Genomic DNA, 115,343 nt, shown 5'->3' with positions numbered 1-115,343 from the left:
GTCATTGTTGTTTCACCTATTTCCTCCGAAAATTTTTATTGCAAGTATAGATATTAAAGAGGAAGTGGAAATACTAATTAAAATAAGAAAGAAATTCCACCAAGCGACATCAGAAACCTGATAAACAATATTATAATCGAATGTTGGAATAGTTTTTTGCGGATTAAAGGAATCTGTCAAAAACATCGATAGTATTAGCTGACAAGCAAGATAGGCAATAATAAAAGTACAAAACCCAATAACAAATGATATTCCAGGTCGACTTTTATGCATTTGTTTTATTTCCGAATGAAGATCTATACCTTTAATTTCTAAAAAATCTTTAATAAATGTCGTAGTATCTCCCAGATCATTTATACTATCAATTCCATTATCACGAGATTCTTGAATATGCTCTAAAAGTTGTTGTTTTATATTCTTTCTTTCTTTTGAGCTGATACGATACTGTTTTAATTCTTCTAGAACTTCGGTTAAATATTGTTTTTCTGCTAAACTCAATTCCATACTCATTCAAAAAGTTCTCCTTTCAGACCGCTTTGAAGTAGGGATTTTATATCTTGTTGCAACTCCAACCATTCATTGATTTTTTTTTGAAGATAAACTTCTCCTTTTTCATTGATTTCATAATAAACTCTGACTTTCCCGTTTTCTGTCATTTCACGGTAAGTATCAACCCATTCTTGATCTTTTAACTTAGTCAAGATGGGATAAATACTTCCTACTCCCTTCAATTTTAAATTGTGTTTTTCTAACTCCTTCATAATTTCATATCCATAACTTTTTTTCTTTGACAATATAGACAATACGCACATCTCTAAATGACCTTTTATTAAACTTGTTCTATCCATAGGATAAATTTAACAAAAATATATACTTCTTTCAAGTATATATTTTTGTTGTGAATACTTCCGAGAGGTAATGATGAAATATTCGAACACATATACTTTATTAAATCCTATAGAAGAAATGTGAAAATTGTGCCAATACCTTTTGCACATCCTAACAGTACTTGTTAAAGTAGGGTTAGTAGAATCTAGGGTTCAGTAGGGGGTATATAATATTATTTTCTAAGTGAGCATTCCGGGAAAGCGCTTAGTGGAACGGAATTTCAACTCTACGTATGGTGATGAGCCCATTTTTATTCATTGGAGGATAATATGAATGGACTATAAACTATTAGGAAATGAAATTGAAGATTTAGTGGAACTATTAACTCAAAATAAGTGGATGTATCATACCGACCAAAATTTAAAAGAGGAATCCGTTAGAAAAGTATATGCGGAAGGATACTATCACAATGATCGCGAAACGCATTGGATAATTGATAATGAAGAAAAGGTCGGGATTATTATCATTCATGACATAAGTGATACGATTCCGTTATTCGATATCCGTTTAGATACGCGTTATAGAGGAAAAGGATACGGAGTAAAAACCCTCCTTTGGTTACAAAATTACCTGTTTGGAAAAAAGGATAAGATTCGTATCGAGGGTTATACGAGGGTTGATAATATTGGTATGAGAAAATGTTTTGCGAAAGCTGGTTTTGTAAAAGAGGGCTATTTAAGAAATGCTTGGGAAAACGCAGATGGCACTGTAACAGATAGTATTGTATATGGTGCAATCAAAGATGATTGGATTTTAGGTAGAACTACGCCAATTAAAATCGATGACATACCATATTAAAACTATAGGTAGAAAAGGACGTTAAGGAATGTATACAGAAAATGATCTGTTAAAAGCTTTAAAAAAATCCTGGTCCATTCAATCTAGCTCAAAATGGACTTTAGATAATCCTGCAAAAGGCCAATGCGGAGTCACTGCATTAGTTGTAAATGATATCCTTGGAGGCGAAATTTATAAAACGTGGCTTGATGAAGGCTGGCATTTTTATAATATTCTCGATGGGGAAAGAATGGATTTTACACAAGAACAATTTCCCTACAATCTCGAATATCAGGATGTTCGTTCAAATAGGGAAGAGGCTTTTCAAGATACAATCGATATTCAATATAGCTATCTAAAATCACTAGTTTATGAGAATTTAAGAAAAAGCTAGGGAGTGAAAGTGTTTTTCCTGATGGAAATCCACCTTTGTTTATTTTTGAATTTAAAGCTACTCATCAAAAATTGGGATGGTATATGTGATGTAAAATAAGTTGATTGGAGTGGAGACTGGGTGATTCCTTGGGGATCAGCGATAGAGGAACTAAGGCTAAAAGCATCACATCCTGTGTGTGACCAACATCCTGTTGCCCCAAGCGGCTCTTCGGACGCCCCCAGGAAGCTCTGCTCTGCGCGAAAGCGAAGCGTCAGCAACAAATGTTTTAACTGTGCGAAAGCGGAGCGTCAGCAACAAAGCGCCCAGTAGGAACGGAAATCAACGACTCGTTATAGTGGTGAGCCATATTAATGCAGAGATGTTGTAACCTTATAACATTTCTGCTTTTTTTAAAACATTAAACAAACATGTTGACGTAAATTAAACCATCGTGTTATTATTATCTCGAATTCAAGATAAATAAATTCAAGATAAACGAATTCGAACCTTTTAATCCATGTAGAAAGTAAAGTTTTACTTTTCATCATAAGGAGGTAATCATAATGGGTTTTTTAAATAAATTATTTGCTTCAAAAAAAGAGGAGGAAAAAACAATGGCAGAATTAAATATCGGAATTATTATCGGATCAACACGTGAAGGTCGTGTAAGTCCACAAGTAGCACAATGGGTAAAAGAAATCGCAGATCAACGAGGCGATGCTAATTATACAGTTATTGATATTGCAGATTACAAATTACCTTTACTAGGTGAACCAGGGCAAGATGCTTCAGGCGCTCAAGCTTGGTCAGAAATCATTGCAAAACAAGATGGATTTGTATTCATCGTACAAGAGTACAATCACTCTATTACAGGTGCTCTAAAAAATGCGCTAGATTATTTACGTGAAGAATGGAACAACAAAGCTGCGGGTATTGTTTCTTATGGTTCTGTAGGTGGTGCACGAGCAGCTGAACATTTACGTGGTATTATGGGTGAACTTTTAATTGCAGATGTACGAGTACATCCAGCATTGTCACTATTCACAGACTTTGAAAATGGTACTGATTTTAAACCAAAAGAAGTGCAAACAGATTCTGTTAACCAAATGTTAGACCAATTAATTCCTTGGTCAAAAGCTTTATATACAATTCGTTAATAATCATGTTCAAAGATTGAGGTAGAACGATATTGGGTAAAGTATAGGTGAGAAAATACATTTAGTCATGAAGGGGCTTGTTAACATGAAAAAACATACTGCGGGTATTCACCATATCACAGCCATTGTAGGGCATCCACAAGAAAATATTGATTTTTATGCTGGTGTACTAGGCTTGCGTTTAGTTAAACAAACGGTAAACTTCGATGATCCTGGCACATACCATCTTTACTTCGGTAACAAAGGTGGTAAACCTGGTACAATTATTACATTCTTTCCATGGGCAAATGCTTATCAAGGACGTATTGGTGATGGCCAAGTTGGCGTAACTACTTATGTTGTACCAGAAGGAGCGCTACCATTTTGGGTTAATCGTCTTGCGAAATTCACTATTCCATTCCAAAAAGCTGAACGCTTTGGTGAACAAGTATTACAATTTGATGATCCACACGGACTTCATATTGAATTGGTGGCACGTGCAGAAGGCGAATTGAATGAATGGACATTTGGTGAAGTAACTCCTGAGGTTGCCATTAAAGGATTTGGCGGTGCAACACTGTATTCAAGTCACTCAGAAGAGACAGCAAAAGTATTAACTGAAGTTATGGGTCTTGAAAAAGTAGTAACAGAAGGCGAGTATACTCGTTACAAATCCAGCGCAGATATTGGCAATATAGTGGATTTAAAAGTTGTTCCTGGTATGCGCGGTCAAATGGGCGTTGGAACAGTTCATCATATTGCCTGGAGAGCACAGGATAATGTGGATCACCTAGAATGGCAAGAGCACGTAATGAATCATGGACAACATGTAACCGAAGTGAAAGATCGTAATTATTTTAATGCGATTTATTTCCGCGAACCCGGTGAGATTTTATTTGAAATTGCGACAGATCCACCAGGATTCGCTCATGATGAGACACCTGAGACAATGGGTAGCCAATTAATGTTACCATCTCAATACGAACAGCATCGTGAACAATTGGAAAGAACATTAATTCCAATCGAAGTGCGTGCACTTGATTAAAGGAGATGGGACGTTTGATTTCAATTGATCCTAAGAAAAATACAGAGCGCGAGAACTATAAGTTATTGATTGGCAGTATTATTCCGAGACCTATTGCCTTTGTTACGACGAAGTCAGAGCAAGGGGTCATCAATGGCGCGCCTTTTAGTTTTTTTAATATCGTGTCATCCAATCCGCCGATGATTTCTCTAGCTGTTCAAAGACCAAATGGGCGCATAAAAGATACCGCTCGCCATATTCATCATCATCAACAATTTGTTGTGCATATTGTAGATGAGGATAATGTTAAGCAGGTGAATGAAACAGCCGCATCCTTACCTGTGACTGAAAGTGAAATTGATCGGGCACAATTTACATTAATCGATAGCCAATTGATATCTATACCAGGTATTCAAGAGGCGAAAGTTCGAATGGAATGCCGTTTAGTACAGTCGATTCCTTTAATGAATGGTGACGAACAGACAGGTGATTTGTTTATTGGTGAAGTCGTACAATTCCATATAGATGAGACCATTTATAATGAAGGACGAATTGATCCAAGAAAACTAAAAGCAGTTAGCAGACTTGCCGGCTCAAATTACGCAAAAATTGGGGATATATTTGAGATAGAACGTCCTGATTAAAATAAAATGCGAAAATGTTGGTATAACAGCATTTTCGCATTTTTTCGTTCTAAAATTATTTTAAAATACGCTCTATATTCACTAAATCTTCGTTTGTTAATAGGACATCCGTTGCTTTCACATTGTTGGCCACTTGTTTTTTATGTTTCCCGCCTGGGATAACTGCATCAACGCCATCTTGAGCTAATAACCAAGCAAGCGCTAAATTTGGTAATGTCGTTTTCTTTTCCTCTGCAATTCCTTTTAATGCTTCTATTTTTACTAATGTTTGTTCAAATAATTTGCCTTGGAATAAAGGGTCTGAAGTTCGCCAGTCACCTTTACCTAGCTTAAAGTCTTTTGTATACTTTCCACCAAGTAGGCCATATGCAAGTGGACCGTAAGGAATAAAAGAAATTTCATTTTTTATACAGTATGGCAATAAATCCTGCTCTCCTGAACGATTTAACATATTGTAAGGAGATTGTAGGACAGAAATATCATTATGCACATTTGCTTCTATAAGCTGTTCTAATGTTACGTTTGAAATGCCTATTGCTCGGATCTTTCCTTCTTCTTTTAAGCGTGACAATTCACCAATCGACTCCGCAAGAGGAGTTTCGTTATCCGGGAAGTGTAGGTAGTAAAGATCTACGTAATCCATTTGTAACCGCTTCAAGCTATTTTCAAATGCCCCACGTAGATATTGCGGATGATTATCTGTTTTTACTGAACCATCCTCAAACCAATGTCTACCTCCTTTTGTTGCTAAAACGAACTCATCCCTGGAGTAATTTCTTAATACTTCGCCAACAATTTCTTCTGAACGCCCTTTTCCGTAAATGTCTGCTGTATCAATAAAAGTGATCCCTAAGTCAAGTGCAGCTGAGACTAGTTCCTCCCCATCTTGTTCATTTAAGTTTTCAAATAAGTTATGCCCACCTACAGCATTCGTCCCAAGACCAATTTCGGAAATCTTGATATTTGTCTTTTTTAAAGTATGAAACTTCATATTCCTACCTCCTCGTTGTTCTGTAATCAGAATAGAGTAAAAAGGATGTTTTTTACCAGTGTGCGTTGTTATCGTTTCATATATAGAAACAAGTGCATTTTAATTGCAAAAAAGGACCAATCAAAGGTCTTAACATTATGCTAAAAGATAATGAAGTTCTTCGGTCAATTGCTGACTTGCATCGCTTAACTTTTTTGCATACGACCGAATGGCAGTTTTCTTAATTTGATTCGTCGAACCGTGGAAAGCAATTGCCCCGATAACTTCTTCATTCACATAAATGGGAACGGCAATACAACATTTACCTTCATTCGTTTCTTCATTATCAACAGCATATCCTTGAGATTTAATGACCTGTAAATGAGGAATCAAAAGACCATAATCATAGAAGGTTTTTGTTGTAAAGGTATTAAGTTCAATACTATTTAATAGTTCACGTTGTTTTTTAGGTGACAGATGAGCTAACACTACTTTTCCTAACGCGCTTGAGTGCATAGGTGTTCGAGTATCGATCGCATGAAAAGCAGGCTGTTCAAAAGGCTCACTAATCACATTTTTTATTACCATCTCGCAATCTTCCAAAATACCAATATAAGTAGTTATTTCTTCTTGGCGGGCTAATTGGTATGGCGCCACGAGAGACGCCCACTGGATATCTTTGTGCCAATATAAGTGCTCATCCCTAAAAATATGAGGATTTAATTGATAATACTTATTATATTTAAGAACATAATTCATTTTTTCTAGCGTATAAAGCATGCGAAAAACAGACGTCTTATTTATTGATAATTCTTCCATAATTTCAGTTAATGTAAGAGAATGCTTCTGACGTAATATATCTAAAATCAAAAGGCCCTTTTTTAATGTTGATACTTCATAGGAATCCATTTTGTCCTCTCCTTGCTTCTAGATAGCTTGTACAATATCATCTTTACTATTGATTTACTAGGGTGGGGAATGACTGTAGTTATCTTAATCCTCCTTTAGATATGCTTACTAGAGGAGGGTTTTTTTTGCCCGTTTTTTTTATTTTATTGAAACGATTTACATATTTACAACATCTAACATATAGAAACACGAAAGGATGGTGAAAAAATTGAAAGCGAAGTCATTATTGTCAAAGGCGAAAAAGGGGAATGACCAAGCGTTTATAGAGCTGTTACAGGGAGAAAAATTAAAGCTATATAAGATGGCCTATATTTATATGAAAAATGAAAACGATGCATTAGATGTAGTGCAGGAGACAATAACAAGGGCGTATGCCAATATCCATACAGTGAAAGAAGAGCAGTATTTCGCCACTTGGCTAATGAGAATTTTAATTAATACAGCATTAGAGATGCTACGAAAAAATGAAAAGATTGTTCCGTTGCTTGAACAACAGCCGGAGCACGAGCAAAGTTTAACTAACGATGAAAAGCTAGATTTATTGCAAGCCATTGAACAATTAGACGAAAAATATAAAACCGTTATCTTATTGAGATACTATCGAGATTTGCAAATAAAAGAAATTGCAGATTTATTAGGTTGTCCAGAGGGGACAGTCAAAACAAATGTGCATAGAGGCATTCAGCAGCTAAAAAAATTTCTAAACAAGGAGGGTGAACTTTATGGAGAGCAATATTAAAGAAGCTATAAATAACATTGACGTACCATTAGAGAAACTTGATCAAGCTATTGAAAAAGGAATGCGCTCAGAAATGAAAAAAAGCAAAAAAGGTTGGAGAACTGCAATTGTTTCTATTGTAGCAAGTGTAGTTTTGATTTTAGGTTCTGGTTTTATCTCTCCTCAAATGGCAAATGTGCTAGCAGATATGCCGCTTATTGGCTTTATGTATAATATCGTAGAACAGGATGAAGGGCTACAAAAGGCGCTTTCTGATGACAATAAGGTGAAGTTAAATAAAACGGTAACTAGTAACGGTATAGCCATTACAGTAGAGGAGATCGTATATGATGGCGCACGTTTGAATGTGATCTTTTCAATGCCAGAATATATGGATATCACACCAGGCTTTTTGTATGTTAATGGGAGAGAACTCAATACGGGTGAAAGTTTACGGGTTTTAGAAGATCAAGATGGATTTCGCGGTTTATGGGAATTTCCTATCGACGAAGAATTACCCGATGAATTTGATTTAACGTTAAAATTTTTACAAGTAGGATCAACAAAAGGGGAATGGGTATTCTCTACACCTATAAAAAAAGTAAAAAATGATAGTCATAAATTAGTAGCTGGTCAATCAGGAAAAGTTAATGGCATCTCATTTGGTGTAGAAAGTGTGGAGGCTTCAACAACATCGACAAAGATAAAGGTGAAATTTGATGCTACCTCGGATAAATTGATTTCCGAAGAGGCTGGGGTTTTAAATGCTACTATAATGGACCAAAACGGAGCTCCACTGAAAGTATTGCACCAATCAGGAAGTGGGGATGACAAAAGTACAACTTATACGTACTTAACAGAACCTTTAAATAAAAATATTACTGATATAAAGATAGCTTATTATTTCTCCTCATTTGATATGGAACGTAAAGATCTAATTGTCCCACTTGCTGATACATTACCGCAACGAATTTCACAAGGGGAGATGGGGGATCTTGTTATCACAGAAGTGACAAATAAGGGTCAGAAAGCTACGCTGTCTTTCTATGTCGATAGTGATTTCCCTTATAATAATAATCTAATATCTCTTGATGTTAAGTCGGAATCGGGTGAAAGCCTAATCATAGAGTATGCTCATGCAATTGGACCAAATAAATTTCTAGTATCCTATCAGACGAATGTGGGAAAACCAATTATTCATATTTTAGAGACACCGTATATGGAAGTTGAGACATCTGCTAACGTCACAATTCCAGTAAAATAGTATTACAAAAGTTTGATATAAAAGAATGCGTCGATTAACTCGTTTTCTAGTAAAAGATAAATTGCTATAATAATCTAATTGTTGACTCGATTTAAAAATATATATAATATACTGATTATTAGTAAAAATGCATAAAAATGATATTTATCAGCTGTTTATTGGAAATGGAGTGGTTATTATGGCGAATTTTTTTCGAAGAAAGTCAATTGAGCAAGCCAATAAAATAACTGAAGTCGAACGTTTTAAACTGAAGCGTGAATTAGGGTCGTTGCAGTTACTGCTGTATGTGCTAGGGGCTACAATAGGAGCTGGAATTTTTGTACTGCCAGGAACTACAGCTGCTCTTCATGCAGGTCCAGGTGTCGTAGTTTCTTTCTTAATTGGGGGTCTTGTAACAATTGCAGTTGGATTAGCCTATGTCGAATTCGCTGCGATGGCGCCCGTTGCAGGTAGCGCTTATACCTATTCTTATATAGCGCTAGGTGAAATTATTGCCTGGATGATTGGTTGGGACTTATTACTGGAATTCATCGTTATTTCTAGCACGGTCGCAGTTGGTTGGAGTGGCTACGTCGATTCATTTTTACAATCTATCGGTATCCACTTACCGGGAGCCTTAACAAAAGATATTGCTCATGGTGGGGTGGTCAATCTACCAGCTGTGGTTGGTTGGCTTATTGTAGCTTGGATTGCTATGAGCGGGATTAAAAATGTTGGTCGATCAAATATGTTATTTACAATGGCAAAAGTCGGCGCGATTGTTTTATTCCTTGCTATCGGGGCCTTTCACATTAACCCTATAAACTGGACACCATTTACACCGTTTGGCTGGTCAGGTGTAATGGCGGGAGCTGCGTTAGTGTTCTTTGCCTTTACTGGATTTGATGGTGTAACAACTGTTATGGAAGAAGTAAAAAATCCACAAAAAACAATACCAAAAGCTTTAATTGGTGGTCTGAGTGTATTAACGCTTATTTATGCATTAGTTGCGCTAGTATTAACAGGTATTGTACCATTCCCTGAATTGGATGTTCCAAATCCTACAGTGTATGCACTACAATCTGTTGGTATTCAATGGGGAGGTGCTATCATCGCAGTATCAGTTATTTTTGGATTGCTTGCTACGATGATTGCAAATACAACTAGTGCGACGCGCGTGTTGTTTGCAATGAGTCGTGATGGGCTTCTGCCAGAACGTATTGCACAAACAAATAAAAAAACAGGGGTACCTGTATTATCAACTTTAATTGTAGTTGGAATAGGTATTCTCTTATCGGGATTTTTATCAATCGGGGAATTGGCGGAATTTGCTAATATCGGAGGTTTAACTGCTTTTGCTTTAACAACAGTTAGTGTCGTTGTTCTTCGTTATACACGACCAGATCAACCGCGTATATTCAAAGTACCTGCGTTATGGCTTGTAGCAACTGTAGGGGTTGGAGGATGTATTATATTAATATTTAGTCTACCGTTATTTACTATAGTGCGCTTTATGATTTGGTTAGCGATAGGTTTAGTTATTTACATAGGCTATGGATATAAGCACGCTAAAATGGGCTCTGAAAATGAAAATCTATAAATGAGATAAACACCTCTTTAGCTCTAAAGAGGTGTTTTTTTAAACTAAATTTAATGCAGATCTGGGCACATCCTTGTGAATCACAACATATGTATAAGTTAAACTCCCTTATATGCCCAGGCATCGATTTCGCAGAAGGCATAGCCAAGAAAGTCGTTTATAATTTTTTGCTTTTCTTGTACCGTATTAATTTCCCGAAATAAATAAAAAGACTATCTTCGTTAAATCTTGAAGTTCCGTCTGTGCACTTTCAAGGCTCTTTTAGGCTATTTCTATGCTAACTTCATTTGAGCTAATGGCTCTTCAGGTACAGCCCCATCTTGTCCAGATATTTTATGGACTCGTTACTGTAAATTGATGTTCATAAGGAGTAATTGGTTATGAATATCCTTCGAGGTTTATGGAACTTTCACAAATTCCAACTTTTCTATTATTAACAGTTTAAAATTTTAATAAGAATATCATACTGAAACTAAGGAGCAATGCCAAAATCTGCTCTTGATAGGAATGAACGCAATTGTGCCGGAGCATAATTGATTCTCTTCATAAAAGTAGTTACATTAGCTATGATGGTGTTCAAAGGGGTATAATAGAATAATAGAATTAAGGCTTATAACGCTGATACAGCTTTCAATAAAATACAAAAGTATGGTCATTAATTTACAATTTGATAAGACATATAATTCTTTTCGCTCCATGGATTTATTTATTTCTTATAAGACTTATAAAGTGGCATGCAAGTAAGTCTTTTTCTAAGTGATGATGGGAATAATAATCCAAAGAAGGGGGCATATACATAAGAATGATACGTAATGTTTTACATCAATTTATTAATTGCTTATGTTCATTTGATAGCGAAACCCAGGCAGTAAAGGCAGCGAAGCCGTTTTGTAGAAGGAGTGAATACATGAGTAATTTCTTTCGAAGCCACGGATTTAAACGTTTTATAATTCTTGTTGGTATCGCTATTGCACTATATTTGATGCGAAGTATGATCAATCTTATTCTTCTCACGTTCATTATTACTTACTTGATGAATCAACTGACTACGAAGACAACAAAAGAGATTAGAAAATACACACCAATGAATGAAAAGGCTGTGACAGTTACCCTTTATCTTTTACTTGTCGCAGGTATTGTTGCAATTATCTACAAGTATTTGCCTGTCGTAACCCAACAAATTACACAGCTCTTTGACCTTATAGCTAGCTTTAGTCTCGATCCAGATGATAACGAGATTGCAAGGTATTTAGCTCCAACCTTTGAGAAGATTGAACTGGGTAAATATTTAGAGCAGGGTGTAGACCTCACGCTAAAAAATCTAACGAATATTGGTAAAATTATTTTGCACATATTCATTGCACTAATTTTAAGCTTGTTTATTTTACTTGAGAAGAAGCGGATTATAGATTTTACAGCGAAATTTAAAGATAGTAAAATGAGTTATCTGTACGATGAACTACATTATTTTTCGAAGATCTTCATTCGTTCTTTCGGTAAAGTTATTGAAGCGCAGTTCATTATTGCCGCTGTAAACTGTGTTTTATCTGTTATTGCTTTATACATTATGGGCTTCCCGCATTTAATTGCATTGGGAATTATGCTCTTTATACTAGGATTAGTGCCAGTTGCAGGGGTCATTATGTCCTTGATTCCTCTCACTATAATTGCATATAGTATCGGTGGACCAATGTACATTGTTTATATTTTGATGATCGTTATGGTACTACATGCTATGGAGGCATACTTCTTAAATCCAAAGCTGATGTCTGCCAAGACAAATCTTCCAATTTTCTATACATTCATCGTCATTCTCTTCTCAGAGCATTTCCTTGGTGTTTGGGGATTAATTATTGGTATTCCATTATTCATGTTCCTTCTCGATATTCTAGGAGTTACTTCCTCAGAGGATGGACGGCAAAAGATAATGGAAACCCAAGTGGACAAATAAATTGAATAAAGTTTCGAAAAAGGAATCAGTGTGTCTGATTCCTTTTTGTTTTATTAATTGAAAATATATACATATGATAAAATGAACTATGACACAAGTTAGGGGGGATAGATGTGAGTAATTATGTTAAGTTGCTAGATACGGAAGCACCCCATGCAAAGCCTAATTTTGATATGGCAATACTTTGCATGGGGTGAATTTCAATATTTTCCTTGAAGTATTTCTTATAAAATTAGCTTTGCTACCTTATTTTATTCATTTCAAAATAAAATTGAGGGGTTGGCATAAATGGCTTATAAGAAGGCTTCAGCAATATTACCGAAGGAGCTTTTAATAGAAATCCAAAAATATGTTCAAGGTGAAACGATTTATATTCCTAAAATAGAAAACACGTATTTAGAGTGGGGTGCTCGTTCAGGCTCAAAGAAATATATTGAGAATAGGAATAAGTCTATAAAAGAAGCGTTTACGAATGGAGTTTCTATTGAACAATTAACTAAGGAATATCATTTAGCTGTAGAAACGATTAAGAAAATTATATATACAAAGTAATTTGTTTAAGCACTAGCACCAGATATGTTAGTGCTTTTTGTATGTCTAGTACGTTTCTTAATCGAACTAGGCATATTCTTTCCGCTAGAAATCTTGTTCAATATAGTTAAAGGGGGAGGATAATTTATGATTACAGGGCAAAGTGTATTTTTAAGACCAATTACTGAAGAAGATGTAGATAGTATCTACGATTGTTTTCAAGATGAAGAAATTATGTATATGACAGGTACACGTAACATTTTAACGAAGGATCAGATTAGAGAGGCTTTGAATCGATTTTGCGAAGATTCTACACGCCGTGATTTTGCTATTTGCTTAGTAGAAAATAGCCGAGTTGTTGGTGATTTAGCTATTATGGAAATAGACTTAGACGATAAAAAGGCAATATTTCGCATAGCTTTACATAGGATAGAAGATTGTGGCAAGGGATATGGGGCTGAAGCGGTTCAGCTTGTTCAAAAATTTTCGTTCGAGGAGCTTCAGCTTAATCGTTTAGAGTTACAAGTATACTCCCATAATATTCGGGGAATAAAATCGTACGAAAAGGTAGGAACTTTAAGGCAATCCTTATATATGAACGGTAAATATTCAGATGAAATTATTATGAGTATTTTACGTGATGAATATATGGAATTAAAAAAGAGCCATTAGTCTTGATCCTTGCTTTAGTGGTATCTCGCCAGCGTTCCTAGGAAAGCGCCAAGTCGGAACAGAGATTAACTACACGTTAAAGAAATGACTTTCATCAAATATTTACATGAATAATAAAGAAAAGAGACAAATTCGGTCCTTTTTGAATTTGTCCTCATTTAAGTGAAAGAGAAATATTGAACACATATCCCCCTTTCGATTGAAGGGGGGGATACTTCGTTTATTGTGTCTTTAAGGAACTTGCTTCTGAAAAAATTGTATGCGTTTTTTTCTTCATAAATATAAAAATTAGCAATGCGGTAATACCTTCTGCGACAGGGAATGTCCACCAAATAGCTTGTGGGCCAAAGAATTTAGGCAATAGTACGAGAGCAGGGATAAATAATAGAATACTGCGAAGTAACATGATGGTTGTGGCAAGACGTATTTTTTCAATTGACTGGAAGAATTCTGCAAATACCATGTTCACTCCAAGGAATGCATACCCAATTGCAAAATGTACAAAGCCTTGCGAAGCCATATTGCGAATGTCAAATGTACTATCACCAAATAATGCAATTAGCTGAGACGGGAATAATGTAGCAATAATGACAGTCGTTAAACCTATAATAAATGCAGTGGCAATACCTATTTTCAATAATGCTGTTAATCGCTCAATCAACCTCGCACCGTGGTGATAACTAACTAGTGGCTGTAGGGCCATACCAATGCCGAGGAATACTGTTAACAGTACAGTATGGATATAGTTAACCATTGCATAAGCAGTAACGCCATCTGATCCTAAATAATGTAAAAATGTAACATTATATAAAATAACCATTACAGCGACGGAGGCTTCAACGATAAAGCTCGGTAGTCCAATAGCGAATATTTTCTTTAAATCAGTCAGGCTGAAAAATGTACGAACAAATTTTAATTCGGATTGCTTTCGGAAGAAGTGTAGGCATAGCACCGACATACCGATTATTGTGGAGAGTGCTGTAGCTAGGGCACAGCCAGTTACGCCGTAATTAAGCACGAAAATAAAGATGTAGTTTAAAATAATATTTAATACAGATGTAGTGATTAAGCCCATCATCGCAAGCTTTGGATTGCCATCATTTCGAATAAAAATACTTAGTAAGTTTTCAATTGTATAGAACACACCGAAAATCAAAATAACATGTAGATACTCTTGAACATAAGGGAAGGTGGCGTCACTTGCCCCAAATATATAGGAGATTTCCTTTAAATTTAATAAAAGGATTAGAATCAGTGTCATGACGACAACGATCATTGTTGTAAACGCTAATGTAAAGAGCTGATGTGCTCGTTTTTTATTGCCCTCACCGAGGGAAATTGAAAATAGTGTTGCTCCACCCATACCAATCCAAAGGGAAATGGATAGTAAAATCGAGAAAATTGGTACGGCGATATTTACTCCTGCTAAAGCGGCTGGTCCAACTCCATGACTAACGAAAATACCATCTACTAAAATATTGACTGACATCAGCAACATACCAATCATAGCCGGGAATAAATATGATAAAAACAAGGGCCTAAGCGGCCTTGTTTCAATTGGATTAATGGTAGTCATGAGCATGTACCTCCTTTACCATCACCTTTTCACCTTTATCATCTAGCTCACCGTTAAAGACGAAGCCAAACTTTTTATATAACTGAATAGCTACTGTATTGTTGTCATAAACGCTTAAATATATATTTTGACAGCTGTATTTAGCTACTAAATATTGAATAAGCTGCTGTAAAAAGTATTTTCCCAATCCTTTGTGCTGGTAGCGCTCATCAATGAAATAGCGATCTAACCAAACACGTTGTGAATTGTCCTTTTGTGGGAACATGCCATACATCGCGAAGCCGACTGCGTTATCTTCCTTATACAATCCTACAGGGATAAATCGTTTATCTACTTTTGCCTCCGCTAAGCATTGTTCTGTACTTTCAATAAAATCTTGCTGATTATCAGCAATGCGTAATGCTAATACTTCCTCTTTGTTTAAAGCTGTAATGTCACGAATCTCCGTGAACATAATTTCAAAACCTTTCTATTTTTAATTTCTTTCAGCAGCCGTCACGGAAATCGGAAAGGGATCTTTATGCAATCACAAACCGATTCCGGACTCAATTATGCAGTGGCATAATTAATTGTGAATAGCTACAATCTAATGTATATAGTTACTATATAGTCAAGGAGGAGAATTTAAAAATGTTTAATAAAAATGTAAAATATTTTACAACTGGTGAGTTTGCTAAAATTTGCAAGGTCAATAAACAAACGTTAATTTACTACGACCAAATTGGTTTATTATCACCAATTATGAAAGATAGTAAAGACTACCGTTATTATTCTGTTGCACAATATGAATTTTTTAGTGTGATCGAGCTATTAAAGGCGGTCGGCATGTCTTTAAAAGATATTCAAAAATATATGGCAGAAAAATCACCTGAAAATTTTCTAGACTTGATGTATCAGCAAAAGGAAATTGTAGCGAAAAAACGCATGGAGCTGGAGATGATTGAAAGCATTATTGATGTCAAAATCGATTTAACAAAAGAAGCCTTACACCTTGATTTTGATAGTATTACGATTGAACATCTGCCAGAGGCAACGTTGTATTTAAGCAAAAATATCGAGGACTCGACGGAGGAACAGTTTACGAAGGCTGTTTCAGACTTTATTGATGAATTAGATCGCTCGCAATTAGACACAGGCTATCCCATTGGAGGGATTACAAGAAGAGAGCAAATATTAGCCGGAAACTATGATAACTATAGTTACTTGTATATAGAGCAGCCGCATCCGCGAGAAGGGCATCCTTATTTCGAAGCGATTGAAGGAGATTTTATTGTTGGATACCATGTAGGGACGTCCACTACATTGGGTGAATCATATGAGCGATTATTTAAGGTCATGCGAGAAAGGGGCTTTGAACTAGGGAAATACGTATATGAGGAATATATTTATGACGCCGTTATTAAAAATCGTGAAGAGGATTATGTAACGAAAATTATGATAGAAATTAAAAAGGGTTGTTGATCCGTAGTATGAACTCTAGGTACAAAAAATAGTTGGTGAATAAAAGGGGAGAGAAGAATGAACTATTTCACAATATTTGCATCTAAGAATAACATTGACGATATTGAGTTTAAAATTTCAGATGTTTTTGCAAAAGGTTTTGCTATTGGTAAAAATGAAAACGAGTATTTATTAAAGTCCAAGTCGCTGTTTAAAAAACATAAATTAATCGTTAGAGTCATGTCTGAAGATACGAATCCAGACTACTTCGTTAATAATATTCCTGGGATGATGGGGTATTACAATAACATTCCTTTTGAAGATGATTATTTAAAAGAATTAGTGTTGACTCAAATATCTGTTTTAAATACAGTGATTGCGGTCGAATCAGAAAAAGAAATAAGTGAAGACCAGTTGCTGTTATTTACGGACCTGCTATCAAAAATAGGGGGGATTGGCTTTTTACCGAATGGCACTTTATTAGACGATGAAGGGGCCGTTATTGTTTATCCTGACGGGCAATCAGGACCTTCCAATTTCAGACCACATGCGTGTACACGCAAAGTAATGGAACAAGAGATGGCATCAGAAGAAGGCGAGCAAAGAAAAAATAAAACGATAGCTTATTTAAAGGAAAGAGCTATTCCATATACAGCTTCCCTTCCTCAACTCCCAACAATAGAGGCTTGTCAGTTTAAAACCGAAGAAGACATTGCTAGAAGAGCTGTAGCTTTGTTAATTGTTATTCAATTTGCTTGTGATGTGGCACAAGGCGGAAATGTGGAAGAATCACGAGACTTTTTCATTAATATGTTACGCACATATAAAGTGGAAAACTATCTAACTGACAATGAAAGAAACTTTTTACAAGCTTTAGAACCAGATGTGGAAGAAGCCATTAATATTTCATGGCAATACGAGGCGTATTGGACGCTTATTTGGGCACTTGGCTTTGTTGAAGAGCTTGATTTTCCTGATGAAGTATGCGATTGCGAGTATGCCATTCAAGTTGTTTCTAACTGTGAAACGTTTGAACAATTTTATCTTCAAGCTGTCATGCGTAGTCAGGAAGAGCTTTTGGATGAAGCCGATAAAATTTACAGATATCATTGGGCTTGTGTAGATAATCGTATACAAGAACGACCAACTCCTGCGGGGATGAATGAAAGTATCGTTATGGAAAGACGTAGGGGCTTGTTCTGGATGATAGGGCATCGCAATGAAGAATGGGATAACATGTCGATGGATACTTGAATATAAAAGAAAAATAGCAAACTAGTAGGTTGGGCTAGTTTGCTATTTTAATAATATTATTTAATATAATTTGGTTTACTTACTTTATCAATCAGAAGAAGGCCATCGTATTGGTCACGTGGAACAAGACTTTCCTGAATCATTCCCCAGCTATACGATAAACGTGGCTCAAACATCCATGAGTTGCCTCGCTCATTTTGACGGTTTCGCATGTCGATAAATGTGTACGGTTTATTTGAAGATGAAACAATATCCTCGATCGAACCCTTTACAGGAGGTAAAACGACCATAGGTTCACCCATATTGTTTGCGGTTTCACCACTAGCCATATAAAGGCCAAGTACATAGCTATATTTCTTGTAGATATCTGGTAGACGTTCACCCATCAATTTTACCGGATAAGGAGAACCCATTACTTCGGATTGTGCTTTACGAATATGGTCATTATGCGCCCAGACGATAAACTTTTCAGTCGGATAAATCTCCTCCGCCAACCAAAGTAGGTTTTCCATCATTGCTTGGTCACGCCATTCCATTGTCTTATAAAAAGACTCGGGGTTATAATTTTCTAGATCAATATTTGATTGAATTGATAGTTCTACATATTCGTCTGCTAAACGGATACGGTCAGCCAAAGTACGTTCCATAAGTTTCACAATATGTGGTTCGCTTGGATAAGCTGCTTGTAACTCTTTTTCTTTAAGCTGTACTTGTGATTTTACTTGTTTATACACTTTGATAATGCTAGGTTTCGCCCCTTGGTAGCCTTTTAGATCCTTACTGAAGCTCCAATCAACAAGTTGCTCCTCTACTTCACTGAACTGTTTCGCAAGCTGACTATTTTGTAGCCAGTCACCGTTCGTAAATGCATTTTGCTGTTGAATATCAAAACCTGCTAATTTTAAAGGTTTATCTGTTTTCTGTGTTTTTTTAGTATATTCAAATAACGGTAGTGTTTCTTTTGTCCACCATACACCAAAAATAGAATCCCTCATCGTTTGTTTCGCTGTTTGCTTGTCGATTTGACCTTGAGCATTCATGGCATTCCCCATACCACTTTCGAAGGCTAGGACATTATAGCCCATTTCTTGGTGTAAAAATTGAATTAAACGTGTTTTTGCTAGGTTAAATTCTGCTGCGCCATGTGAACTTTCCCCTAAAAAAACGATGCGCTTATCATGCAATAAAGGCTTTAGCATTTCTAAATCTTCAAATTTATTAGATGGAATGCTTTGTTGAGCAACAGATTCAGGCTGAATGGACGTTAAACTGTAAGCATGATCGTTTGTCCACTTTTTCCACTCTTGAAGTGTTTCATTAGATGTGCGAGCTACCTTAACTTCTAATTTATTATCTAAAGCTACACGTTCTTCTATCGCCGGAACTGCCGCGGATGCATTTGAAATTCCGTTGAATGCTACAAAACTTGTTAGTGCCATACTTAATGATAATAAAACCTTACGTTTCTTACCTTTTGTCACTCTCTATCAGTCCTTCGTTATATGTTAAGGCTAATTATAGATAGTGAAGTTTAAAGTAAAATGGGATTTTGTTTAAATTTTGTTTAAATTTAGTCAAATGTCTTTGTTTTGAAATATTCAAGCGGAGGAAGGTAAAAAACATCTCCAAAGTGTAAGTACACTGTAGAGATGTTTTTTTATTTATAGTGATAAGTGCTAGCTCTAGGATGATTCCGTTGTATTTGATTGAACCAAGCACGATCCTTTTCCTCTTGTTTTAATGTACTAACAATGGTTGATGAGCAGCTAACACAGATTTTTGTCTGAGTAATTTGTCCACAGCGTTCACAAGGTGCGCCTAAATTAGGGAAAATCGATTTTTTTAACTTTCCTGCTTTTACCCATTTAAAAAGTAGGTCTGATGAAACCCCAGTTAATGCAACTACCTCATCGTTCGTTAAATAGCGATTATTTTTTCTTAGTAAAAAATGATGTAATTCCGAAAAAATATCTTCTTCTCTCACATCAATCCTTGCAGTAAATAGCAGCATATTTATTACTCTCCCCGTTTACATTAATTGATGACTTCCCCTATATTGTCATTTACGTTGTTAGGTTGATCGTCATATTTATAGTTTTCCCAACGATTTCGTGCTAGTTTTCGATATTTATTGGAAGCATGTCGATCTGCAATTAATCGAGAGAATCCTTTTTTCGCCTCAGCAATATCTCCAAGTCGAAGGCTTAATTCTGCATGTAAATATTGAATTCTCTCGCTGCCCTCTTGATTGGATGCAAAAGATTTACTGTAAAAGTCTCTTGCAGCAAAGAGGTAACGCATTTCCGATTCATGATCATTTTTTAAGCGATATAGCCAGGCTATTTTTAGTGCAAAATTGGCCATAAGAAGTGACTCTTCCATTGATGCTCTTGATACAAGATAGGCTAATTTAAGGCTTACAATGGCATCATCAATCGTACGTTCCTTGCAAATATCCATTGGTTTTTGTAGCTCTTTAATGTACAGCTCATCTATAAGAAGCATGAAAGGTCCATACGTTCTTGTCATAGATTTGTGATAAGCGTAGCCACAATACGGACAAACGGCAACCTCATACAATAACGGGTTTAAACCTTCATAAACTGGCATGAAGTCTGTTTGTTCCTCGATAATTTTATATCGATTAGGGCGAACTTTATATGTAGTAAAATGCTTTTTGCAAAACTTACAATCTACACTACTTTCATAGTAGTAAATGTTAAATGCCATAAGAATCAACTCCTTTACACCCAAATAATTTTATGTAGAAGACTACCTCTGACGGTAGTGAGAGGAATGTGGATATATTTCTTTTGTTCTATTTATATGAAGGGCAATGTCGTTCAATGTATTTAATTTAGTTTCTTTTATTTTAACAATTCTATGTTCTTTGGTATACTCCTTTGGAATTATTAAAATAAAAATGTTCATTACTTTCTTAGTTATTTGAAATTTAGGTATGTACCCGTAATAGTGTTTATCGGTGTAGTTAAAGCAAGTTATACATTCTTTTTAGTTTGTCAAAATACGTACATATATTTAATTAAAAAGCTATTATATTTTAAAGTTATTGTATATGCAATATTACCTATAATCAACTTCGATATAAAGATGTTTCTTAATTTAGAAAAATATAAGCTTATTGTTGACCAGATGGAGTCATTCAATGCTTGCCTGTAGTGAAAATTAGTCTTTTTATTATAGATTTATCATCATGCACCTGGTGAAAATATACAAAATGATAAGGAGCGAACAATGGATTATAAAATTGTATTCTTTGATGTAGATGGAACGCTTGTTAATTATGAAGATGGTCGTATGCAAGAAAGTACAAGGACCGCAATTTAACAATTGAAGGATAATGGAATTCATATTGTAGCTGCTACAGGAAGACCTTTATCAATGTGCCAGGATTTAAGAAATGTAGGAATAGAGACGTTTATTACAGCTAATGGTGCATATGTTAAGCACCAAGATCAAGTCATACATAAAATACCGGTTGCCAAAGAAGTGGTCCAAGTAGTAAAGGCTTTTGCTGATGAAAATAAACAAAGTCTATCGTTTTTTACAGAAACATTATCAATGAATAACGTTCAAGAAGAAAAGACATTAAAAGCTATGAGAGAAACATTATCATTGCGAGAGTTTCCCGTTATTAATGAAGATATTGTAAAACAAGAGGTGTATTTAATGTGTTTATATGGTGATGGGGACGTTGAGAAAAAGTATGCCTCCGCATTTCCTCATTTATTATTTAAAAGGTGGCACCCTAACATTACAAATGTTTTGCAGCATGATGTTTCTAAGTCTATTGCTGTTCAAGCTGTACTAACATATTTCGACTTGAGTCCTGAAGAAGCACTTGCTTTTGGGGATGGAGATAATGATATCGACATGCTAGAGCAGGTCGGCTTCGGTATTGCAATGGGTAACGGTAGTGAAGCATTAAAAAATATCGCTGATTTTGTAACAAAAAAATCAACTGAAGATGGTATTGATTATGCTCTTCGCGAGTTAAAAATCATTTAATGGAGAAAACTGTATTGAATTTATAACACTCATAATGTTGTCTCCATTGAGTTATGATAAAGCTAACTATAAAAATTACTATGCTTTAGGTGGGATGGATTTATGGCACAGCACGTGCAATCTCTTATTGAGCATTACGGATATTTTGGCATCATTGTTATCCTAGTTGGAGGTATTGTTGGGCTGCCGCTTCCAGATGAGATATTTTTGACATATGTAGGGTATAGTGTATATAGCGAAACTCTCGCGCACATCCCAGCTTTAATCAGCGCTATCGTAGGTGCGGTAGGGGGGATTACTTTGAGCTACTATATAGGCTATAGATTCGGGCTACCTTTATTGCAAAAATACGGTTCGAAAATTCATATTACTGAGCAGAAAATTGATTTCACTAAAAATTTATTTGCAAAAATAGGGCCGGGATTATTATTAATAGGATATTTTATTCCTGGTGTGCGTCATCTTACAGCATATATTGCGGCTATTAATAATTATCCTTATAAAAAATTTGCTTTCTTTGCGTATGCGGGAGCAGTTATATGGACATTTACGTTTATTACTTTAGGTAATGTACTAGGTGACAAATGGCATTATGTTGAGGTGTTTTTATCCCGCTACAGCATTTATACTATAGTATTGTTCATAATAATTATGTTGATCGTTTATGTTGTTTTTAAAAAAAGGAATCCCGCTAAATAAATGATTAAGAAAGGTCTGGTTCAAAATTTATTGAATCAGACCTGTTGCTATATTAAGGCAATATAGCAAATGAACGGACAGGGAATCCAGATGCTTTTTCCGGCTTCGGCACAATATTGAATATAACGGCCCCTTTTGGAGGTAGCTTATCCAAATTTGTCATAAGCTCAATTTGATAAGTATCTTGCTCAAGCACAAAATATTCGCCGTCTAACTTACCGTTTTTACGAAAATCTGTTGCTGAATCCGTATCAAAAGTTTCGTGGCCGATTGCACTTACTTTTCGTTCGTTGAATAAAAATTGCAACGCTTCTAATCCCCAACCAGGAATATGATTATTGCCATCATTATCTTTGTTGCTGAAAGCCTCTTTATCTGGCCAACGTTTACTCCAATCTGTACGCAACGCAACGAAGGTACCATCTTCAATTTCTCCATATTCAGCTTCAAAGTTAAGAATATCTCGAACGCTTAACGTGTAGTCGTTGTTAATTTCTGCTTCCTTCGATTTATCAATAACGATTAGTGGGAGTACTAGTTCTTTTAGCTCCAATTCCTCTAAATAGCGTGTTTCTCGCACGAAATGGATCGGTGGGTCGATATGTGTTCCGTATTGCCCAGGGAAAGTGAATTGTTGTGCAAAGAAGCCATCATCATGGGAAAATAATGTTTCAAATTTTGCATCATCAAACATAAAGAAATGAGGAGAGTTTGGACCAAAAGTATGTGTTAAATCAACCCATACTTTTGATTTCAAAAGTTGTATTGCTTGTAAAAGTTTGTTTGTCAATATAGTTCCCTGCTTTCTGTTAATTATTTTGAATGCAACAATAAAAAAGAGTCCTCCTTGTAGAAGAGGACTCTTGTGCAAAGCAACAACTGTAAGTCTTCTCATCTTCAAGGCTAAATTTTGCCATTTGGAATTAGCACCATACCTATAGGCTGGTTGCTGAGACTTCATAGGGCCAATCCCTCCGTCTCTCTTGATAAGAAAATGAAATATAGGAATTTTCAGAAATTAAATTTACAAATACTTTAGCATATTTGTTTATAGGTTACAAGTTCCATAGGGATACATGGTTAAAATTCATAGCTAAAGGCAAAAAAGAGGCCCTCTTCAAAGGACCAACTTTTCACCAACCCAAAATTAGTGTTAGCTTACAACAGCTACTTTCAGTAAATGTTATACGAAATCCATCTGGTGTATAGGTAGTTTCGAATTTTATCGTAATGCCTGTTGACGCAATTAACTTTTCAACTTCTGTTTTATTTGATTGTTGTGCTGCATTCATAAGATCATGCGCAAATTGCTCGGATTCATCAATTTTATCCGTAAGTAATTGTGCTTGCTGCATAAGAACCTTGATTCGTTTCGTGGAAGTCTTTAATTTCACTGTATTGATGGATGGAAATGGACTTCTATTCGTTGGATCAGGCATTGCTAGATGTCTAGAAGGTTGTTGAGTAGTTGGTTGATTTGCCATTACCCATGCCGGATAATAATTAGGATAGATAAAATACGGATAAGGATTGTAATACAACTAAATTTCCTCCTATCCTATAGTCGATACATTATCTTATGTACAACAAAGACTTTCTGTGTTAATGGCTGATGCTTTGAAAAGCCTGAGCGAAAAGGAGTCAGTGCAACGGCTTAAATTCTTGACCAATTTATTCTTCTAAAGGAGTTTTTAAGATGAATATTCGTGCATACATAAAAAAGGGTTTTGAAGTTTACTACGAACGTTATAATCAGGTGTCAGAAGAAGGATTTTGTAGGTGGATGTGCCCTGACGTACCTGAAGAAATGAAAGTAGTTGATATCGATGCAGAGTGGTCTATGTGGAGAATGATTCCTTCCACTGTAACAGAGGAAGATATTCAAACGTTAGAAAAAGAGTTTGGGCTTAATTTTCCCGAATGGTATAAAGCTTTTATTTCAACATATCACCATTATTTTGGTGTAATACCTGACCAAAGTATTGAAGAACCTTTAAATAACGTAAGGGATATGTTTAATCCATCATTATGTAGTTTAGGATACCTTCCATTTTCATGGGATACAGAGTATGGAAAAATAATTTGTATTGATTTAAATAATAATACTGATGAAGAAAATTGTGCAATTTATCAAATCGAACATGAAATTTTATTTGATGATGCTGCTGATATTCAATCGTCATTAGATTATCTGTATCCAAATTTCAAGGCATATTTTGATGATACTTTTCTTGAATCTAATAAATAGCAAAAAGGAAGGGGCATTTTAGACAGCACCTTCCTCGCATTTTTTTACTTATAAGCACGTAACTATTGTTTGTTTTTATCGAAGATTAACCATAGGAACGTAGTAGCTGCAGCAATCATCACCATGCCGAATCCGTATATAGGAGTATGAGCTAATGATTGTTGGCGAACGATAATTCCTCCAATGTATGATCCTAGGAAAATACCAATGTTAAAGGCCGAAATATTTAATGCTGAAGCCATTGAAATAGCTGATGGTATATATTTTTCAGAAATCTGAACGGCATAAAGCTGTAATCCCGGTACATTCATAAACATAAATAGTCCCATAATTAAGACCATTATTAATCCACCGATTGATGATTCTAAGAAGAAGTTGATACCGAGTAGAGCTAATGCTAAGCCGATAAGGATAATAAAGATAGAACGTAAAGGGTTGTTATTCGCAAAATGACCACCTAATGTATTACCAATGGCAACGCAAATACCGTATACAACTAAAATCACGACTATTGCTTTAGGTGAGTAGCCCATATACTGCTCTAAAATAGGAGAAATATACGTATAAACTACGAATGCGCCACCATATCCGATGGCAGTAATAAAGAGAATTAATAACATTCGTATATTCCCTAATACTTTTCCGATATCGCGAATTGATATTGGATTGCTTTTCGATAACTGACTAGGAACAAGTATGGCATTACTAATTAATCCGATAATACCTATGATTACAATGAAAATGAACGACATTCGCCAATCAGTTACTTGTCCAATAAAAGTTCCTAGTGGGACACCAGTCACAGTTGCTAATGTTAGCCCTGTGAACATAAAAGCTATTGCGCTTGCTCGTTTATTAGGCGCTACAACATCTGCAGCGATAACAGAGGCAATAGACATAAACACACCATGTGCTAATGCTGAAATAACACGCCCCGTTAGTAGTAATGAGAATGAGGGTGCTAATGCTGCAAGTAAATTACCGATAATAAACAGTACCATAACAAGCAGTAATACATTTTTGCGACTTATGCGCGATGTTAATGCTGTTAAAAGCGGTGCACCAATAGTTACTCCTAGTGCATATATAGATACGGTTAAACCCGCAGTACTTAATGTTATATCAAAATCTTCTGTAATTAATGGAAGTAGTCCAACGCTTATAAATTCTGTAGAGCCGATACCAAATGCACTAATCGCAAGTGCGAGTAATGTTAGTTTGGCATTCGGCACTTTTGTATCTTTCATTCTATTAATATCTCCTTTGATTTTTTTTATAGTATATAGTAATATTCATACATATCGTAAAGTTGTATAGGGTACTTTTAGTTACTTTTGAATATTACGGGGGTTTACAATGAAAAAAGTTTTTAATATTGGTGTTGAAGCCACTCTTGAAGTAATTGGGGGTAAATGGAAACCTGTTATTCTTTGTCATCTTAACCACCATGGTAAGATTCGTACGAATGAATTTCGCCGATTGATTCCAGGCATTTCGCAAAAAATGCTAACAACCCAATTGCGTGAATTAGAGCAGTCTGGATTAATTAATCGCAAGGTTTTCAATCAAGTACCGCCAAAAGTTGAATATTCGCTAACACCTTATGGCCAAGAGATGGACCCTGTGCTGAACGTGCTTTGCACTTGGGGTGAAAAACATATCGAAATGCTGCAAGATAAAGGTGAAGATGTACTAATAATGCAACGTGATGAAGATATCGCAATACAACATACATCTTAAATAGAATGGAAAGAGACTGTCTAAGAGAAGAAAATAAGACAGTCTCTTTCGCATTTACATAGCTATCATTTACATGACAAAATCAAACTCATCTGGGTTTGGTCCAACACGTTGATCTAGATTCATGGCGTTAATGATAGCCATCTCTTCATCAGTTAGTGTGAAATCGAAAATATCAGCGTTTTGAATCATACGTTCTTTGCGTACAGATTTTGGAATTGTGACAATACCATTTTGAATATCCCAGCGTAAGATAACTTGAGGATTTGATTTCCCGTATTTTTCAGCTATTTTTGAAATAGTTTCATTTTCTAGAAGTCCACCTTGCATTAATGGAGCCCAAGCTTCCATTTGAATATTGTGCTCTTCACAGAATGAACGTACCTCAGTTTGTTGTAAGCGTGGATGAAGTTCCACTTGGTTAATAACTGGTTTGATACGAGCGATTTTAAGAAGATCTTGTAAGTGTGATACTTGGAAGTTACATACCCCAATAGCTTTAATTTTCCCTTGCTCGTATAAATCTTCAAGTGCTCTCCAAGATTCTGCAAATTTATTTTTACCTGGCCAATGAATAAGATAAAGGTCTAAATAATCTAGGGCTAATTTTTTTAAGCTGTCTTCGTATGCTGCGATTGTCTCTTCGTAGCTCAAGCCATCGTTCCATACTTTAGATGTAATAAATAAATCCTCGCGTTTTAAACCAGTAGTTGCTAGTGCTTGACTAATACCTTCACCAACACCTGCTTCATTACCATAAATAGCAGCAGTATCGATACTACGGTAACCAACCTCGATTGCATTTTTTACCATTTCTGCTGTAACATCATTCGGTACTAGGAATACGCCTAGACCCATACCAGGCATTTGTAAGCCGTTATTTAATGTAATTTTATCTTGTAAATGATTAATCATTTTTCTGTCCTCCAATTTTCGTTTGTGCTATGTTGCTTTCTCATTATGCTTCCATACCATTGCAAAAAAAAGTACGCACTTTTTAGTTTCATAGAAACGTGGAGGTTACTTTTGTGAGATATCAATGGTTCGCAGGAAGAAATTTTTATTAGTTTATGTAGTTCGGTCTTCTGTGTAGGCTACAATTAGTGGTAGAAAAGTAAATCCTATAGGGTGGTGAATAAGGTGTGGTAATGACGAAAAACTCGGCAGATCACTTAGAAATGACGGAAATCAAGATGTTTGAGTCGAGGCTGAATGCAATTAAGGAAATTCAGAACAATGCTATGGGAGTTGAGATTGGTCAATTTGATGGTGTCTATGCTTTCTCCATAAAAAAATCCCCGGTCCCTCTTACAATGTGGTAAAGGGTGATAGCTTGGGTTCGGAGAATACGATAGATAAAATCCTAAGCTTTTATAGAAAAAGAGAAATACCAGTTCGATTTGATTTAGCCCCTCAATATGTAAATGCTACTTCGCTACAAAAATTACATAATGCTGGTCTTTTTCAGAGTGATTTTCATGCAACATTATATTAGCTAAACGAAGAGACGGTAGGGAAAACAAAGAATTCGTGCATTAAACTAAGACAAATCAAGGAAGACGAATTTGATCGTTACGGAAATATCTATGTTGAAGGTTTTGGTATGCCAGCATTTTTAGCCGAAGGTGTTGCAATCAATAATCAAGTTTTGTATGACAAGCCCGGTTGGTCGTTTTATATTGCTTCTCTTCAGGGTGAGGACGTAGGTATCGGTTCCTTGTATATAAATGATGGAACAGCCATTTTAGCCGCATCTGCTGTAAAGCCAAAAGCCCGTGATCAAGGTATTCATCAAGCATTAATACAGCTTCGTATCAACGAAGCTATTCAACAAAATTGTAGTTTAATAATCGGACATGCCAAATTTGCATCCATTAGCCAAAACAATATGGAGCGTTGTAGATTGAAAATGGCTTATACAAAGAGTATATGGGCAGAAGCAACATGAGGATTGTAAGAAGCTAGAAGGGGATTCCATGCTTAAGATAGAATAAGTAATTGAATCTTTTATAAAGGAGAGAATGGGATGAATCGTTTAAATTTAATTACATTGGGTGTGAAAGATATGGTCGAGTCTCTTAGGTTTTATAGAGAGGGTCTGGGTTTTGAAGTGATTGTGTATGGTGAGGAAACAAATCCAGATGTTATTTTCTTTAATAATGGAGGGACAAAAATCTCACTGTTTTCGATTGACCGTTTAGTAAAAGATATTAACGAAGCAAATCCACCAGTAATCGGCAATGGCTTTAATGGAATCACACTTGCTTATAACGGAAAGTCGAAAGAAGAAGTTGATCAAGTGTTTGAATTAGCTAAAAATGCCGGAGCGCAAATCGTCAAGGAGCCAGAAACTGTATTTTGGGGTGGGTATAGTGGCTATTTCCAAGATCCAAACGGCTACTATTGGGAAGTTGCTTACGGGGACATGTGGCAGTTTGATGATCATGATATGTTGATTATTACTGAATAAAAGTAAGAAAGACGTAATTGGGGGAATCCAAATACGCCTTTATATGCCGTTTGTAGCCGAGTGGGACCTTGATGTAACTCCTTATATGAGTAAGGGATACCTTATAGATAAAGGTCAAATAATTAGTGATACCCAATTAAGCAGTTATACCGTTTTCCTTGGTTTAACGTTCCAAGATGTTTCTGAATGAATATTATATTATGTTATGTAGAGAACCCTGTAGCTCATCGGAGAATTTACGATAAGTTACAGGGTTCCTTTATTTAACGAGAAATTTTTTAATATATTTAATTACTCTGTAATCAGTATCGCCGCTGGGGTGTTAAGCGAGCCAGCTGTAGAAGTATAGACTGAATGTGTAACACTAGTTCCTTTAGGTACAGTAAATGTAGCAATCCGAACACCTTGGGTATTGGAAGACAGTGTAGGAACACCATAAGTTGGATCATTGTTCCAACGTACAGCACCGCCGTATGAACCTCCACGACCTGTCAAATATACCTTTAATGTTTTATCGGCTTGAGTTGGGTTTTTGAAAGTGATATTCGCCTTGTAAATAACACCATAATGCCCCTTATTAGTTGCTACAGCATCGCCAGGCGTATAGCTAGTGTCTTTAGTCATTAAGTTGTCATTAATACCATTATTTATGGAGAAACTTTTATTGCCGTCTCCGACAGTATATAGAGCAGCAGAGCCACTTGAAGTACCAAAGCCATCGATATTGGAAAAGTTCCAAGAACCACGCGGATGAGTCCCAACTGGTGACACAACTGCATTTTGATTACTACGAAGATCGGCAGTAGTGCTTTTAGCAGCTACTGTTCGGACTTTATAAGACATTGGAGAACTAGACGATAAAGTAAACTCAATAATTCCACCCACCAAATAACCATTTGGTACTTTCCATTCTTTAACTAATCCAACTTTCCCCGCTGCAATGGAACTATCAACCGGAGAACTAGGCGTTAATGTATTTCCGAGTAAAGCTTTTGCGGCACATTTCCCATGAGCTACAAAGCCGGTAATCGTATCGATACAGTCTTTAACACCAGAGACTTTATACGTACTGCCACTTGAGCCATTACCAATGGTAACACCGAACTTGATAGTCGCACCTGTGTTATTTAGATGCCAAACAAACATTCGATAAGTTACACTCTGTAATCCAGATGCAGCATCTGCCCAAAGAGTTGCATAACCATTAGTAAATGGAACAGAGCTATTAATAGTTTCTGGATTATCAGACAAGAAAAAACGTTGATTATTACTTGCCTTACCGTATAATTTTAAAGATGGCACAACATTTGGGATTGTCACAGCAGTTAAATCAGATTGAGAACATGAAGCCATTATTATTTCCTCCTAAAAGTTAATTGAGATGTGAGACTAGTGGATGTCGTTGATTAAGGTTATCCACGAACCTTGTTATCAACGATTTCTCGCTCTCATATAAGTAAAGTGTTTAAGAGGGGGAATAAAACAACCTTCATTTTATTTTTTTTTATGCAATCGATTAGGCTACTCCGAATGTTGGTGCATGTTACACGTTTTTGCTAATGTATATGTAATTTTTTTAAATTCGCTTCAAGCGAAAGTCATTACATTTCTGTTTTACAGAAAAGATTTGACGCAAGTGTATTAATCCAAGTTTCTTTTAAGGTAGCATTTTTATGCCATAAGTTTTATTTGATAGCAATAATGTTAATAGTTGATATTCTCGCTTTATGCGTGAAATATATATAAAGCTGATTGATCCTTTATGGATGAATCAGCTTTTTTGTTTTTAAAAATCATATTTGAGAGGGGAAATTAATTGTTATTTATCGAGTGGTTTCAAAGTACAAGTCAGTTGGAGTCATAAGAGGACTTCTACAAGAGAAGAACTACAAGGACAACCTTTGTTAGAAAGAGTTTTGGGTCCGATGTATGGCGGTGTAATAAATGGAAAAGTCGTTGTTCGCTACGAAGATCAAGCAGTATATGACATATTGTCATCATAAAATAAAAAATAAGATAGGGATGTGGTTAAATGAAATCAATTCAAATTTCTTTTTATGACATGACAAAAGAAGGAAAATTCGTTATATCAAAAAATGAAACGTAAAATTGTTAATGGCAATGATGTTCTTTTGAAAGAAATGATGTCTATTGTGGGCGAAGAAGTTATTGAGTATTAAATAAACAAGATATTATTGAAATAGATAAAATGATGAAAAAGAAGCGGACCACAGAAGTGGAATAGTTTTTGAAAAATAAAGAGTTGTAAGTAAAGAAAAAGAATGGGTGCATAGTCGCTCATTCTTTTTTGTACAAATAGGGAGCCGCTTCCCATTGAGTACAAATCTATGAAATCGTATAATACAAATATGCTTTTAATAACATTTATTTCAAATATATAGAGTAGTTTGGGAGGATTACCATTTTGTATAATATATTGTACATAGAAGACGAAAAAGAGATTGGCCAATGGGTGACAAAGGATTTGACGGAAAGAGGCTATGAGGTTACATGGCTTGAATCTGGGGAGGAGGTCGATCAGCACATAGCTTTTAAAGATATCGCTATATTGGATGTGATGCTGCCAGGCTTAGATGGCTTTTCAATTGGCAAAAGAATTAAGCGGGAAAATAAAGAAATCCCGATTTTAATGTTGTCAGCAAGAACTGCTGTAGAGGATAAAATAGAGGGTCTTAACTTCGCAGATGATTATTTAACGAAGCCCTTCCACCCAGATGAACTTATAGCCCGTATAGAGGTATTACTAAGAAGATATCAAAAAAATGATGATGTATTAGATCTTCAGCATTTAAAAATTTTTACGAAAGATATGCGGATTATAAACAAGGAAACTAATGAAGAAATTCAATTAACGGGTAAGCAATTCTATTTATTACAGTATTTTATTCGCCATTTAAATCAAATTTTAACGAAGGAGCAGCTCTATGAAGGTATCTGGGGAGAAAGCTACATGGAAGGCGATAAGACATTAATGGTACATATTCGATACTTAAGAGAAAAAATAGAAATAAATCCAGCTAAGCCGACAATTATTGAAACCATTCGTGGTATTGGATATAGGGTGAAACAATGAAATTTTTTCGATCATTATTAGCTAAGTATATGCTGATTATTTTTTTAGCCATATCTATTGTTCAATTATCATACTTTGCAATTGCTGCTTTTGTGTTTGGAGTAGGAAAGACAAATTTTTCAAGTGAAGTCCTCATGGAAAGCGAAGTAGAGGAAAAGTGGCTTACAGAAGCTAAGAGCATAAAAAATTTTACAGAGGAAACAATTGCTCAACATTTTAAGGATTGGAAGGGTCAGTACCCTAAATCATCCATGTTTTGGATAAGTGAAGATGGTACATTACTGACAAAGGTGGACGTAAAGGAGCACCTACCATCAAAATGGACCCCGGCATTTACAACAAAATTTATAAAAGAACATTATGGAGAAGATCCGTTTACAGTTATAGCTTTTTTAGGACGGGATGAATCAAATGGATTTATCGTTTTTGAGATCCCTAGAGAAGTGTTTAATCCACCTCTTAAAAATGTTTATGAACAATATGGGAACCTTTTAATTGCCGGTGTTTTTGCGATTATTTTATTTTTCATTATCATCTCCTTTTTATTTTTCAGAGGGATTCGAAAACGGCTATTGCACCTACAAGAAGCAATGGAAATTCGTGATGTAGATGGTTTACCTATTGAAACGAAGGTTAAGAAGAAGGACGAAATCGGTCAGCTCGAACAAAGCTTTAATCGCATGGTATGTGAGCTTAGGGAAAGTAAGAATCGCGAGCAGAAGGAAGAACAGTTAAGACGCGAATTGATTGCTAATTTATCACATGATTTACGAACGCCATTAACGAAAATACGGGCGCAATCCTATTCAATAAGTAAAGAAGCATTATCAGAGGATGGAAAACAAGCGATTAAGGCAATGGAAGCATCGATTATTAGTGTTGACGCTTTAATAGAAAATTTAATGTCCTATACATTACTGATGGCTAGCAAATATAAATTTGAGGCGAAAGAAATCAACGTTATTCGTTTTGTGCGTGAGCAAATGACTACATGGTATTCAGTGTTTGAAAAGGAAGGCTTTGAAATCGATATTGAAATATATTCATTTGAGAAAAATGATTGGCAAGTGGACCCGATTTGGCTTGGACGTATATTTGATAATTTATTTCAAAATATATTACGCCATGCAAGTAGCGGGAAATATATTGGCGTTGAAACCGAATCGACGGAGCATTATGATGCATTTATCATAAAAGATCACGGGAACGGAATGAAAAATGAATCCAATGCTAAAGGCGCTGGTATCGGATTATCTATAGTCGATATTATGGTGAAGGGCATGAATTTAGATTGGGATATTGAGTCAAGTGAATCTGGCACCAAGATTAAAATTAAACACTACAAGTAGAATAATTCGTGAAGTATGTTAAGGCATGCCTGCTTCATTTTCATACTTAGATTGATTGTCTAAATAGTATGTTTGCAAAGTTTATGGCATCTGATTTTTTGATTCATCATCCATGCAGGTTCATATGGAAAAACATAGAGAGCCTTATGTAGCTTGGATTTCCGTTCCGACTGGGCGCTTTGTAGCTGCCGCTTCGCTTTCGCTACAGAAAACATCCGCTGCTGCAGGTCTCGTCTGCGACGCTGTCCCCAAGGCGTCGCACAGTCTCCAATCCAATCAACTTAAATAAAGTGACTTTTTTAAACAAAATTTAACCTTGAACCTTACCTATTTTTAACCTTCATTTCTTATGATAATTACAGAGGTGAGGACAATGGAATATATCGTACAAACAGAAAATTTATCGAAGAGCTTTGGTAAAGAGCAAGCTGTATCAAATATAAATTTAAAAATACGCAAAGGTGAAATATATGGATTTTTAGGACCAAATGGAGCGGGGAAAACGACGACGATTCGTATGCTTCTTGGATTGATGAAGCCATCTTCTGGGACAATCAAAATCTTCCAAAAAGATTTAAAGAAAGAACGAATTAATATTTTAGCAAAGGTTGGTTCATTAGTAGAGAACCCTTCCTATTATCCACATTTAACAGCCTATGAAAATTTAGAAGCGTTACGAAAAATTTTAGGTGTACCCAAGTCACGCATTGATGAAGTATTAGAAATTGTTCGTTTGAAGGATGCTGCAGATAAAAAAGTAAAAGGCTTTTCTCTTGGGATGAAGCAACGTTTAGGTATTGCTGCATCTTTGTTACATAATCCTGAATTACTTATTTTAGATGAACCAACGAATGGACTTGATCCATCTGGTATTATCGAAATTCGTAATTTGATTAAACGACTTCCTGAAGAATATGGAATGACGATTATTATTTCTAGCCATTTATTATCTGAAATAGATCAAATGGCAACGCAAGTGGGCATTGTTACGAAGGGGAAAATGATTTTCCAAGATTCTATTGAAGCAATGCGTAGATTTGCTCAGCCAAAGGTAGTCATTAAAGTGAGCGATAGTGAAAAGGGCTGGCGCTCACTAGTTGCAAATGGCATTAAGGCAGAACATAAGGATGACCGAATTTTATTCGATGAATGTTCAGATGAAAAAGTAGCGCATATTGTACAAATCCTTGTACAAGAAGGCATTTCCGTTTATCGAGTAGAGGAAGAAAAACGATCTTTAGAGGAGATTTTCCTTCAAATGACAACAGGAGAGCAATCGCTATGATAGGGAAACTATTAACTTCTGACTTTTTGAAAATTAAACGCAAAGGATTATGGTTTTTAACAGCTTTAGGACCAATAGGTGTTGTTGCCCTACAAATGGTGAACTATGGTATAAGAAGGGACTATTTGTTAGAGCAAAGCGAGGACGATTGGGGCTACTATTTATTAAACGTTCATTCATTTACACCACTTGCTATCGTTTTAGGGATTGCTATTTTAACTTCATTTATAGCGAGCATTGAAAATGAAACGAACGCGTGGAAGCAATTAATTGCACTACCAGTGTCTAAATTGACGGTGTATTTATCAAAGTTCACTGTTCTAGCAATTTTACTATTCTTGTCTTCTACGATTTTAATGCTAATGACACTGGCTTATGGAGTCTTTTTAGACTTAGGCGATAGTACACCATATATGGAAATTGCTAAATTTGCGTATTATCCATTTTTTGCTTCGCTGCCAATATTGGCACTTCAGCTTTGGATTGCAAGCGTTTGTCATAATCAGGGGATACCAATTACAGTAGGTATTTTCGGTGTTATATTTGCTTATTCATCATTTGTCTTGCCTGACTGGATGATTTGGAAATGGCCATCTTTAATGAATCAATGGGATGAGCCCGTTATTAATGTCATGCTTGGAGTAGGCATTGGTATTTTACTGTATATTATTGGAATGATAGATTTTGCTAGAAGGGATGTAAAGTAATGGGGTCTATACTGAGCGCGGAATGGTTTAAACTGCGAAAATCTAAAATGGTGCCATTAATTTTTGCGGGGCCGATAATCGGACTTTTTATCGGATTAACATCAAATTTTAGTGACATGTCAGGTACTGGAATTAACGAATGGTATAGCTCATTAATTTCTATGAATTTATTGTATGCATTATTATTCCTACCTTTAATTTCAGGAGTATTTGCAAGTCTTATTTGTAGATATGAACATCAATCTGGTGGCTGGAAACAACTTTTAGCACTACCTGTGACAAGAGGGAAAGTGTTTGTTGCAAAGTATGTATTAATTATGCTTCTTGTGATGGCGATGCAGATACTATATTTATGTTCTATATATGTAGTAGGTATTATGAAAGGCTACTCAGATCCTTTCCCAATGGAAATTGTGTGGAAAAGTATTCTTGGCGGATGGTTAGCAACAATGCCATTAGTAGCGTTGCAGCTATGGACGTCCATCATGTTTAAAAGCTTTGCTGCTCCATTTGCAGTAAACGTCACTTTTACTTTACCATCTATATTAGCGGTCAATTCTGCACGTTTTGGACCTTACTATCCATGGGGACAGCCCTTCTTGATGATGAATGTAGGAGGCAATACAGGTGATGCATTCTTCGTGCCTTGGGATCAATTGTTAACAGTTGTAGGAGGAGGATTCATACTGTTTTTCCTTGGCGGATATTTATATTTCCAACGAAAAGCTGTATAAAGGTAAAACCTTCGGACGCAATTATACTGAGGTCTAATTGATTCAGTGGGGATCTACTTCATCCTCACTAATTCTTAGTCCTCGCCAATCGGGTGATTACGGGCATTTAATAGATTAAGGGAGATTTTTTAAAATGGTATTTGTTAAAAGGAGCTTTTTATTAATTTCAGCATTATTTCTTTTGTTTTCTCTGGCGGGCTGCGGCAAGGGAGAAGCCGTTAAAGATGCTGCAAAATATACATCTGCGGTTGAAGATATCGATGTTCCAAATGATGTGAAAGTAATTGGTTTTGGTGAAGCGACACATGGAAACGTTGAATTCCAAACATTAAAGAAGGATGTATTTCAAGCTCTAATTAAAAATGAAAATGTTCGTGTTTTTGTATTAGAAGGTGATTTTGGTGGTGCTCAGCAAATTAATCAGTTTATTTTAAATGGTACTGGCACAGCTGAGGAAGCGGTAAAAGCTTTAGATTATGGTATCTATAAAACGGACCAAATGATTGAGTTTGTTCAGTGGATGCATGATTATAACATGACTGCCGATGAGAAAGATAAAATTTATTTTTACGGTAACGATATGCAACGCTATGATTTTAGTAAAAAAGGTTTGCTGGACTATTACGAAGTAGTTAATAGTGAAGGTGCTAAGAAATATAATGCGCAGCTAAAAGGTATATCGAATAAAACAATGAGAGATCTATCAACTAGTCAGCTAGAGGAACTTGATAAAAATATGGATGCAATCATAAAGGATTTACAAACAAATAGAGACTCTTATGAAAAGCAATCGTCGAAAGAAGCTTATTTATTTGCTACTCAATATGCACAAATTATGAAGCAGCGAACGCAATTATTTTTAAATGATAGTAATTACATGAATCTTCGTGATGAATATTTAGCGAACAACTTACAATGGATTGTTGATTTTGAAGCGGCTCAAGGTCATGATAAAGTACTGATGTCTGCTCATAATGGGCATATAGAGAAAACTTCTGCAAATGTGGCAGGATACAAATCTATGGGCCAATACTTAGATGAAGTGTATAAAGATGCGTACTTTGCTATTGGGACCGACTTTGTTAACAATACTTTCCAGGCGCAAAATGGATCAGGCGAAAGAAAAGAATATACGATTGAACATCATAATACTTTAGTAGACGCCTTTAGCGAGATCAAGGACAATATTTTCTATGTTGATTTTAAAAAGGCTAAAGAATCTCAGGAGTTAGCTGGCATTGTAGAAAAAGAACAAAGAATGGGTAATATCGGAGATGATTTTAGCTTTTGGTACAAGTTCACACAAATGCTTTATACGATTAAAATGACACCTGCCGAGGCATTTGATGGCGTTATAATTGTTCAAGAGGCAACACCAACAAAAGTTATAGAATAACATCGGAAAAAGTGCTATTACCTATATGAAGGCAATAGCATTTTTTTATAATTATGTCCCAAGTTTCTTTACCAGAAGGAATTCCTTCTATAGGTAACATACCGAAACAACAAAGCCAGTAAACATTTTATATAGGATGTTTACTCCTGTTTCATTACACCTCTATAACTAAGTATTGAATACCTCAATTTTGTTAATGATAAAAAAGAGGAGGTGTGGAAACGATGGCACAAGAAATTCTTTGTGAAGTCAATAACTGTACATTTTGGAACTCTGGAAACAGATGTGGTGCAGAAAAAATTTATGTTGTAAGTCAAAAAGGACAACAGGCATCTAATAGTGAAGAAACAGATTGTAAAACATTTAATCCTGAAACACATTAAATGTTTAAAGGGTAACCATATAAATGGTTACCCTTTTTCCATATCTTTATAAATAGACATCCACTTTTTCTTTGTTAAACAAAAGCGTATGGGCAATTTTCACTTTTTCCTCCACATAATCTAATGAATACTTTCCATAGGAATCTGTTAAATCACCAATCGCACGAGATAAATTATCAATAACAGGAATCAACGCTTCTAAGTGAGTAAGTACTCCACCTTTATTCATTTCATCAGTAATTTCATGAGCAAGATGTTGAATCTTTCTTAATCGCACTTTTTCAGATTGCATGAAATCCTCCTTGTTGAACCAATCTATGATGCTTAAATATATGTCAAACAATATAATTTCATGAATGATTACGATGGTCTTCTCATTGGTCGAATCCACGAAGAACTGCTCAAACCCAATAATCGACAGCTCAGGCGAAATCTAAAAGTGTACAAGTCCTATATTATTTTTTAGGCAATGTAATAATAAACATTGTCCCATTAGAAGATTCGCTTTGTACAGAGATAGTGCCATTATGAGCTTGAACGAGCTTATAAACGATCGCCATGCCCAATCCAGTACCTTCAGAAGAAGAATCTGTTGTAGTTCCACGATAATATTGTTGGAATATGTTCTCCATCATGTGTTGAGACATCCCTACACCGTTATCCACAATGTGGATTTCTACATGCTCAACCCTATCGAAAATCTGTGTATAAATGTTTGTGTTAGATGGATTGTGGATAATGGAATTCATAAGGATATTTTGTAATATGCGTTGCATGAATTTTGTATCAAAGTCAATGTTTATAATAGATGTATCTGTTTTAAAGTGCAATATATAGTCATTTGCTTGTGGATTGTTGCTTATGTTCGCAACAATTCTTCTTGTGAAATCCACAATATCCTGATTAGTTTTATGCAAGGGTAACTGACCATCTGTATTATTAAGCTGAATAACGAGACTTAAATCTTGAATAAGCTCCTCCATATGCATGCCTTTATCTGCAATCTCTTGAATAAAAGAGTGAGCTTCATCCTTAGACCAATCGTATTGTTCATTTAATAATAGAGTAGAGTAACCTGTAATATACGTTAATGGTGTTTTTAAATCATGTGAAATACCAGCAATCCATTCTTGTTTTGCTTGTTCAACCTTTTCACGTTCTGTTTCAGCAGCTTTTAATTTTCCTGATAAGGATTGTAGATGTTGAAGTACCTCTTGATATAACATATAACGCATCCGGAGCTTTCCTTTACGTGTATAGATTTTAGATAGTCCAACAGGCTGTTTGTAGTTTTCTTGTGATAGCTGATGAATCCAAGACATTATAAAACCAAGAGGACCCCCAAAGTACCAACCAAATACAGCAATACAAGCAAGGGTACTAAACCCAAAAATCCATAGTACTAGTAAATTCTCATAATCCTCACTCACAGATTTTTTAAAGAGTGGAAGTATTCCCTCGAGACCGATAATTATACAAATACCACTCAAAATCATCCACAGAATAATCCCCAATGCAAGATGCAACGTAAATCGAGTGTTTATTCGCATAGTGTATCTTCTTTCGGGGGAATGAATTTATAGCCAATGCCCCTTAAATTCACAATTATTTTAGGCTTACGTGTATCATCTCCAAGCTTTTTCCTTAGCTTTGAAATATGAATTGTAACGGTTTTCTCCTCACCATATACATCATTTCCCCACACGAATTCATAAAGCTGTGAAGTGGTGAAAATACGATTTGGATTTTTACAAAAGAAATGCAGTAGCTCTAGCTCTTTAGCTGTACATTCGACGAGCTGATTGTTAACGGTTAATGTAGCAGATTCAGGATTTAGAGCAAAATAACCGAAATCAAATTTTGTATACTGCTGTTGCTGAGAATGCTCATACATTTTTTGACGTCGAAGGATGACCTTTATTCGAGCGACTACCTCCAAAGGATTAAAAGGTTTTGTAATATAATCATCTCCACCGATACCTAATCCCGTTAATTTATCAAAATCAGTAGAGCGAGCACTGACAAAAATAATGGGTGTGTTTGAATGCTTACGTATTTCTGTGCAAAGTTCAAAGCCACTTATATCTGGTAGCATAATGTCGAGCAAAATAACATCGTACTGATTTTCTTTTACAAGCTGTAGTGTACTTTTTCCCGTCGAGGCAGTATCAATATTTATAAAGTTTTCTTTTCGTAATGTAATTTCTAATAATTTTAATATACCGATCTCATCATCAACGATTAGGATTTTTTCAGTAGTTTCCATTTTTATCCCTCATTTCAATTTCATCATAACAGCTTCTAGTCTTTATATCCTTATTCTCTTGAAAAAATTACAGTCATTTTCCATCGAGTTTACTTTGATTTTACTTGCACTTATTAAGCTTAATGTAACGAATTCAAAATAGTAGGGAGTAGATAACATGGAAACCGTTATTCAAATACATCAATTGAGTAAAAGCTTTAAAGGAGTCGAGACCGTATCGAATGTCAATATGAACGTTAAGAAGGGAGAAATTTATGGGTTTTTAGGTCCGAATGGGGCTGGAAAGACGACGATCATGAAGATGATTTTAAACTTAGTAAAACCAACTTCAGGTGAAATTAAAATAATGAATCAATCCATTTCCACTACTTCATATCAATACTTGAGCAAAATAGGCAGTATTATCGAGTATCCGGAATTTTATGAAAGACTGACAGCTAAAGAAAATTTAGAGCTTCACTGTGAGTATATTGGGGTTTATGAAAAGGGAGCGGTGGAGGAAGCGTTAGAGATAGTAGGTCTCAATGGTGTTGAACATAAAAAAATAAACGAATTTTCACTTGGGATGAAGCAAAGGTTAGGCATCGCACGGGCAATTGTCGCGAAACCAGAAATTCTAATTCTTGATGAGCCGATTAATGGTCTCGATCCTATAGGCATTAAAGATATACGCGAGCTTTTATTGCTGTTAAAAGAAGAGCATGGAATCACTATATTAATATCCAGTCATATCGTATCAGAAATTGAATCAATAGCAGATACAATTGGCATCCTTCATCATGGGAGATTGTTGAAAGAGATAAAGATAGAGGATATTCGAAAAGAAAATATGGAGTATTTGGAGTTTAAAATAGACGATGTGAAAAATGCGATTCATGTGTTGGAGAACAAGTTAGGTATTCGAAAATATGAAATTGTGGATCTGCATTGTATACGAATTTTTGAACATAACATTTCTCAATCTCAAATTAATAAGGAACTTATTTTAAACGACATTGTTGTCAATGGAATTGAAAAACAGCAACAGCATTTAGAAGAGTATTTCTTAAATCTTATTAATGGAGGGAATCAATATGCATAAACTACTAAGGCTTGAATGGAAAAAGAATTGTATGACTGGCTATTTTAAAGGTTTAATTATTTGTATTATAGGGATTTTTACTGCAGTTGCACTTATGGCAATAGGCCTTGATGACGAGAGTGAGTTTTTAAATTATACAGAATTTATGTCGTTAACGAATATTTTAATCAGAATAGTTTTTATCATTTTTTCGAGTGTGATTTTAGCTCGTTTAGTTATTGATGAATATAAAAATAAGACAGTTCAATTATTATTTACGTATCCATTAAAAAGGAAAAAACTTATTCTTGCTAAGCTTTCTTTAGTTTTCGGATTTTGTTTCTTTAGCATTATGATTGCAACTTTTATGATTAATATTGCTGTTTATTTTTTAAATCCAATGATGGGTTTGTTTGAAACACCTGTTGAGGTTCAAGAGATGGTAGCTACTATACCGTCAACCTTTATCAATGCATTTATGATGGCTGGGGTAAGCTTAATTCCTTTGTACTTTGGTATGCGAAAAAAGTCGACAGCTTCGACAATTACGTCAGCTGTTCTAATTGGATTCGTTATGAATGCAACGGTTTCTGATGGAACTACTTCTTCAAGTCTATATCAAATAATTGCTGTGCCAATTACTTTGTGTTTATTAGGGCTTCTTATTGGTTATCTGTCTTATCGAAAGGTAGATAAAGTGGATTTAACATAATATCCATCAATGAGAAATGAGGAGATAAAGTGAAAAAAGCTATAATTTTTCTTATATTAATAATTGCTTGCGCAGGTGTAGTGCTCGTTCTTAAAGTAAATAGCGAACAGAGCTTTAAAAAGCAACAGACCTTTGATGCACAACAAATTGAAGCATTAGAAATAAATAATGAAACGTGGAACATTTTATTGGAAAGTACGGACTCTAATGATCTGACAATTGCTATTGATGGGAAGCAACAAAAAAAGCAAAATGCTCCGGTAGAAATTAAACAGGACGGTAAAAAAATTAACGTACTTCAACATGATACTGAAGAAGGTTTTTTTAAAAACATTAGCATTGGAGATAAAGGAACAATTCGTATTTCTATTCCGAATAACACAGTGCATACCATTGGAATAAGCAATAGCAATGGTGATATTAACATTAATAATTTATCAACAAAAGACATTATAATCTCCAGTGATTCAGGGTATAAGGTCATTAAAGGATTAGTGGCAGATAAAGGTGAATTTACATCACAGGATGGGGAATTGAAGATGATGGATAGCACTGTGAATGAATTAACGATTGCTGCTATGAATGATGATAGCTACATTACTAGAGTCTCTAGTCCACAAATGAAAATTACTGCTGGAAACGGTGAAGTACTTATGAAAGAAATGGATGAAGAAAAATCAATATTTATAGAAACCGGGTCAGGAGATATTTCAGTATTCTATAAACAGGCACCAAGGTCATTAGAACTGTTAGCTAGCAGTAAATCCTCTGATATAACTGTTGATTTACAAGGGTTTAAGAAAGAAACACATACTGAAGATTCGACCAAAGGTAAAATAGGCGATGCTACAAAAAGGTTAGAAATAATTAGTGAATCTGGTGTAATTCGTGTAAAATAGCACTATAAAAACTAAAAACTGTAAATAATCTCTGAGCAGTAGTTAATATCAATGAGATTTTGCGTTAAATATGGAAGCAACAGCGGAGGAAAAATGGATAGGTTATTGCAAGATATCGTTACTTGGATCAAAAAAGAAAATAAATCAATTGTTATCGGAATTTCTGGACATGGTGCAGCAGGAAAGACAACGTTTGCCAATAGGCTTATGCACCTTCTGAATCATGATGACGTAAATTATATTAATACTGACCCATATATTGTTAGTTCAGATATACGAAAGCATTCAATTATCAATTATACTTATCGAAACGAGCAGCATCATTTTAAAGTGACAGCTTGCCATCCGGCAGCGCATCATTTACCTTCTTTGGAAAGAGACATTCAAATGGTTAGAAAAGGTCTGGATTTATTGACAATAGATACGCACTATATGAAAAGTGCGTTAACTTCTTCAAAAAATAAAGTAACAATTGTAGAGGGGATGAGTGCAGCATTTATTAATCCCAAACTATTTGATTTGAAAATTTATTTTTATACAGATAGTGATACGGAAATGCAGAGAAGGTCAGGACGTGATGTACTTGAACGGGGAGCTGATATCAATTATTTAAAGCAGTCCCATGAAGAACGTCGGATTCAATATGAATTGTTTATGCATCCGTATAGTCAGCATTTTGATATCATCTTTAAAACTTCTGATGAAACACTTTATGAAGAAAAAAATATATTTAAATTTTAGCTATAAATAAATCTGCTTTAATAACTTTAAGAGCCTCCGTAGTACTTAGACGGAAGGCTCATTTTCATATTTACTTTTCAAGTTTTTTTAATAATTTATCATGTAGTTTTGTAAATAGCAGTAAAGCTAAAATTGTCCCAAGGAAGGCCGAAAGCATGTCCCATTGTGCATCCCAGCGATCTCCTTGCATACCTACAAAATCTTTCGCTGCCCCACTACCCTTTGAAATTTTTGTACTGAGCCATTCAATTATTTCATAGAGAGCAGCAATAGCAAGGAGTATACTTATGGATATGCCTGTTAACCAGGCGCCTTTTACTAGTGGTGTTTTTCGAATTAATATTTCTCTTATGACGATGGCCATCAAACCTTTTAGGAAATGCCCAAATCGATCGTAGTCATTTCGTTTTAAGTGAAATTCCTCTTTGATCCAGTTAAAAAGTGGAACCTCCGAATAAGTATAGTGTCCACCAATAAATGTTAGAATAGACAAAAGGGCAATGATAAAATAAGAAAGTGTTGTAAGGCGAAACTTGTTATAAATAGTAACTACAATAATAATTGCAACGACAGCAGGACTAACTTCTGCGAGCCAGTCTAAATAGGATACTGGTTTTATGACAGACCACACGAAAATAATAAGTACTATTAACAACAAAATTGCATGTATTTTCCGATGATTATCTTTAGACAAAACGAACACTCCTTTTGTCTAAAGTATAGGAATAGAGTAAATAGCTTATACACCATTTTTACATAAGTCCGAAAAAGCGCCTAGCGTATTGCGCTGACGCTTTATAATAATTTTGTTATACCATTCTTAATAATGCCTCTACACCAGACATTCCTTCAGAAATACCAAGTTGATGTGCTTCATATGTCACAGATTCTAATGGAGCTGTCAATAACTCATCAATTGTTTTCACGCCAACTGCTCGACCTGCAATAATTTTCCGATCTGCTAAACGGTCATTTAATAGACCAACATCTAAAGCCCCGCACATAATGTATCCCGTGTCGTTAGAAATTGTTAGCAGTGTTGTTTTTGGTAATTGAACAACGATTGCAGTGAAAAAATGGCCTTTGATCATAATAGGCTCAATTGTTACCATCGAAATCACTCCTTTTCTCTATATACATATGGCGATAGTTAAAAAGGTGTTCGGCATTTTTACTAAAAATTATTAGTTACCTAAAACAACCGGTGTTTTGTATAAGAAAGATGCTGGTTGTTTTAAATTTTTATAATGCAAACCGTTGCCTCGTTTTTTTATATTCAAACATACGATAAGTATTTTAAACAGGGAAAATGAATAGCGTTTTGCAATAATTAAGAGGAGAAAACAGCCAAACCTTCATAAGTATAATTCATTGTAATTCGTAAATAGTAAGTTGACGGCGGAGTTATGTGAATTTGAACTTGGGAGGTGATGCTTATGACACGCAAATATGTATTAGTTCTATCCCTGTTTTTTTTAATCATATCGGTAATTTCTACAGTAGTGACAACCTATGCGAATAAAGGTCGACCTTATTATGAGGAGACAGGGGAAGTTGTATGGGACATTAACACAAAAGACAAAATAATTGCTCTAACCTTCGACGACGGCCCTCATCCCGAGTATACAGCAGCTATTTTAGATGTATTGGCTAAGTATGATGCAAAGGCGACGTTTTTTATTATTGGAAAAAATGCTGAAAAATATCCAGACCTTGTTTTACGATCTTATTCAGAAGGGCATGAGCTTGCCAATCATACGTATTCACATCCGTTTAAAGCTTCCATAGCTGAATTACAGTCACAACTACGTAAGACAAAAGAAATAATTTATAGTATTACTGGATTTTCACCGATTTTGTTCCGTCCTGTAGGTGGTAATTACAATGATCAAATGATCAATGCCGCTGTAAAGGATGGATACAAAGTAGTGATGTGGTCTTGGCATCAGGACACTCAAGATTGGAAACAGCCGGGGGTCAATAAAATTGTACAAAAAGTGATGAAGGGAACGGAGCCAGGTGATGTTATTTTGTTCCACGATGGAGGCGGCAATCGTACGCAGACCGTCAAAGCATTGGAGGAAATATTGCCAAAACTGAAGAAACAAGGCTATACATTTGTTACAATATCCGAGTTGATTAAAATCAAACAGCAACAAGAGCAAGTGCAATGAGGACAATAAGCCATCTCAGTAGATTGAAATGGCTTATTTCCCCTCCTTGTTATCGCGCAGCGGATAGTAAAATTAGTCATTTCAAGATTACCAAAATAATAGTGGTGCTAGGGCAATTCCGGCAACTAACCCAAATGCGATTCCAATTCCAAAACCTGCTCCTCTGAAACCCCAACCCCATCCTAAACCATAACCACCAAATCGTCTATCAGGTAGAATCCATACTTGTCTTCTATCCACCCTAGTTATTTCTCCATAATGTACTCTGCCACTTCTTTCTTCAATTCTTACACGTTTACCATGATATTGACAACAAAGATTATAAGTATCAGCTGGATTCACAAACTATCCCTCCTTTCGACTTCCTTACAAGCTAATATATGCGGTTGCGAACATTATCACTAGCCGATTGACTACTTCAGACATAAGCTAAAGTAAGGGGGGAATGTATGTCAGTAATACCAACAGATGAGTGGCTCAATCAATTAATAGCTAATCAAAAGCTAAATCACAAAAATTTTGAGGACTTACAACGATCTATTATTTGCAGTCGTTTAGTAGAGATTTTTATTGGTGGATCTCTAGATGAAATCCAATTTGAGTTACTGCAACAGGGACTTTTTCAGTCACATGAAAAAATAGATATTAACAAGTTAAAAAAACAAAACGTTTGGGAAGTAGTGCAGAAGGAATTTATTTATTTAAAGGAGAGATGGAGAGGTCCGAATATACCCATCTATATTTTCCCAATCACGCAGGAGCAAACGATGACTAAGAAAAACGGTGTTGCCTACCCAAATGCTTTGTTTTTATATATAGGGGGGCTTGAAAAGCAGGAGCTTAAAGCGTTATTTGCACATGAGTATAATCATGTTTGTCGTCTGCAATATGTAAATAAATCTCTAGACGAAGTGACTTTATTAGATTCTTTAATTTTAGAAGGATTAGCAGAATGTGCAGTGGAGGAAATTTACGGGGATAAATGGTTAGCACCATGGTTGAGGTACTACTCATTGGATAAGATGCTAGAAATTTGGAAGGGGCATTTTTTGCCTCAAATCAATATTCAAGGATTAAATAATCATGTTGAATTCTTATATGGTGGAAAGCTTCCTCAATGGATAGGATATTGCATTGGTTACGAAATAGTAAGGACCTTTATAAAAAATCATTCATCAAATAAACTTCATGAAAAAAGTTCAGAGGAAATACTTGCTGGCTCTGACTTTTCTCTATAGACGATACCTATATAAAAATAGCCAGCTGCCGATTCATTACTCGACAACTGGTGCTATATTTCTATTTATGTGAATCATCACCATAGATTGGGGGTTGATTTCGTTCCGACTGGGCGCTTTGTAACTGCCGCTACGCTTTCGCACAGAGCTTCCTGGGGGCTTCCGATGTGCCGCTTGGGCCAACATGATGTTGGTCACGAAGGCGTTATCACAGGATGTGATGCTCTTAGCCTTCGTTCCTCTATCGCTGATCCCCAAGGAGTCGCCCAGTCGTAACGAAGATCAACTAATTATACATCTGGTTTAATCAATTTCATCCCTAACTTTTAGTGATGAGTCATTTAGATAGCAATAATTCCTAATGCTACAGCAATGAATAGTAAAGTGATGCTTAGTCCCCACATCCAGAAGAAAGAGTACTTTAAGTGTTTCCCCATTTCTAAGCCTGATAAGCCTAATGCTAGCCAAACTGCAGGAGCAAGTGGCGATACAAATGTACCTACAATATTACCGATAATCATGGCATAGGCAGTTGAAAGAGAATCAATATCGAAAGATAAGCCAATTTGTTCAACTACAGGGAATAAAGCGAAGTAATATGCATCCGTACTTAGTAATAAATCAAATGGTACCCCCAATACCCCGATAATGATATGTAAATAAGATGATAGGGCTGATGGTAGAATATTTACAGCATTGTTGGCAATCGCAGTTAACATCCCAGTACCATTCAGTATGCCTAAGAATAGTCCAGCGGCGATTATGATAGATGCCATTGTTAAGGCATTCGGAGCATGTGCTCGTACACGTTCCATTTGTTCCTTAGGAGAACGATAATTGATTGGCAGGGCGATGGCCACTCCAATTAAAAAAGCTAATCCTGCTGGTAAAATACCTGCAACTAAAATGCCGATAACAAGAACAGTAACTATTGCATTAATCCACAATAGTTTTGGTCGTTGTAAGCTTGTGTCTACTTCTGATGAAACAACGCCTTGTGTAATAGTATGATCATCATTTGTGAAGTCCAGGGTACCGTATTGTTTCAGAATACGCTTCTTTTCTCTAAAACCAAGGAACACCGCTAAAGCTAACATTAAAACGACACCAAAGATTTGAATAGTGATTAAGGGATACCAAAGTTCAGTTACATCTGTCTCTAAAACTGAAGCAACACGACCTAATGGGCCACCCCAAGGAATCATATTAATAACTGCTGCTGCTCCTCCAACTAATAACAGCAAAAGATATGGATTCATCCGTAAACGTAAATATAAAGGCAATAATGCTGGGATTGTAATTAAAAATGTTGAAGCTCCTGAACCGTCTAGTTGCGCTACTACAGCAATTATCACTGTTATCACTGCAACGACAATAATGTTTCCTTTTGAAAGCGCAATCATTTTATTGATCAATGGCTCGAATAAACCTACATCCTGCATAATACCAAAGAAAATAATAGCGAAGATAAACATAACAGCTACGTTCATCACAGAGTTTAATCCAGAACTAAAGAACTCTCCCAGTTCATCGAAGTTAAAGCCAGCTATAAATGCAGCTACGATAGGTGGTATAACCATTGCTACAAGTGGTGATACACGACCACTAATTAGTAGAGCAACAATAATAATAATTGTTAAAAATCCGATTATACTTAGACTCAAAAAATTCCCTCCCTTTGTGATTAATCATTCAGATTATTTAAAAAATATCACAGTGCTAAAGAGAGGAAAATAATATAATCATATGTTAAATAAATAACATAATATTAGTTTTGTTCATAAGTTCCACGAAAGACATATTTTCGTTCAGGTCTTCCAACGGTACCGTAAATTAGTTTTGTCTCTAAAAATTGCTCGCCAACTAAGTATTCTAAATAACGGCGAGCTGTTGAACGACTAGAACCAATTAGATCACTTAATTGTGAGGCTGTGAGCTCTTGGGTTTTGAGATCTTCGAAAATGCTTTTAACAATTTGTAATGTGTGCAAATCAATCCCTTTTACTAACGTTTCTTCATCTACTACCTTATTGTTTGATTCATTGTAAAATAAAGAATCAAGGTCATTTTGAGTGACACTTTTGCTATTTTGAAATAAGTGAAATTCCTGCAAATATTTCTGAAATGCGCGTTGAAGTCGTTGTTGTTCAAATGGTTTAATCAAGTAATCTAAAATACTTAAGTCCAATACATCCCTTATTAAACTTACTTCAGTTGCCGCTGAGATTACGACAATTTTTATAGACGGATAGAGGTGACGTATATGGCTTACTAATGAGCTACCTTCAACATCCGGAATATATAAATCTGTTAATATAATTTCTGGTAAGCTAGAAGTCATCTCCAGCTTTTCAATCGTTTCTTTACCTGTGCGTAAATTTTCAGTGACGACAAAACCTTCTATATTATGAACATAATCAGTATGAATTTTTGCTACTCTAAAGTCATCTTCAATAATCCATACACTTTTTAATGTTGTCATTCTCAATGTCTCCTTTAGGAACTATAATTAAAAAACATGCTCCTGATAAATCACCAGAATCCAATAAAATTTCCCCATATATCTCCTGAAGGGCTTTCTTACTTATAGCAAGTCCATGCCCGCGGTCTAATCCTTCTTTAGTAGATATCCCCTTTGTAAAAATTTTATCGTAAATATTGTGATCAATACCTGGTCCATTATCTTGAATCTCAAATAAGTAATGATTTTTATAATTGTTAATGGATAGCCGAATCACTTTATCTGAGGATTCCCAGCTTTTTAAAGTTTCAATAGCGTTTTGAAGTACATTACCAAGAGCTGTTAGGACAGCATCTTCTTGACGTTTAGATAATTCAATTGATGAAGAAATTTCGTTTAGCTCGAGTTTAATCCCCAGTTCTGCGGCTTCTGCAATTTTTCCCTGAATTAAGGCAAGTAGAAGCGGGGTTGTTATATTGCTATTTAAAAAAGCTTGATTTTTAAGCTGTATGCTTCGTTCTTCTTTAATAAACTCCATTGCTTCGTTGTAATGTTTATGAACAAGTAAACCTAAAATGATATGAAGTTTATTAGCGAATTCATGAGTGTAGGCCCGTTGAACATTTGCATACTGTTTCATCTGTTTTAATTCATCAGTGATTTTTTGAATATCTACTTTTTTTCTAAAGGTGTATAACGAACCGATTTTCCTTTTTTTCTCAACTAAAGGTACTTTATTTAAAATAATAATATGCTCACCAAGCGGTATCTCTAAATTATGAATGTTTTGCTCTGCAACAATTTTAGGCGTAAAAATATGTTCGATTTTTGTACCCATCCAATCTGAGAGGGATTTATTGTTAGCCGAGTCTAGCATTTCGTAAGCACTTTTATTAATGGTAGTAATTTGATTAAAGTGATCGACAGCCAGTATACCCTCCGTTGTTGTTTCTAAAATGACCTTGTTTTGCTGATATAATTTAGCAATTTGAAAAGGTTCCATATTAAATAATAGTTTTTTTATATAAATGGAAATTGCTATTGCACCTAATATGCCTATCAAAAGAATAATTACGGTGTATTTGATCCATTTGTGAATATAGCTTTTGATAATTGTGTCGATATTTTCTGTTAAAAAACCGACAGATACAACACCAATAATTTTATTGTCTAATAGGATAGGAGCTTTACCTCGAATCGATTCACCTAGTGACCCTATAGTTTTAGAAATATAAGCTTGTCTATCTAGCAATGCGGCATCGTTGTCTCCGCCAACCATTTTTTCTCCAATTTTATCTTTTAAAGGATGTGAATAACGAATTCCTTCAGAATTTCCAACGACAATATATGCAGCGTTAATTTCTTTTCTTAAAGGTTCGACGATTGGCTGGATTATTTCACTTGGCTTTTCTTTATCGAATGCCGTAATGATCTCTTCCGTAGATGCTAGGGTTTTTGCAATATTCAATGCTTCCATCCCCATCTGTTTTTCTGTAGTATCGCGAATATGTTCTAGCAAAAGATACATAAACAGTCCACATATTAAAAGGATCAGGATACTTATTAAAAAAATCATTCTAGCTGTAAGAGACTGGAACCAACTTTTCATATTTCACCTCTATGTAGTTTAAATACTCGTCATTTACTAAAGTGGCAGCAAGTTGACAAAAACATCTTAAAAAGAGCGCATTTGATTTAGTCTATCATAAATATCCAACAAATAGAGAAAGACCCTTTCTTAGGAAAGTGCCGGTTGGAACGGAAGTCACCCCACGTTAAGGTGATGAGACTGAACTTTAATATGTGATACATGCCCTTCAATGACATTGACACAAATCTTCCGCTACAATAGAAGGAAGGAGTGATTGTTATGTCAAATGAACTTAAAAATGTATTACCACCGGTTATAGATTTGTCTACAAAGGTACTAATTGTTGGCTCAATGCCAGGAAAGCAATCATTAGAGAAGCAGCAATATTATGGGAACCCGCGCAATCACTTTTGGCCGATTATTGGAGAAATAATAGAAGTGGTTATACCTCAGGATTATGGTGAAAGATTAAATTTATTAAAGAACCATCATATTGGTCTTTGGGATACTATAGAGTCGTGCGAGCGTAAAGGAAGCTTGGATGCGGCTATTCGTAATGAAAAGCCGAATGATTTTAAAACGCTTTTTGCACACTATCCTAATATTGAGTTAGTGCTTTTTAATGGTGCAAAGGCATTCGAGGTGTTTAAAAAGCATATCGGCCTTGCGGTTTTAGATGGTCGAGCATATCAAAAAATGCCATCGACAAGCCCAATACCAGGGAAGAATATTAAATCTTTTGAAGAAAAGCTTGAGGATTGGCGAGTGATGCACTCTTATTTGTCTAGATGAAAAAAATCCGCTTCGTTTAGTTTTGCCTGATGGAGAGGATTGTGAGCATTATTTAATAGATGAGGGTGACATTACTGCCATGTGTTGTAGTAAGAACCTGCTGGGCTATAAAAGAATTTAAAATGGTATTTTTCAGCTAAGGCAAAACTTTTCTCTTCATCTTTAAATCCGATTGTCATCACCTGAATACCGAATTTTTCTCGGATCTGAACTAATTGCTGCATCTTATTCAACGCCCATTCATCTTCGCCGACTACATCATACGAAAAGTTTTCCCACATAACAAAATCAATATATGGTGCAGTATAATCAGCTAATGTTTGAAAGCCCCAATTTTGAGCAACAGACAAGTCGTTTTATTGCTGCTTTATGTTTTTTATAAAGGCAAGCATTGCTGCATTTCGATAGGCTCCCAATGACCAGATCTACTTTATCCATTTCCTTGCTAATTTTATCGTTCCCTTTATCTAAATAATATTTATACTTTTTAACAGCAGCTAGCCTATCTTGAATACTTGTTGATCCTGCAGAAAAATTTGTACAGTTGGGAAATAGCCAGATCCCAAAGGACAATAAAATTGTAGTAATTAGTAAAATCATTTTTCGCATAATTACCCCTTATCTTGGAGAACATACCTTTTTTTATAGAGTGTTTACCGTGAAAATACGAATGCAGTTTAGATCGACTAAATATAAGGCTAATAGGCAATTGCTCAACGGTTATTAGCCCTCCTACATATATTGAATTATGTAAAAGGAGGGGTTTATCATGAACAATCCATTTGAACAGATTATGCCACTTCCAGAATCCGATTTCGAACCTTCATTCGGACGACCTGGTTTTGGCCAATCACCATCATTTAGACCGCCTGGTTTTGGTCCGCCGCCATCGTTTGGCCCGCCTGGTTTTGGTCCGCCGCCATCGTTTGGCCCGCCTGGTTTCGGCCCACCACCATCGTTCGGCCCACCTGGTTTTGGTCCACCACCATCATCTAGACCACCAGGTTTCGGCCCACCGCCATCGTTTGAACCACCAAGCTTTGGCCCGCCACCAGCAGGTCAAATGCCTCTAGGTCCACCACCTAGCTTTGCACCATCAACTCCACCATTCGGAATAGGTACAAGTGGTATTCGGTCATGCCTATTTAGAAATACGTATATATGGATGTTTAATGGATCAAGCTTTTGGTTCTTCCTAACTGCTGTAGGAAGAGAGTTTGTTTCAGGGTTCCGATGGAGTAGCAGAAGTGGCTGGCGCTTCCAAACTATTGCAAGAAGAAATATTCGCTCGTATGAATGTTCGAGATGGTAATTAAACGTATTGAGGAGCCTTGATAAACAGTTCATTTATAAAATAAAGGTGTCATTTTAAATAAAGTTTTCAACACTATGAAAACTCCTAAAGCACGTATGCTCTAGGAGTTTTATTCGTAATATACTTAAATCTTCTCTACGTCATGCACAAGTTGCTTATACTCTGCAAACCACTTTTGCCATTCTTCCATTGGGAATTCTTCATGTACCGTTCCATTTAATAAATCCGAAAGTAGGCCTAAGCATATATGCCACCCGGCTAAATCTTTAGGGGTATGCTCAGTTAGCTCACCAATCGATTCAAGTAATACTAATATGGAGCCGCTGCCAGTGGGTGTGAGTTCAAATCTAACTGTATCTTTGCCCCAATCAAATTCGAGCACTTCCTTCTCAACATAGTCTGTAATTGTTATTTCCATATAAGTATCTGTTCCATCATTCATATTAAAATGAATTTTACCGTTTTTTCGAAGATCAATAATTTCTAAATTATTCATCCATTTTTGAAGCTTTCCATTATTCGTTAATACAGCCCAAACAGCATCAACTGAATGTGACAGTGGTCGGTTAAATTTTACGACATAGTTTTTTTGTTGTTTTTGAATAGTAGCGAGCATGGGTATCCCCCTTATTTATTTTTCCTCATCATAAACTGCATGAAATAGTCTTGTCATGTATTCTTATTTAAATGTCTATACCCTACAATAATCCGACCATCATATTTCACTTTCTCTATACTTCTTTATTATATTTATGTCCAAAAAGTAGAACTTCAGATAATATGATTTAAAAAGGAGAAATTACCATGCCATATCACCAAGCTTTAGAGCGCTATATTGAGGCTACAAATTCCCATGATTTTAATAACGTAAAGGAAGTTTTGCATCCGCAAGCAGTGTATTGGTTTACGGATCAAACATGTACGACTATAGAAGAAATAGGTGCTTATTTTACTAATGCTTGGAATGTAATAAAGGAAGAAGTTTATTCGGCTACTGATGTGCACTGGCTTACGGTTGATGAACAATCAGCTACCTGTATTTATACATACCTTTATGAAGGCTATCATAACGGGAAATTTGTATCAGGTAGCGGGAGAGCAACAAATATTTTTACGGTCTTAAACAATGAATGGAAGTTAATCCATGAACATTTAAGCAGTTAGTGAAGCTTCAAGCTATATCATCTTTAATGATACTTGAATGAGTAGTAATGAGATGATTACTGTTAGTAATATTTTCGCTGTTTTCATTGGGGTCTGCATGAAAAAGAATATAGAACGCCATTAGCTGATATTGATGTGATATATTTTGATAAAGTAAATCTCTCAGATAACTATGAGAAGCAACATGAACAAGAATTGACGAAGTATTTACCTGATGAGCCTTGGTCTGTGAAAAACCAAGCAAGGATGCATGTAGTAAATAACAGTGAGCCGTATCAATCATCTATTGATGGCATTGCGCATTTTCCAGAAATGCCAACAGCTATTGGTGTGAGGCTTTCTAATAGAAGACTTGAGATAGCTGCACCTCATGGTATTAAGCACTTAGTTTCTGGAATTGTCGCTCCTACACCATATTTTCAAAAGGGCTCTCCGATGCATGAAGTTTATAAGAGTAGAATCCATAACAAACAGTGGCAATCAATTTGGCCGAAACTACAGATTTTCTACTAAAATGAAGCGAAGGAGCTAAGGGATGTGTCACGATAAACATCAAATAATCTCGCATTATGAAAGATCTATCGTATTTGTGGAAAGTTTAGCAGGCATAACTGAAGAACAATGGCGTACCCCTATAGAGCCTGAGAAATGGACGGTTGCAGAGGTAATTGGACATCTTACACCGTGGGATGAATTTGTGTTAAATCAACGTTTACCGTTTCTTTTTATAGAGGGGAGCTTACCAAAAGGCCCAGATGTAGGAGAGATAAATGCTTGTGCAGCAAGGAATAGTCGTGCACGAAGTAAAGGTGAAACGATAGCTAATTTTATCCATCAGAGACATCAGCTAATTGACGTGCTTTATGAAATAGTGGATAAGCAGTGGCAACTGCCTTTTACAATAGGTGCTTCTGAATTAACACTTTACAGTTATTTTGCTAGTTTAGTAGATCATGATCTACATCATTTTTCACAAATCCAAACAGTTTTAAAGAATTTAGGGGCTATAAAATGGATATCAAGCATTTAATCGATTACTATGCACATGCGTCTGTAAAATTTACGGATGTTTTTACGAATAAAATGGAGCCTGGCCAAGTAGACAAAGGTCGAACAACAGCCCCAGGGAAGTGTGGATTGGTTGTGCCGCTTACTGGTAACGCTATATTTAGTTTTAACGGTACCCCTTATGCAATGGAGCCAGGTATGGTCGTACATGCAGGACCACAAATGCCAATCGAAATTAAAGCTTCTAATGATAAAGGATGGGAGTATGCAGTTGTTCATTATCAACTTTCTACCGAAGAGTCAACTTTATTTCCATTATCAACTCAGCATTTTTTAATCAATACAGGCTATCATACAAAAATTATTGACTATGTACAGCAATTAATAGAAAGTCAAGGAATGCCGGGTAATATGTCAATATTCAAAGCAAAGACTCTATTTATGAATCTTTTGGAAGCCATTCTTATGTCGGCAAAAGTGAAGGTGCTCGATACGGCAAGTGACCAGATGGAGCAAGCTTTGCAGTATATACATGAGAATTATGCTACACAACTTTCTGTTTCGAAAATTGCTGAAGAATTTGGCGTGGAGCGTCGTAGGTTTGCCTATCTGTTTGAACAGCATACAGGGATGAATCCTAGCGTCTACTTAACGGAATATCGCATTCGGCGGTCGAAGGAGTTACTAAAATATGATGATTCGCCAGTAGCGGAAATAGCAGAATGTGTAGGTTATATAGATTGCTTTTATTTCAGTCGAGTATTTAAAAAATGTACTGGAATGTCGCCGACAACATATCGAAAAACAATGCTTGAGGAAGCTAAATACTTATAAAAAGTTGTTTCTTGAAAAAAGAAACAGCTTTTTTTGTGCTCGGAAATCGGCAAAAGTCCATGTTATTCGTGAAATCGTCCATTCACAACTGTTTTCCACTTTGTTAGGATAGTATCCGTAAATGATAATAGATATCAATTAAAAAATAAATACTATTGACTTATAAATGAAAATGATTATCATTATCATTATAATGAAGTTCGTTAGGAGAGAATATCTATGAATAAATATTTTAAAATGTGTGCACCTGCTCTATTAGCTCTATCTTTGGCTGCGTGTGGAACGGATAAAGCAGAAGAGTCATCTGCATCTACAAATAATGCAGCAGAAACTAGTGCATCAGAAACGCAAAAAAATCAAGCGAAGACACAAACGATTACATACTTAGGCGAAAAATATGAAATTGCCGCAGATGTTAAAAATATAGTAGCTGCAAGCTTAGAGTCTATGGAAGATGCGGCAGTGCTCGGTATCAAGCCTGTTGGTGTGCTTGATATCGGTGGGAAAATTCCAACATATCTTGCTTCTGAATTAGAAGGTGCCGAGCTTGTTGGAAATAAAATGACACCGAATACTGAAGCCATTCTTCAACTTGATCCAGATGTTATTTTAGGTTCCTCAAAATACCCTGAGGAAATGGCTGAAAAGCTTAATAAAATTCAAACGATGATTCCGTATTCACATGTCTCTACAAATTGGAAAGAGAACTTAACGTTACTTGCACAGCTTTCAGGGAAAGAAGATGAGGCAAAAAAAATCATTGCAGATTATGAAGCGAAGGTTGCTGATTCCCAAGTGAAATCTAAAGAGCAATTAGCGGACAAGCAAGTTCTAGTTATTCGGGTACGTGGAGGCATCATGTATATCTATCCTGCAGGCGTTTACTTAAACCCTGTTCTATATGAAGATTTAGGGGCTCCAATACCAGAGGTGCTAAAAACTGCAAAAGCACAGGCTGAACTATCTCTTGAAACATTAGCAGAGGTTAATCCTGATGCTATTTTCCTTCAATTCGAGGAATCAGAAAATGCTGACGCACCAAAAGCGTTAGAAGAGCTACAAAAAAATCCGATCTTTACAAGCTTAAAAGCATCACAAAATAATCAAATTTTCGTGAATGCCATTGAACCTTTAGCACAGGGTGGTACTGCATGGTCTAAGGTGAAATTCTTAGATATCGCAGCCGAAAAATTACTTAAATAGTATAAAGAGGCTGGTAGTAGATTTGGTGGTATCACCAGGCTATTACCAGCCTTTTATAAGTTAGAGGAACTCAGTCTAAGAACGCCACGTCCTGTGGCAACGACTGAGTGACCAACATCATGTTGTGTTGCTGTCGCTTCGCTTTCGCACAGAAAACATGTGTTGGCCCAACGCCTCCGGACGCATTGTTTATCCGCGCGACAGCGGCAAATGTTTTCTGTAGCGTGGTTACAATTACGTCGAGGCATAATTGATATAGAAAAAGGTGTGGAAGTTGAAAAAAACAAACATTGTAGCATTTTCAATATTAGCAGCTTCTCCATTCCTAATTGCGATTGTGGCATTAGTATCCGTTATGTACGGCACGAAAGACATTAGCGCAATAACGGTATGGCAGGCGATTGCTGAATTTGACCCTTCGAATGTGGACCACCAAATTATACGAACAGGACGTATTCCTAGAATTGTAGCGGTTTTACTGGTGGGAGCATTTTTAGCAGTAGCTGGCGCAGTGATGCAAGGTATTACACGGAATTATTTAGCGTCTCCATCATTAATGGGCGTGAATGATGGGTCTGCATTTGTGATTACGTTAGCAATCGTATTTTTCCCAGGGCTTCCTAATTACCAAATGATTTTACTTTCTATGCTCGGTTCAGCATTAGGTGCAGGGATTGTGTTTGGTTTTGGCTCTTTAATTCGCAATGGCTTATCACCAGTAAGGCTTGCCATTATTGGGACGGTCATTGGTACGTTTTTAAGCAGTATTGCTACAGCTATTGCGATGTATTTCCAAGTATCTCAAACGGTAAGTGTTTGGTATAACACAAAGGTCCATATGGTAGATATGGATATGCTCATGCTATCGATTCCATTTGGTTTAGTTGGTTTAGTGCTTGCATTATTATCAGCTAAGGCCATTACGATTACTTCATTAGGAGAAGATATCGCTATTGGGCTTGGGCAAAAAACAAAAGCCGTGAAAATTATTAGTATGCTTGCTGTTGTATGTTTAACAGGAACGGCTGTCGCACTTGTAGGAAAGATTGCCTTTGTAGGGTTAGTTATTCCTCATATTACACGTTTCCTTGTTGGAGTTGATTACCGCTTTATCATTCCATGTGGAGCTGTAGTAGGTGCGTTTTTCTTAGCGCTTTGTGATGTGCTCAGTCGCTTTGTTAATTATCCATTCGAAACTCCAATCGGCGTCTTAACGGCATTAGTTGGTGTCCCATTCTTCTTATATTTAGTTCGTAAACACGGAGGTGAAAAACGTGCGTAAAAAAACCTCGAGTGTATTCGTGATGACTGTTTCAATATTGATATTATTAATTTTTGGTGCAAGCTATCTCCATCTTACAAATGGTGTCTTTGATATGTCGGTGATGGATGTCATAAAAACATTGCTACGCATCGAGTCGAACCCTAAATTTGATCTTGTCATTTTTGAATTCCGATTACCACGTATTGTCATAGCAGCATTAGTCGGTGTTGGCTTAGGAATGGCAGGGGTTGTACTACAAGGTATTACGCGCAATGGTCTAGCAGACCCTGGGATTCTAGGGATTAACGCGGGTGCCGGTGCAGCAGTGGTCATATTTATGTTTTTCTTTCAATTACATCTTACATCTGCAGATATGAGTAGCTGGTTATCTATTTTGATGATGCCGATTTTTGGGTTTGTCGGTGGTACGATGGCCGCTGTGTTAATTTTCTCATTTGCCCTAAAAAATGGTCATTTAGATATGCAACGGCTAATTTTAACAGGGATTGCGATTAATAGTGGCTTCGGGGCATTGTCATTATTTTTATCATTGAAAATGAATGCTCAGGATTTTGATGCTGCTGCAGTTTGGATGGCAGGCTCCATTTATAATGCAAACTGGATTTTTGTTGTGACTATGCTGCCGTGGCTTATTTTATTAGGCTTTTACGTTTATCGGAAATCATATTTGCTCGATTATTTTCAATTAGAAGAGGATAGTATTACTAGCTTAGGGATAGCGGTAGAAAAAGAGAAAATGAAGCTGTTATTGGCAGGCGTTGGCTTAGTCAGTGCCTGTGTATCGGTATCAGGTAGTATCGGTTTTATTGGATTAATGGCACCACATATTGCTAAACAGCTTGTAGGTATACAACATCGTTACGTCATGCCAGTAAGTGCATTAATAGGTGCGGGATTGCTTATTGCAGCTGATTTTATAGGAAAAACAGTATTTGCGCCGTCTGAGTTAGCAGTTGGTATTGTTGTCTCGATTATCGGGATTCCGTATTTCTTATATTTACTAGTGAAATCGAAGGCATAGGGGGAAATCGTATGCAAACGGCATTTAGAATGGAAAATTTGGCTTCTGGCTATGAACAAGTTCGTGTGTTTGAAGGCTTAAATTTAACAATAGAAGAAGGGAAGATTACGACTATTATTGGCCCCAATGGATGTGGGAAATCTACACTTTTAAAAACGATTGGTCGTATATTAAAGAAGCAGCAGGGGACGGTTTATTTACAGGACCAAAACATGCAAAATTTATCGACGAAAGACATTGCGAAAAAGCTAGCTATTTTATCACAGACACCTATTGCACCAGGTCAGTTAAAGGTTGAGGAGCTCATTGCTTATGGTCGTTATCCACATCGAAATAATGTGAATCGCTTAACAAAAAAGGATGAGGAAATGATTGAATGGGCTTTAAATGTGACAAATACGATGGAGTACCGAAATCGAGAGCTTGCACAGCTTTCTGGAGGTCAACGCCAACGTGTATGGCTTGCAATGGCCTTAGCGCAAGAAACGAGTATTTTGTTGTTGGACGAACCGACAACTTATTTAGATATGGCACATCAGTTAGAGGTGTTAGAAATTGTGAAAAACTTAAATGAACGGCATCGTTGTACGATTGTTATGGTATTGCACGATATTAATCACGCGGCGCGATATTCTGATCATTTAATCGCAATGAGGCAGGGGGCTGTAATGAAAACTGGAACACCTGAGGAAATTTTATGTGCAGATGTTATGCGTAACGTATTCAATATTAATGCACGTATTATGCAAGATCCAGTTACGAAAACACCCGTATGTTACGGCTATGATGTTATGAAGGAGACCGACAAATGATTGAGGAGAAAGCACTTGATTATGTGACGCAAGAAATTGTATCGAAGTTTACGGATTATACGTATACGGTAAATATCTATGTACCGAATGGAGAAGTACCGGAAGGAGGATTTCCAGTCTTATACGTATTAGATGGATCGTCCTATTTCCATCTTGTTAAGGAAGCGGTCCGCCTACAAAGTCGCAATGCACCTAAGACGGGTATTTTGCCAACTATTGTTGTAGGCATTGGGCATGGTGTGGATATGCATGAACGAAGATTTTATGATTTTACAGGACAAGCCGAAACATATACGTATCCTGCAAGATTTAAAGGAAAGGGCTATGAGAAACATGGAGGAGCTGTAAACTTCAGTACATTTTTAGAGAAGGAATTAAAGCCAAGTATTCAGGCTCAATTCCCTGTAAATATGCTGCAGCAATCACTGTTCGGGCATTCATTAGCAGGCTACTTTGTGCTTTGGAAATTATTCCATCATCAAGCAACTTTCCAACGTTATATAGCGATTAGCCCTTCTGTTTGGTGGAATGAGCATGAACTATTCAGTTATGCTTCAACATTTATAAAAGAGCGCCCTTTTGCTTATGAAAAATTATTCATCGGCGTAGGGGAACTTGAAACCTTTATGGTGGATGATGCTCAACAAATTGCGAGTGATCTAGAGAAAATTATGGACATAGTGTTTTATGAAGCGTTGGAGGAAAATCATGCATCAGTCGTCCCGACAGTAATGAGTAAAGCCATTCGTTTTGTGAATAAAAACTAATAGTACGAACCGCATTGTCTTGTGATGATGCGGTTTATTTTTGATAAAAGGGAGTGTTGATAAGCTGAAACGCTTACAAAATAAGGGTTTTACTTAGAAGAATGAAAGTGAATGGCGTGAAAAATATAAAATTGGTAATATAAAGTAAGGAAATAGGAATGGAGGATAGCTACATGACCGATTTACGATACCCAATTGGACAATTTCAATTTCCGGAAGTAGTTACAGCGCAGCAAGTGAAGGAATGGATAGAGGATATTCGTCTATTGCCGAAACAACTAGCAGAGGCACTTAACGGAGCAAGTGAACAATCCTTAATAAAATCCTACCGAGAAAATGGCTGGACGGTTACGCAGCTTGTCCATCATATTGCAGATAGTCATATGAACAGCTACATCCGTTTTAAGTTAGCTTTGACAGAGGAAGTACCAACGATTAAGCCTTACGATGAGGAAGAATGGGCAAAGCTTCCGGATGCAGGAATGCTTGTTTCGACATCGTATAAAATGATTGAAGGCTTACATGCACGCTGGGTATATTTGTTGGAAAGCTTAACAGCAGTGCAAATACAACGAGCATTTAATCATCCTGATTCAGGGTTAATGACGCTTGAAAAAGCTATAGCCTTATATGCTTGGCACGGGAAGCATCATCTTGCTCATATTCAGATTGCTTTGGCGAAATAATAACTATATTTTAGAACGAAAAGTAGGCGATTTTCCGATTAGGAGAAAATCACCTACTTTTGAAATTGTTTTCATGTAAATATCGTATGTTATACGGATAATGGTACTATATTTAGCTATAATTTAACTTACGAACATAATTTTTTATACAATATTGATTCCTGCACTTGCGTTACCTGTAATAACAGCAGCAAGCCCTGATGTAGTAACGGAGAACACCATTAGTAAACGATCACCAGCAGCTACTGGTACTGGTGTAACGTTTCTAGTACCAAATGCAATAGTACCAATTGCTATTGTTGATAGAGCTGGTGCTAAATCAACAAATGCATCTGTAGGGCTGAAAATATTACTTCCCGCAGGCGCGCGGTAAATTTGTGCTCTGATTGTTGCTGTTGCTCCTATAAGGGTTACAGCAACTGTTGCAGAAAATGATGCAGATATAGATGTAATAGTACCTGCACGTGGAACTGAAAAGGCCTCCGTTCCAAGAACAGCACTTGTTACGTCTATAGTTGTGCCAACAAGAGTTACCCCAGGAATAGACGTGCCGAACCCTACCTCACTTACAGTACCGATCAAGCCCCCAGCAACTGCTGTTAAAACAACAGGAACAATACCTGATGAGAATGGGATGATTGAGCCTGTTGCTGGTGGAGTAGTAATACATGCAGCATCTATAGCTTCAAAAGGACCGCGTGCAACACACTCATTATTATTATTATTTACACAACCGCCACACGTTGAATTCATACAATTCATACACATTTTTACACCCCCTTTCTTCATTATTCTATTCAGCTAAGATTATAGGGTTAGGGCAAATATCCACATTGTAGTTTTTATATGTGGAAATTATTGAGGCATTTTAGAGGCGTTATTGTCAATGGCAAGTATTCTATAATGAATTTGACTTTCTGGTTAGTTAAACAGAAAAAGTCCAATAGGTATTTTCACACGTATTGGACAAATTTATCGTACATATCTAGATTGTCAGCCTCGGAACACCACAGCTTTAACTTCTTTCAGCAGAACTCTCCCATCTCTACAGATGGTGAGATGAATGCGATTTAAGTTACTCTTCAGCGGGTGTCCAAACACCCGCTGAAATATAGGAACTCAGTCTAAGAACGCCACGTCCTGTGGCAACGACTGAGTGACCAACATCGTGTTGGCCTAAAGCCTCCGGCGGATGTCACAGAATCGGAACGGATTTCAATATAGGATGTTAGCCTAAAACCATCGCATCCATGCGATAACGGCTAACAGACCTGCATCGGTAAAAACGCCACGTCCTGTGGCATTACCGAAATGACCGACATCGTATCTGCCCTCGTGCAGGCCTAAGCACAAAGCCGATTCTGGACGCAATTATGCCGAGGCATAATTGATACTAACTCCATTTTCGAAAGAAATTGAAAAATAAAGAACCCTTCTCTTTTTTCTTGTTTTCCTCAGGTGATTCGTCTTTTAACTCGGGTTGCTCGTTTACCTCTTCAATTTGTGCATAGGTTTCATATACTTCCCCTAATGTAGGTTCAAGAATTTCACATTCGTCAACTTTTAAAATAGAGGATTTATTTGCGTCCTCTCGCTCGTTAACCACTTTAGCTACTTCCAAAATGACAGGCTCAGTAACCGTATCGTCAGCTTCCAAAATGACAGGCTCAGTAACCGTATCGTCAGCTTCCAAAATGACAGGCTCAGTAACCGTTTCGTCAGCTTCCAAAATGACAGGCTCAGTAACCGTATCGTCAGCTTCCAAAATGACAGGCTCAGTAACCGTATCGTCAGCTTCCAAAATGACAGGTTCAGTAACCGTATCGTCAGCTTCCAAAATGACAGGCTCAGTAACCGTATCGTCAGCTTCCAAAATGACAGGCTCAGTAACCGTATCGTCAGCTTCCGAAATGACAGGTTCAGTAACCGTTTCAGCAGTTTCCAGAATGACAGGTTCAGTAACCGTTTCAGCAGTTTCCAAAATAACAGGCTCATTAACAGTTTCATGTACGCTTGGTTCATTCGTTAGTGCAGAGTGCATTTCATCTACAGTGACAGCAGTATTTTTTCTTCTGTAATTCTCAGGAGTTGAGGTATCCTCAGGTTGTAAGGCTGGCCCATTCATACCAATTGGAATTTCGTGTGTGCTCGTAGCGTGTTTAAAATGGAAGGTGGATTCGGCGGTGGTATTTCTATATAAGCCATTATATATTTGGCTTGGATGAGTATTGATTGATTGAAAGTATTGTTGATTAAAATGGCGTTCCTCGGGTACCTCTCTTTGATTTTCGGTGCGAGGAGAAGGTATACCATTGTTACCATCTAATTGCGTATTTGTTGCTTTACCTGCAAGACTTTGTAACATTTTATAAGATGGCTGTTTTGATGTAATCGCCGATTGATTTGTTGTTTGTGTAACGTTCAGATCCCTTCGTACACTGTTAGTAAAAAAATTAGATGTGTTTTCAGTTTTAGGTATAGTGGTTAAAGATTCAGTATTTTCAATCGTGAGTAATTTGTTTAAAACCATTAGTATTTCTCGGTTCATGCCATCAATCGTGTGATTCAGAGACTCAATTTGTGCCGATAGAAACTGTACCTGCTCATCGTATCCCTTAATTTTTGAATTTTTTTGCTTATCATCTATAGTTTCAGTTAGCTCTTCTAAAAGTGCCATTTGTGTTTTAATCTCATCAAAATCCATTTTCATAAATAGGTAATCTTCAACTGAATTTCCCGTTTTTAATGAAGTTAACGTGTCCTTGTAGGTTTCTATCTTTTGCTTCATTTTTTCAATGTCTTGAGTGGAGTACAATTTTGAATTTTCCATTGCATTTCACCCCTTTCTGTCCATTCATATTTTATTAAAAATAGTTACTTTCTGTTACAAATATACCGTCCTTTCGAACATTTTAGTTCCTCCATTAGAAGAGGAGAAAAGCATAATGATACTGGAGAATTTTAACTTCTTCTTTTAGTGGTGTATAACACCTGTACCTGTCGCTACGCTTTCGGTACAAAAGACATTCGCTGAAATAGAGGGACTCAGAATAAGAACACCACGTCCTGTGGCAATTTAACTGTACGAAAGTGAAGCAACAGCAGTACGGCTTTATTTGTGCGACAGTGGCAATTTTGTTGAAGCGTAATTGATTAAAAATCAAAACAAATTATTCATTAGCCCATACACTTATAGCTAGAAAACATATGATACAAACGAAAGATAAAAAACTTATGGAGGTGTCAAAAGGATGCTAGACAATATGCCATCCCAGGCGCAAGAATTAATTTGTATAAACGTCGACAAGGTGTTTGACTGGATTGTAAAGGAAATGTCGTTTGATTTTTCCCCTACTGGACCAATTACTTTTGCAGGAGTAACGCCAACGACTGATTTATCAGGTGCGGTAGTTACATGTAAGGTAGTTCCATCACCAACTAACCCTATCGTTATTTTGAACCGTGAGAATCGCCAATTCTCCATTGATGGTTCAACTGTATGTCTTCAAAATTTAACTATTCAAAAGAATTTTATTCTTACGATAGTTGTTTGTTTACCGAACGGCACTATGTTCACAAGCAATACTGTTTCACTTTCTCGTTGCGAACAAGTTACATTATGTGCGCCAAAAGGGACAGATGTAGAAATTTTATTCACAGATTTAGATTGTTTCGTATGTACAACTGGAACATTAGTAGCTGGGGCAGGTACAATTACGTTTTCTGCATTAACTATTACTGTATCTGTTTGCCAAAGTATTCAATCTACATTCCCAGTTACTGTGGAATTTTTAGCGACTTTCTGCGAGCCAAGAGCAGAATTACCGTTCGCATGTCCGGGTGTAGTTCGCCCAGCGCAATGCCCTGCTATATTCCCACCTGTCGGTTAATGGTACTAACACATAGAAGAACATCATATTGTAAAGAGAGGGTAATCCTCTCTTTTTTTTTATGGAAGGACGTAACTGCCACATAAAGAAGTTTGAAATTGCTTTGATTAATTTAATACTATTAGCAAGGGGGTACTGATTATGCTTACTCGCATCGATCATGTAGAAGAAAAAATAAATGAGTTGAAAAAACAAACGGATTTTTATGTTCATGAAATGAAAAAAACGATTGGGGAGCTGATTGTTCCGGAGAGTGTCAACGTTATAAGTTATTTCACATCCTCAATCAATATTTCTTATAATCCCGATGAGGAAAGCTTATGCCTGGGCTCTTATCATATTCGTAATATAGGTAATCAGCCTATAACGAATCCTTCTCTATGCATAAAGCTACCTGAAGATTCCCCATTCTCTTTCTCAGGAAGGTATGTCTATGAACATTTCGCTCCAAATTTAAAAGGAAACAGTAGCTGGGAGCGAATTAATGATCAATCGAGTAAGGAAGAGTTTTGGCTTAGACCTATAGGAAAAACAACGTTAGAGCCAAACGAGACACTATCATTTCCTAACTTTCAAATCAAATGGGGTAATAATTCATCTTATTCAGGAAGTATTATGGGTTTTACATATTGTGATCAGTTCGAAGAGGGTATCGTCGTCTTAAATCCGATTAATCTCAATGGAATGAGTTATACACAGGAGGATGAAAATGAGTGAAAAAATAGATAGTGTTGCCCATCAAATTATGAAGGAACAACTTGCAAATCTACCTAACTATATTAATGAAGAAAACAATAGCTTTGCTTATCTCGAAAAAGGCACGTTAAACCTACTTATTACCCATTTAATAGCAGGAGAAAAGAGAATAACTGATAAAATTGGCGATGAGGAAATAGAAACTAGGATGATTAAACAGCTTGATGAGATGTTAGAGGAGAGTAAGGAGCAATTTGAAGAAGTGATTAGTTCACTAAAAAAATTGTCGGAATAGGAGGTGGGAGTGTGGATAATGATATTGTCAAAAACAATGATCCTATTCAACTTCAGCAAATGATCATTTTTTTAAGAGCCGAATTAGCGAAATATAAAAATGAAGTTAAAAGGCTTAGAGATGGTGATTATTATTCACTAATACTGAGATTAGAGCGAGAAAATGTTGAATTAACAAAACAGAAAAAGGAGCTTTCGATGGAGCTTTTAAAGCTGAAGAGAGACCATGATAGAACAATAAAAACTTACTATGATGATATACAAGCAAGAGAAATACAGAAGAAAAAACAACTTTCTTCGATAGAGGGTTTATTAAAAGAACTGGAAGAACTGCGTGCAGAAAACAAGCTAATAAAGGAATCTCTAAAATTCACTAAAGATGAATTACTTTCTATGAATTCAGATAAGATTACAGTGGATAGTCTTGAAAATAAGTTGAATGTTTTTACAAAAGATATAGGCCAACAAATGAAGTCGATCATTGAAGCCATCGAAAGATCCCGTCTAGAACAAACCAATTCAGACAATCTTAATAAGCATTTAGCCAAAGAAATAGAGGAGAAAAGCAGTGAGATAGCAAAATTATCGGAAGAATTAGCAGATGTAAAAAAACAAAGCCCTTCCCTAAGTGGAAAAACGAAGATGGATTCCGAGTTCCTGACACGCGTAGATGCCCAAGTGAAAAAGGTATTGGCTCAATCAATGGATTTTGAAAAGCAGTTGAATCATAAATTACGCTTGCTTGAGGACCTGGATCACAAATTGAACGAGCTAACAATAGAAATCAATACTGATAAAACTGTATAAAGTATGTTGTAGAAGGCTGTTTCAAAAGTAAGATGAAACAGCCTTTTCATGTTGTAAATTGGAAAAACAAAAAAGATTTCGGCTAGGATTCCGAAATCTTCTTGTGAAATACATGATTATAATTTGTTGCATCTCGTAAAGCTTTTTCCTCAATTGGAATGCGTACAGATAGCATTGTTACATTTAAAAGTGTGAAGCAGAAGGCTGTGAAATACGCTTGAAACATTAAAGGTAGAAGAATAATTTCTAAGCAAACCACTGCGTAATTTGGGTGACGCATAAATGTATAAGGCCCTTTTCGTACCACTTCTGCATTAGGCAATATGAGTATTTTGGTGTTCCAAAAAGACCCTAAAGAACGGATACACCAAATGCGTAATGCTTGAACGGCAATAAATAATAAAAATAATAACGGAAATAAAGGCGATACACTTTTATGATTAGTAGCTACTTCAATTATTAAAAACAAGAAAAAGGCGGCGTGCAAAGTAACCATATACGGATAATGAGAGGAACCGACTTCATAGGCCCCTTGTGAGAGCATCCATTTTTCATTGCGTTTTGCAATGAAAACTTCTGTCAATCTTTGTAGAATGACGAGGATCAAAATAATGTAAATAATCATGCTACTCCCTCCATTTAAGTAATACAGCTTCAGCACAAAAGCCAGGGCCAAGAGCGACGAGCAAACCTGTATCCTCTACTTGTCCTTCACTTAACATAAATTGCTCCAACACGTATAGCACCGTAGGAGATGACATATTTCCATGATATTTTAATATTTCCCGAGAAATGTCGGTTTTTTGGGGAGTTAAATAAAGCGTATCTTCATAGGCTGTTAATACTTTTTTACCGCCAGGATGTGCAATAAAATGGTTAAGCTGTTCACTGTACAGTTCATGTTCCAATAAAAATTGTTCAATGAATGGACCGAGCCAATTGGTGATGATGGCAGGAATGCTTTTCTGAAAAATGACATGTAGGCCATTATTTTTAATATTCCAGCCCATAACATTTTCTGAATCTGGCATCCACTTAGAGCCGGTTCCGATAATAGTAGGTGTTGATTTTTTTACTGCGATATTCACTTCGTCTCCACAGACGAGTATACATGCTGCGCCATCCGCAAAAAGAGAGGCACCAATTAAATTACTTTTTGAAAAATCATTTGGCTGAAAGGTTAGACTACAAAGCTCAACGCAAACGACAAGAACTTTTGCTTCTGGATGAGCACGACAAAAATCATAGGCTCTACTAACACCAGATGCACCACCAGCACAGCCAAGTCCCCAAAGTGGAATTCGCTTAAGTCGGTCTGAAAAAGGAAGTTGATTCATAACCCGTGCATCAATACTCGGTGTGGAAATGCCAGTAGAACTCACAAAAATAATAGCATCGATATCTTTAGGAGAAACCGGTGATTGTAAAAACGTTTCATTTTGTAAACAGGCTTGAATGACGTTAACGCTATATTGTGTAGCAAGGTCAATATATAAATCGTTACGTTCCTCAAAGGAATGATCCGTACGATGCCACTCCGGTGGCACACAAAAATGGCGTGTTGCAATACCACCATTCTCAAACACTTTTAAGTAGCGTTCTAATTTAGGGATTTTTGCATGAAAAAGTTCCTTCGTTAGCTCCTCTGCATTTGTCTGTTGTAATGTGTACGGTGGTTTGTATGTACTGATCGAAATGATTTTTGACAATTCAACATCTCCTTCGCCAATAGTGATCTTGTTTATTGTATGCAGGTAGGGAGGGGATACATGCTTATAAGTTATAATTGACAATTTCGGAAGATTCCGTTATATTGAAAATAACAAAAATCGAAAGTAGGTGATGTGACATGATGAATAAAGCCGCTATTAACGAACAGCAATTCGGTTTGTTCAATTTCACACGCCTAAAATATACAATTTAACCACACATAGTAGCGAGATTTAATTCATGATTGTGGTGTTTTGTATATTCTCTTAAATGTGCCTGTGAACCTTGTAACTGCCGAATTGCGCAGAGACATGGTTTTTTTGTGTTTATTTTAAAGTGACGATAAACGATATGCATATTTAGGAGGAAAATAATTGAATTTAACAACTTTAGGATTTTTAACGTATTTTGAAGAGCAAATGACTGGATTTAAACAGGAGGCTAAGTTAGCGAATTGTGTGCCGGCTAGGGTTACATTGGAGCATAAGCATTCCTATCGTGTGCTGGCTGAAGAAGGAGAGTGGCTAGCGACAATTGCTGGACATTACGCGTATACATCATTAGCACGTGAGGATTTCCCGGCAGTTGGGGATTGGGTTTTAGTTGAGAAAATGCCTGGTGAGGAAAAGGCGATTATTCATAAATTGTTTACGCGAAAATCAGTCTTTTCGCGTAAGGCTGCGGGGTTGGAAATACAAGAGCAGATCGTAGCATCGAATGTTGATATCGTGCTTCTAGTGATGAGCTTAAATGCAGACTTTAATATTCGTCGTTTAGAACGTTATTTAGTAGCTGCGTGGGATTCAGGTGCGAAGCCGGTCGTTGTATTGACGAAGGCTGATCTGTGTGAAGATATTGCTAGTAAGATATGTGAGGTTGAGTCTGTTGCGTTCGGTGTGGATATTTTTGTGACTAGTGCTCTGTCAGGGGAGGGCTTAGAGGATATTCGCGCGCTATTTACGGAAGGCGTAACAGGAGCACTGCTTGGTTCTTCTGGCGCAGGGAAATCCACATTGACGAATGCCCTTAGTGGTGAGGACTATATGAAGGTTTCGGATATTCGTGAAGATGATGCGAAGGGGCGCCATACAACTACACATCGTGAATTAGTTTTATTGCCAGGTGGTGGCTGTTTAATTGATACACCTGGAATGCGAGAATTACAATTATGGGATCAGAGTGACAGCTTATCCTCTAGTTTTAAGGACATTGAGGAATTTTCTGCAGCCTGTCGTTACAGAGATTGCAAACATCAGAAGGAGCCGCATTGTGCTGTACAGCAAGCTATTACAGATGGTGTGCTTGAACAATCCCGTCTTCAAAGCTACTTTAAATTGCAAAGAGAGCTTGCTTTTATCGAACGAAAAGCAAATGCACAGGCAAAACTTAATGAGCAACGCAAATCAAAGCAAATTGCGAAGGGGAAGAAAGGTAAAAAATTAAATTAAACGAAACTTGATATGAGGTTGAACGGTTATCTCATAGTTGGGGGACACACATATGGCAATCCAAAGCATAAATCATTTATTATTTTCAGTGTCAAATTTAGAGGAATCCATTGCATTCTATGAAAAGGTTTTTGACGCTAAATTATTAGTGAAGGGGAAAAGTACAGCCTATTTTGATGTAAATGGGCTGTGGCTTGCCCTGAATGTAGAAAAAGATATTCCTCGTAATGAAATACATCAATCCTATACACATATAGCTTTTTCTATCCATGAGGATGATTTTGATAAAATGTATGAAAAGTTAATTCAACTTAATGTCAATATCCTAGAAGGTAGACAAAGAGATGTGAGAGATAAAAAATCGATTTATTTCACAGATCCAGACGGTCATAAGTTCGAATTTCATACAGGGACTTTACAGGATCGATTGGATTATTATAAAAAGGAAAAAATGCATATGGAGTTTTTTGATGTCTAAAGGTTGCAACACTCCTTCTAATGAATACGTTGATAATAGTAGAAGGGGTGATTTTATGAAAAAAGCTATTATTTTTGATATGGACGGTACTTTATTTCAAACAAATCTTATATTAGAGCCAGCACTATCGGCAACGTTCGATGTGCTACGTGCAAAGGGCTTGTGGCAGGGGGAAACACCAATAGAGAAATACCGCGAAATTATGGGTGTTTCATTACCTGTTGTGTGGGAAACGTTATGTCCTATGCACACGCTAGAGACACGGGAAGAAAGCAATGCATTATTTCATGTTAAGCTCATTGAACAAATACGGAATCGTCAAGGTGCATTGTATCCACATGCAGAGCAAACACTTGCTAATTTGGCGGATAACTATGATTTATTCATTGCTAGTAATGGACAAATTGAGTATTTACAGGCGATAGTAGAAACTTATCAATTACAACGTTTTATTAAAAGTACATATAGTATTCAGTCCATTTCGAGTGGTCATAAATCGGATTTAGTGAAAAAGGTAATTGAGGAAAATACCATTGAACGCGGGGCAGTTGTTGGTGATCGTTCTTCTGATATTCAAGCAGCTCATGACAATCAGTTATTCTCTGTTGGTGTTCGCTTCGACTTTGCACAGGAAACAGAATTACAGAAAGCGGACACAGTTATTGATGATTTAAAAGAGTTACTTGATTTAAAGTTAGGATAAAATTTTTTTCGACTATTTTCAGTTTATAGAGAAATAGGAACGATTTATCGACATACATTGCAATTCATAATTAAAAAGAGTAAGATAGTGGAAATCTATAATGAAAGCATTGATAAGGAAAAGTAAATTGGATAAGCATTATATAGAGAGCCTCTGTTGGTGGAAATGAGGTAAATGTCCCATTTTGAAAATGACCTTTGAGCTTCGTACCGAAAGCGGGTTTGCGAGTAGATTACGACGAGATGGGCACTCGTTATAACAGCGGCAGTATCTCTCATTGAAATTTTAAATGAGACGCACTGATGGAGGCAAATAGTGAGAGCTATTTGTAAATATAGGTGGTAACACGGGTAAACTCGTCCTAATCAATTTTGATTAGGGCGTTTTTTTTATCTTCATTCAGGACTTGCCTGAATGAAGATAAAGCCTCCGGCGGATGTCACGGATTGTTTATCTGCGCGAAAGCGAAGCGTCAGTGGCAATTAAGCCGAGGCGTAATTGATCTACACTTTTTACATTTTTTCGAGGGGAGCAACTTAGGATGACAATTGTTATTGGAGGCGCGTGGCCATATGCAAATGGTTCTTTGCATTTAGGGCATGTTGCCGCATTATTACCGGGTGATATTTTGGCTAGATATTATCGACAAAAGGGCGAGAAGGTATTATATGTTTCAGGAAGTGACTGTAATGGCACTCCGATTTCTATTCGGGCTGCACAGGAAAATACGACAACGGAAGCAATTGCTAATCATTATCATGAAGAGTTTTCAAAATGCTTCAATGAATTAGGATTTACCTATGATTTGTATACGCGGACAGATGCGCAGCACCACCATGAATCTGTTCAAACAATTTTTTTACAGCTATTAGCGAACAATTTTTTATACAAAAAGAAAATTGAACAGGCTTATTGTGAAACAGACAAGCAGTTTTTGCCTGACCGATTTGTCGAGGGGACTTGTCCAAGCTGTGGTGCGAAGGCACGTGGTGACCAATGTGATAATTGCTCAACCATTTTAGACCCGCTCGATTTAATCGATAAACGCTGCAAGATTTGTAGGAATGCACCAATTATCAAGGAGACAGAGCATTTTTATTTTGCCTTTAGTCAGTTTCAGGGGAGGCTAGAGACTTATTTAGCGGAGGCAAAGGCAGAAAAACGCTGGCGAGACAATGCCTTAAGTCTAACAGAGCGTTACTTGGCAGAAGGGGTCCCAGACCGTGCTGTAACAAGGGATTTACCAAATGGAATAGATGTGCCAGTACTAGGCTTTGAAGGCAAAAAAATATATGTGTGGATTGAAGCAGTAGCGGGCTACTTAACAGCGAGTTTGGAATGGGCAAAGCAGCACCAAATTGCGATTGAAGATTTGTGGAATGAAGAAACGATTTCATATTATGTGCATGGTAAAGATAATATCCCGTTCCATACAGTTATATGGCCAGCCATACTTATGGGGATAGGAGCGAAGGCAATACCTACACATATTGTATCAAATGAATATTTAACATTAGAAAAACGAAAATTATCGACGAGCCAAAACTGGGCGGTATGGGTGCCTTATATTTTAAGTCGATATGATGCAGATTCCATTCGTTATTTTTTAACAATGAATGCGCCAGAAAATCGCGATACGGATTTCTCTTGGCGAGAATTTATTTATAGTCATAATGGCGAATTACTTGGCGCTTACGGTAATTTTGTTAATCGTACATTGAAATTTTTAGAGAAATCGTTTGATTGTCAAGTGCCTCATGCAGAGGTAGATGACACTATTCGAATACAAACAACTCAGCTGTTTAAGGATGTTGGGAATCATATAGAAGCGGGTCATTTTAAGCAAGCGTTAGAGGCTGTTTTTGAATATATTCGTGCAGCTAATCGCTATTTTGACGAGCAGCAGCCATGGCTACAGGTGAAAGAGAATGTGGAAGCTGGAAATCAAACATTAGTGACATGTGTTTATATTATTGCCAACCTTGGACAGCTATTACAGCCATTTTTACCGTTTTCAGCTGAGAAGGTGAGAAAAATGTTAGGGATCAAAGAAGTGATGTGGCAGGAACAAGTAGACTTACCAGCAAGCATTAACGAAGTGACACCGCTGTTTGAACGTCTTGATGTTGCACTAATTGAAGAGGAATATCAAAAGTTAGTGGAGGGCAGTCGATAGGAAAAGTAAAAGCAGTATGACTCCAAATAATGTCATACTGCTTTTAACTTCTTTCAGATGAAAGAAGTTAAAGCCTCCGGCGGATGTCACGGCATCGGAAAGGAGTGCTTAGGGGATGTTAGCCTAAAATCATCGCATCCATGCAATAACGGCTAACTGACCTGCATCGGTAAAAACGCCACGTTCTGTGGCATTACCGAAATGACCGACATCGTGTAGGTCCTCGTGCAGGCCTAAGCACAAAGCCGATTCCGGACGCAATTATGCCGGGGCATAATTGATCTATTATTTAATTCATAACAGGCGTTAATTTAGCAACTACGATACTATTGATCGCATTAATATAAGCTAGCGCACTCGCTTTTAAAATATCTGTATCTGCGGCTTTTGCGATATACTTTTCGCCTTCATGTTCGATTGTAATTTTTACTTTACCAAGCGCTTCTTTACCGCGCGAAACGCTATTAATATTATATTCCACAAGTTTTACATCAATGTTCGTAATTTCTGCGATTGCTGAATAAAGGGCATCAATTGGACCTGAGCCAACTGCACTTGCTTTAAATACCTCGCCACCTTTACGAACTTTTACACTTGCGGAAGGGAAGCTTGCGTTGCTGACGACTTGTAAATCATCGAAGTCAAAGAACTGATCACTATAGTGAGTGGCATTTGCATTGTTTGCGTCGTGCTTTTCATAATAGCTTTCCACAATAACATATAAATCGTGATCGTAAACTTCTTTCTTTGCATCAGCCAGCTTTAAGAAGCCTTCGAAGATTCCTTCGAATTCATCCGCCGTAAGATTTGAAAAGCCAAGTTTTTCAAGAGCATTTTTCACCGCGTGACGTCCAGAGCGAGCTGTCAGAACTAGCTCCATATCGTCAAGACCTACATCTTCTGGATGGACAATCTCATAGGCATCACGAGATTTAAGAAGACCGTCTTGATGAATACCAGATGAATGGGCAAAAGCATTATCTCCAGTAATCGCTTTGTTTACTTGTACGTCTAAGCCCATAAAGCTTGAAACAAGACGAGACGTATTCATAATTTCTCTTGTGTTAATACGCGTCTCAGCATTATATACAGAGCTACGTGTCTTCAATGCCATGACGACCTCTTCTAATGCAGCATTTCCTGCGCGTTCACCGATACCGTTAATTGTACATTCTACTTTATCTGCGCCGTTTTTAATCGCAGCAAGCGTATTAGCTGTTGCCATGCCAAGATCATTATGGCAATGAACACTTAACAGCACGCTATCGTTTAAGTTTTTCATACGCTCATTTAGTTTATAAATCATCGCTCCAAATTCTTCTGGTTCTGCAAAGCCGACTGTGTCAGGTACATTTATCATCGTTGCACCAGCCTTCATTACGGCTTCGATCGTCTTCCAAAGATACTCGAAATCTGAACGGGAAGCGTCTTCTGTTGAATACTGGACTTGTGGTAGAAGAGTTTTCGCATATTTTACTGCATCTACCCCGATCTGTAGAATTTGATCCTTGGATTTACTAAATTTTTTCTCAACATGAATATCAGAAGTACCGAGTACCATATGAATCATTGGATTTTCTGCGTATTTTACAGCATTATAAACAGCATCAATATCTGCCTGTACAGCACGTGCTAAAGCGGTAATCATAATGTCGTTTGTATTCCCAACTTTTTGTGCAACAGCTTTAACTGCATCAAAATCTCCTTGTGATGAAGCAGGGAACCCAGCTTCGATAATATCGACGCCTAATTTTTTGAGTTGCTGAGCAATCTCTACTTTTTCATATAAATTCAGTTTTGCACCTGGCACTTGCTCGCCATCACGTAAAGTCGTATCAAACACCCAAATTTTTCTTCCCATTTTCAAACACTCCTTTTGTAGTAGTAATATTGATATTGTCTCTGCTATGAACTATTAGTTCTGCTAGAGACGAAATCCACACCTAGGCCAATAAAAATAAAAAAACTCGCCTCTATATAAAAATATAGAGACGAGTTTATGCTCGCGGTACCACTCTAATTGACTTTCTCTTTACGGAAAAAAGCCCCCTTATCGACAGCTATCACTGTCTATCCCGTTAACGGAGGAAACCGACGTCCCTTACTTAAAGTTCAGGGAGTGGCTCATGGACGAGTTCAAAATGTGTGCCTATCGGTTTGCACCAACCACCGACTCTCTACAAGTACACTTACATTTCTACTATTTCCAATCTTGGCCTACAATAATGTGTTGTTGAAAGCAATCATACTGCGATATTTTTGATTTGTCAATAATATTCTAAAAATTATTTCTTTTCTGTTTTGTTTTGATGGGCAACAAATTATTATAAAGTCAATCATTTGATAATAATAAAAAATTCCTTCATTTTTAACTTTTCTCTGAAATTTGGGGGGAGGTTTTGTAAAGCCTATGCCACGTATAAAGGTTGATTGAAGTGGAGGCTGGGTGACTCCTTGGGGATCAGCGTCACAGATGAGACCCTGGAGCGAGCAGATAGGGGAACAAAGGCTAAGAGCATCACATCCTGTGATAACGCCTTCGTGACCAACATCATGTTGGCCCAAGCGACTCATCGGACGCTCCCAGGAAAGCGCCCAGCCGGAATGGAAATCAACCCCACGTTATTATAATAAGCATTATTATTTCTATAATAAATGTAAATTTATGAGATAATGAATGGGTAATTAATAGTTTAGAAAGAGGGCGTGACAATGAAATTTGTATTTGATTTAGACGGTACGATTTGCTTTAAGGGTCAACCATTAAGTGAGGGAGTAACTATTGCTTTAGAAGCTTGCATCGAAAACGGGCATGAAATCATTTTTGCATCAGCTCGTCCGATTCGTGATTTATTACCAGTATTACCTGAAACAATGCGAAAATTTTCAATGGTAGGGGGAAATGGAGCATTTGTTGCACAGAACGGAGAGATTATTGAGGTAACAGCATTTGAAGCAAAAATTGTAGAAGAGATTCAAAACATTATTTCAGCATTTCGATTGCCTTATTTAATAGACGGAGATTGGGATTATGCATATACAGGTAGTGAGACACATCCAATTTATCAAAATTTAGATCCATTAAAACTTGCGAAAAATGTTTCGTTGCAAGAGTTGAAGGATATAGTGAAAGTTGTATTATTCCCTGGAGAGCAACGTAATGAAATAATAGGTGAACTAAAAAAACTACCAATCTCGTTATATGAACATACATCTGAAAATATTGTAGATATGAGCCCGAGTGGCATAGATAAATGGAATGGTTTAACGAAGTTAGGTGTCGCTGAAGGTGAATTTATCGCATTTGGTAATGATACGAATGATGCGTCCATGTTTGCAAAGGCAAAAGAAAGCGTTTGTGTAGGTGAACATGAAGTACGTGAGCTTGCGTCCTTACAAGTACCGAGTGAGGAAACGGCAATAATTAAGATGTTAAGTGTGTTAAATGAAAAGTACAAGGAAGAGGCTTTAATTGATTAGATTCCCGTGCTCTCGTACTGGGAATCTTTCGTAAATCGAAGAATCCTGTACATATAAATGAATGTCCGATAGATACCATCTAGGAATAATCAGAGTCCTTTTTCATATAGGAAAATGTTAAAAAAATAAATAATTTAACTCACTTAATACTATCAATTCATGGCTTAGACAACCTCTTGTAATACAAGAGTGGCTTTATTTGAGTAAGCAGAGCATTAGTTAGATTTAAAGACTTGTAAAAGTTAACTCCTCCCGAATTGTATTTAATTAATAAATGCAATTCAGGAGTCTTATTATGGAACTTATTGCTAAATGTTAATTTTCAATTATCTATTGTTATTCCACCTTAAAACGAGAAACCTGTGTTTGTAATTCCTCGGCCATGTTTGATAGTGTGGCAGCGGAAGCGGCCACTTCTTCAATAGTTGCTAGCTGCTCCTCGGAAGCAGAAGCTACATTTTGTAAATTGGAAGAAGACATCTGTGCGATTGTTGCAATTTCATCAAAGGATGCGTAAATTTGCTCAGCGCTTGATGACATTTCCTCTGAAACTGTCGTTGCTTCTTGAATTTGTTTGGATACATGTTCTGTCAGTTCAACGATTTTTGAGAAGCCTTCCTCCGCTACTTTTACAACTTGCATACCTACTTGAACCTCTTGTGTACCAGTATCCATAACAGCTACGGCCTGATGTGTATTCTGTTGGATTTCTGAAATCAAAGTTGCAATTTGTTCAGCAGATAGTTTGGATTGCTCCGCTAATTTTTTTACTTCATTCGCAACTACTGCAAAGCCTCGACCATGATCTCCTGCACGTGCTGCCTCAATTGCAGCATTCAATGCTAGTAAATTTGTTTGCTCTGCAATATCTGTAATGAGGCTAATAATATTTCCGATTTCAACAGAATGGTTTTCTAAATCTTTCACAACGCTAGCAGATTCTAAAACCGCTGAATTGATGGTGTCCATCTGTGTAATAACACGGTGAAGTGATTTATTTCCTTTATTCGCTTCCGTATTTGTCTCTATAGCAAGCTCTGAAACAGCAGCTGTAGTCACAGCCAATTGTTGAATGCCTTTAGTCATAGATTTCATAGCTACCGAGCTTTCAGTAGCATTTTTACCTTGAGCTTCGGAGCCGCTTGCTACTTCTTGTATAGAGGAAGTGATTTGTTCAGTCGCTTGAATAGTTTGTTCAGCACTTGCGGTTAACTCAGCAGCAGAACCACTTACTTGTACAGTGTTATGACGTACATTTGTAATAAGATCCTTTAAGTTTGCCGCCATTTGATTAAAGGCAAGTGCTAAATCGCCAACTTCATCACGATTCTTAATTTGAATTTGCTCAGCTGTTAAATCGCCCCCAGCAATCTCTTTTGCAGTCTTTGCCATTCTCTTGATAGGGCGGGAAATAAGGCTTCCCATGATCATAGCGATTATCAGACTAATGACAACGGCAAACACACCGAGAATAATCATTTGGAATTTAATAGATTGTATTTCTTTTGATGTAGCAGCGATTTTTTCTTTTATATATTCATCTTGGTAGTTTGCAAGGTTAGCTACACGGTTATCGAATTGTTTAATAAGTATGCGGCCTTGTGTACTATCGAGCTTTTCGTATTGCTCTGTTTCTCCAGCATCCTTTAATGAAAACATTCGATCTGCGAACTTTTGGACATCTTGCTCGCTTTTATGGATTGCCTCTAATAATTCAATAGATTTTTGAGAATAGAACGAAGCCTTTAATTCATCATATTTCTTTTTAAAATCTTCACGTGAAGCCGTATTACTTTGAAGATTTTGCTTGTTACCAAGTAATAGATAGCCTCTGATATTTACAATTTCTTGTTTAGCAATCGCGCGTAGCTCTTGAATACCAATTGATTTAGTTGTTTGTTCTTCGAGTAACACACGATATGTTTTGTTTACTGAATTAAGCTGCTTGAAATTTAATCCTATTGTGCCGATTAATACTAAAATAACAATAAAAAAACCGAGTACTAACTTCTTATAGATAGTAAATCGCATAGTTGTCGTTTCCTTTCTCAGTAATTTAGTAGAAATGTTACAAAAAAATGAAATATGTATATACCATTTATATCAGATTATATTGATTTTACAAAGTATTATGAGAATTGCTACTATATTGAATAGGAAGAGTAAGGACGTAATTTGTAGAAAAAATGATAAAAAAGGTAGAATAAAGTGCTGTTTTACTGTTAATGGAAGCGGATAGTTATGTATATATAGCAAACAATTAAGACAATTTGCGCAAATTTGAAACTAAATGAACTGTAGTAACGTAGGAATAGTAAAGGAATAAGCAAGGATGTGGGAAGATGTATAGACCTGTTTTGAAATTGCCGAAAACAACATATGAAAAAATTTTGGACTATATCGGTGGTGGATTATTTGTACTGTCCATCCTTTATATTTTGGCTATGTGGGGCAACCTACCTGAGGAGATTCCAGGACATTTTAATGGAGCAGGAGAAGTTGATCGCTGGGGTTCCAAAATAGAATTATTTATCCTCCCGTTTATCGGACTATTTCTATGGATTTTTTTAGGGTTCCTTGAAAGGGTTCCGCATACGCATAATTACCCAGCACGCTTAAATGAAAGTAATGTTGAGGCTTTTTATTTAAATAGCCGAAAAATACTAAATGAAGTAAAAAACCTTTGTCTCATTTTATTTGCAGCTATATCATTTCAAATGGTACGCATTGCACTTGGTGAGGGAGAGAATATTGGCTGGTGGTTCCTGCCGATAGTGCTTATTGGAGCAGCCATTCCGATTATTAAAGGAATAGTAGCGACTACCAAAATAAAATAGCTTTTTTCAATGTAAACGAAACGCTCGAGAAAATTTGAGCGTTTTTTTGTACGAATTTTTCATTAAATCAGCTATACTATCAAAACTAAGAGAAAATTGTATTGATCATTAAAAGAGGTGTCAAAACTATGCAAAAGAAATTTAAACTTCAAGATGGATTGTCCATTGCTATTCATAATCAGCCGCAGGATATGTTACTAGAAGGAATACCCCAATCAGGGAATACACCTCATGATCGAATCATTACCTTTGTATTTACTATTGATGAAATGGTAACGTACTTACAAAATGAAATAAAGTTAAACACTCTCGTTGAACAAGGCTATTTATTTTTTGTGTATCCGAAAAAGGGTAATAAGAAATATGAACAGTTTATTCATCGCGATGAAATCTTCCCGGCTATTCAAGTAGACGATGAAAAATACATGGTTGGCAGTGATTATAAGTTTGCGAGTCTTATGTCTTTAGATGAGACATTTTCAATATTAAGCATAAGAAGAGATGGCAAAAGCCGTGGCAAGAAGAAGACAGCGAGTAGTCAGTGCGTAAGCGACTATGAAGGTATGATTCCTCAATTGCGTGATTCACTTGCGGAAAATACGGATGATTTAATATTTTATGATGGATTAACGCCGGGCTATCAAAAAGACTGGGCCCGTTATATTTATAGTGCGAAAAAGGAAGAGACGCAGGTAGCTCGCTTGGAGGAGATGCGTGAAATTATTAGACTAGGCTACAAAACAAAGGAATTATACCGAAAAGCAAAAGCAGAAGGTAAAGCATAAATAACAAGAGGCTTTCTTGTTTGTTTTTAATGATGTTATATTCGTGCTAATTGGCAATCCTATGATTAGCCTAGCAACCATTACGCAACAGCGAGATTAAAAACGGCAGCTTATTATCAAAAATTAGGGATGATATTTAGTATGAAATTTAAGTCGATTGGAGTGTAGACTAGTTGACTCTTTGGGGCACATCGGACGTCCCCAGGAAAGCGCCTAGTCGGAACGGAAATCAATTCTACGTTATGGAATGGATCTTCTATAAAGAAATACACCTTGTAATAATCCTATGTTGAAAAGGGGGCAGTGTATGAAAAACATATATATTGAGCAAGTAGATGAAAAATGGCAGGAAGGTTTTGCTAAACTTGTAGATGTGGTAGAAAGCAATTTACCAGAGGGTTTTGAAGAAAATATGAATTATGACATGATAAGTTATGTTGTCCCGTTATCTACTTATCCGAAGGGCTACCATTGTACACCGAATACTCCCTTACCCTTTATAAGTCTTGCTGCACAAAAACGTCATATTGCGGTTTATCATATGGGCATTTATGCAGATCAGGCGTTACTCTCGTGGTTCGAAGAGGAATATGCGAAACGAGTACCGACAAAGCTTAATATGGGGAAAAGTTGTATTCGTTTTACAAACACTAATAATATTCCGTATGAATTAATTGGAGAGCTTGTTTCGAAAATGACACCAGCACAATGGATTACAAAATATGAAGGGGAGTTAAATAAATGAAAAGTGCCACTACGTTTTTAATGTTTCAAGGACAAGCCAATGAAGCTATCCAGCAATATCAACAATGGTTTTCAGAGTTACAGGTAGAAAGCTTAACTTATATGGAAGACTCACAACAGGTTGCAATGGCTGTTCTTCATTTAAAGGGTTTGAAAATAATGGTGAATGATAGTGTGATACAACATAACTTTACATTTACACCGTCAACTTCTATCTTTGTGGAATGTGAGTCTATAGATGAAATCGACAGTCTGGCTGCTCGAATTTTAGAGGGTGGACAGGCGTTAATGCAGCTAGATAATTATGGGTTCTCAAAGAAATTTGCCTGGATTCAGGATCGTTTCGGTGTATCTTGGCAACTGACATATAATTAAATTTATGAATAAGCTTTATGCTATTAGAGGATGATACAAAAATCTAATGCAAAGGCCGCAATCATATTAAAAGGAGAATAGAATATGGCCGTAACTTTAGTGAGACACGCTATAAAATATGCTGAAGCAATGCATGCACTGTCTTCCATGCCACAGGTCCGAGATGCACTAGGGTTACCTGCTGGAAAAGTGGAAGATACGATTAATTTTATTAAACGTGAGTGTGTGGACGAAGAAGCAGGAAAGACAGTTCCTCGTGTTATTTTAGATGAGGAAGGGCAACTGATTGGTGTAACGGCATTGATGTTTATTGATCAAAATAAAAAGAGCTGTCATATTGGCTCATGGCTAGGCTATGAATTTTGGGGTAAAGGCTATAATCTTCAATCTAAAATTGCCATTTTAGATATTGCGTTTTTTGAATTAGGGTTAAAGTATGTTTTTGCAGGAGCTAGAAAGGTCAATATTCGCTCACAAAAGGCACAGGAAAAATTGCCTTTTATTCGTCTCGGAGTTGAAAATGATTTTCCGAAGGAGCACTCATGGCTAGAGGTCAAAGAAAAGCAACCTTGTGTTTTAAATGTTTTTGAGCGCGAAGATTTTGTTCAATATCGTACATCTTTAAAGAAAGTGGAAGGCGTGAGGGAAGACTATTTACCACAATTGTTATTGGCCGATGAAAGTGAAGAAGCTGTTCAGAAATATTTAAATGATGGTGAATTATATGTGATTAAATGTGGCGAGCAGTTAGCGGGTGTAGCGTTACTTCTAGAACAGTCTGATAAGACAGTAGAATTAAAAAATATTGCAATCGTACCGAAGTATCAAGGTATAGGGCTTGGGAAAGAAGCGCTTCGTCAAATAACTACAATTTGTCAAACACAAGGATATCAAACGATAATCGTTGGGACTGCAAATTCTAGTATTGATAATATTGCATTCTATCAAAAAGCAGGTTTTCGTATGGAAGCAATTGAAAAAGATTTTTTCAGTCATTATCCAGAGCCAATCTATGAAAATGGAATACGTGCACGAGATATGATTTTCTTTTCAAAGGCATTATAAACAATATAGACATAAGAAATACCCGTCCAACTTGAGTTGTGCGGGTATTTTTATTCGCCAAGCAACAGTGCCATCAACTTTTCTTTCGAATGTAAAAAATCATCAAGCGTATAGCGATCTAAGACTGATAAATAAGCTTGTAATGCTTCATACAATACGCCTTTTAGCTGACATTCTGGTGCAATTTTGCATAGATTATTTTCCTTGTCAAAGCATTCGACAAGATGAAAATCCTCTTCTGTATGACGTACGATTTCACCAATTGTAATGGTTTTTGGATCAATCGCTAGGCGAATTCCTCCACCCCGTCCTCGAATCGTTTCAATATAGCCCAATAATCCAAGTTGATGTGTCACCTTCATTAAATGGTTTTTCGATATATTGTAAGCATCAGAAATTTCTTGGATAGTTGATAATTGGCCTTCATCCTTTGCACCCAAATAAATGAGTGTTCGAAGAGAATAATCGGTGTATAAAGTTAAGCGCATAAGAACACCCTACTTTCTATAGTTCAAAATAATTATAGCATTTTTACATTGAAGTATAATAAATTCAATACTTTTTTAAAGATGTATTTAAAATACATCAATTATGTCCATTTTGTTAAAGATGTATTTTACATATTGCTTTAAGGTATTGATAGCGTTATATTGTAATCACGAAAGGATGGTATGCGATATGTTAAAACAAGAAACAGTACAAATTATTAAAGCGACAGTTCCTGTATTAGAAGTTCATGGAGTGGAGATTACTAAAACGTTTTACAAAAATATGTTTCAAGCTCATCCAGAATTATTAAATATTTTCAACCATACAAACCAAGAAAAAGGTCGCCAGCAAACAGCATTAGCAAACACAGTTTATGCTGCTGCGGTTCATATTGAAAATTTAGAAGCTATTTTACCAGCGGTGATGTTAATTGCTCATAAACACCGTAGTCTAGGTATTTTACCTGAGCACTATCCAATTGTTGGAGAAAACTTATTAAAAGCAATTAAAGAAGTGCTTGGTGATGCAGCGACAGATGATATTATTAATGCTTGGGCTGAAGCATATGGCGTTATTGCAGATATCTTCATTCAAGTAGAAGAAGAGCTATATCAAAAAGCTGAGCTTAATGGCGGTTGGCGCTTATTTAAACAACTGAAAGTGGCGAAAAAAGTAGTAGAAAGTGATCTTGTTACATCTATCTACTTTGAAAATGCAGACGGTTCGCCTCTACCAGCTTATGAGCCAGGTCAATATATCAGTATCCGTGTGAAAGTACCAGGTGAACAATATTTAATGAACCGTCAGTATACGCTTTCGCAAGCAAGTGCAGAAGACGGCTACCGCATTTCAGTGAAACGTGAAAGTGATCATACGCCAAACGGTAAAGTATCTAACTTTATTCATGACGTATTAGAAGTGGGAGATTTAGTTGATGTAAGTGCTCCAGCAGGGCTATTTGTTTTAGAGGAAACTACTACTCCTATTACATTTATAAGCGGTGGTATCGGTGTAACACCTTTAAATAGTATGCTGCAATCACTAACAGACGATGCAACTAATGAAGTGAGCTTTATCCAGTGTGCGCGCAATGAAAAAGTTGTAGCATTTAGCGATGACATTAAAAAGAAAGTAAATGTGCTACCAAATGCATCATATACAGCGTTATATTCGGATGAAAATAAGAAAATCTCAAAAGAATTGTTAGCCGAAAAAGTAGCCGATAATGCAGATGTTTACGTATGTGGGCCTGTTGGCTTTATGGAAGCAATCATTGAAAATTTACATGAGATTGGCGTGAAAGACGAAAAAATTCATTATGAATTCTTTGGTCCAGCAATGCAGTTAGCTAAATAAATAATGACTTGACCCCTTGTTATAAGAAACAGTTTTCTGCACTTGTAGCAAGGGGTTTTTATGTGCGCAAATATGAAAAAAGTCATTGTATTTAAAATAGTAAAAAAAGTAATTGAATTCATAGTAAAACAAGTGGTATTATATCCTATAAGGATACTAAGGTATTGGAGGGAATGACGGATGGTTCAAATGGTTATTACAGGACTTATTTGCGGAGCTTTACTTGGATTTGTTATGCAACGTGGTCGCTTTTGCTTAACTGGCGGATTCCGCGATATGTATTTAACAAAAGATAACCGTATGTTTTACGCATTACTTATTGCAATAGCAATCCAAAGTGTGGGTGTATATACCTTAATTAGTTTAAAGGTATTTGAATTCAGTGCTGGTTCGCTACCAATCGTAGCTGTTATTGTTGGTTCGTTTATTTTTGGAATTGGCATTATTTTCGCAGGTGGTTGCGCGACAGGTACTTGGTATCGGGCAGGAGAAGGTTTACTTGGCAGCTGGATTGCATTAGCTGGTTATATGCTTGTAGCAGCAATGATGAAATCAGGCGTATTGTTGCCGTTGGATACAGCTATTAAAGAAACGAAAATTGAAAGTAATTCTATTGCCGAGACAATTGGCGTAAATAACTGGTTGATTATTACGATTTTTGTAGTAGTCGTTACATTTATCATTTACCGTGAGCTAAAGAAGCCACGAGTGAGAATCCCGGGGCTAAAGCCGAAAAAAACGGGATTAGCACATATCCTATTTGAAAAACGTTGGCATCCATTTATAACTGCAACAATTATTGGAGTGATTGCAACTTTAGCGTGGCCTTTAAGTGTTGCTACTGGACGCATAGGTGGGTTAGGCGTTACAACACCTTCTGCTAATATTTTGCAGTTTTTGGTGACTGGACAAATTAGCTTCATCAACTGGGGTGTTTTCCTAGTGCTAGGTATTTTCTTAGGATCATTATTCGCAGCAAAAATGAGTGGCGAATTTAGATTCCGTATTCCAGATACAAAAACGGCGATTAACAGCTTATGTGGTGGACTTATGATGGGGTTCGGCGCAGGTTTGGCAGGAGGTTGCTCAATTGGTAATGGATTGGTGATGACGGCGATGATGACTTGGCAAGGATGGATTTCATTAGGGTTTATGATTTTAGGTACATGGGCTGCATCTTACTTTGTGTTCGTTCGACCAAGTAAAAAAGCTAAGCAAGCTACAGAAATAATACCAGCATAAAAAAGGAGTGCTTTCATATGAAAAAAATATTAGAAGTTATGGGAATGGTTTGTCCATTTCCTTTAGTAGAGGCCAAAGAAGCGATCAACGGCTTAAATTCAGGCGATGAATTAGAAGTGCAATTTGATTGTACACAAGGTACAGAATCCATTCCTCGTTGGGCAGCTGAAGAAGGGCACGAGGTAACGGAGTATGAGCAAGTTGGTGATGCGGCTTGGACAATTACTATTAAAAAGAAATAGTTTAAAGTTCATATAGGCGAGAAATTCGATGATAGCATCGTCGGATTTCTCGCTTTTTTTTATGAAAAATTAAAGGGAGATGTAGATAACTACCTGAGATTAACGGGGTAAAACGTTGATACAGAAGGGGTATAACATGAAAATGACGTTTAAGAAAAAATTAGAGCTTTCATGTTGACAATATACCTAATGGGGTATATTATGAATCTCGTAAGCAAGTTCAATCAATCGTTTTGAAAGGAGGCGTGAACAGTATGGCCTACGATACAAAAACAGCTAATCGAGTAAAGCGAATAGAAGGTCAATTACGTGGTGTTTTACGCATGATGGAAGAAGAAAAAAACTGTAAAGATGTGATTACACAGCTATCTGCCGTACGTTCTGCGGTTGATCGAACTATCGGAGTAATCGTTAGTGAAAATTTATTGGAGTGTGTAACGACTGCTGAAGGGGATGCGGGGAAAATGAATAACGCCATCCGAGAAGCAATGGATTTAGTCGTTAAAAGTAGATAGATTTTATATACCCTTAATAGTATCAAGTTGGAGGCGATATTACTTGGAAACATGGATTATACTTGCTGTTGTTATAGCATTTTTCGTTTGGCGAATGAAGCCAACGAAAGGTGTGCAGTCAATTTCAGCGGCGCAATTGAAAAGTATTCTAAATGATAAGGATAAAGTTTTTGTTGATGTGCGTACACCAGCTGAATATAAGGGGCGGAATATTCCGCAGTTCAAAAATATTCCGCTCGGTTCTAGTTTTGACAAGTTACCGAAGGACAAAGAGATCGTTGTCATTTGCCAAAGTGGCATGCGTAGTAGTCAGGCATGTAAACAACTGAAGAAACAAGGATTTGAGCGTGTGACAAATGTCCGCGGAGGCATAAGTGCGTATTAGGAGGAGAATAGTATGAAGGAAATTTCAGTAATGGAAGTACAACAAGCTTTAGAACAAGGGCAGGTAATAAATTTAATCGACGTACGTGAAGTAGATGAAGTGGAGTCAGGACACATTCCCGGCATTATTCATATCCCACTTGGCTTACTTGAATTCCGTATGCATGAGCTAAATAAAAATGAACCATATGTTATGGTCTGTCGATCAGGTGGTCGTAGTGGTAGTGCTACTCAGTTTTTAGAAAGCCGAGGCTTCGATGTATCTAATATGGTTGGTGGCATGCTTGCTTGGAATGGTGAAGTAAAATTATAGGATGCACCCGCTATATTTTTTTGATAAAAATAATACCTATATAGGTATGAGGGAGGAAGTTATGAGTATTAAGGCAGATTTCCAGCTGGATGCCAAGGGACTTTCTTGTCCTATGCCAATCGTTAAAACGAAGAAGGCGATGGCTGATTTAGTAGATGGTCAAATTTTAGAAGTATCGGCAACAGATAAGGGTTCGAAGGCGGATATTGCTGCGTGGGCTGAATCTGTGGGTCATCAATATGTTGGGACAGTGGAAGAAGAAAGTGTGCTTAAACATTATATTCGGAAATGCTCAAACGACACGATGGATGAGCAAACTTTTGAACATACAATTGAGTTAAAAGAGGCAATGGCAAGAGAAGGGCTTATTCTCGATGTTCGTGAGGAGGCAGAGTTTACTTTTGGTCATATCGAGGGAGCGAAGTCAATTCCGATAGGCGAGCTAGAGGCACGCCTTTCTGAACTTGATAAAGAGCAAGAAATTTATGTCGTTTGTCGAACTGGGAAGCGCAGTGATTTAGCTGCACAAAAGATGGCTGCACATGGTTTTACAAAAGTATTTAACGTTCTACCGGGGATTACTTCCTGGACGGGACATTTAACAAAACATATTTAGGAGGAATTTATTATGTCAAATAAAGTAGCGATAATTGCAAGTAACGGTGGTCTTTTCGATGCGTATAAGGTGTTCAATATTGCAACGGCAGCGGCAGCTACAGAGAAAGAAGTGGCGATCTTCTTTACATTCGAAGGATTAAATTTAATTCATAAACAAGGAATGCATGCATTACCTATGCCTGCAGGAGCGGAGCATTTTGCAGAAGGGTTTGCAAAAGCTAATGTACCAGCAATTCCACAATTAGTGGAGATGGCGCAGGAATTAGGCGTTAAGTTGATCGCGTGTCAAATGACTATGGATGTAATGGATTTAACGACAGATGATTTTATTGAAGGCATTGAAGTTGGGGGAGCTGTGACGTTCTTAGAATTTGCAAAAGATGCAGCACCGTCATTAACGTTCTAATTAATATAAATAATTCACTATATAGGCGGAGAGGACAATCCTTTCCGCTAAAAAAACCAATAAAATAATACCGTAGGGGGTAATAGGAGTGTCGGTTTTAAAATGGAGTGCAGCAGAAGTAGCGAAAAAAGTAATTAATAATGAAGAATTATTTATTTTAGATGTTCGAAATGCGGATGCATTTGAAGATTGGAAAATTGATGGCCGTAAATTTGAATACCTTAATATTCCGTATTTTGAGCTACTAGATGGCGTTGAGGATATTTTACCGAAGATTCCAGCTAATAAAGATGTGTTAGTCGTTTGTGCGAAAGAAGGCTCATCACTGATGGTAGCTGAGATGTTATCAGAAACAGGTCGTACGGTGGCTTATTTAGCTGGTGGAATGAAAACGTGGAGTGAATATTTAGAACCGATTAAAGTTGGAGAATTAACGGGTGGTGGTGAGCTTTATCAATTTGTACGTTTAGGGAAGGGCTGTCTTTCTTATATGGTCATCTCTGAAGGTGAGGCGGCAATTATTGACGCTGTTCGTTTTACTGAAGCATTCACAAGCTTTGCGGAAGAGAAAAACGTAAACATTAAATATGTGTTCGATACACATTTGCATGCTGATCATATTTCTGGTGGACGTCATATAGCTGCAACTACTGGTGCTACGTATTATTTACCACCGAAAGATGCTGAAGAAGTTGTATTTGACTATACACCGTTACTAGATGGCACGGTAGTCCAAGTGGGCGCCTCTCGAATTGACGTAGGTGCGATTTATTCACCTGGTCATACAATCGGTTCAACGTCATTTGTTGTGGACAACAAGTATTTATTAACTGGTGATATTTTATTCATTGATTCAATTGGACGCCCTGATTTAGCGGGTCTTGCAGAAGATTGGGTTGGTGATTTGCGTGAAACACTTTACAAGCGATACAGAGAATTATCGGATGATCTAATTGTTTTACCAGCTCATTTTATGATGATTGATGAACTAAATGAAGACGGAACTGTAGCAAAACATCTTGGACAATTATTTGCTGAAAATCACGGCTTAAATATTAAAGATGAAGCGGAATTCCGAAGCGTTGTAACGGAGCATCTACCTCCGCAGCCAAATGCATATCAAGAAATTCGTCAAGTAAATATGGGTAAGATTACGCCAACGCAGGATGAGCAGGCAGAGATGGAAATCGGTCCAAATCGCTGCGCGGTTCGATAGTCTGTTTAACTTCTTTCAGCGGAAATTCCCACCTTTATAGGTGGTGAGATTATTATGGGTTTAAGTTACTTTTCAGTGGGTGTCCAAACATCTGTACCTGTCGCTATGCTTTCGGTACAAAAAACATCCGCTGAAATAGAGAAACTCAGGCTAAGAACGTCACATCTTGTGAAAACGCCTGAGTGACCGACATCGTGTCGGCCCTCACGCAGGCCTAAGCACAAAGCCGAAACCAGACGCAATTATGCCGGTGCATAATTGATAAGATGGTTAAATGTAATGAGTACGCATGCGTGGTTATAGCGTGTAAATACCGTGAAGCGAAGACGCTCATCTTCGTAAAGTCGTGAAAAAACAAAAAGAACCGGCAAAATCGCTTACAAGCTTAGCTGATTCAAAGGAGAAAAATATGAAATCAAATTTACAACTAGATGCAAAGGGCTTATCTTGCCCAATGCCTATAGTGAAAACAAAGAAAGCTATGGATACATTGACTTCGGGTGAAATTTTAGAGGTTCAAGTAACAGATAAGGGGGCTCTTACGGATATCCCTGCTTGGGCCAAAGCTGGCGGTCATACAATTTTAGACAAATCTGAAGACGCTGGTGTCATTACATTCTATATTCAAAAAGCTTAAAACTGGTGAGGGTTGTCTCTTCTATTAGAAGTTTAGAACAACCCTCCTTTCAATTGATATGACAATGCCATTAAGGCGCCAGTGACCAGAAAGAAGGAAAAAAGATGGATTTAGCATGGATTATTACAATATTTTTGATTGGCTTTGTAGGTTCATATGTATCGGGGATGCTAGGAATTGGCGGATCGATTATAAAATATCCAATGTTATTATATATACCGCCTTTACTTGGTTTTGCAGCATTTTCAGCACATGAGGTATCAGGGATTAGTGCGGTGCAAGTGTTTTTTGCCTCTATTGCTGGGGTGTGGGCATATCGTAAAGGTGGTTATTTAAATAAATCACTAATTATTTATATGGGTGGTGCCATATTAGCAGGAAGCTTCGTTGGTAGTTATGGCTCCCAATTTTTATCTGAAGCAGGGGTTAACGTCGTTTATGGTGTATTGGCGTTGATTGCTGCAGTGATGATGTTTATTCCTAAGAAACAAATTGACGATAAGCCGTTGGATGAGGTAACGTTCAATAAACCGATAGCGGCCATATTAGCATTCGTTGTTGGTATTGGTTCGGGAATCGTTGGGGCAGCTGGTGGCTTCTTGTTAGTACCTATAATGCTAGTAGTGCTAGGTATACCAACGCGTATGACAATCGCTACAAGCCTTGCTATTACTTTTATATCCTCAATAGGCGGGACGATTGGGAAGTTGATGACGGGACAAGTTGATTATTATCCTGCATTCATTATGATTGTAGCTAGTTTAATAGCGGCTCCACTAGGTGCAAAAGCAGGGAAAAAATTAAACACAAAAGTTTTACAATCTATTTTAGCGGTTCTTATTTTAGCAACTGCCATTAAAATTTGGATAGATATATTGTAGGAGGCTGTAGTAAATGAAAATTGAGATTTTCTCGGATTTTACATGTCCGTTCTGCTACATTGGCAAAAGAGAATTGGAACGCGCCATTGACTCGGCAGGTTATTTGGGGCAGGTAGAAATTGAATATAAAGCATATCAAATTGGGCCAGATACACCTAAGAAAGATGCACCAACTGTATATGAAGGTATGGCTGAAAAATTTGACTCCACGATAGAAGAAGTGAAGGAAATGACTAAGGGTATAGCAATGCGAGCCGAAGAGGTTGGATTGCATTACAATTTTGAAGATATGAAAACAGCGCATACTGGAAAAGCTCATCGACTAGCAAAATGGACACGACAATTTGGTAAAGAGTCGGACTACACGGAAGAGCTTATGAATGGTCATTTTACGGAGGGAAAAGACTTAAACGATGATATGTTCTTGTTAAAAGTCATAGAAAATATAAACTTAGATGTTGAAATAGCAAAGGATATTCTGGCATCAACTGACTTCGGTGAAGCTTTAGACAGAGATCGATATGATGCTCAACAGCTAGGTGTACAGAGTGTTCCGTTCTTTGTTTTTGAAAATCGTTACGGTATTAAAGGTGCAGAGCCGAATGAAGTTTTCGTACGAACATTGCATCAGGCGGCGGAGATAACAGGTATTCAGCCGGTGCTAAAAATGGTAAGTGATGGTGAAGCTATTTGTGCTGATGGTGAATGTAAACTATAGTAGAACGTTAAAATGTCGGGTAAAATGCTGTGCTCGGCATTTTTATATTCATTCGGAAATGTTGAACTGCACGAAAGTGAAGCGTCAGCTACAAATTCAGGAAATAGTACATGCTGCAAGAGGTATTAAGTCTTGTTTAATGTGTTATAGAACAACGGATTTTATAATTTTATCCTCTAAATGATTCTATTTGCGTGAGGTGTGAGAAAAGTCACATCGAAAAAGATGCTATTTTGCTAAAATATAGGTGATTATACAAAGGGGGGTATTGTAGATGAAACCTATAGTAGCAGGAGTAGCGGGGACAGTGCTGTTAGCAGGCACACTTTTTGTAGGAGCAGCCATTAGCGACAAAATTTTAGGGGATGCAGAAAGCAAAGAAGCCGCTGTACAAACAAAAGTACCGACAACAGCAGCTGCTCAGTCAGTTGTCTATGCGCCACCAAGTATTGAAGAAGTACCGGATGGACCTATGAAGGAAGCAATATTATATGGTTATGAACTTGTCAATAATACACATGTTGCTGCAGAAGAATATGTTGGGAATCAATTGTCTTGCACAAGCTGTCATGCGGGGGCGGGTTACGATGAGCAAGTTTCGTCACTAGTAGGTGTTATGGCGGATTATCCCCAATATATCGCGCGCTCTGGTGATATTGTAACGATAGAGGAGCGTATTAATGGTTGCATGGTTCGCAGTATGAACGGTAAGAAATTTGACATGAATAGCAAAGAGTTAGAAGCGATGGTCTCGTACTTCTCTTATATTTCAGAAGGTGTACCTATCGGGGCAGAGCGTGAATGGGTAGGTACAAGTAATATGAAGGACATTCCAATACCGGATGTTAAGAACGGTGAGGAAGTGTATGCTCAGTCTTGTATCGCGTGTCACGCGGCAGATGGCTCAGGTAATGGTGCTAATACAGGTCCGGCATTATGGGGTGAAAAATCATTCAATGACGGAGCGGGTATGGCAAGAATTTCAAAAATGGCTGGCTACATCCAACATAATATGCCAGTCGGAGCAGCTGGTACTTTGACAGATCAAGATGCCGCTGATTTAGCAGCCTTTATTTTATCGCAGGATCGACCTGAATGGGGAAATCATAATAAAGATTGGCCAAAAGGCGGACGTCCAAATGATATTATGAATAAAGAAAAACGGGAACAAGTTAAAAATGGCACAATAAATTGGGAGAAAGTACTTTCTACTAATTAAATTGAAAGGGATGCTGCTAACTAGCGGCATCCCTTTCGTGTTATTTAAAATTGTAGGCCGTGACAATTTTATCTCGGTTAGTTGTTACATCTGTGAAATATTCATGCAAGCAAATACCGAGGAAGGAGCCAGCGACATTAAAGACATTTGAGAAACCGTTGTTCTGGAGGGTCATTACAGCATTGTAGCTTCGCTGGCCAGATCGGCAATGTACGTAAACTGATCTATCTTGTGGAATCTCATCCAAACGTTCGCGGAGCTCACTTAACGGAATATTATGCGCATGAATGAGATGACCATTCTCAAATTCATTTCTTTCGCGGACATCTAAGAAATAGGCGTTATTTTCAACGAGATCTCTAACTTCATCAACTTTTACTTGTTTATAATGACCGTATAACTGGTTTTGAGCAACGAGTGCAGCTAAATTAACAACGTCGCGTGCGGTGCTAAACATTGGAGAATATGATAGCTCTAGCTCTTTTAAGTCTTCTAATGTGCCATTCATAGTTATCATAGTTGCAATAACGTCAATGCGTTTGTCGGCATTGCCTTTTCCAATCGCTTGCGCACCGAGAATCTTCCCAGTCGGCACTTCGTAAACAAGTTTAAAATGAAGCGGGTTACTATTTGGCATCAAACCAACTTTGTCTGGTGCAATCAAATACACGCTTTTTGCTTGGAAGCCATGTGCGAGAGCTGTTTTTTCATTTAAGCCTGTTGTGGCACACGTGTAATCAAAAATTTGTACGCTTGAAGAGCCGATAACCCCTTTGTTTTGTTGAGATATATTGTACATATGATTAGCTGCTGCTCGTGCTTGTCGTTGCGCTGGACCTGCTAATGCCAGGCGAGTTTGTTTATGAGTTAGCTGATGGAATACTTCTATAGCATCGCCCACAGCGTATATAGAAGGATCAGATGTTGCGTAATTAGCATCAACTTGAATGCCGCCAAGTTCACCTATTGCCAGTCCGGCTTCTTTCGCTAAAGAGGTTTCAGGACGAACGCCGATAGCTAATACAACAGCCTGTGCTTTCAATTGTTTACCGGAATTCAATTCTACATAATCTGCCGTAACCTTAGCTAGGCCGTCATTGACGATGACATTAATTCCTTTATCCATCATTTCTTTGTGTAATATTTGTGCCATATCATAATCAAATGGCGTCATGATTTGTTGACTAAACTCAACGAGTGAGACATTAAAACCGGCAAGTCGTAAATTTTCTGCAACCTCCACGCCTATAAATCCGCCACCGATAACGGCGATATCTTGTATGTCATCGCTTTGAATATAACGGTTTAAACGGTCAATATCCACGACATTACGAACGGTAAAAACGTGTGAAGAATGAACGCCGTCCAAGTTTGGAACAATTGGACTCGCGCCAGGAGATAACACTAATGTATCGTAGCTTTCTTCGTACTCAGTGTCAGTAGTTAAATCCTTTACAGTAATGCTTTTATCTTTTCGATTAATATGTAAAACTTCTTGATTAACACGTGCTTCAATCTTGTATTTTGTTTGAAAGGCTTGTGGTGTCATTAAGATTAATTTGTCGCTGTTATCAACGATTCCGCTAAGATGGAATGGTAAAGAGCAATTTGAAAATGAAACATTCGGTCCTTTTTCAAACATTATAATCTCAGCCTGTTCATCGAGGCGACGAATACGCGCGGCAGTCGAGGCACCGCCTGCGACACCACCGACAACTAAAAATTTTTTACTCATGTGTAAGCACATCCTTTTCTTGTAATATACATAACGGGGTATGTTGTGGATAAATAAAGGCTTTTCTTATGTTGATAATGAATAAATCTGTGGATAAATATTGCTTTAAGTGGATTATATACCCAGTTGGGTATTTTATCAACAAAAATTAATGAGTAAAAATCATTGTACGTGGATAAATACTAAAGAAGTAAACAAATAGACAAAATCTTGGGGATAAACTTAGTAAAAGAAATTAAGAAACCGGATTTGCTTACCACTAAAAGTTGGGGATAACAATAAAATATGATGGTTTTAACTGATCTTCGCTACGTGCTACTCGACTCCCGCGGGAAGGTGAGTAGCACGTAGCGAAAATCAGAGCCTTCTAAGGGCGGGAAGTGACACCTGCGTTATGATGATGAGCATTACATTTGTTATACTAGTAGTATTAGGAAGTAGTATCGGAGGTGACGCTATTGATTTTTTTGAAATTTTTAATCCAAATCATTGTTGTATCAGGACTTATTTATTTTGTCAGTGGCCGATTAATTGGTTCAAACATTAATTTCATACGTAGGGTTCTTTCTGTAGTCATTAGTGTGACACTAACGTCCTTCGTTTATTGGTATACCTATTTACGTCATACAGATTTTTTATACGAACCAATGATGCAAACAGTGACAGAGGTCAGCACACTTATTTGGATTGGTAGCATGCTACTAATTTCGATGTTGCTCTATCTCGTTTTTGAGCTTTTCGATCCAAGTGGTATGAGGGCTACAGATCATCGTAATGGGCAAAAAAATTTATTCATGCGCCTTCGAAGCTACTGGCGACAACAAAAACGCTTGCGACATGTATTGAAAATAGCAGTGACAAATGGCGTTGTTCAAACGATTAAATACGCAAGACAACGTGAAAATGAAAAAGAGCTTGCCATTGCTTTAAGAGTAACTTTGGAGCAATGTGGTGGGATATTTATTAAATTTGGTCAAGTACTTTCTACTCGTAAGGAACTATTTTCGCCTATCTTTATTGCTGAGTTAGAGAGGCTACAAGATAGTGTGAAGCCTCTACCACCAGAACAGGTAACACAAATTTTAGAAGATTCACTTCCGAAGCCTATGAATGAAATATTTGCAAACTTTCAAATGGAGCCTATTGCGGCGGCATCCATTGGACAAGTCCATAAGGCGCGATTGAAAAATTTTGATGAAGTCGTGGTAAAGTTACTGCGTCCAGAAGTGAAGGGGATTATGCGAGACGACCTCGACATTTTGGAGGAATTCGCTAATTGGCTTTCGTACAAGTCTACATGGGCTGAGTCACTTGGTTTTCGAGATCTTGCAAAAGGATTTGCAGATGGATTACGCGAGGAAATCCATTTAGATATTGAGGCTCGCAATACATTACAGGTGACAAAGGCACTTGCCAAAAGCGATTATAAGGTGCGGATCCCTAAAATCTATACAGAATATTGTAATGAAAATATTATTGTCATGGAATATGTACGAGGAAAAAGTGTTGCAAATGCTACAGCTGAATTTAACCGATCTGAAAGTGATCGGAAGCAGTTTGCACGGACTGTTTTATATTCCTTCTTTGAGCAGATGCTTCTTTCTGGTATATTCCATGCAGATCCACATCCGGGGAATATTCATATTGATGAGACGGATGGCACACCGATACTGCTTGATTTTGGAGCGGTTGGCCGTTTGGGAGCTACACAACAAGAGGGCTTAAAGCTATTTTTAATGGGAATTCAGCTAAATGATGCAAGTGTTTTATACGATGGCTTAACACTATTGGTTGAAAATTCGGGCCATGCAGACCGTGGAAAGATGGAGCAAGCCATAGATCAAATTCTTTTGAAAATCTCTTACGTGGATCGAATTCCAACAGAGGAATTGATACATGCGTTATTTACAGTTGTTCGTGATTTTGGTCTTGCTTTCTATCCTGTAGTAGGCTTAGCACTGCGTTCCTTAGTAACACTGGATGGCACACTACGGGTAATTGACCCAAGCTTTGCTATTTTTACGGAAGCCAAAGATTTTTCATCCGCATATATGCGGGCATCCTTCCTGAGGCCATTTAAAGAACCGATGGCAACAAAGGAACATTTACAAGAAGAATTATCCATGCTTATTCCGACATTACGCAAAATGCCAAGACGAGTTGACCAGCTTATTCAACGGGTAGAAAGTGGGAAAATTATCTTACATCACGATGTTTTTTCAGATGCGGATAATGCTCGTTTTATTACCAATCTGTTTTCCCGTTTCGTCTTGCTTCTCGTTGGTATTACCTTTGGCATTATTTCTGTAGCACTTTTAGCCATTTCACAATTTATTCATGACACGTATGCGATCTATTTAAATACAGCAGCATACTTAGGATTATTTCTATGTGCCATTCTGTTAGTGCGGCTTTCCATCCAAGCGCTTCGTTCCATGAAGCAATAGAAGCGCAACTCGGAGAGAAATCAGTCTTTGTTTATGGTTACACATTATTTGTAGGTAGGGGAAAATGTTCCCTTACCTTTTTTTATGTTAAAAATGTTTTCTAGAAATATTACAAAAACATTACAAAACAGATAGCAGGACTAATGGTAAAGTAGTTAAAAACGTTGATATGTAGAATAAAACGTGATTTTGTAGAATTTATCGGGATTTACGTAAATGTTACAAGAATGTTGCGAGTTTTACTAAACCATTAAAAAGGCGAGAAATAGTATAAAAGTTATGCTAATAGTGCTAAACTTTAAAAGGCTAATAAAATATAAGAATAAATAAAAGAAATCGTTCCAATGATGACATTAAAATTCTACGAACGAAATTGACTAGTGAAGGGAAAGAATAACGTGGGAAAGCGCAATAAATGGCGTAAGTCGATGGTGCTAGCATTAGCACTAGCGGGCGGCTTATTATTTAATACAGTTCAACCGACTCAAGTGCACGCTGAAGAAACATCTCAACAAATGATTGATAAGAAAGCTAAAATAGATACAGAGGTTAAAAAGCTACAAGAAGAGCTAAAAAACCTACAAAAAGAGATCGATGAAAAAGTAAAAGTTTTTAACAAAGTACAGGCAGACATTAAAGAAGTTGATGGAAATATTGTAGATACTAAAAAACGTATTGAGCAACGTTCAGCGATTTTAAGTGACCGTATGGCTGCTTACCAAGCTCAAGATAATACTGTAGGTATTTATTTAAATGCTGTTCTTGAATCAAAAAGCTTTGCGGATTTAATGGACCGTGTCGTAGCGGTAAAAACATTAATGGATGCTGACCAAGAATTAGTAGATCAACAAGAAGCAGATAAGGCTAGCTTAGAGAAACAAAAAGCAACATTAGATGAAAAACAAAAAGAGCTTCAAAAGCAATTCCAAGAGCTTCAAGAGAAGGAAAGCGAAATGGAAGTAAAAAAAGCTGAAAATGAAGCGAAATCTCTTGCATTAAAAGCACAAATTGCAACGAAACAAGAAGAAGAGCGTTTAGAAGCAGAACGTAAAGCAGCAGAGGAAGAGGCAGCTCGTTTACGTGCACTTCAAGCAGCTACTCCAGTTGTACAAGCAACAAACAACAATGCAAACACTAACACTAACGATAATGGCAATAGCAATGCTAATAATAGTAGCAAAGCTAACAATGAAAAATCATCACAAAAAGTGGTTGTTGGTTCAGGAGCAGGCACTGCATCTTCAGGTGATGCTATTTCAGTTGCGAAACAATTCCTAGGTCGTAGCTATGTTTGGGGCGGTAGTAACCCATCAACAGGATTTGACTGTTCAGGTCTTGTACAATGGTCTTACAAACAAGCGGGCGTAAATTTACCACGTACAGCATCACAACAATATTTAACAACACAACGTATTTCAGCAAGTGAAGCACGTGTAGGTGATCTAGTATTCTTCAGCTATGGTTCAGGTATAGCGCATGTAGGTATTTACTTAGGAAACAACACAATGATTGATGCTCAAAATAAAGGTGTTGTCATTGAATCACTTGATTGGTGGAATCAATATTTAGTAGGCTTCGGTCGTATTTAATAAGCCGTACTATATAGACGATTTAAATAGCGAAAAGGTTATCTTTGTAAAAGAAATTACAAGGATAACCTTTTTTATTATTTGACGGTACTGGAAATTATCAACTGTTTAAACTATAGTTAAGATTCTACGATTAAACCTATTGGGCAAACGCATAATGTTATTCATTAATTTAGGCTCGACTACTTGGTCAATAATGAATAAAATAACTTTTGTAATGAATAAATTTACATAAGTAGATATATTTACAACTATAGCCCCAGTCATAAAAATGATAATACAGCCGAAAAAAGAATTAGCACCAATTTTTCGTTATTGCGTATTTTGCATGGACTCAATCGAAGGCTAATAATTGAGATAACTCCAATAATAATCCTAATGAGTATTCCTCTATCTACATATAGCTAAAAGAAAAGATTCTTGCATATTGAACGTCATTTCTGATAATTTTGAAATATACGATTGGGGATCTCGCTCTGAAATTACAATTATAAGAGACTTTTATTTTGTAGTAGCAAAGTAACGCATGATGGTAATGGTAAATGAGATAACACTTACAAGTACACTATTTTTTACGTTCTGAAACAATAAAGGTAGGGATGAATCATGGAAAAAGAGATTTTGCAACTTTTTAGTAATTTAACAGAGCGTGACCGTGATATTCAATACAAATCATACGAAGAATTATTGAAAATTATGCAGGAACCAGTTGATTGGACCTATTCAGTTTGGGAACAACTAGTTCAAACTCTTACATACAAAAATGGACATATACGTGCAAGTGCTGCACAATTTTTATGCGCACTGGCAGCAAAAAGCGATCCTGAAGAAAGAGTATTAGAGGACTTCTTAAAGATTTGGGCAGTTACGTATGATGAAGAAACAGTCACGGTGAGGCATACTTTACAGGCAATTTGGAAAATAGGCTTAGCGGGGCAGGTACAAAGAGATTTAGTCGTATCATATTTGGCTAAAAGATATCAAACATGCTTAGACGAAAAGCACCCGACATTAATACGATATGATATTATTGTATCCTTTAAAAAGCTATTCGATGCAACAAATGACCCAAAACTACTAGAAATTGCACAGCGTTTAATTGAGGAAGAGAAAGATGTTAAATCCAAAAAGAAATATAAAAATGCCATCCGATAAAAGTTATGAAATGGCTATTTTTTGCAAATCCTTTCATTATGAAAAAGTAAATTGCTTTAATTTATGAGGCATAACAAATATTTGCACGAGTGGGTTGAATACCCAATGGGGCAGTGAATTTATCCACGTGCATATGGTCATACCTGCATGATTTTTATCCATCGTTGTTTATTCTAAATTCCTCAGCTATTTTTTCCTATCAATCTATGATAAACTGCATAACAAGTGAATAATTCTTGCAGAATAAAGGTGCTGAACTATAGCATAATCGGGAATTCGGTGAAAAACCGGAGCTGTTTCCGCAACTGTAAGTACAGAAGTCGTAAAGATATACCACTGTCGAATTATCCGATGGGAAGGTTTTTTATGGACGTAGTGAACTGTACAAGCCAGGAGACCGACCTTTGTTTGAACGTATAGATAACTCTTCGGAAGCTGAGAGAATATGCGGCAAATACATAGGCTATGTCGTATTTATGCGACACTATTTATGCTATTTTTCGTTGTTTCCTTAGGAGTGGGAACAACGTTTTTTTATGCGCTTATAATTCACCTGATGTAGCTGTGGTGTTAATAAGGTAAGAATTTTTCACGAAGGAAAGCGGGGACTTAGATTTGAAAAAAGATGCACGTTATTCTTGTTACCCATTTATGCGTGAAAAGGCATCAACAGTAGATTTTGAAATTCGAACGGATAGCCTAACAACACATATTGGTGTAGCATTGGCGGCGGTTAAAAAGGAAACGGTAGAGGTAGTAGCAGATGATTTACTTACCATTTTGCCAATGGCTTACCATGTAAATGGCTCAGTCCGAGGCAAATTAGCAGTAACCGAAGATGATTTGACTTGGCTAAGTGATCGCTATGATTTTTATGTTAGTCATGTTAAAGAGGAGATACAAAACTTTGTATTACCTCAAGGATCAGAGGCAGCTTCTGCATTACATTTATGCCGTAGTGAGGCGAAAAAATCATACCGTGTTTTGCACAAAGTATCTGAAGAACGCGAAGTACAAGCTATTCTCTTTGATTATTTAGGATTGCTAGCCAATGTATTTTTTGTAATGGCTGTCTATATGAATCAGCATGCTGGTATTGCTGAAATACCGTTTATTAGTAAATCATACCCGATGAAAAAGAAAAAGGAGAAATAATGAAATGAAGAAAATGTTTAGGCTACAATGGCTTTCTGTGTTGATGTTGGCACTTGTATTAGTTGGCTGTGGCACGAAAGAGAATACAAATAAAGATGCTGTTTCTAAAGAAGATCAACAAGTTGAGAAAACTACTAGCTATAAAGTTAAGGATGACCGTGGTGTAGAAGTTGAGTTTAATGCAGTACCTAAAACTATTGTTTCATTACAACCGAGTAATACAGAGATTTTATTTGCGCTAGGCGTTGGCGATAAAATCGTAGGTGCAACAGAGTTTGATACGTATCCAGAAGAAGCGCAAAAAATTGAGCGTGTTTCTACCTCTACAACATTCAATAGCGAGCGTATTTTAGCCCTAAAGCCAGATGTCGTTATTGCCTATACAACTGGAGGCAAAGATGAAGAAAATTTAAATGCTTTAAAAGGTCTCGAAGATGCGGGTATTAAAGTGTTTGCCATTCAATCAGCTAAATCATTTGATGATGTTTATGGGGATATTGAACAAGTTGCAACGGTTATGGGCATCAAAGATAAAGGCGAAAAGTTAAATGAAGATATTAAAGCTAAAATTGCAGGTGTCCAAGCGAAAGTTAAAGATGTGAAAAAACCGAAAAATATCTATTTAGAAATTAGTCCAAAGCCAGACATCTATACAGCTGGTTCTGGTACATTCCAACAAGAAATTTTAGATGCTGCAAACGTTAACAACGTTTTCGCTGATCTCCAAAGCTGGGCACCAATATCTGAGGAAGATATCATTGCAAAAAACCCAGATGTTATTTTAACAACAGTAGGCTATGTGAAAAACTCAACGGAAGAAATTCTTTCTCGTGATGGATGGAATTCAATCACGGCCATTCAAAATAAAGCGGTTTATTATATAGATACTGATATTTCAAATCGTCCAGGTCCTCGAATTGGGGAAGCTGTTGAGTTAATCGCAAAAGCAGTATACCCTGAGTTATTTAAATAATTGATATTAAAAAATAGTATTTTGGAGCTGTCCTTTATCAAGGGCAGCTTTTTGGATGGATAAAAAGGATAACTGCTTCGCTTGGGTGGGAAAGAAAACGAGTAAAGTGGATAACAGCTCTGCCCCAATAGAGAAACACCCCCAAATAAATCTCTCGTTGGTCTAAGAAGTGTAAAACATTCCCTAGTGCGAAAATTGGTATTATATCGAGTTGTTCTATAAAATAGAGATAAGTATGCTTGCTAACAGGGAGGGGTGCAGTCAGTGAAACAGTTTGATATGAATATTATTCCGTTTGAGGCAGTTTATAATTTTCGGGATATGGGTGGTTATAAGTCGAGAGATGGGCGTGCTGTTAGGAATGGTTTGATTTATCGCTCAGCAGCACTTGGTAAAATGACGAAATCAGATAAAGAGCGCTTTGAAACGCTAGGTGTGAAAACAATTTTTGATTATCGAGACAACCATGAGGCTCAAAATAATCCTAATCCGATATTCCCATATGCCAATTATATTCAAATACCAGCTAAAGGAAATCATGCTTTTGAGATGCCCACAAACGCTGGTGGGAAAGATTTTTATAAGGTTGTAAGCACGGAGATGTTTCGAGAATTTTATGCACAAATGCCTTTTAATAATGCTTCGTTCAAAGAGTTAATAGCAACGATTCAACAACCTGAAAATTTAGGGCTTGTTCATCATTGTGCAGTCGGGAAGGATCGAACAGGTATTGGTAGTGCGCTTATTTTACTTGCTTTAGATGTCCCTGAGGAAACGATCATGGAGGATTATTTAGATACAAATGTACATTTACGTCCCTTAGTCGAACGAATGGCTCTAACAATTCAGCAAGATTATAGCGATCAAGAATTACAGCAATTTTATGCCTTAATGTCTGCTCGTGAAGACTATTTACAAGCGGCATTTGATGCAATGGATAACCGATATGGCTCTAAGGCAGCTTTTTTAGAGCAAGAGTTTGGGTTAACAACTGAAAAACGTAAGCAATTGCAGGATTATTGTTTACTATGATAAGACTCCCTTTCACATAAAATTGTGAAAGGGATTTTTTGCGTTGTATTATCTTTTCATAATTTTTTAACTCATATTGACCAAAAAGCTTATGGAAGCATTATACCTAGGCATAATTAGGTGTTTCATTATAAAAATTCTTTACAGCCTAAAAATCTATGATAAGATACTATATATTTTTAACTTCTCTCAGCGGGTGTCCAAACATCCGCTGAAATAGAGGAACTCAGTCTAAGAGCGCCACGTCCTGTGGCAATTTAACTGTGCGAAAGCGAAGCGACAACAATACGGTTTTTAACTGCGCTTTCGCACAAAAAAACATCTGTAGGCCTAAGCACAAAGTTGATTCCGGGCGCAATTATGCCGAGGCATAATCGATTGGGCAGTAATTTATCTGTATAGATGGTAAAGAATGTAGTTGAAAGTGGGGCAGCCCGTAAAAATCTTTATGAAACGATTAGGAGAAGTGAAAAGTATTGGCAGATATATTAAAAGAAAGTGATATTAAAGAGACAGATAGGTTAAGTTTATTCCATTTAACATGGCCGATATTTTTAGAAGTATTTTTATTTATGTTAATGGGACTAGCTGATACTTTTATGCTCAGTGCTTTATCAGATAATGCTGTATCAGGAGTTGGTGCAGCCAATCAATATATTCATATTGCAATTTTAATACTTGAGGTAGTTGGTAATGGTGCTTCCATTGTTGTATCTCAATATTTAGGTTCAAGGCGATTTTTTGAGGCTGCAAAGATTTCCGCTTTAGCAGTTACGATGAATTTGATTGTTGGACTAATGATGAGTATCTTATTTTTCTTCTTTTCAAGTCATTTAATGACCATGATGAACTTGCAAGGGGAAGTGCTTAAATACGCTCAAAGCTACTTGGTAATCATCGGAAGCTTTATTTTCTTACAGGCTATTATAAATGCTTTAGCAGCAATTATCCGTGTACATGGATGGACAAAGCAAACGATGTATGTATCACTAGGTATGAATGTGCTACACGTTATCTTAAACTACGGTTTAATCTTTGGTAACTTAGGATTACCGGAGTTAGGTGTAAAAGGTGCAGCTATTTCCTCAGTGGTAAGCCGTGGTTTGGCAGTTCTTGTGTTTTTCTGGCTGTTGTATCAAGTCATGGAAGTAAGAGTGAAGCTAGAATATTATTTCGAGTATTCAAAGGAATATATTCAAAAAATATTAAATATAGGCTTACCGTCAGCATTTGAGCAGGTGCTTTATCAGTTTTGTCAGATTGTCTTCCTTTATTATGCGACTTACTTAGGCGCAGAGACACTTGCGGCGAGACAATATGCCATGAATATTTCGATGTTTACGTACTTATTTGCGATTGCCATCGGGACAGGTACGGCTATAATTATTGGACGAAGTGTCGGTGCTGGTAAAAAGGATCAAGCTTATCATCAGCTTTGGACAAGTGTACGCGCAGCTTTTGCTTTTACAATCACAATGGTTGCAGTTGTAACGATATTCCGTAAGCAACTTATGCACGTTTTTACAGATAATCCAGAGGTAATTGCCATCGGAGCATCTGTCCTAGCATTAAGTATTCTCCTTGAAACAGGGCGAACAATGAATATTGTAGTTATTAACTCGCTGCGTGCCTCAGGGGATGCAAGGTTTCCAGTGAAAATTGGTTTCTTATCAATGGTATGTATGAGTCTCCCGCTCGGATACTTGTTTGTATTCGTTTTAAATTGGGGGTTAGTAGGTATTTGGCTAGCGATTGCGGCAGATGAATGGATGCGGGCTATTATCGTATACTTTAGATGGAAAAGTCGTAAGTGGGAGCGTTTTGCACTTGTTTCACCTACAGAACAGAAGGAGGAAAATTAATGGGGGCACTTTCTAAAAGAGCTGCAGGGGCAGCGTTAATGGATAAAAATATAAAGCTTTTTGCTTGTCCAATTTGTCAGGAGTCAATGGATGTTTTTGAACAAGGTAGATTAGTATGTTCCTCAACTCATTCTTTCGATATTGCCAAACAGGGCTATATTAATATGCTGACACACGGTGCCGTTTCTAAGTACAGTAAAGAGCTGTTTGAATCACGAAAAGCGGTTATTGATAGTGGGATTTATGATGTAGTAGAAGATAAAATCGGAGAGCTAATTGCTAATGCAGAAACCGTACTTGATACGGGATGTGGTGAAGGTTCGCATTTAGCTCGTATTATGGCAAAGAAACATGGGATAGGAATTGGTATTGATATAGCGAAGGAAGGCATCCTTGCTGCATCTCGACATTATCCAGAGCAAATGTGGTGTGTTGGTGATTTAGCGAAAAGTCCATTTGCAAGGTCGAGCTTCGATGCCATATTAAATATTTTATCGCCTGCCAATTATGAAGAATTTAAACGTCTATTAACTCACAATGGTTGTGTTGTTAAGGTTGTACCTCAAAGTGGGTACTTACATGAGCTTCGAGCACAATTATATGCGGATTCTACTAAAGAGTCGTATTCGAATGAACAAATAGTTGCTCGTTTTAAAGAAAGCTTTACCGATGTTAGTGTAGAACGTATTACATATACGGTACCGCTAGCTACAGAGCTTGTACCAGCACTGCTGGAAATGACACCAATGGGCTGGCATAAAAAAGAAGGATCCAATATCCTATTACATGAAATTACGATTGATGTTGATGTATTAGTGGGAAGAGTCTAGATATTTTCACCTGCAATTGCAGTATACTGGTCTTTTCGATTACAATGGGGATAACTATTGAATAAGGTAGGAATGAAACAGTGTATAAATTTATAGCAAATGTTGTAAAAGTGATCTTAAAATTATCAGGCTCGAAAGCGCGTGTATATGAAGAGCAAAACTTACCGAAGGAAGGTGGGTTTATTATTGCATGTACACACACGGGATATGTTGATATTTTAAATCTTGGTGTTGCTGTATACCCTCGAGAAATTAACTTTATGGCTAAAAAGCAATTGTTTGATATAAAGGGTATTGGCTGGCTTATAGAGCGTTTAAATGCCTTTCCAGTCGACCGTGACAATCCAGGTCCAAGTGTTATTAAAATTCCATCGCAGCTATTGAAAGAGGGGAAAATTGTTGGGATATTCCCATCTGGTACGCGAAATGCGGAAGGATCGGATTTAAAGCAAGGTGCGATTACAATAGCACAATTGTCAAAAGCACAAATTGTACCAGCCGCTTACATTGGTGCGCGTAATGCGGGTGATGTCTTTAAGCGTGGAAAAGGTTATCTGATTTATGGTGAGCCGTTTTATGTAACGGGTAAAGGTAAAGAAGGGCGCGAGGAATTTACACATCGCCTTGAGCATGAATTAGTAGCATTAACCGAAGAATTAGAGAAGCGAGTTGCAGCAGAAAAGAAATAAAGTGAAATATCATTCAGAGGAGAACCCTCTGTGTGAAGAACTCAAACTATTATCTTCACATCCTTTTGAAGTAGTAGCTTACTGCTAGTAATATGGGAACTTAGAAGGCGCTCAGAATCGATTGATTTTGAGTGCTTTATCTACATTTAGCAAATGTTTACTGTAGCGAAAGCAAAGCGACAGCTACGATACGCCAAGGTGAGATTGATTCTAGGAGGACATAAAAATGATTCGAGTACTTTTTGTATGTTTGGGGAATATATGCCGATCACCAATGGCTGAAGCGGTCATGCGTGATTTGGTAGAGAAAGAGCATTTGAGTCATAAAGTCGAGGTAGATTCGGCTGCAACAAGCTCTTGGCATATTGGAGATCCTCCACACAGAGGAACACAAGGTAAGCTAAAAGAATATGGCATCTCAACGAAAGGGATGCAAGGACGACAATTACAAAAGGCTGACTTTGAAAATTTTGATTACATTATTGGCATGGATGAAAGCAATATACGTAATATCCAAACGATGCTAGGGAATCCGGATTCCACAAAGATCTTGCGCTTTTTAGATTTAACTGATCATCGAAAAGACGTGCCGGATCCGTACTATACAGGAGATTTCCAAGAAACCTATGATTTAGTTTTAGAAGGCTGTCATGCATTATTAGAAAAAATCAAAGTGGAAAAACAATTGTCAAGTGGCGGTTCATCATCAAAATAAGTGGATGGCTTTTGTTAAAACGTCTACTATGTAAATAAGTTGACCTTCGTTACGACTAAGCGACTCCTTGGGGATCAGCGATATAGAGGAACGAAGGCTAAAAGAATCACGTCCTGTGATAACGCCTTCGTGACCAACATCGTGTTGGCCTAAGCGGCTCATCGGACGCCCCTAGGAAAGCGCCCTGCCAGAACAGAAATCAACCACATGTTTTGGTGATGATCCCAAGTAGCTCTAAGTGAAACATTTTTTTGCAATTAATGACTTAATAAAGTTACCTTAAACATTGGCATATCTAGCTTTGTAAGCATCATTTGTGTTATTATTTTCAGAGTAAAGATACAAGAAGTATTTAATCGCCATTTACAGATGTACAACTGTGCATCTATGATTATCTTCATTCAACGGTAGATCTTCCTCTATATAAGATGAGCAAAAATGTCACTCCTATTCAAAGGTGTTTAAATGAAGATAAAGCCTCCGGCGGATGTCACGGATTTTGAAAGGAGTGAATTGTGCTAGCACAATTCAAAATCCGGACGCAATTACGCCAAGGCGTAATTGATAAACAACTTATAATTTGAAAGAGAGTGGAAACAATGGGTCGTAAGTGGAACAATATTAAAGAAAAGAAAGCGTCTAAAGACCAAAGCACAAGTCGTATCAATGCAAAATTTGGACGCGAAATTTATGTGGCAGCTAAATCAGGCGAGCCAGATCCTGAATCAAACCGTGCCCTTAAAGTTGTTCTTGAGCGTGCAAAAACATACAGTGTTCCTAAACATATTATTGAAAAAGCAATTGATAAAGCGAAGGGTGGCGGCGATGAAAACTTCGACGAATTACGTTATGAAGGTTTCGGACCTGCAGGCACTATGTTAATCGTTGATGCTTTAACGAATAATGTTAATCGTACAGCTTCTGATGTACGTGCAGCATTTGGTAAAAATAATGGGAATATGGGTGTCAGTGGTTCTGTTGCCTACATGTTTGATTCAACAGCGGTTATTGGTTTAGAAGGTAAATCAGCAGATGAAGTTCTTGAAATTTTAATGGAAGCAGATGTTGATGCTCGTGATATTCTTGAAGAAGACGAGGCTGTCATCATTTATGCAGAGCCGGATCAATTCTTTGCTGCACAAGAAGCACTAAAATCAGCAGGCATTCAGGAATTTACAGTAGCAGAGCTTTCAATGCTTCCGCAAACAGAAGTAGCATTAACTGGAGACGACATTGCGAAATTTGAAAAATTAATTGATGCATTAGAAGATTTAGAGGATGTCCAAAACGTTTACCATAATGCTGATTTAGGCGAATAATATAAACATCTGAAACCAGTAGCGAATAAAGCTACTGGTTTTTATCTTTAGCGGGTGTCCAAACATCCGCCAGAGGAAGGGGGGAAACTGTGCAAGCTCTTTTAGCGATTGCAATATTTTTAGTAACTTTATTTTTTGTAATAGTGCAGCCGCGTAAAATATCGATCGGCTGGTCTGCTTGTTTTGGTGCTGCAATTGCGTTAACGCTCGGAGTTGTTACCTGGCAAGATGTTGTTGAGGTGACGGGGATTGTTTGGAATGCAACGTTCTCGTTTATAGGAATTATTTTTATTTCACTTATTTTAGACGAAATAGGATTCTTTGAATGGTCTGCCCTACATATAGCACGAGCGGCAAAGGGAAGTGGTATACGCTTATTCATTTACCTTTCCTGTCTAGGTGCTATTGTTTCAGCATTATTTGCTAATGATGGTGCAGCTTTAATACTAACACCAATTGTTCTCGCAATGATCCGTAAATTGAATTTAACCGATAAAATGATCATTCCATTTATTATTGCAAGTGGCTTTATAGCCGACACAACATCCTTACCGTTAGTCATTAGTAATTTAACAAATATTGTGTCGGCAGACTATTTCGGGATTGGATTCATGGAATATGCCCTACATATGCTGGTACCGAACTTAGTTTCTTTACTAGCGAGTATAGTCGTACTTTATATTGTCTTTCGCCGTTCAATTCCAAAAAAGTATTCACTCGAGGCAGTTGATAATCCAAAGCTTGCAATTCGTGATTCGAGATTATTTTTATTATCATGGTATGTTATTGCCATCCTATTAGTTGGTTTCTTAACGAGTGAGTATTTCAAAATTCCAGTGACATTTATTTTATGTGGTGTAGCAGCTATCTTTTTCCTACTAGCACGACGTAGCCATATTGTAGATACAAAGAGAGTTGTGAAAGGGGCACCGTGGAATATTGTGTTCTTTTCTATCGGTATGTATGTAGTTGTTTACGGCTTGAAAAATGTAGGAATGACCGGATTGCTAGCAAGCCTGTTAGAGCACTCTATACAGCAAGGATTGATGGTAGCGACAATTACAATGGGGTTTGTAGCAGCGATTTTGTCAGCTATTATGAATAACCTACCAACTGTACTGATTGATGCATTAGCTATTGCTGAAACTAGTGCAACTGGAATTATTAAAGAAGGGCTTATTTATGCAAATGTCATCGGCACAAATTTAGGTCCTAAAATGACGCCGATTGGCTCACTCGCAACATTGTTATGGCTTCATATACTGAAGCAAAAAGGAATAAAGATTGGCTGGGTTCAGTATTTAAAAATAGGTATTATTTTAACAATCCCAACCCTTTTCGCTACTTTAATAGCTTTAGTAATATGGATTAAAATCATATCATAGGCGAGAACTAAGGTAGTGTCTAAACATATTAATGATGATAAAAATCAAAAAACTATTTTTCTATAAGGCATATCCTTGTAGAAAGATAGTTTTTTTACCTATTATGCATATTTGAAGTTCGTCATTAAAAGTTTGGAATCATATTTGTTAGATTTGGAGTGAAGGCTGGACGCCCCCAGAAATAGGTCCAGTAGCAATGGGAATCCCCCCACATTAAGTAATCAAGCATATTTGCGTAAAAAGGCGAAGAATTCAAACATAAATTACGTTTTACCCATTGTGAAATATTCAGAATCATAACATAATGTAGATTAATAGTCATAGTGAAAGAGGAGAAAAGGGGGGCTAAAGCATGAAGTTTTCACGTTCGATACAGGGGAAATTAATTATCATTTCACTAGCATTATTAATTATCCCTAGCTTAGTAATAGGCTTAGTTAGCTATAGTAAAGCAAAACAAGGTCTGGATGATATTGGTGAACAAGTTATTAAAAATAGCGTTGAATCTTCTTTGCAATTAATCGAGCTTGCAAATGAGAGTGTTAAAAGGGGCGACGTTCCTTTAGAAATTGCACAGGAGAAAGTGCGAGAGGCATTTCTAGGACCGAAGGATAGTGAAGGAAAGAGGCCAATTAATTATCCTGGAGACTTGGGGGAGTATGGTTATCTATATGTTTTAGATGATAAAGGGACATTAACAACCCATCCGACTCGAGAAGGGGATAACCTATGGAACGATCAAGATAGTAGCGGAAATTACTTTATTCGCGAAGTAACCGAAAAAGCACTTGCTGGTGGGGGATATACCAAATATGAGTTTGAGCTACCAGGGCAAGATGTAGTAGCTGATAAAATAATTTATTCAGCAAAGGATCCAAATTGGGGATGGATCATTGTATCGGGTACATATATGCAAGACTTTAATGAAGGGGCTAATTCATTATTATTCGTTATTGGTATTACATTATTAGGTGCCATCATTATAGGTACTGTAGTTGTCATAATGGTTTCAAGACATTTAGCTTTACCAGTGCGAAAATTATCGAAACGTGTACGTGAGGTAGCCAAAGGGAATTTAACTGTAGAAATTGAAAATCTACAACGCTCAGATGAGATTGGTCAGTTAAATGAAGGCTTTAATGAAATGGTTGATCAACTGAAAACATTAATTACAGATGTAGAGGAAGCTATTGTAGAAATTCAATCGACATCGTCAAATTTAACATCTGTGGCAGAGGAAACAAACGCTTATGGAGATGAAATAGTAAAAGCGATAAATGAGGTTTCGAACGGTGCATTAATGCAAGCTTCAGATGCAGAGGATACGAATAGAACAGCTATTGATTTTGCGCGACAGATTGAATTATTGCATGACAAAAATGAAGTAATGCTAGATGCATCTCAAAATATGAAGCAATCAAATCAAGACGGGCTCTTAAATTTAAAGAGCTTAAAAGAGACATCACACGAGTCCTCAGAAGTGATTAATAATGTTCATGCTGTATTTAATAGCCTAATTGTGAAAGTTAGGGAAGTTGAAGGTATTGTCGGTACGATTACGGAGATTTCTGATCAGACAAATCTACTTGCATTGAATGCATCGATAGAGGCGGCTAGAGCTGGGGAGCATGGCAAAGGCTTTGCGGTTGTTGCTGAGGAGGTACGTAAGTTAGCGGATCAAACATCTGTAGCAACAGAGCGAGTGCGTACAACCTTAAAGGGAATTGAAAGTGAAACTAATTTAGTGAACGATGAGATGAAGAAAACAAACGTCATTGTTCGTCAGCAAAATGATTCGGTTGCCATAACAGAGTCATCCTTTAAGGAAATAGAATTGGCCGTAGAAGAAATTATTTCTATTATTAAGGAAATGACTACTGGAGTAGAATATTTGAATGGCTCAAAAAATAACATTATGCAATCTATCGAAAGTATTGCGATGATTAGTGAGAAAAATGCTGCTGCATCAGAGGAGGTTACGGCATCCGTTGATGAACAACAGCGTGCCATTCAGGTTGTTAGTGAATCCTCTAATGATTTAACAGATGAAATAACAGCGTTACAGGATTCTATTAAGCGTTTTATATTAAGATAATCAATTAGGATGTTTGTACAGCAATTTCAGTACAAGCATCCTTTTTTTTGCCTAAACGTTAATAAAAGGTAAGGGGGGATCGATCGTGAAGAAATGGGTAATAAGATTAGGGATTATATTACTTGCTATGAGTGGCTTTGTTTATATTTGGCTCGGCGAGGAGATGAAACAGGGTGTCCAGCCAGCTGCGAACGGAACAGCTACATACATGATTGTCCTGGGAGCAAAGGTAAAACCGGGAGGAATTCCATCGCTTTCTTTGAAAAATAGATTAGAAGAGGCAGTAAAGTATTTGAAAAAGTATCCTCGTGTAAAAGTGATTGTGTCAGGTGGAAAAGGGGAAGATGAAGATCGGACAGAGGCTTCAGTCATGCTTAAATACTTACAGGACAATGGTATTGATACGAATAGAATAGTAGTGGAAGACCAATCTACTTCAACTTATGAGAACTTATCATTTAGTAAAGAGCTTTTGCCTAAAGAAACTAAGAAAATCACGATTGTCTCTAATGATTTTCATTTAAAGCGTGCAAAATATTTAGCGGAGTCTTTAGGCTTTGAAGTAGATGTCGTTGCGGCAAAAACACCAAAATCGGTGGAATTGAAGTTAACGCTACGTGAAAAGGCCGCACTATTAAAAACATATGTATTTGGCTATTAATTTATTTCTTAATACTATAGATTTGGCATATAATAGAAAAGTAACGGGGTATATGACAGAAAGAGGGGATTTTATGAAAACATTTAAAGACTATGAATACAGCCGTCCGAAAGTTGAGGCAATGAAAGAGCAACAATTATCTTTAATTGACCAATTTAAAAATGCGCAAACGATGGACGAGCAAAGTGAAATAATTGAGAGATTAAACGGATTGAGTAATGACTATGCCACGATGGCGAACCTAGTGTATATTCGTGCTTCGATTGATACAAATGATGAATTCTATCATGCAGAACGCGATTATTTTGATGAGGTTGGGCCTGAGCTGGAAGAGGTAACAACAGAATATTATAAAGCACTAATCGCTTCACCATTCCGTGAGCAGTTAGAAGAAAGATGGGGCCAGCAATTATTTGATTTAGCAACCTATCAAATTAAAGGTTTTTCACCAGCAGTCATTGATCTAATGCAAAAGGAGAACAAACTCGTTTCAGAATATAATAAGCTTGTTGCCTCTGCGCAAATTGACTTTAATGGTGAAACATTAACGCTTGCTCAGCTTGGTCCGTATGCAGAGTCTACTGATCGTGAAATGCGTAAGTCGGCAACGGATGCACGCTTTGGCTTCTTTGCTGAGCATGAAGAGGAATTTGATCGATTATATGATGAACTTGTCAAATTGCGCCATGAAATCGCTGTTAAATTAGGCTATAAAAACTATGTCGAGCTAGGCTATGTTCGAATGAATCGCATTGACTATAATGCAGATATGGTAAAGAAATTCCGTGACCAAGTTCGTGATTTAATCGTACCTATTGCAACTAAGTTATATGAACGCCAGGCAAAGCGCATTGGTATTTCTGAATTTAAGTTCTACGATGAAGCATTCAACTTTGTATCAGGAAATGCGACGCCAAAAGGCGATCCGCAATGGATTGTTGCGAATGGTAAAAAAATGTATGAGGAGCTATCACCTGAGACGGGTGAATTCTTCAACTTTATGATTGATCATGAATTAATGGACTTAGTGGCGAAGAAAGGAAAAGAGAGTGGCGGTTATTGTACGTTTATCGAAAACTATCACTCTCCATTTATCTTCTCGAACTTTAATGGTACTTCAGGTGATATCGATGTGTTAACACATGAAGCGGGACATGCTTTCCAAGTTTATTCAAGCCGTGACATCGGAATCCCAGAATATTTATGGCCAACTTATGAATCTTGTGAAATTCATTCGATGAGTATGGAGTTTTTCACATGGCCATGGATGGAGCTATTCTTTAAGGAAGACACAGAAAAATATAAGTTCACACACTTAAGCAGTGGCTTATTATTCCTTCCTTACGGTGTTGCAGTTGATGAGTTCCAGCATGTGATTTATGAAAATCCGAATATGACACCAGCTGAACGTAAAGCTGCGTGGAAAAAAATCGAGGAGACATATTTACCACACCGTGACTATGATCATAATAGTTATCTAGAAGCAGGTGGTATATGGCAACGTCAGGCACATATTTATGCAAGTCCGTTCTATTACATTGATTACACGTTAGCGCAAATTTGTGCATTCCAGTTCTGGAAACGTTCACGTGAAGAATTTGAAGCTGCTTGGAAGGACTATACGCATTTATGTGGTTTAGGTGGTTCTATGTCCTTTACGAAGCTTGTAAAAGAAGCAGGCTTAATATCACCATTTGAGGACGGCTGTGTTGAATCGGTTATTGATGATATTGAAGATTACTTAAATTCAGTAGACGATACAAAATTATAAACTACTACATTGTGAAAATTTGCGACACTCCTGTGGAAGGCAAACCGTATGGGCCTCCTCGGATGCTTTGGCATTTGAGGGGCTTGCGAGATTGCCCATTGGAGGGTTGCAATTTTTTTGTGTAACTTTTTGCCGACAGCTACAAATGCCGAGGCATAATTGATAAACTCTTATATTTAGACAATAATTAATAGGATACTTGCGAAATGGTTAATATATAAGTAGTATTTTCAGTAACTGAGATAAAAGGAAGTGAATTAAAGTGACGAGGAAAGTTTGGTTTCAAGTAGGTGTAGGGATTTTACTTGTCCTACTAGTCATTAAATATTTTATA

120 protein-coding genes, 1 pseudogene, 2 riboswitches and 2 other annotated features (2 of these 125 running past the window's edge) are annotated in these 115,343 nt (G+C 36.9%); of the genes and pseudogenes, 87 read left to right on the top strand and 34 right to left on the bottom strand.

Annotated elements, in window-relative coordinates; all coding sequences use genetic code 11:
- The 3 genes in view from AC3WSO_RS23045 to AC3WSO_RS23035 are tightly spaced (at most 7 nt apart) and all read right to left on the bottom strand, a layout consistent with a single transcriptional unit that may run on beyond the window.
- On the bottom strand, positions 1-5 hold the beginning of the coding sequence (locus AC3WSO_RS23045; protein ID WP_492533962.1) for a serine hydrolase domain-containing protein. Its footprint begins 1,471 nt before the window's first position; 5 of the gene's 1,476 nt are visible here — the first part of the coding sequence; the start codon lies at positions 3-5; its stop codon lies beyond the left edge, outside the window.
- 7 nt (positions 6-12) lie between these two features.
- Entirely contained in the window at positions 13-510 is a 498-nt protein-coding gene (locus tag AC3WSO_RS23040; protein WP_492533961.1) for a hypothetical protein, read from the bottom strand.
- The gene (locus AC3WSO_RS23035; protein ID WP_492533959.1) at positions 507-848 is read right to left on the bottom strand and encodes a PadR family transcriptional regulator; all 342 of its coding nucleotides are present in this window, start codon (positions 846-848) and stop codon (positions 507-509) included. Before AC3WSO_RS23035 ends, AC3WSO_RS23040 begins: the two co-directional genes overlap by 4 nt.
- Positions 849-1,161: 313 nt before the next feature.
- Here AC3WSO_RS23035 and AC3WSO_RS23030 point away from each other — a divergent pair, with 313 nt between their 5' ends.
- The 5 genes from AC3WSO_RS23030 (at position 1,162) to AC3WSO_RS23010 (ending at position 4,845) form a co-directional block, all read left to right on the top strand.
- Positions 1,162-1,686, top strand: a complete 525-nt coding sequence (locus tag AC3WSO_RS23030; protein ID WP_492533957.1) for a GNAT family N-acetyltransferase — start codon at positions 1,162-1,164, stop codon at positions 1,684-1,686.
- Between the two features lie 28 nt (positions 1,687-1,714).
- Positions 1,715-2,059: a YunG family protein gene (locus tag AC3WSO_RS23025; RefSeq protein WP_492533956.1), complete on the top strand. Its 345-nt coding sequence runs from the start codon at positions 1,715-1,717 to the stop codon at positions 2,057-2,059.
- 545 nt (positions 2,060-2,604) lie between these two features.
- Positions 2,605-3,198: an NADPH-dependent FMN reductase gene (locus tag AC3WSO_RS23020; RefSeq protein ID WP_386828594.1), complete on the top strand. Its 594-nt coding sequence runs from the start codon at positions 2,605-2,607 to the stop codon at positions 3,196-3,198.
- An 85-nt stretch (positions 3,199-3,283) separates the two neighbouring features.
- A complete protein-coding gene (locus tag AC3WSO_RS23015) occupies positions 3,284-4,222 on the top strand; it encodes a ring-cleaving dioxygenase (RefSeq protein ID WP_492533954.1) in 939 nt (312 codons plus the stop codon).
- Positions 4,223-4,236: 14 nt separating this feature from the next.
- The gene (locus AC3WSO_RS23010; protein WP_492533952.1) at positions 4,237-4,845 is read left to right on the top strand and encodes a flavin reductase family protein; all 609 of its coding nucleotides are present in this window, start codon (positions 4,237-4,239) and stop codon (positions 4,843-4,845) included.
- Positions 4,846-4,900: 55 nt separating this feature from the next.
- Here AC3WSO_RS23010 and AC3WSO_RS23005 read toward each other — a convergent pair whose 3' ends face one another.
- Both AC3WSO_RS23005 and AC3WSO_RS23000 read right to left on the bottom strand, forming a co-directional pair.
- Positions 4,901-5,836, bottom strand: coding sequence for an aldo/keto reductase (locus AC3WSO_RS23005; RefSeq protein ID WP_492533950.1), 936 nt, complete (start codon positions 5,834-5,836; stop codon positions 4,901-4,903).
- Between the two features lie 135 nt (positions 5,837-5,971).
- Entirely contained in the window at positions 5,972-6,724 is a 753-nt protein-coding gene (locus AC3WSO_RS23000) for an IclR family transcriptional regulator (protein ID WP_492533949.1), read from the bottom strand.
- A 208-nt stretch (positions 6,725-6,932) separates the two neighbouring features.
- Here AC3WSO_RS23000 and AC3WSO_RS22995 point away from each other — a divergent pair, with 208 nt between their 5' ends.
- The 6 genes from AC3WSO_RS22995 to AC3WSO_RS22970 all read left to right on the top strand — a co-directional run bounded on the left by AC3WSO_RS22995 (position 6,933) and on the right by AC3WSO_RS22970 (position 13,439).
- Positions 6,933-7,463 (top strand): sigma-70 family RNA polymerase sigma factor, encoded by a 531-nt coding sequence (locus AC3WSO_RS22995; protein WP_492533947.1) that lies wholly within the window; start codon positions 6,933-6,935, stop codon positions 7,461-7,463.
- On the top strand, positions 7,447-8,706 hold the full coding sequence (locus tag AC3WSO_RS22990; RefSeq protein ID WP_492533945.1) for a DUF4179 domain-containing protein: 1,260 nt from the start codon (positions 7,447-7,449) through the stop codon (positions 8,704-8,706). Before AC3WSO_RS22995 ends, AC3WSO_RS22990 begins: the two co-directional genes overlap by 17 nt.
- 178 nt (positions 8,707-8,884) lie before the next feature.
- Positions 8,885-10,285 (top strand): amino acid permease, encoded by a 1,401-nt coding sequence (locus tag AC3WSO_RS22985; RefSeq protein WP_492533944.1) that lies wholly within the window; start codon positions 8,885-8,887, stop codon positions 10,283-10,285.
- A gap of 907 nt (positions 10,286-11,192) precedes the next feature.
- A complete protein-coding gene (locus tag AC3WSO_RS22980; protein ID WP_492533943.1) occupies positions 11,193-12,236 on the top strand; it encodes an AI-2E family transporter in 1,044 nt (347 codons plus the stop codon).
- Between the two features lie 288 nt (positions 12,237-12,524).
- A complete protein-coding gene (locus AC3WSO_RS22975; RefSeq protein ID WP_492533941.1) occupies positions 12,525-12,788 on the top strand; it encodes a CD3324 family protein in 264 nt (87 codons plus the stop codon).
- A 126-nt stretch (positions 12,789-12,914) separates the two neighbouring features.
- Positions 12,915-13,439 carry a GNAT family N-acetyltransferase gene (locus AC3WSO_RS22970; protein ID WP_492533940.1) on the top strand — a complete coding sequence of 175 codons (525 nt, stop codon included), beginning with the start codon at positions 12,915-12,917 and terminating at the stop codon, positions 13,437-13,439.
- Positions 13,440-13,659: 220 nt separating this feature from the next.
- On the opposite strand, the gene AC3WSO_RS22965 is transcribed toward AC3WSO_RS22970, so the two are convergent.
- Both AC3WSO_RS22965 and AC3WSO_RS22960 read right to left on the bottom strand, forming a co-directional pair.
- Positions 13,660-15,015, bottom strand: a complete 1,356-nt coding sequence (locus tag AC3WSO_RS22965) for an MATE family efflux transporter (RefSeq protein ID WP_492533938.1) — start codon at positions 15,013-15,015, stop codon at positions 13,660-13,662.
- Positions 15,002-15,469, bottom strand: coding sequence for a GNAT family N-acetyltransferase (locus AC3WSO_RS22960; protein WP_492533937.1), 468 nt, complete (start codon positions 15,467-15,469; stop codon positions 15,002-15,004). Before AC3WSO_RS22960 ends, AC3WSO_RS22965 begins: the two co-directional genes overlap by 14 nt.
- Positions 15,470-15,645: 176 nt before the next feature.
- On the opposite strand from AC3WSO_RS22960, the gene AC3WSO_RS22955 reads away from it, so the two are divergent.
- A complete protein-coding gene (locus AC3WSO_RS22955) occupies positions 15,646-16,476 on the top strand; it encodes a MerR family transcriptional regulator (RefSeq protein ID WP_492533935.1) in 831 nt (276 codons plus the stop codon).
- A gap of 57 nt (positions 16,477-16,533) precedes the next feature.
- The gene (locus tag AC3WSO_RS22950; RefSeq protein ID WP_492533933.1) at positions 16,534-17,709 is read left to right on the top strand and encodes a DUF4272 domain-containing protein; all 1,176 of its coding nucleotides are present in this window, start codon (positions 16,534-16,536) and stop codon (positions 17,707-17,709) included.
- A gap of 56 nt (positions 17,710-17,765) precedes the next feature.
- On the opposite strand, the gene AC3WSO_RS22945 is transcribed toward AC3WSO_RS22950, so the two are convergent.
- The 3 genes from AC3WSO_RS22945 to AC3WSO_RS22935 form a co-directional block, all read right to left on the bottom strand.
- A complete protein-coding gene (locus tag AC3WSO_RS22945; RefSeq protein ID WP_492534470.1) occupies positions 17,766-19,148 on the bottom strand; it encodes an erythromycin esterase family protein in 1,383 nt (460 codons plus the stop codon).
- A gap of 218 nt (positions 19,149-19,366) precedes the next feature.
- Positions 19,367-19,720 (bottom strand): hypothetical protein, encoded by a 354-nt coding sequence (locus tag AC3WSO_RS22940; RefSeq protein ID WP_492533932.1) that lies wholly within the window; start codon positions 19,718-19,720, stop codon positions 19,367-19,369.
- A 23-nt stretch (positions 19,721-19,743) separates the two neighbouring features.
- Positions 19,744-20,439 (bottom strand): DUF2225 domain-containing protein, encoded by a 696-nt coding sequence (locus AC3WSO_RS22935; protein ID WP_492533930.1) that lies wholly within the window; start codon positions 20,437-20,439, stop codon positions 19,744-19,746.
- A gap of 525 nt (positions 20,440-20,964) precedes the next feature.
- Between AC3WSO_RS22935 and AC3WSO_RS22930 the strand changes: the two are divergent.
- Positions 20,965-21,738, top strand: a pseudogene (locus AC3WSO_RS22930) (Cof-type HAD-IIB family hydrolase).
- A 102-nt stretch (positions 21,739-21,840) separates the two neighbouring features.
- Positions 21,841-22,437 carry a DedA family protein gene (locus tag AC3WSO_RS22925; protein ID WP_492533929.1) on the top strand — a complete coding sequence of 199 codons (597 nt, stop codon included), beginning with the start codon at positions 21,841-21,843 and terminating at the stop codon, positions 22,435-22,437.
- A gap of 52 nt (positions 22,438-22,489) precedes the next feature.
- Here AC3WSO_RS22925 and AC3WSO_RS22920 read toward each other — a convergent pair whose 3' ends face one another.
- Positions 22,490-23,227, bottom strand: coding sequence for a cyclase family protein (locus AC3WSO_RS22920; RefSeq protein WP_492533928.1), 738 nt, complete (start codon positions 23,225-23,227; stop codon positions 22,490-22,492).
- Between the two features lie 98 nt (positions 23,228-23,325).
- Positions 23,326-23,430: riboswitch (SAM riboswitch) on the bottom strand.
- Between the two features lie 140 nt (positions 23,431-23,570).
- Complete coding sequence (locus AC3WSO_RS22915) at positions 23,571-23,978, bottom strand: YuzC family spore coat inner layer protein (protein WP_492533926.1); 408 nt, start codon at positions 23,976-23,978, stop codon at positions 23,571-23,573.
- 155 nt (positions 23,979-24,133) lie between these two features.
- Here AC3WSO_RS22915 and AC3WSO_RS22910 point away from each other — a divergent pair, with 155 nt between their 5' ends.
- The gene (locus tag AC3WSO_RS22910) at positions 24,134-24,685 is read left to right on the top strand and encodes an SMI1/KNR4 family protein (RefSeq protein ID WP_492533924.1); all 552 of its coding nucleotides are present in this window, start codon (positions 24,134-24,136) and stop codon (positions 24,683-24,685) included.
- Between the two features lie 62 nt (positions 24,686-24,747).
- Here AC3WSO_RS22910 and AC3WSO_RS22905 read toward each other — a convergent pair whose 3' ends face one another.
- Complete coding sequence (locus AC3WSO_RS22905; protein ID WP_492533923.1) at positions 24,748-25,932, bottom strand: MFS transporter; 1,185 nt, start codon at positions 25,930-25,932, stop codon at positions 24,748-24,750.
- A gap of 109 nt (positions 25,933-26,041) precedes the next feature.
- Here AC3WSO_RS22905 and AC3WSO_RS22900 point away from each other — a divergent pair, with 109 nt between their 5' ends.
- Positions 26,042-26,425, top strand: a complete 384-nt coding sequence (locus AC3WSO_RS22900; RefSeq protein WP_492533921.1) for a winged helix-turn-helix transcriptional regulator — start codon at positions 26,042-26,044, stop codon at positions 26,423-26,425.
- Between the two features lie 69 nt (positions 26,426-26,494).
- Here the strand turns inward: AC3WSO_RS22900 and AC3WSO_RS22895 are convergent, their stop codons facing one another.
- Positions 26,495-27,337 carry an aldo/keto reductase gene (locus AC3WSO_RS22895; RefSeq protein WP_492534468.1) on the bottom strand — a complete coding sequence of 281 codons (843 nt, stop codon included), beginning with the start codon at positions 27,335-27,337 and terminating at the stop codon, positions 26,495-26,497.
- Positions 27,338-28,028: 691 nt separating this feature from the next.
- Here AC3WSO_RS22895 and AC3WSO_RS22890 point away from each other — a divergent pair.
- The gene (locus AC3WSO_RS22890; RefSeq protein ID WP_492533919.1) at positions 28,029-28,373 is read left to right on the top strand and encodes a GNAT family N-acetyltransferase; all 345 of its coding nucleotides are present in this window, start codon (positions 28,029-28,031) and stop codon (positions 28,371-28,373) included.
- A gap of 78 nt (positions 28,374-28,451) precedes the next feature.
- The gene (locus tag AC3WSO_RS22885) at positions 28,452-28,895 is read left to right on the top strand and encodes a VOC family protein (RefSeq protein ID WP_492533917.1); all 444 of its coding nucleotides are present in this window, start codon (positions 28,452-28,454) and stop codon (positions 28,893-28,895) included.
- 291 nt (positions 28,896-29,186) lie between these two features.
- Here the strand turns inward: AC3WSO_RS22885 and AC3WSO_RS22880 are convergent, their stop codons facing one another.
- Entirely contained in the window at positions 29,187-30,248 is a 1,062-nt protein-coding gene (locus AC3WSO_RS22880) for a hypothetical protein (RefSeq protein WP_492533916.1), read from the bottom strand.
- A 1,072-nt stretch (positions 30,249-31,320) separates the two neighbouring features.
- Here AC3WSO_RS22880 and AC3WSO_RS22875 point away from each other — a divergent pair.
- From AC3WSO_RS22875 to AC3WSO_RS22845, 7 genes are all read left to right on the top strand, one after another.
- Positions 31,321-31,989 (top strand): response regulator transcription factor, encoded by a 669-nt coding sequence (locus AC3WSO_RS22875; protein ID WP_492533914.1) that lies wholly within the window; start codon positions 31,321-31,323, stop codon positions 31,987-31,989.
- Positions 31,986-33,338, top strand: a complete 1,353-nt coding sequence (locus AC3WSO_RS22870) for a HAMP domain-containing sensor histidine kinase (protein ID WP_492533912.1) — start codon at positions 31,986-31,988, stop codon at positions 33,336-33,338. Before AC3WSO_RS22875 ends, AC3WSO_RS22870 begins: the two co-directional genes overlap by 4 nt.
- 373 nt (positions 33,339-33,711) lie before the next feature.
- Positions 33,712-34,623: an ABC transporter ATP-binding protein gene (locus tag AC3WSO_RS22865; RefSeq protein ID WP_492533910.1), complete on the top strand. Its 912-nt coding sequence runs from the start codon at positions 33,712-33,714 to the stop codon at positions 34,621-34,623.
- A complete protein-coding gene (locus AC3WSO_RS22860; protein WP_492533908.1) occupies positions 34,620-35,330 on the top strand; it encodes an ABC transporter permease in 711 nt (236 codons plus the stop codon). Before AC3WSO_RS22865 ends, AC3WSO_RS22860 begins: the two co-directional genes overlap by 4 nt.
- Positions 35,330-36,064, top strand: a complete 735-nt coding sequence (locus tag AC3WSO_RS22855; RefSeq protein ID WP_492533906.1) for an ABC transporter permease — start codon at positions 35,330-35,332, stop codon at positions 36,062-36,064. Before AC3WSO_RS22860 ends, AC3WSO_RS22855 begins: the two co-directional genes overlap by 1 nt.
- Before the next feature lie 133 nt (positions 36,065-36,197).
- Positions 36,198-37,460, top strand: a complete 1,263-nt coding sequence (locus AC3WSO_RS22850) for an erythromycin esterase family protein (protein WP_492533904.1) — start codon at positions 36,198-36,200, stop codon at positions 37,458-37,460.
- Positions 37,461-37,684: 224 nt separating this feature from the next.
- The gene (locus AC3WSO_RS22845; protein WP_082172635.1) at positions 37,685-37,843 is read left to right on the top strand and encodes a DUF1540 domain-containing protein; all 159 of its coding nucleotides are present in this window, start codon (positions 37,685-37,687) and stop codon (positions 37,841-37,843) included.
- Between the two features lie 46 nt (positions 37,844-37,889).
- Here AC3WSO_RS22845 and AC3WSO_RS22840 read toward each other — a convergent pair whose 3' ends face one another.
- The 3 genes from AC3WSO_RS22840 to AC3WSO_RS22830 form a co-directional block, all read right to left on the bottom strand.
- Positions 37,890-38,135, bottom strand: coding sequence for a group-specific protein (locus tag AC3WSO_RS22840; RefSeq protein WP_492533902.1), 246 nt, complete (start codon positions 38,133-38,135; stop codon positions 37,890-37,892).
- Between the two features lie 163 nt (positions 38,136-38,298).
- Positions 38,299-39,393, bottom strand: a complete 1,095-nt coding sequence (locus AC3WSO_RS22835; RefSeq protein ID WP_492533900.1) for a sensor histidine kinase — start codon at positions 39,391-39,393, stop codon at positions 38,299-38,301.
- Positions 39,384-40,109, bottom strand: coding sequence for a response regulator transcription factor (locus AC3WSO_RS22830; RefSeq protein WP_492533898.1), 726 nt, complete (start codon positions 40,107-40,109; stop codon positions 39,384-39,386). Before AC3WSO_RS22830 ends, AC3WSO_RS22835 begins: the two co-directional genes overlap by 10 nt.
- A gap of 157 nt (positions 40,110-40,266) precedes the next feature.
- Between AC3WSO_RS22830 and AC3WSO_RS22825 the strand changes: the two genes are divergently transcribed.
- From AC3WSO_RS22825 to AC3WSO_RS22810, 4 genes are all read left to right on the top strand, one after another.
- On the top strand, positions 40,267-41,190 hold the full coding sequence (locus AC3WSO_RS22825; RefSeq protein WP_492533896.1) for an ABC transporter ATP-binding protein: 924 nt from the start codon (positions 40,267-40,269) through the stop codon (positions 41,188-41,190).
- Positions 41,183-41,881: an ABC transporter permease gene (locus AC3WSO_RS22820; RefSeq protein WP_492533895.1), complete on the top strand. Its 699-nt coding sequence runs from the start codon at positions 41,183-41,185 to the stop codon at positions 41,879-41,881. The genes AC3WSO_RS22825 and AC3WSO_RS22820 overlap by 8 nt, the downstream gene beginning before the upstream one ends.
- 29 nt (positions 41,882-41,910) lie before the next feature.
- Positions 41,911-42,780, top strand: a complete 870-nt coding sequence (locus AC3WSO_RS22815) for a DUF4097 family beta strand repeat-containing protein (protein WP_492533893.1) — start codon at positions 41,911-41,913, stop codon at positions 42,778-42,780.
- A 93-nt stretch (positions 42,781-42,873) separates the two neighbouring features.
- Complete coding sequence (locus AC3WSO_RS22810; protein WP_492533891.1) at positions 42,874-43,521, top strand: uridine kinase family protein; 648 nt, start codon at positions 42,874-42,876, stop codon at positions 43,519-43,521.
- Positions 43,522-43,591: 70 nt separating this feature from the next.
- On the opposite strand, the gene AC3WSO_RS22805 is transcribed toward AC3WSO_RS22810, so the two are convergent.
- On the bottom strand, positions 43,592-44,215 hold the full coding sequence (locus AC3WSO_RS22805; protein ID WP_492533889.1) for a DUF2238 domain-containing protein: 624 nt from the start codon (positions 44,213-44,215) through the stop codon (positions 43,592-43,594).
- A gap of 115 nt (positions 44,216-44,330) precedes the next feature.
- Positions 44,331-44,633, bottom strand: a complete 303-nt coding sequence (locus tag AC3WSO_RS22800) for a YunC family protein (RefSeq protein ID WP_079562172.1) — start codon at positions 44,631-44,633, stop codon at positions 44,331-44,333.
- Between the two features lie 324 nt (positions 44,634-44,957).
- Here AC3WSO_RS22800 and AC3WSO_RS22795 point away from each other — a divergent pair, with 324 nt between their 5' ends.
- Positions 44,958-45,695 (top strand): polysaccharide deacetylase family protein, encoded by a 738-nt coding sequence (locus AC3WSO_RS22795; protein ID WP_492533887.1) that lies wholly within the window; start codon positions 44,958-44,960, stop codon positions 45,693-45,695.
- An 87-nt stretch (positions 45,696-45,782) separates the two neighbouring features.
- Here the strand turns inward: AC3WSO_RS22795 and AC3WSO_RS22790 are convergent, their stop codons facing one another.
- Positions 45,783-46,037 carry a hypothetical protein gene (locus AC3WSO_RS22790; protein WP_492533885.1) on the bottom strand — a complete coding sequence of 85 codons (255 nt, stop codon included), beginning with the start codon at positions 46,035-46,037 and terminating at the stop codon, positions 45,783-45,785.
- Positions 46,038-46,144: 107 nt separating this feature from the next.
- Here AC3WSO_RS22790 and AC3WSO_RS22785 point away from each other — a divergent pair, with 107 nt between their 5' ends.
- Complete coding sequence (locus AC3WSO_RS22785; RefSeq protein ID WP_492533883.1) at positions 46,145-46,933, top strand: DUF2268 domain-containing putative Zn-dependent protease; 789 nt, start codon at positions 46,145-46,147, stop codon at positions 46,931-46,933.
- A gap of 341 nt (positions 46,934-47,274) precedes the next feature.
- Here AC3WSO_RS22785 and AC3WSO_RS22780 read toward each other — a convergent pair whose 3' ends face one another.
- The 3 genes from AC3WSO_RS22780 to AC3WSO_RS22770 all read right to left on the bottom strand — a co-directional run bounded on the left by AC3WSO_RS22780 (position 47,275) and on the right by AC3WSO_RS22770 (position 51,003).
- Entirely contained in the window at positions 47,275-48,597 is a 1,323-nt protein-coding gene (locus AC3WSO_RS22780; RefSeq protein ID WP_492533881.1) for a CitMHS family transporter, read from the bottom strand.
- Positions 48,598-48,701: 104 nt separating this feature from the next.
- Entirely contained in the window at positions 48,702-49,415 is a 714-nt protein-coding gene (locus tag AC3WSO_RS22775) for a response regulator (protein ID WP_492533879.1), read from the bottom strand.
- Positions 49,384-51,003 (bottom strand): ATP-binding protein, encoded by a 1,620-nt coding sequence (locus tag AC3WSO_RS22770; RefSeq protein WP_492533877.1) that lies wholly within the window; start codon positions 51,001-51,003, stop codon positions 49,384-49,386. Before AC3WSO_RS22770 ends, AC3WSO_RS22775 begins: the two co-directional genes overlap by 32 nt.
- 261 nt (positions 51,004-51,264) lie before the next feature.
- On the opposite strand from AC3WSO_RS22770, the gene AC3WSO_RS22765 reads away from it, so the two are divergent.
- The gene (locus AC3WSO_RS22765) at positions 51,265-51,777 is read left to right on the top strand and encodes a DNA-deoxyinosine glycosylase (protein WP_492533876.1); all 513 of its coding nucleotides are present in this window, start codon (positions 51,265-51,267) and stop codon (positions 51,775-51,777) included.
- Between the two features lie 71 nt (positions 51,778-51,848).
- Here AC3WSO_RS22765 and AC3WSO_RS22760 read toward each other — a convergent pair whose 3' ends face one another.
- The gene (locus AC3WSO_RS22760) at positions 51,849-52,127 is read right to left on the bottom strand and encodes a hypothetical protein (RefSeq protein ID WP_492533874.1); all 279 of its coding nucleotides are present in this window, start codon (positions 52,125-52,127) and stop codon (positions 51,849-51,851) included.
- A 419-nt stretch (positions 52,128-52,546) separates the two neighbouring features.
- On the opposite strand from AC3WSO_RS22760, the gene AC3WSO_RS22755 reads away from it, so the two are divergent.
- Positions 52,547-53,089: a transporter gene (locus AC3WSO_RS22755; protein WP_492533872.1), complete on the top strand. Its 543-nt coding sequence runs from the start codon at positions 52,547-52,549 to the stop codon at positions 53,087-53,089.
- A gap of 127 nt (positions 53,090-53,216) precedes the next feature.
- Here AC3WSO_RS22755 and AC3WSO_RS22750 read toward each other — a convergent pair whose 3' ends face one another.
- Entirely contained in the window at positions 53,217-53,708 is a 492-nt protein-coding gene (locus tag AC3WSO_RS22750; protein ID WP_492533870.1) for an SRPBCC family protein, read from the bottom strand.
- 188 nt (positions 53,709-53,896) lie between these two features.
- Between AC3WSO_RS22750 and AC3WSO_RS22745 the strand changes: the two genes are divergently transcribed.
- The 10 genes from AC3WSO_RS22745 to AC3WSO_RS22700 all read left to right on the top strand — a co-directional run bounded on the left by AC3WSO_RS22745 (position 53,897) and on the right by AC3WSO_RS22700 (position 61,872).
- The gene (locus AC3WSO_RS22745) at positions 53,897-54,256 is read left to right on the top strand and encodes a YybH family protein (RefSeq protein ID WP_492533869.1); all 360 of its coding nucleotides are present in this window, start codon (positions 53,897-53,899) and stop codon (positions 54,254-54,256) included.
- A 93-nt stretch (positions 54,257-54,349) separates the two neighbouring features.
- A complete protein-coding gene (locus AC3WSO_RS22740) occupies positions 54,350-54,769 on the top strand; it encodes a nucleotidyltransferase family protein (RefSeq protein WP_492534467.1) in 420 nt (139 codons plus the stop codon).
- Between the two features lie 22 nt (positions 54,770-54,791).
- Complete coding sequence (locus tag AC3WSO_RS22735) at positions 54,792-55,286, top strand: DinB family protein (protein ID WP_492533867.1); 495 nt, start codon at positions 54,792-54,794, stop codon at positions 55,284-55,286.
- Positions 55,268-56,098 carry an AraC family transcriptional regulator gene (locus AC3WSO_RS22730; protein ID WP_492533865.1) on the top strand — a complete coding sequence of 277 codons (831 nt, stop codon included), beginning with the start codon at positions 55,268-55,270 and terminating at the stop codon, positions 56,096-56,098. Before AC3WSO_RS22735 ends, AC3WSO_RS22730 begins: the two co-directional genes overlap by 19 nt.
- A gap of 219 nt (positions 56,099-56,317) precedes the next feature.
- Positions 56,318-57,301, top strand: coding sequence for an ABC transporter substrate-binding protein (locus tag AC3WSO_RS22725; protein ID WP_492533863.1), 984 nt, complete (start codon positions 56,318-56,320; stop codon positions 57,299-57,301).
- A gap of 274 nt (positions 57,302-57,575) precedes the next feature.
- Positions 57,576-58,583, top strand: coding sequence for a FecCD family ABC transporter permease (locus AC3WSO_RS22720; protein WP_492533861.1), 1,008 nt, complete (start codon positions 57,576-57,578; stop codon positions 58,581-58,583).
- Complete coding sequence (locus AC3WSO_RS22715; RefSeq protein WP_492533859.1) at positions 58,576-59,607, top strand: FecCD family ABC transporter permease; 1,032 nt, start codon at positions 58,576-58,578, stop codon at positions 59,605-59,607. Before AC3WSO_RS22720 ends, AC3WSO_RS22715 begins: the two co-directional genes overlap by 8 nt.
- An 11-nt stretch (positions 59,608-59,618) precedes the next feature.
- Positions 59,619-60,419, top strand: coding sequence for an ABC transporter ATP-binding protein (locus AC3WSO_RS22710; protein ID WP_492533857.1), 801 nt, complete (start codon positions 59,619-59,621; stop codon positions 60,417-60,419).
- Positions 60,416-61,186, top strand: a complete 771-nt coding sequence (locus AC3WSO_RS22705; RefSeq protein ID WP_492533856.1) for an alpha/beta hydrolase — start codon at positions 60,416-60,418, stop codon at positions 61,184-61,186. Before AC3WSO_RS22710 ends, AC3WSO_RS22705 begins: the two co-directional genes overlap by 4 nt.
- Positions 61,187-61,359: 173 nt before the next feature.
- Positions 61,360-61,872, top strand: coding sequence for a YfiT family bacillithiol transferase (locus AC3WSO_RS22700; protein ID WP_492533854.1), 513 nt, complete (start codon positions 61,360-61,362; stop codon positions 61,870-61,872).
- A 144-nt stretch (positions 61,873-62,016) separates the two neighbouring features.
- On the opposite strand, the gene AC3WSO_RS22695 is transcribed toward AC3WSO_RS22700, so the two are convergent.
- Both AC3WSO_RS22695 and AC3WSO_RS22690 read right to left on the bottom strand, forming a co-directional pair.
- The gene (locus AC3WSO_RS22695; RefSeq protein ID WP_492533852.1) at positions 62,017-62,640 is read right to left on the bottom strand and encodes an exosporium glycoprotein BclB-related protein; all 624 of its coding nucleotides are present in this window, start codon (positions 62,638-62,640) and stop codon (positions 62,017-62,019) included.
- A gap of 625 nt (positions 62,641-63,265) precedes the next feature.
- A complete protein-coding gene (locus AC3WSO_RS22690) occupies positions 63,266-64,702 on the bottom strand; it encodes a hypothetical protein (protein WP_492533851.1) in 1,437 nt (478 codons plus the stop codon).
- A gap of 421 nt (positions 64,703-65,123) precedes the next feature.
- Between AC3WSO_RS22690 and AC3WSO_RS22685 the strand changes: the two genes are divergently transcribed.
- The 4 genes from AC3WSO_RS22685 to AC3WSO_RS22670 all read left to right on the top strand — a co-directional run bounded on the left by AC3WSO_RS22685 (position 65,124) and on the right by AC3WSO_RS22670 (position 67,559).
- A complete protein-coding gene (locus tag AC3WSO_RS22685; protein WP_492533849.1) occupies positions 65,124-65,762 on the top strand; it encodes a BMQ_0737 family morphogenetic spore coat protein in 639 nt (212 codons plus the stop codon).
- Positions 65,763-65,903: 141 nt separating this feature from the next.
- Positions 65,904-66,479 (top strand): hypothetical protein, encoded by a 576-nt coding sequence (locus AC3WSO_RS22680; RefSeq protein WP_492533848.1) that lies wholly within the window; start codon positions 65,904-65,906, stop codon positions 66,477-66,479.
- Positions 66,472-66,753 carry a hypothetical protein gene (locus AC3WSO_RS22675; RefSeq protein ID WP_492533846.1) on the top strand — a complete coding sequence of 94 codons (282 nt, stop codon included), beginning with the start codon at positions 66,472-66,474 and terminating at the stop codon, positions 66,751-66,753. Before AC3WSO_RS22680 ends, AC3WSO_RS22675 begins: the two co-directional genes overlap by 8 nt.
- Positions 66,754-66,764: 11 nt before the next feature.
- A complete protein-coding gene (locus AC3WSO_RS22670; protein ID WP_492533844.1) occupies positions 66,765-67,559 on the top strand; it encodes a hypothetical protein in 795 nt (264 codons plus the stop codon).
- 82 nt (positions 67,560-67,641) lie between these two features.
- On the opposite strand, the gene AC3WSO_RS22665 is transcribed toward AC3WSO_RS22670, so the two are convergent.
- Together AC3WSO_RS22665 and AC3WSO_RS22660 are read right to left on the bottom strand one after the other, a co-directional pair.
- On the bottom strand, positions 67,642-68,184 hold the full coding sequence (locus AC3WSO_RS22665) for an isoprenylcysteine carboxyl methyltransferase family protein (protein ID WP_492533842.1): 543 nt from the start codon (positions 68,182-68,184) through the stop codon (positions 67,642-67,644).
- A 1-nt stretch (position 68,185) separates the two neighbouring features.
- Entirely contained in the window at positions 68,186-69,268 is a 1,083-nt protein-coding gene (locus AC3WSO_RS22660; protein ID WP_492533840.1) for a type III polyketide synthase, read from the bottom strand.
- A gap of 375 nt (positions 69,269-69,643) precedes the next feature.
- Between AC3WSO_RS22660 and rsgA the strand changes: the two genes are divergently transcribed.
- The 4 genes from rsgA to metG all read left to right on the top strand — a co-directional run bounded on the left by rsgA (position 69,644) and on the right by metG (position 74,074).
- Positions 69,644-70,717: a ribosome small subunit-dependent GTPase A gene (gene rsgA / locus AC3WSO_RS22655; RefSeq protein WP_492533838.1), complete on the top strand. Its 1,074-nt coding sequence runs from the start codon at positions 69,644-69,646 to the stop codon at positions 70,715-70,717.
- Positions 70,718-70,769: 52 nt separating this feature from the next.
- Positions 70,770-71,195 (top strand): FosM family fosfomycin resistance protein, encoded by a 426-nt coding sequence (gene fosM / locus AC3WSO_RS22650; protein ID WP_492533836.1) that lies wholly within the window; start codon positions 70,770-70,772, stop codon positions 71,193-71,195.
- A gap of 55 nt (positions 71,196-71,250) precedes the next feature.
- Positions 71,251-71,898, top strand: a complete 648-nt coding sequence (locus AC3WSO_RS22645; protein WP_492533835.1) for an HAD hydrolase-like protein — start codon at positions 71,251-71,253, stop codon at positions 71,896-71,898.
- A 100-nt stretch (positions 71,899-71,998) separates the two neighbouring features.
- Positions 71,999-72,265: a binding site (T-box leader), on the top strand.
- Between the two features lie 174 nt (positions 72,266-72,439).
- On the top strand, positions 72,440-74,074 hold the full coding sequence (gene metG / locus AC3WSO_RS22640) for a methionine--tRNA ligase (RefSeq protein ID WP_492533833.1): 1,635 nt from the start codon (positions 72,440-72,442) through the stop codon (positions 74,072-74,074).
- Positions 74,075-74,363: 289 nt separating this feature from the next.
- On the opposite strand, the gene AC3WSO_RS22635 is transcribed toward metG, so the two are convergent.
- Positions 74,364-75,935: a 2-isopropylmalate synthase gene (locus AC3WSO_RS22635; protein WP_492533831.1), complete on the bottom strand. Its 1,572-nt coding sequence runs from the start codon at positions 75,933-75,935 to the stop codon at positions 74,364-74,366.
- Positions 75,936-76,058: 123 nt separating this feature from the next.
- Positions 76,059-76,297 (bottom strand) — a binding site (T-box leader).
- A 489-nt stretch (positions 76,298-76,786) separates the two neighbouring features.
- Between AC3WSO_RS22635 and AC3WSO_RS22630 the strand changes: the two genes are divergently transcribed.
- Positions 76,787-77,554: an HAD-IIB family hydrolase gene (locus AC3WSO_RS22630; RefSeq protein WP_492533830.1), complete on the top strand. Its 768-nt coding sequence runs from the start codon at positions 76,787-76,789 to the stop codon at positions 77,552-77,554.
- A gap of 336 nt (positions 77,555-77,890) precedes the next feature.
- On the opposite strand, the gene AC3WSO_RS22625 is transcribed toward AC3WSO_RS22630, so the two are convergent.
- Complete coding sequence (locus AC3WSO_RS22625) at positions 77,891-79,585, bottom strand: methyl-accepting chemotaxis protein (protein ID WP_492533828.1); 1,695 nt, start codon at positions 79,583-79,585, stop codon at positions 77,891-77,893.
- Between the two features lie 311 nt (positions 79,586-79,896).
- On the opposite strand from AC3WSO_RS22625, the gene AC3WSO_RS22620 reads away from it, so the two are divergent.
- The 5 genes from AC3WSO_RS22620 to AC3WSO_RS22600 all read left to right on the top strand — a co-directional run bounded on the left by AC3WSO_RS22620 (position 79,897) and on the right by AC3WSO_RS22600 (position 83,360).
- Positions 79,897-80,391 carry a DUF1648 domain-containing protein gene (locus AC3WSO_RS22620; RefSeq protein WP_492533826.1) on the top strand — a complete coding sequence of 165 codons (495 nt, stop codon included), beginning with the start codon at positions 79,897-79,899 and terminating at the stop codon, positions 80,389-80,391.
- A 128-nt stretch (positions 80,392-80,519) separates the two neighbouring features.
- Positions 80,520-81,176: a YdeI/OmpD-associated family protein gene (locus AC3WSO_RS22615; RefSeq protein WP_492533825.1), complete on the top strand. Its 657-nt coding sequence runs from the start codon at positions 80,520-80,522 to the stop codon at positions 81,174-81,176.
- A 307-nt stretch (positions 81,177-81,483) separates the two neighbouring features.
- Positions 81,484-81,921 carry a DUF1801 domain-containing protein gene (locus AC3WSO_RS22610; protein ID WP_492533823.1) on the top strand — a complete coding sequence of 146 codons (438 nt, stop codon included), beginning with the start codon at positions 81,484-81,486 and terminating at the stop codon, positions 81,919-81,921.
- Positions 81,918-82,295 (top strand): VOC family protein, encoded by a 378-nt coding sequence (locus AC3WSO_RS22605; protein WP_492533821.1) that lies wholly within the window; start codon positions 81,918-81,920, stop codon positions 82,293-82,295. Before AC3WSO_RS22610 ends, AC3WSO_RS22605 begins: the two co-directional genes overlap by 4 nt.
- An 84-nt stretch (positions 82,296-82,379) precedes the next feature.
- On the top strand, positions 82,380-83,360 hold the full coding sequence (locus AC3WSO_RS22600; protein ID WP_492533819.1) for a GNAT family N-acetyltransferase: 981 nt from the start codon (positions 82,380-82,382) through the stop codon (positions 83,358-83,360).
- Between the two features lie 50 nt (positions 83,361-83,410).
- On the opposite strand, the gene AC3WSO_RS22595 is transcribed toward AC3WSO_RS22600, so the two are convergent.
- Entirely contained in the window at positions 83,411-83,848 is a 438-nt protein-coding gene (locus tag AC3WSO_RS22595; RefSeq protein WP_079562208.1) for an Rrf2 family transcriptional regulator, read from the bottom strand.
- Positions 83,849-84,038: 190 nt separating this feature from the next.
- Here AC3WSO_RS22595 and hmpA point away from each other — a divergent pair, with 190 nt between their 5' ends.
- From hmpA to AC3WSO_RS22530, 13 genes are all read left to right on the top strand, one after another.
- A complete protein-coding gene (gene hmpA, locus AC3WSO_RS22590; RefSeq protein WP_492533818.1) occupies positions 84,039-85,205 on the top strand; it encodes an NO-inducible flavohemoprotein in 1,167 nt (388 codons plus the stop codon).
- Between the two features lie 180 nt (positions 85,206-85,385).
- Complete coding sequence (locus AC3WSO_RS22585; protein ID WP_492533816.1) at positions 85,386-86,447, top strand: YeeE/YedE thiosulfate transporter family protein; 1,062 nt, start codon at positions 85,386-85,388, stop codon at positions 86,445-86,447.
- A 17-nt stretch (positions 86,448-86,464) separates the two neighbouring features.
- Positions 86,465-86,689 (top strand): sulfurtransferase TusA family protein, encoded by a 225-nt coding sequence (locus tag AC3WSO_RS22580; RefSeq protein WP_492533814.1) that lies wholly within the window; start codon positions 86,465-86,467, stop codon positions 86,687-86,689.
- Between the two features lie 254 nt (positions 86,690-86,943).
- The gene (locus tag AC3WSO_RS22575) at positions 86,944-87,204 is read left to right on the top strand and encodes a metal-sensitive transcriptional regulator (protein ID WP_492533812.1); all 261 of its coding nucleotides are present in this window, start codon (positions 86,944-86,946) and stop codon (positions 87,202-87,204) included.
- Between the two features lie 43 nt (positions 87,205-87,247).
- Entirely contained in the window at positions 87,248-87,589 is a 342-nt protein-coding gene (locus AC3WSO_RS22570; protein WP_492533811.1) for a rhodanese-like domain-containing protein, read from the top strand.
- A gap of 12 nt (positions 87,590-87,601) precedes the next feature.
- Complete coding sequence (locus tag AC3WSO_RS22565) at positions 87,602-87,901, top strand: rhodanese-like domain-containing protein (protein WP_492533809.1); 300 nt, start codon at positions 87,602-87,604, stop codon at positions 87,899-87,901.
- Between the two features lie 61 nt (positions 87,902-87,962).
- On the top strand, positions 87,963-88,517 hold the full coding sequence (locus AC3WSO_RS22560) for a sulfurtransferase TusA family protein (protein WP_492533807.1): 555 nt from the start codon (positions 87,963-87,965) through the stop codon (positions 88,515-88,517).
- A gap of 12 nt (positions 88,518-88,529) precedes the next feature.
- Entirely contained in the window at positions 88,530-88,925 is a 396-nt protein-coding gene (locus AC3WSO_RS22555) for a DsrE/DsrF/DrsH-like family protein (RefSeq protein ID WP_492533806.1), read from the top strand.
- Between the two features lie 88 nt (positions 88,926-89,013).
- Positions 89,014-90,141, top strand: coding sequence for an MBL fold metallo-hydrolase (locus tag AC3WSO_RS22550; RefSeq protein ID WP_492533804.1), 1,128 nt, complete (start codon positions 89,014-89,016; stop codon positions 90,139-90,141).
- Between the two features lie 409 nt (positions 90,142-90,550).
- Positions 90,551-90,778, top strand: a complete 228-nt coding sequence (locus tag AC3WSO_RS22545) for a sulfurtransferase TusA family protein (protein ID WP_492533802.1) — start codon at positions 90,551-90,553, stop codon at positions 90,776-90,778.
- Positions 90,779-90,882: 104 nt separating this feature from the next.
- Complete coding sequence (locus AC3WSO_RS22540) at positions 90,883-91,659, top strand: sulfite exporter TauE/SafE family protein (RefSeq protein ID WP_197143828.1); 777 nt, start codon at positions 90,883-90,885, stop codon at positions 91,657-91,659.
- Between the two features lie 13 nt (positions 91,660-91,672).
- Positions 91,673-92,377, top strand: coding sequence for a DsbA family oxidoreductase (locus AC3WSO_RS22535; protein WP_492533799.1), 705 nt, complete (start codon positions 91,673-91,675; stop codon positions 92,375-92,377).
- A gap of 274 nt (positions 92,378-92,651) precedes the next feature.
- Complete coding sequence (locus AC3WSO_RS22530; RefSeq protein WP_492533797.1) at positions 92,652-93,596, top strand: c-type cytochrome; 945 nt, start codon at positions 92,652-92,654, stop codon at positions 93,594-93,596.
- Between the two features lie 40 nt (positions 93,597-93,636).
- Here the strand turns inward: AC3WSO_RS22530 and AC3WSO_RS22525 are convergent, their stop codons facing one another.
- Positions 93,637-95,331: an FAD-dependent oxidoreductase gene (locus tag AC3WSO_RS22525; RefSeq protein WP_492534465.1), complete on the bottom strand. Its 1,695-nt coding sequence runs from the start codon at positions 95,329-95,331 to the stop codon at positions 93,637-93,639.
- Positions 95,332-95,789: 458 nt separating this feature from the next.
- Between AC3WSO_RS22525 and AC3WSO_RS22520 the strand changes: the two genes are divergently transcribed.
- From AC3WSO_RS22520 to AC3WSO_RS22445, 16 genes are all read left to right on the top strand, one after another.
- The gene (locus tag AC3WSO_RS22520) at positions 95,790-97,778 is read left to right on the top strand and encodes an ABC1 kinase family protein (protein ID WP_492533796.1); all 1,989 of its coding nucleotides are present in this window, start codon (positions 95,790-95,792) and stop codon (positions 97,776-97,778) included.
- A gap of 380 nt (positions 97,779-98,158) precedes the next feature.
- Positions 98,159-99,367 (top strand): C40 family peptidase, encoded by a 1,209-nt coding sequence (locus AC3WSO_RS22515; RefSeq protein ID WP_492533794.1) that lies wholly within the window; start codon positions 98,159-98,161, stop codon positions 99,365-99,367.
- A 606-nt stretch (positions 99,368-99,973) separates the two neighbouring features.
- Positions 99,974-100,522: a hypothetical protein gene (locus AC3WSO_RS22510; RefSeq protein WP_492533792.1), complete on the top strand. Its 549-nt coding sequence runs from the start codon at positions 99,974-99,976 to the stop codon at positions 100,520-100,522.
- A 230-nt stretch (positions 100,523-100,752) separates the two neighbouring features.
- Positions 100,753-100,942, top strand: a riboswitch (cobalamin riboswitch).
- 195 nt (positions 100,943-101,137) lie between these two features.
- Positions 101,138-101,677 carry a hypothetical protein gene (locus AC3WSO_RS22505; protein WP_492533790.1) on the top strand — a complete coding sequence of 180 codons (540 nt, stop codon included), beginning with the start codon at positions 101,138-101,140 and terminating at the stop codon, positions 101,675-101,677.
- Positions 101,678-101,681: 4 nt separating this feature from the next.
- Positions 101,682-102,650, top strand: coding sequence for an ABC transporter substrate-binding protein (locus tag AC3WSO_RS22500; RefSeq protein WP_492533788.1), 969 nt, complete (start codon positions 101,682-101,684; stop codon positions 102,648-102,650).
- 264 nt (positions 102,651-102,914) lie between these two features.
- Positions 102,915-103,682: a tyrosine-protein phosphatase gene (locus tag AC3WSO_RS22495; RefSeq protein ID WP_492533786.1), complete on the top strand. Its 768-nt coding sequence runs from the start codon at positions 102,915-102,917 to the stop codon at positions 103,680-103,682.
- A gap of 485 nt (positions 103,683-104,167) precedes the next feature.
- The gene (locus tag AC3WSO_RS22490) at positions 104,168-105,544 is read left to right on the top strand and encodes an MATE family efflux transporter (protein ID WP_492534463.1); all 1,377 of its coding nucleotides are present in this window, start codon (positions 104,168-104,170) and stop codon (positions 105,542-105,544) included.
- Entirely contained in the window at positions 105,544-106,374 is an 831-nt protein-coding gene (locus AC3WSO_RS22485; protein WP_492533784.1) for a putative RNA methyltransferase, read from the top strand. Before AC3WSO_RS22490 ends, AC3WSO_RS22485 begins: the two co-directional genes overlap by 1 nt.
- Before the next feature lie 80 nt (positions 106,375-106,454).
- Entirely contained in the window at positions 106,455-107,063 is a 609-nt protein-coding gene (locus AC3WSO_RS22480) for a lysophospholipid acyltransferase family protein (RefSeq protein WP_492533782.1), read from the top strand.
- 226 nt (positions 107,064-107,289) lie between these two features.
- Positions 107,290-107,778 (top strand): low molecular weight protein-tyrosine-phosphatase, encoded by a 489-nt coding sequence (locus AC3WSO_RS22475; RefSeq protein WP_492533780.1) that lies wholly within the window; start codon positions 107,290-107,292, stop codon positions 107,776-107,778.
- A gap of 599 nt (positions 107,779-108,377) precedes the next feature.
- Positions 108,378-109,097 carry a YebC/PmpR family DNA-binding transcriptional regulator gene (locus AC3WSO_RS22470; RefSeq protein WP_492533778.1) on the top strand — a complete coding sequence of 240 codons (720 nt, stop codon included), beginning with the start codon at positions 108,378-108,380 and terminating at the stop codon, positions 109,095-109,097.
- Positions 109,098-109,186: 89 nt separating this feature from the next.
- Positions 109,187-110,482 (top strand): arsenic transporter, encoded by a 1,296-nt coding sequence (locus tag AC3WSO_RS22465; RefSeq protein ID WP_492533776.1) that lies wholly within the window; start codon positions 109,187-109,189, stop codon positions 110,480-110,482.
- Positions 110,483-110,834: 352 nt separating this feature from the next.
- Positions 110,835-112,577 carry a methyl-accepting chemotaxis protein gene (locus AC3WSO_RS22460; protein ID WP_492533774.1) on the top strand — a complete coding sequence of 581 codons (1,743 nt, stop codon included), beginning with the start codon at positions 110,835-110,837 and terminating at the stop codon, positions 112,575-112,577.
- 85 nt (positions 112,578-112,662) lie between these two features.
- Positions 112,663-113,238 carry a YdcF family protein gene (locus tag AC3WSO_RS22455; protein ID WP_492533772.1) on the top strand — a complete coding sequence of 192 codons (576 nt, stop codon included), beginning with the start codon at positions 112,663-112,665 and terminating at the stop codon, positions 113,236-113,238.
- Between the two features lie 73 nt (positions 113,239-113,311).
- Complete coding sequence (locus AC3WSO_RS22450) at positions 113,312-115,009, top strand: M3 family oligoendopeptidase (RefSeq protein WP_492533770.1); 1,698 nt, start codon at positions 113,312-113,314, stop codon at positions 115,007-115,009.
- Between the two features lie 262 nt (positions 115,010-115,271).
- On the top strand, positions 115,272-115,343 hold the 5' portion of the coding sequence (locus AC3WSO_RS22445) for an AI-2E family transporter (RefSeq protein WP_492533768.1). 1,008 nt of this gene lie beyond the right edge of the window; the window shows 72 of its 1,080 coding nt (coding positions 1-72); its start codon is at positions 115,272-115,274; the stop codon falls past the right edge of the window.

Source organism: Lysinibacillus sp. EB106-09-02-XG168 (assembly GCF_058791475.1).
This window is presented reverse-complemented; position numbering and strand designations above follow the sequence as displayed.

Bases quoted from the DNA above. Each gene is read 5' to 3' on its own strand.
- AC3WSO_RS22770 (WP_492533877.1), bottom strand. From the start codon at position 51,003: ATGAAAAGTTGGTTCCAGTCTCTTACAGCTAGAATGATTTTTTTAATA.
- AC3WSO_RS22835 (WP_492533900.1), bottom strand. From the start codon at position 39,393: ATGCGAATAAACACTCGATTTACGTTGCATCTTGCATTGGGGATTATT.
- AC3WSO_RS22745 (WP_492533869.1), top strand. From the start codon at position 53,897: ATGCCATATCACCAAGCTTTAGAGCGCTATATTGAGGCTACAAATTCC.
- AC3WSO_RS22820 (WP_492533895.1), top strand. From the start codon at position 41,183: ATGCATAAACTACTAAGGCTTGAATGGAAAAAGAATTGTATGACTGGC.
- AC3WSO_RS22775 (WP_492533879.1), bottom strand. From the start codon at position 49,415: ATGACAACATTAAAAAGTGTATGGATTATTGAAGATGACTTTAGAGTA.
- AC3WSO_RS22870 (WP_492533912.1), top strand. From the start codon at position 31,986: ATGAAATTTTTTCGATCATTATTAGCTAAGTATATGCTGATTATTTTT.
- AC3WSO_RS22840 (WP_492533902.1), bottom strand. From the start codon at position 38,135: ATGCAATCTGAAAAAGTGCGATTAAGAAAGATTCAACATCTTGCTCAT.
- AC3WSO_RS22620 (WP_492533826.1), top strand. From the start codon at position 79,897: ATGTATAGACCTGTTTTGAAATTGCCGAAAACAACATATGAAAAAATT.
- AC3WSO_RS22935 (WP_492533930.1), bottom strand. From the start codon at position 20,439: ATGGCATTTAACATTTACTACTATGAAAGTAGTGTAGATTGTAAGTTT.
- AC3WSO_RS22695 (WP_492533852.1), bottom strand. From the start codon at position 62,640: ATGTGTATGAATTGTATGAATTCAACGTGTGGCGGTTGTGTAAATAAT.
- AC3WSO_RS22765 (WP_492533876.1), top strand. From the start codon at position 51,265: ATGTCAAATGAACTTAAAAATGTATTACCACCGGTTATAGATTTGTCT.
- AC3WSO_RS22535 (WP_492533799.1), top strand. From the start codon at position 91,673: ATGAAAATTGAGATTTTCTCGGATTTTACATGTCCGTTCTGCTACATT.
- AC3WSO_RS23020 (WP_386828594.1), top strand. From the start codon at position 2,605: ATGGGTTTTTTAAATAAATTATTTGCTTCAAAAAAAGAGGAGGAAAAA.
- AC3WSO_RS22530 (WP_492533797.1), top strand. From the start codon at position 92,652: ATGAAACCTATAGTAGCAGGAGTAGCGGGGACAGTGCTGTTAGCAGGC.
- AC3WSO_RS22785 (WP_492533883.1), top strand. From the start codon at position 46,145: ATGTCAGTAATACCAACAGATGAGTGGCTCAATCAATTAATAGCTAAT.
- AC3WSO_RS22825 (WP_492533896.1), top strand. From the start codon at position 40,267: ATGGAAACCGTTATTCAAATACATCAATTGAGTAAAAGCTTTAAAGGA.
- AC3WSO_RS22565 (WP_492533809.1), top strand. From the start codon at position 87,602: ATGAAGGAAATTTCAGTAATGGAAGTACAACAAGCTTTAGAACAAGGG.
- AC3WSO_RS22965 (WP_492533938.1), bottom strand. From the start codon at position 15,015: ATGACTACCATTAATCCAATTGAAACAAGGCCGCTTAGGCCCTTGTTT.
- AC3WSO_RS23000 (WP_492533949.1), bottom strand. From the start codon at position 6,724: ATGGATTCCTATGAAGTATCAACATTAAAAAAGGGCCTTTTGATTTTA.
- AC3WSO_RS22545 (WP_492533802.1), top strand. From the start codon at position 90,551: ATGAAATCAAATTTACAACTAGATGCAAAGGGCTTATCTTGCCCAATG.
- AC3WSO_RS22580 (WP_492533814.1), top strand. From the start codon at position 86,465: ATGAAAAAAATATTAGAAGTTATGGGAATGGTTTGTCCATTTCCTTTA.
- AC3WSO_RS22890 (WP_492533919.1), top strand. From the start codon at position 28,029: ATGCCAGCATTTTTAGCCGAAGGTGTTGCAATCAATAATCAAGTTTTG.
- AC3WSO_RS22900 (WP_492533921.1), top strand. From the start codon at position 26,042: ATGAAAAAAGTTTTTAATATTGGTGTTGAAGCCACTCTTGAAGTAATT.
- hmpA (WP_492533818.1), top strand. From the start codon at position 84,039: ATGTTAAAACAAGAAACAGTACAAATTATTAAAGCGACAGTTCCTGTA.
- AC3WSO_RS22980 (WP_492533943.1), top strand. From the start codon at position 11,193: ATGAGTAATTTCTTTCGAAGCCACGGATTTAAACGTTTTATAATTCTT.
- AC3WSO_RS22880 (WP_492533916.1), bottom strand. From the start codon at position 30,248: ATGGCTTCATGTTCTCAATCTGATTTAACTGCTGTGACAATCCCAAAT.
- AC3WSO_RS23040 (WP_492533961.1), bottom strand. From the start codon at position 510: ATGAGTATGGAATTGAGTTTAGCAGAAAAACAATATTTAACCGAAGTT.
- AC3WSO_RS22985 (WP_492533944.1), top strand. From the start codon at position 8,885: ATGGCGAATTTTTTTCGAAGAAAGTCAATTGAGCAAGCCAATAAAATA.
- AC3WSO_RS23035 (WP_492533959.1), bottom strand. From the start codon at position 848: ATGGATAGAACAAGTTTAATAAAAGGTCATTTAGAGATGTGCGTATTG.
- AC3WSO_RS22690 (WP_492533851.1), bottom strand. From the start codon at position 64,702: ATGGAAAATTCAAAATTGTACTCCACTCAAGACATTGAAAAAATGAAG.
- AC3WSO_RS22860 (WP_492533908.1), top strand. From the start codon at position 34,620: ATGATAGGGAAACTATTAACTTCTGACTTTTTGAAAATTAAACGCAAA.
- AC3WSO_RS22500 (WP_492533788.1), top strand. From the start codon at position 101,682: ATGAAGAAAATGTTTAGGCTACAATGGCTTTCTGTGTTGATGTTGGCA.
- AC3WSO_RS22560 (WP_492533807.1), top strand. From the start codon at position 87,963: ATGAGTATTAAGGCAGATTTCCAGCTGGATGCCAAGGGACTTTCTTGT.
- AC3WSO_RS22525 (WP_492534465.1), bottom strand. From the start codon at position 95,331: ATGAGTAAAAAATTTTTAGTTGTCGGTGGTGTCGCAGGCGGTGCCTCG.
- AC3WSO_RS22575 (WP_492533812.1), top strand. From the start codon at position 86,944: ATGGCCTACGATACAAAAACAGCTAATCGAGTAAAGCGAATAGAAGGT.
- AC3WSO_RS22925 (WP_492533929.1), top strand. From the start codon at position 21,841: ATGGCACAGCACGTGCAATCTCTTATTGAGCATTACGGATATTTTGGC.
- AC3WSO_RS22605 (WP_492533821.1), top strand. From the start codon at position 81,918: ATGAAAAGTGCCACTACGTTTTTAATGTTTCAAGGACAAGCCAATGAA.
- AC3WSO_RS22470 (WP_492533778.1), top strand. From the start codon at position 108,378: ATGGGTCGTAAGTGGAACAATATTAAAGAAAAGAAAGCGTCTAAAGAC.
- AC3WSO_RS22450 (WP_492533770.1), top strand. From the start codon at position 113,312: ATGAAAACATTTAAAGACTATGAATACAGCCGTCCGAAAGTTGAGGCA.
- AC3WSO_RS22850 (WP_492533904.1), top strand. From the start codon at position 36,198: ATGGTATTTGTTAAAAGGAGCTTTTTATTAATTTCAGCATTATTTCTT.
- AC3WSO_RS22610 (WP_492533823.1), top strand. From the start codon at position 81,484: ATGAAAAACATATATATTGAGCAAGTAGATGAAAAATGGCAGGAAGGT.
- AC3WSO_RS22910 (WP_492533924.1), top strand. From the start codon at position 24,134: ATGAATATTCGTGCATACATAAAAAAGGGTTTTGAAGTTTACTACGAA.
- AC3WSO_RS22485 (WP_492533784.1), top strand. From the start codon at position 105,544: ATGGGGGCACTTTCTAAAAGAGCTGCAGGGGCAGCGTTAATGGATAAA.
- fosM (WP_492533836.1), top strand. From the start codon at position 70,770: ATGGCAATCCAAAGCATAAATCATTTATTATTTTCAGTGTCAAATTTA.
- AC3WSO_RS22475 (WP_492533780.1), top strand. From the start codon at position 107,290: ATGATTCGAGTACTTTTTGTATGTTTGGGGAATATATGCCGATCACCA.
- AC3WSO_RS22830 (WP_492533898.1), bottom strand. From the start codon at position 40,109: ATGGAAACTACTGAAAAAATCCTAATCGTTGATGATGAGATCGGTATA.
- AC3WSO_RS22735 (WP_492533867.1), top strand. From the start codon at position 54,792: ATGTGTCACGATAAACATCAAATAATCTCGCATTATGAAAGATCTATC.
- AC3WSO_RS22945 (WP_492534470.1), bottom strand. From the start codon at position 19,148: ATGGCACTAACAAGTTTTGTAGCATTCAACGGAATTTCAAATGCATCC.
- AC3WSO_RS22645 (WP_492533835.1), top strand. From the start codon at position 71,251: ATGAAAAAAGCTATTATTTTTGATATGGACGGTACTTTATTTCAAACA.
- AC3WSO_RS22510 (WP_492533792.1), top strand. From the start codon at position 99,974: ATGGAAAAAGAGATTTTGCAACTTTTTAGTAATTTAACAGAGCGTGAC.
- AC3WSO_RS22750 (WP_492533870.1), bottom strand. From the start codon at position 53,708: ATGCTCGCTACTATTCAAAAACAACAAAAAAACTATGTCGTAAAATTT.
- AC3WSO_RS22845 (WP_082172635.1), top strand. From the start codon at position 37,685: ATGGCACAAGAAATTCTTTGTGAAGTCAATAACTGTACATTTTGGAAC.
- AC3WSO_RS22960 (WP_492533937.1), bottom strand. From the start codon at position 15,469: ATGTTCACGGAGATTCGTGACATTACAGCTTTAAACAAAGAGGAAGTA.
- AC3WSO_RS23025 (WP_492533956.1), top strand. From the start codon at position 1,715: ATGTATACAGAAAATGATCTGTTAAAAGCTTTAAAAAAATCCTGGTCC.
- AC3WSO_RS22710 (WP_492533857.1), top strand. From the start codon at position 59,619: ATGCAAACGGCATTTAGAATGGAAAATTTGGCTTCTGGCTATGAACAA.
- AC3WSO_RS23005 (WP_492533950.1), bottom strand. From the start codon at position 5,836: ATGAAGTTTCATACTTTAAAAAAGACAAATATCAAGATTTCCGAAATT.
- AC3WSO_RS22600 (WP_492533819.1), top strand. From the start codon at position 82,380: ATGGCCGTAACTTTAGTGAGACACGCTATAAAATATGCTGAAGCAATG.
- AC3WSO_RS22630 (WP_492533830.1), top strand. From the start codon at position 76,787: ATGAAATTTGTATTTGATTTAGACGGTACGATTTGCTTTAAGGGTCAA.
- AC3WSO_RS22680 (WP_492533848.1), top strand. From the start codon at position 65,904: ATGCTTACTCGCATCGATCATGTAGAAGAAAAAATAAATGAGTTGAAA.
- AC3WSO_RS22635 (WP_492533831.1), bottom strand. From the start codon at position 75,935: ATGGGAAGAAAAATTTGGGTGTTTGATACGACTTTACGTGATGGCGAG.
- AC3WSO_RS22725 (WP_492533863.1), top strand. From the start codon at position 56,318: ATGAATAAATATTTTAAAATGTGTGCACCTGCTCTATTAGCTCTATCT.
- AC3WSO_RS22675 (WP_492533846.1), top strand. From the start codon at position 66,472: ATGAGTGAAAAAATAGATAGTGTTGCCCATCAAATTATGAAGGAACAA.
- AC3WSO_RS22885 (WP_492533917.1), top strand. From the start codon at position 28,452: ATGAATCGTTTAAATTTAATTACATTGGGTGTGAAAGATATGGTCGAG.
- AC3WSO_RS22705 (WP_492533856.1), top strand. From the start codon at position 60,416: ATGATTGAGGAGAAAGCACTTGATTATGTGACGCAAGAAATTGTATCG.
- AC3WSO_RS22990 (WP_492533945.1), top strand. From the start codon at position 7,447: ATGGAGAGCAATATTAAAGAAGCTATAAATAACATTGACGTACCATTA.
- AC3WSO_RS22585 (WP_492533816.1), top strand. From the start codon at position 85,386: ATGGTTCAAATGGTTATTACAGGACTTATTTGCGGAGCTTTACTTGGA.
- AC3WSO_RS22955 (WP_492533935.1), top strand. From the start codon at position 15,646: ATGTTTAATAAAAATGTAAAATATTTTACAACTGGTGAGTTTGCTAAA.
- AC3WSO_RS22795 (WP_492533887.1), top strand. From the start codon at position 44,958: ATGACACGCAAATATGTATTAGTTCTATCCCTGTTTTTTTTAATCATA.
- AC3WSO_RS22540 (WP_197143828.1), top strand. From the start codon at position 90,883: ATGGATTTAGCATGGATTATTACAATATTTTTGATTGGCTTTGTAGGT.
- AC3WSO_RS22685 (WP_492533849.1), top strand. From the start codon at position 65,124: ATGCTAGACAATATGCCATCCCAGGCGCAAGAATTAATTTGTATAAAC.
- AC3WSO_RS22615 (WP_492533825.1), top strand. From the start codon at position 80,520: ATGCAAAAGAAATTTAAACTTCAAGATGGATTGTCCATTGCTATTCAT.
- AC3WSO_RS22595 (WP_079562208.1), bottom strand. From the start codon at position 83,848: ATGCGCTTAACTTTATACACCGATTATTCTCTTCGAACACTCATTTAT.
- AC3WSO_RS22700 (WP_492533854.1), top strand. From the start codon at position 61,360: ATGACCGATTTACGATACCCAATTGGACAATTTCAATTTCCGGAAGTA.
- AC3WSO_RS22800 (WP_079562172.1), bottom strand. From the start codon at position 44,633: ATGGTAACAATTGAGCCTATTATGATCAAAGGCCATTTTTTCACTGCA.
- AC3WSO_RS22730 (WP_492533865.1), top strand. From the start codon at position 55,268: ATGGATATCAAGCATTTAATCGATTACTATGCACATGCGTCTGTAAAA.
- AC3WSO_RS22460 (WP_492533774.1), top strand. From the start codon at position 110,835: ATGAAGTTTTCACGTTCGATACAGGGGAAATTAATTATCATTTCACTA.
- AC3WSO_RS22940 (WP_492533932.1), bottom strand. From the start codon at position 19,720: ATGCTGCTATTTACTGCAAGGATTGATGTGAGAGAAGAAGATATTTTT.
- AC3WSO_RS22625 (WP_492533828.1), bottom strand. From the start codon at position 79,585: ATGCGATTTACTATCTATAAGAAGTTAGTACTCGGTTTTTTTATTGTT.
- AC3WSO_RS22665 (WP_492533842.1), bottom strand. From the start codon at position 68,184: ATGATTATTTACATTATTTTGATCCTCGTCATTCTACAAAGATTGACA.
- AC3WSO_RS22905 (WP_492533923.1), bottom strand. From the start codon at position 25,932: ATGAAAGATACAAAAGTGCCGAATGCCAAACTAACATTACTCGCACTT.
- metG (WP_492533833.1), top strand. From the start codon at position 72,440: ATGACAATTGTTATTGGAGGCGCGTGGCCATATGCAAATGGTTCTTTG.
- AC3WSO_RS23015 (WP_492533954.1), top strand. From the start codon at position 3,284: ATGAAAAAACATACTGCGGGTATTCACCATATCACAGCCATTGTAGGG.
- AC3WSO_RS22555 (WP_492533806.1), top strand. From the start codon at position 88,530: ATGTCAAATAAAGTAGCGATAATTGCAAGTAACGGTGGTCTTTTCGAT.
- AC3WSO_RS22855 (WP_492533906.1), top strand. From the start codon at position 35,330: ATGGGGTCTATACTGAGCGCGGAATGGTTTAAACTGCGAAAATCTAAA.
- AC3WSO_RS23030 (WP_492533957.1), top strand. From the start codon at position 1,162: ATGGACTATAAACTATTAGGAAATGAAATTGAAGATTTAGTGGAACTA.
- AC3WSO_RS22755 (WP_492533872.1), top strand. From the start codon at position 52,547: ATGAACAATCCATTTGAACAGATTATGCCACTTCCAGAATCCGATTTC.
- AC3WSO_RS22975 (WP_492533941.1), top strand. From the start codon at position 12,525: ATGGCTTATAAGAAGGCTTCAGCAATATTACCGAAGGAGCTTTTAATA.
- AC3WSO_RS22865 (WP_492533910.1), top strand. From the start codon at position 33,712: ATGGAATATATCGTACAAACAGAAAATTTATCGAAGAGCTTTGGTAAA.
- AC3WSO_RS22970 (WP_492533940.1), top strand. From the start codon at position 12,915: ATGATTACAGGGCAAAGTGTATTTTTAAGACCAATTACTGAAGAAGAT.
- AC3WSO_RS22810 (WP_492533891.1), top strand. From the start codon at position 42,874: ATGGATAGGTTATTGCAAGATATCGTTACTTGGATCAAAAAAGAAAAT.
- AC3WSO_RS22950 (WP_492533933.1), top strand. From the start codon at position 16,534: ATGAACTATTTCACAATATTTGCATCTAAGAATAACATTGACGATATT.